107 protein-coding genes and 1 tRNA gene (1 of these 108 running past the window's edge) are annotated in these 112,053 nt (G+C 71.4%); 46 read left to right on the top strand and 62 right to left on the bottom strand.

Annotated features, from left to right (window positions below):
• Window positions 1-111: 111 nt before the first annotated feature.
• Both AB3M83_RS01055 and AB3M83_RS01050 read left to right on the top strand, forming a co-directional pair.
• The gene (locus tag AB3M83_RS01055; RefSeq protein ID WP_412944507.1) at window positions 112-390 is read left to right on the top strand and encodes an HU family DNA-binding protein; all 279 of its coding nucleotides are present in this window, start codon (window positions 112-114) and stop codon (window positions 388-390) included.
• Window positions 391-491: 101 nt separating this feature from the next.
• On the top strand, window positions 492-2,474 hold the full coding sequence (locus tag AB3M83_RS01050; RefSeq protein WP_412944506.1) for a bifunctional copper resistance protein CopD/cytochrome c oxidase assembly protein: 1,983 nt from the start codon (window positions 492-494) through the stop codon (window positions 2,472-2,474).
• Between the two features lie 27 nt (window positions 2,475-2,501).
• Here AB3M83_RS01050 and AB3M83_RS01045 read toward each other — a convergent pair whose 3' ends face one another.
• Entirely contained in the window at window positions 2,502-3,626 is a 1,125-nt protein-coding gene (locus tag AB3M83_RS01045; protein WP_412944505.1) for a hypothetical protein, read from the bottom strand.
• Window positions 3,627-3,661: 35 nt separating this feature from the next.
• Here AB3M83_RS01045 and AB3M83_RS01040 point away from each other — a divergent pair, with 35 nt between their 5' ends.
• The gene (locus AB3M83_RS01040; protein ID WP_412944504.1) at window positions 3,662-5,050 is read left to right on the top strand and encodes an ATP-dependent DNA helicase; all 1,389 of its coding nucleotides are present in this window, start codon (window positions 3,662-3,664) and stop codon (window positions 5,048-5,050) included.
• Between the two features lie 60 nt (window positions 5,051-5,110).
• On the opposite strand, the gene AB3M83_RS01035 is transcribed toward AB3M83_RS01040, so the two are convergent.
• Together AB3M83_RS01035 and AB3M83_RS01030 are read right to left on the bottom strand one after the other, a co-directional pair.
• The gene (locus AB3M83_RS01035) at window positions 5,111-5,764 is read right to left on the bottom strand and encodes a biliverdin-producing heme oxygenase (protein ID WP_412944503.1); all 654 of its coding nucleotides are present in this window, start codon (window positions 5,762-5,764) and stop codon (window positions 5,111-5,113) included.
• Between the two features lie 119 nt (window positions 5,765-5,883).
• Complete coding sequence (locus tag AB3M83_RS01030; RefSeq protein WP_412944502.1) at window positions 5,884-6,192, bottom strand: DUF2470 domain-containing protein; 309 nt, start codon at window positions 6,190-6,192, stop codon at window positions 5,884-5,886.
• A gap of 84 nt (window positions 6,193-6,276) precedes the next feature.
• On the opposite strand from AB3M83_RS01030, the gene AB3M83_RS01025 reads away from it, so the two are divergent.
• Window positions 6,277-7,530, top strand: a complete 1,254-nt coding sequence (locus AB3M83_RS01025) for a serine hydrolase domain-containing protein (RefSeq protein ID WP_412944500.1) — start codon at window positions 6,277-6,279, stop codon at window positions 7,528-7,530.
• On the top strand, window positions 7,527-8,402 hold the full coding sequence (locus AB3M83_RS01020; RefSeq protein WP_412944499.1) for an EamA family transporter: 876 nt from the start codon (window positions 7,527-7,529) through the stop codon (window positions 8,400-8,402). The genes AB3M83_RS01025 and AB3M83_RS01020 overlap by 4 nt, the downstream gene beginning before the upstream one ends.
• A 12-nt stretch (window positions 8,403-8,414) precedes the next feature.
• Here the strand turns inward: AB3M83_RS01020 and AB3M83_RS01015 are convergent, their stop codons facing one another.
• From AB3M83_RS01015 to AB3M83_RS00985, 7 genes are all read right to left on the bottom strand, one after another.
• Window positions 8,415-9,113: a sirohydrochlorin chelatase gene (locus AB3M83_RS01015; protein WP_412944498.1), complete on the bottom strand. Its 699-nt coding sequence runs from the start codon at window positions 9,111-9,113 to the stop codon at window positions 8,415-8,417.
• Window positions 9,110-10,267 (bottom strand): uroporphyrinogen-III synthase, encoded by a 1,158-nt coding sequence (locus tag AB3M83_RS01010; RefSeq protein WP_412944497.1) that lies wholly within the window; start codon window positions 10,265-10,267, stop codon window positions 9,110-9,112. The genes AB3M83_RS01015 and AB3M83_RS01010 overlap by 4 nt, the downstream gene beginning before the upstream one ends.
• Complete coding sequence (gene cobA / locus AB3M83_RS01005) at window positions 10,264-11,511, bottom strand: uroporphyrinogen-III C-methyltransferase (protein WP_412944496.1); 1,248 nt, start codon at window positions 11,509-11,511, stop codon at window positions 10,264-10,266. The genes AB3M83_RS01010 and cobA overlap by 4 nt, the downstream gene beginning before the upstream one ends.
• A complete protein-coding gene (gene nirD / locus AB3M83_RS01000; protein ID WP_412944495.1) occupies window positions 11,508-11,888 on the bottom strand; it encodes a nitrite reductase small subunit NirD in 381 nt (126 codons plus the stop codon). The genes cobA and nirD overlap by 4 nt, the downstream gene beginning before the upstream one ends.
• Entirely contained in the window at window positions 11,885-14,461 is a 2,577-nt protein-coding gene (nirB, locus tag AB3M83_RS00995; RefSeq protein ID WP_412944494.1) for a nitrite reductase large subunit NirB, read from the bottom strand. The genes nirD and nirB overlap by 4 nt, the downstream gene beginning before the upstream one ends.
• 74 nt (window positions 14,462-14,535) lie before the next feature.
• Window positions 14,536-15,453: a formate/nitrite transporter family protein gene (locus AB3M83_RS00990; RefSeq protein WP_412944493.1), complete on the bottom strand. Its 918-nt coding sequence runs from the start codon at window positions 15,451-15,453 to the stop codon at window positions 14,536-14,538.
• A gap of 151 nt (window positions 15,454-15,604) precedes the next feature.
• Window positions 15,605-15,946 carry a hypothetical protein gene (locus AB3M83_RS00985; protein WP_412944492.1) on the bottom strand — a complete coding sequence of 114 codons (342 nt, stop codon included), beginning with the start codon at window positions 15,944-15,946 and terminating at the stop codon, window positions 15,605-15,607.
• A gap of 132 nt (window positions 15,947-16,078) precedes the next feature.
• On the opposite strand from AB3M83_RS00985, the gene AB3M83_RS00980 reads away from it, so the two are divergent.
• From AB3M83_RS00980 to AB3M83_RS00965, 4 genes are all read left to right on the top strand, one after another.
• Window positions 16,079-16,609, top strand: a complete 531-nt coding sequence (locus tag AB3M83_RS00980) for a MarR family winged helix-turn-helix transcriptional regulator (protein ID WP_412944491.1) — start codon at window positions 16,079-16,081, stop codon at window positions 16,607-16,609.
• 72 nt (window positions 16,610-16,681) lie between these two features.
• Window positions 16,682-17,038, top strand: a complete 357-nt coding sequence (locus AB3M83_RS00975) for a hypothetical protein (protein ID WP_412944490.1) — start codon at window positions 16,682-16,684, stop codon at window positions 17,036-17,038.
• 76 nt (window positions 17,039-17,114) lie between these two features.
• Complete coding sequence (locus AB3M83_RS00970; protein WP_412944489.1) at window positions 17,115-17,843, top strand: histidine phosphatase family protein; 729 nt, start codon at window positions 17,115-17,117, stop codon at window positions 17,841-17,843.
• Complete coding sequence (locus tag AB3M83_RS00965) at window positions 17,827-18,672, top strand: NAD(P)H-hydrate dehydratase (RefSeq protein ID WP_412944487.1); 846 nt, start codon at window positions 17,827-17,829, stop codon at window positions 18,670-18,672. Before AB3M83_RS00970 ends, AB3M83_RS00965 begins: the two co-directional genes overlap by 17 nt.
• A 27-nt stretch (window positions 18,673-18,699) precedes the next feature.
• On the opposite strand, the gene AB3M83_RS00960 is transcribed toward AB3M83_RS00965, so the two are convergent.
• Together AB3M83_RS00960 and AB3M83_RS00955 are read right to left on the bottom strand one after the other, a co-directional pair.
• A complete protein-coding gene (locus AB3M83_RS00960) occupies window positions 18,700-19,086 on the bottom strand; it encodes an MmcQ/YjbR family DNA-binding protein (protein ID WP_412944486.1) in 387 nt (128 codons plus the stop codon).
• A complete protein-coding gene (locus AB3M83_RS00955; protein WP_412944485.1) occupies window positions 19,083-19,682 on the bottom strand; it encodes a cyclodeaminase/cyclohydrolase family protein in 600 nt (199 codons plus the stop codon). Before AB3M83_RS00955 ends, AB3M83_RS00960 begins: the two co-directional genes overlap by 4 nt.
• A gap of 87 nt (window positions 19,683-19,769) precedes the next feature.
• On the opposite strand from AB3M83_RS00955, the gene AB3M83_RS00950 reads away from it, so the two are divergent.
• Both AB3M83_RS00950 and AB3M83_RS00945 read left to right on the top strand, forming a co-directional pair.
• Window positions 19,770-19,997 (top strand): RNA-binding S4 domain-containing protein, encoded by a 228-nt coding sequence (locus AB3M83_RS00950; protein WP_412944484.1) that lies wholly within the window; start codon window positions 19,770-19,772, stop codon window positions 19,995-19,997.
• Between the two features lie 205 nt (window positions 19,998-20,202).
• The gene (locus AB3M83_RS00945) at window positions 20,203-21,270 is read left to right on the top strand and encodes a ScyD/ScyE family protein (RefSeq protein WP_412944482.1); all 1,068 of its coding nucleotides are present in this window, start codon (window positions 20,203-20,205) and stop codon (window positions 21,268-21,270) included.
• Between the two features lie 107 nt (window positions 21,271-21,377).
• On the opposite strand, the gene AB3M83_RS00940 is transcribed toward AB3M83_RS00945, so the two are convergent.
• Window positions 21,378-22,391, bottom strand: coding sequence for a LacI family DNA-binding transcriptional regulator (locus tag AB3M83_RS00940; RefSeq protein ID WP_412944481.1), 1,014 nt, complete (start codon window positions 22,389-22,391; stop codon window positions 21,378-21,380).
• A 157-nt stretch (window positions 22,392-22,548) separates the two neighbouring features.
• Between AB3M83_RS00940 and AB3M83_RS00935 the strand changes: the two genes are divergently transcribed.
• The 5 genes from AB3M83_RS00935 (at window position 22,549) to AB3M83_RS00915 (ending at window position 28,577) form a co-directional block, all read left to right on the top strand.
• A complete protein-coding gene (locus AB3M83_RS00935; RefSeq protein WP_412944480.1) occupies window positions 22,549-23,847 on the top strand; it encodes an ABC transporter substrate-binding protein in 1,299 nt (432 codons plus the stop codon).
• A gap of 56 nt (window positions 23,848-23,903) precedes the next feature.
• The gene (locus AB3M83_RS00930) at window positions 23,904-24,797 is read left to right on the top strand and encodes a carbohydrate ABC transporter permease (RefSeq protein ID WP_412944479.1); all 894 of its coding nucleotides are present in this window, start codon (window positions 23,904-23,906) and stop codon (window positions 24,795-24,797) included.
• Window positions 24,794-25,654 (top strand): carbohydrate ABC transporter permease, encoded by an 861-nt coding sequence (locus AB3M83_RS00925; protein ID WP_412944478.1) that lies wholly within the window; start codon window positions 24,794-24,796, stop codon window positions 25,652-25,654. Before AB3M83_RS00930 ends, AB3M83_RS00925 begins: the two co-directional genes overlap by 4 nt.
• A 26-nt stretch (window positions 25,655-25,680) precedes the next feature.
• The gene (locus AB3M83_RS00920) at window positions 25,681-28,257 is read left to right on the top strand and encodes a family 78 glycoside hydrolase catalytic domain (RefSeq protein WP_412944477.1); all 2,577 of its coding nucleotides are present in this window, start codon (window positions 25,681-25,683) and stop codon (window positions 28,255-28,257) included.
• Between the two features lie 131 nt (window positions 28,258-28,388).
• A complete protein-coding gene (locus tag AB3M83_RS00915) occupies window positions 28,389-28,577 on the top strand; it encodes an antitoxin (protein WP_412944476.1) in 189 nt (62 codons plus the stop codon).
• Between the two features lie 92 nt (window positions 28,578-28,669).
• On the opposite strand, the gene AB3M83_RS00910 is transcribed toward AB3M83_RS00915, so the two are convergent.
• Both AB3M83_RS00910 and AB3M83_RS00905 read right to left on the bottom strand, forming a co-directional pair.
• On the bottom strand, window positions 28,670-30,451 hold the full coding sequence (locus AB3M83_RS00910; protein WP_412944475.1) for an N-acetylglutaminylglutamine amidotransferase: 1,782 nt from the start codon (window positions 30,449-30,451) through the stop codon (window positions 28,670-28,672).
• Window positions 30,452-30,491: 40 nt separating this feature from the next.
• On the bottom strand, window positions 30,492-31,952 hold the full coding sequence (locus AB3M83_RS00905; RefSeq protein ID WP_412944474.1) for an aminotransferase class I/II-fold pyridoxal phosphate-dependent enzyme: 1,461 nt from the start codon (window positions 31,950-31,952) through the stop codon (window positions 30,492-30,494).
• A 433-nt stretch (window positions 31,953-32,385) separates the two neighbouring features.
• Here AB3M83_RS00905 and AB3M83_RS00900 point away from each other — a divergent pair, with 433 nt between their 5' ends.
• A complete protein-coding gene (locus AB3M83_RS00900; protein ID WP_412944473.1) occupies window positions 32,386-32,613 on the top strand; it encodes a hypothetical protein in 228 nt (75 codons plus the stop codon).
• Between the two features lie 280 nt (window positions 32,614-32,893).
• Here AB3M83_RS00900 and AB3M83_RS00895 read toward each other — a convergent pair whose 3' ends face one another.
• Window positions 32,894-33,958, bottom strand: a complete 1,065-nt coding sequence (locus tag AB3M83_RS00895; RefSeq protein ID WP_412944472.1) for a VanZ family protein — start codon at window positions 33,956-33,958, stop codon at window positions 32,894-32,896.
• Between the two features lie 202 nt (window positions 33,959-34,160).
• On the opposite strand from AB3M83_RS00895, the gene AB3M83_RS00890 reads away from it, so the two are divergent.
• Window positions 34,161-34,457 (top strand): YrhK family protein, encoded by a 297-nt coding sequence (locus AB3M83_RS00890; protein ID WP_412944471.1) that lies wholly within the window; start codon window positions 34,161-34,163, stop codon window positions 34,455-34,457.
• Window positions 34,458-34,646: 189 nt separating this feature from the next.
• On the opposite strand, the gene AB3M83_RS00885 is transcribed toward AB3M83_RS00890, so the two are convergent.
• Window positions 34,647-34,720 (bottom strand) — tRNA-Gly (locus AB3M83_RS00885).
• Window positions 34,721-34,907: 187 nt separating this feature from the next.
• Here AB3M83_RS00885 and AB3M83_RS00880 point away from each other — a divergent pair.
• Window positions 34,908-35,426, top strand: a complete 519-nt coding sequence (locus AB3M83_RS00880) for a GNAT family N-acetyltransferase (protein ID WP_412944470.1) — start codon at window positions 34,908-34,910, stop codon at window positions 35,424-35,426.
• Between the two features lie 34 nt (window positions 35,427-35,460).
• Here the strand turns inward: AB3M83_RS00880 and AB3M83_RS00875 are convergent, their stop codons facing one another.
• Entirely contained in the window at window positions 35,461-35,721 is a 261-nt protein-coding gene (locus AB3M83_RS00875) for a hypothetical protein (protein ID WP_412944469.1), read from the bottom strand.
• A 78-nt stretch (window positions 35,722-35,799) separates the two neighbouring features.
• Between AB3M83_RS00875 and dcd the strand changes: the two genes are divergently transcribed.
• On the top strand, window positions 35,800-36,405 hold the full coding sequence (gene dcd, locus AB3M83_RS00870; RefSeq protein WP_412944468.1) for a dCTP deaminase: 606 nt from the start codon (window positions 35,800-35,802) through the stop codon (window positions 36,403-36,405).
• 18 nt (window positions 36,406-36,423) lie between these two features.
• Here dcd and AB3M83_RS00865 read toward each other — a convergent pair whose 3' ends face one another.
• Window positions 36,424-37,173 carry a MarR family winged helix-turn-helix transcriptional regulator gene (locus tag AB3M83_RS00865; protein ID WP_412944467.1) on the bottom strand — a complete coding sequence of 250 codons (750 nt, stop codon included), beginning with the start codon at window positions 37,171-37,173 and terminating at the stop codon, window positions 36,424-36,426.
• A 108-nt stretch (window positions 37,174-37,281) separates the two neighbouring features.
• Between AB3M83_RS00865 and AB3M83_RS00860 the strand changes: the two genes are divergently transcribed.
• The 3 genes from AB3M83_RS00860 to AB3M83_RS00850 all read left to right on the top strand — a co-directional run bounded on the left by AB3M83_RS00860 (window position 37,282) and on the right by AB3M83_RS00850 (window position 40,295).
• Entirely contained in the window at window positions 37,282-37,812 is a 531-nt protein-coding gene (locus AB3M83_RS00860; protein ID WP_412944466.1) for a MarR family winged helix-turn-helix transcriptional regulator, read from the top strand.
• An 88-nt stretch (window positions 37,813-37,900) separates the two neighbouring features.
• Window positions 37,901-39,574 (top strand): BCCT family transporter, encoded by a 1,674-nt coding sequence (locus tag AB3M83_RS00855; protein ID WP_412944465.1) that lies wholly within the window; start codon window positions 37,901-37,903, stop codon window positions 39,572-39,574.
• 85 nt (window positions 39,575-39,659) lie between these two features.
• On the top strand, window positions 39,660-40,295 hold the full coding sequence (locus tag AB3M83_RS00850; protein WP_412944463.1) for an NADPH-dependent F420 reductase: 636 nt from the start codon (window positions 39,660-39,662) through the stop codon (window positions 40,293-40,295).
• A 65-nt stretch (window positions 40,296-40,360) separates the two neighbouring features.
• Here AB3M83_RS00850 and AB3M83_RS00845 read toward each other — a convergent pair whose 3' ends face one another.
• From AB3M83_RS00845 to AB3M83_RS00825, 5 genes are all read right to left on the bottom strand, one after another.
• Window positions 40,361-41,767: an MFS transporter gene (locus AB3M83_RS00845; RefSeq protein ID WP_412944461.1), complete on the bottom strand. Its 1,407-nt coding sequence runs from the start codon at window positions 41,765-41,767 to the stop codon at window positions 40,361-40,363.
• Between the two features lie 64 nt (window positions 41,768-41,831).
• On the bottom strand, window positions 41,832-42,467 hold the full coding sequence (locus tag AB3M83_RS00840) for a signal peptidase I (RefSeq protein ID WP_412944459.1): 636 nt from the start codon (window positions 42,465-42,467) through the stop codon (window positions 41,832-41,834).
• Window positions 42,464-43,393, bottom strand: a complete 930-nt coding sequence (locus AB3M83_RS00835) for a hypothetical protein (RefSeq protein WP_412944458.1) — start codon at window positions 43,391-43,393, stop codon at window positions 42,464-42,466. The genes AB3M83_RS00840 and AB3M83_RS00835 overlap by 4 nt, the downstream gene beginning before the upstream one ends.
• Window positions 43,390-43,971, bottom strand: coding sequence for a hypothetical protein (locus tag AB3M83_RS00830; RefSeq protein ID WP_412944457.1), 582 nt, complete (start codon window positions 43,969-43,971; stop codon window positions 43,390-43,392). Before AB3M83_RS00830 ends, AB3M83_RS00835 begins: the two co-directional genes overlap by 4 nt.
• Before the next feature lie 72 nt (window positions 43,972-44,043).
• The gene (locus AB3M83_RS00825; RefSeq protein WP_412944455.1) at window positions 44,044-44,613 is read right to left on the bottom strand and encodes an alternate-type signal peptide domain-containing protein; all 570 of its coding nucleotides are present in this window, start codon (window positions 44,611-44,613) and stop codon (window positions 44,044-44,046) included.
• A 364-nt stretch (window positions 44,614-44,977) separates the two neighbouring features.
• Here AB3M83_RS00825 and dnaK point away from each other — a divergent pair, with 364 nt between their 5' ends.
• The 4 genes from dnaK to AB3M83_RS00805 are packed head-to-tail and all read left to right on the top strand — an operon-like array spanning window position 44,978 to window position 48,915.
• Entirely contained in the window at window positions 44,978-46,843 is a 1,866-nt protein-coding gene (dnaK, locus tag AB3M83_RS00820; RefSeq protein ID WP_412944454.1) for a molecular chaperone DnaK, read from the top strand.
• A gap of 2 nt (window positions 46,844-46,845) precedes the next feature.
• On the top strand, window positions 46,846-47,460 hold the full coding sequence (locus tag AB3M83_RS00815) for a nucleotide exchange factor GrpE (protein WP_412944453.1): 615 nt from the start codon (window positions 46,846-46,848) through the stop codon (window positions 47,458-47,460).
• 14 nt (window positions 47,461-47,474) lie between these two features.
• Window positions 47,475-48,458, top strand: a complete 984-nt coding sequence (locus AB3M83_RS00810) for a DnaJ C-terminal domain-containing protein (protein ID WP_412944452.1) — start codon at window positions 47,475-47,477, stop codon at window positions 48,456-48,458.
• A 10-nt stretch (window positions 48,459-48,468) separates the two neighbouring features.
• On the top strand, window positions 48,469-48,915 hold the full coding sequence (locus AB3M83_RS00805) for a heat shock protein transcriptional repressor HspR (protein ID WP_412944451.1): 447 nt from the start codon (window positions 48,469-48,471) through the stop codon (window positions 48,913-48,915).
• 119 nt (window positions 48,916-49,034) lie between these two features.
• Here AB3M83_RS00805 and AB3M83_RS00800 read toward each other — a convergent pair whose 3' ends face one another.
• Window positions 49,035-49,625 carry a hypothetical protein gene (locus tag AB3M83_RS00800; protein ID WP_412944450.1) on the bottom strand — a complete coding sequence of 197 codons (591 nt, stop codon included), beginning with the start codon at window positions 49,623-49,625 and terminating at the stop codon, window positions 49,035-49,037.
• 32 nt (window positions 49,626-49,657) lie between these two features.
• On the opposite strand from AB3M83_RS00800, the gene AB3M83_RS00795 reads away from it, so the two are divergent.
• The 3 genes from AB3M83_RS00795 (at window position 49,658) to AB3M83_RS00785 (ending at window position 53,262) form a co-directional block, all read left to right on the top strand.
• On the top strand, window positions 49,658-50,869 hold the full coding sequence (locus AB3M83_RS00795) for an endonuclease/exonuclease/phosphatase family protein (protein ID WP_412944449.1): 1,212 nt from the start codon (window positions 49,658-49,660) through the stop codon (window positions 50,867-50,869).
• Between the two features lie 91 nt (window positions 50,870-50,960).
• Window positions 50,961-52,175 carry a glycosyltransferase gene (locus AB3M83_RS00790; protein WP_412944448.1) on the top strand — a complete coding sequence of 405 codons (1,215 nt, stop codon included), beginning with the start codon at window positions 50,961-50,963 and terminating at the stop codon, window positions 52,173-52,175.
• A gap of 1 nt (window position 52,176) precedes the next feature.
• The gene (locus AB3M83_RS00785; RefSeq protein WP_412944447.1) at window positions 52,177-53,262 is read left to right on the top strand and encodes a glycosyltransferase; all 1,086 of its coding nucleotides are present in this window, start codon (window positions 52,177-52,179) and stop codon (window positions 53,260-53,262) included.
• Here AB3M83_RS00785 and AB3M83_RS00780 read toward each other — a convergent pair whose 3' ends face one another.
• On the bottom strand, window positions 53,263-53,787 hold the full coding sequence (locus tag AB3M83_RS00780; RefSeq protein WP_412944446.1) for a hypothetical protein: 525 nt from the start codon (window positions 53,785-53,787) through the stop codon (window positions 53,263-53,265).
• Between the two features lie 86 nt (window positions 53,788-53,873).
• Window positions 53,874-54,062 carry a hypothetical protein gene (locus tag AB3M83_RS00775; RefSeq protein ID WP_412944445.1) on the bottom strand — a complete coding sequence of 63 codons (189 nt, stop codon included), beginning with the start codon at window positions 54,060-54,062 and terminating at the stop codon, window positions 53,874-53,876.
• 84 nt (window positions 54,063-54,146) lie between these two features.
• On the opposite strand from AB3M83_RS00775, the gene AB3M83_RS00770 reads away from it, so the two are divergent.
• Complete coding sequence (locus AB3M83_RS00770; RefSeq protein ID WP_412944443.1) at window positions 54,147-55,127, top strand: GlxA family transcriptional regulator; 981 nt, start codon at window positions 54,147-54,149, stop codon at window positions 55,125-55,127.
• Between the two features lie 3 nt (window positions 55,128-55,130).
• On the opposite strand, the gene AB3M83_RS00765 is transcribed toward AB3M83_RS00770, so the two are convergent.
• Window positions 55,131-56,261, bottom strand: a complete 1,131-nt coding sequence (locus AB3M83_RS00765) for a class I SAM-dependent methyltransferase (RefSeq protein WP_412944442.1) — start codon at window positions 56,259-56,261, stop codon at window positions 55,131-55,133.
• Window positions 56,262-56,367: 106 nt separating this feature from the next.
• Here AB3M83_RS00765 and AB3M83_RS00760 point away from each other — a divergent pair, with 106 nt between their 5' ends.
• Together AB3M83_RS00760 and AB3M83_RS00755 are read left to right on the top strand one after the other, a co-directional pair.
• A complete protein-coding gene (locus tag AB3M83_RS00760) occupies window positions 56,368-58,575 on the top strand; it encodes an ATP-dependent Clp protease ATP-binding subunit (RefSeq protein WP_412944441.1) in 2,208 nt (735 codons plus the stop codon).
• Between the two features lie 102 nt (window positions 58,576-58,677).
• Complete coding sequence (locus AB3M83_RS00755; protein ID WP_412944439.1) at window positions 58,678-59,502, top strand: UbiA family prenyltransferase; 825 nt, start codon at window positions 58,678-58,680, stop codon at window positions 59,500-59,502.
• A gap of 24 nt (window positions 59,503-59,526) precedes the next feature.
• On the opposite strand, the gene AB3M83_RS00750 is transcribed toward AB3M83_RS00755, so the two are convergent.
• From AB3M83_RS00750 to AB3M83_RS00725, 6 genes are all read right to left on the bottom strand, one after another.
• Window positions 59,527-60,660 carry an FAD-dependent oxidoreductase gene (locus tag AB3M83_RS00750; protein WP_412944437.1) on the bottom strand — a complete coding sequence of 378 codons (1,134 nt, stop codon included), beginning with the start codon at window positions 60,658-60,660 and terminating at the stop codon, window positions 59,527-59,529.
• 41 nt (window positions 60,661-60,701) lie between these two features.
• Window positions 60,702-61,394, bottom strand: coding sequence for a methyltransferase domain-containing protein (locus AB3M83_RS00745; protein WP_412944436.1), 693 nt, complete (start codon window positions 61,392-61,394; stop codon window positions 60,702-60,704).
• Window positions 61,391-62,575 (bottom strand): type III polyketide synthase, encoded by a 1,185-nt coding sequence (locus AB3M83_RS00740; RefSeq protein WP_412944435.1) that lies wholly within the window; start codon window positions 62,573-62,575, stop codon window positions 61,391-61,393. The genes AB3M83_RS00745 and AB3M83_RS00740 overlap by 4 nt, the downstream gene beginning before the upstream one ends.
• 115 nt (window positions 62,576-62,690) lie before the next feature.
• Complete coding sequence (locus AB3M83_RS00735) at window positions 62,691-63,263, bottom strand: nitroreductase family protein (protein ID WP_412944434.1); 573 nt, start codon at window positions 63,261-63,263, stop codon at window positions 62,691-62,693.
• Window positions 63,264-63,469: 206 nt separating this feature from the next.
• The gene (locus AB3M83_RS00730; RefSeq protein ID WP_412944433.1) at window positions 63,470-64,564 is read right to left on the bottom strand and encodes an ABC transporter permease; all 1,095 of its coding nucleotides are present in this window, start codon (window positions 64,562-64,564) and stop codon (window positions 63,470-63,472) included.
• Window positions 64,561-65,445: an ABC transporter ATP-binding protein gene (locus AB3M83_RS00725; protein ID WP_412944432.1), complete on the bottom strand. Its 885-nt coding sequence runs from the start codon at window positions 65,443-65,445 to the stop codon at window positions 64,561-64,563. Before AB3M83_RS00725 ends, AB3M83_RS00730 begins: the two co-directional genes overlap by 4 nt.
• 243 nt (window positions 65,446-65,688) lie before the next feature.
• Between AB3M83_RS00725 and AB3M83_RS00720 the strand changes: the two genes are divergently transcribed.
• Window positions 65,689-66,258: an NADPH-dependent FMN reductase gene (locus AB3M83_RS00720; protein WP_412944431.1), complete on the top strand. Its 570-nt coding sequence runs from the start codon at window positions 65,689-65,691 to the stop codon at window positions 66,256-66,258.
• Window positions 66,259-66,377: 119 nt separating this feature from the next.
• Here AB3M83_RS00720 and AB3M83_RS00715 read toward each other — a convergent pair whose 3' ends face one another.
• On the bottom strand, window positions 66,378-67,076 hold the full coding sequence (locus AB3M83_RS00715) for a response regulator (RefSeq protein WP_412944430.1): 699 nt from the start codon (window positions 67,074-67,076) through the stop codon (window positions 66,378-66,380).
• Window positions 67,073-68,317, bottom strand: a complete 1,245-nt coding sequence (locus tag AB3M83_RS00710) for a sensor histidine kinase (RefSeq protein ID WP_412944428.1) — start codon at window positions 68,315-68,317, stop codon at window positions 67,073-67,075. The genes AB3M83_RS00715 and AB3M83_RS00710 overlap by 4 nt, the downstream gene beginning before the upstream one ends.
• Before the next feature lie 131 nt (window positions 68,318-68,448).
• Here AB3M83_RS00710 and AB3M83_RS00705 point away from each other — a divergent pair, with 131 nt between their 5' ends.
• From AB3M83_RS00705 to AB3M83_RS00695, 3 genes are read left to right on the top strand one after another with little or no spacing between them, the layout of a single operon-like run.
• On the top strand, window positions 68,449-68,880 hold the full coding sequence (locus AB3M83_RS00705; protein ID WP_412944427.1) for a VOC family protein: 432 nt from the start codon (window positions 68,449-68,451) through the stop codon (window positions 68,878-68,880).
• On the top strand, window positions 68,880-69,566 hold the full coding sequence (locus AB3M83_RS00700) for a winged helix-turn-helix transcriptional regulator (RefSeq protein ID WP_412944426.1): 687 nt from the start codon (window positions 68,880-68,882) through the stop codon (window positions 69,564-69,566). Before AB3M83_RS00705 ends, AB3M83_RS00700 begins: the two co-directional genes overlap by 1 nt.
• A gap of 24 nt (window positions 69,567-69,590) precedes the next feature.
• Window positions 69,591-70,232: a dihydrofolate reductase family protein gene (locus tag AB3M83_RS00695; RefSeq protein ID WP_412944425.1), complete on the top strand. Its 642-nt coding sequence runs from the start codon at window positions 69,591-69,593 to the stop codon at window positions 70,230-70,232.
• A 22-nt stretch (window positions 70,233-70,254) separates the two neighbouring features.
• Here AB3M83_RS00695 and AB3M83_RS00690 read toward each other — a convergent pair whose 3' ends face one another.
• Window positions 70,255-71,097 (bottom strand): exodeoxyribonuclease III, encoded by an 843-nt coding sequence (locus tag AB3M83_RS00690; RefSeq protein WP_412944424.1) that lies wholly within the window; start codon window positions 71,095-71,097, stop codon window positions 70,255-70,257.
• Between the two features lie 93 nt (window positions 71,098-71,190).
• Between AB3M83_RS00690 and pyrE the strand changes: the two genes are divergently transcribed.
• Window positions 71,191-71,769, top strand: a complete 579-nt coding sequence (gene pyrE, locus AB3M83_RS00685; protein WP_412944423.1) for an orotate phosphoribosyltransferase — start codon at window positions 71,191-71,193, stop codon at window positions 71,767-71,769.
• A gap of 12 nt (window positions 71,770-71,781) precedes the next feature.
• Here pyrE and AB3M83_RS00680 read toward each other — a convergent pair whose 3' ends face one another.
• Window positions 71,782-71,931, bottom strand: a complete 150-nt coding sequence (locus AB3M83_RS00680) for a hypothetical protein (RefSeq protein WP_412944422.1) — start codon at window positions 71,929-71,931, stop codon at window positions 71,782-71,784.
• A gap of 120 nt (window positions 71,932-72,051) precedes the next feature.
• On the opposite strand from AB3M83_RS00680, the gene AB3M83_RS00675 reads away from it, so the two are divergent.
• Entirely contained in the window at window positions 72,052-73,005 is a 954-nt protein-coding gene (locus AB3M83_RS00675; protein WP_412944421.1) for an SDR family NAD(P)-dependent oxidoreductase, read from the top strand.
• Window positions 73,006-73,088: 83 nt separating this feature from the next.
• Window positions 73,089-73,433: a TfoX/Sxy family protein gene (locus tag AB3M83_RS00670; RefSeq protein WP_412944420.1), complete on the top strand. Its 345-nt coding sequence runs from the start codon at window positions 73,089-73,091 to the stop codon at window positions 73,431-73,433.
• Window positions 73,434-73,491: 58 nt separating this feature from the next.
• Here the strand turns inward: AB3M83_RS00670 and AB3M83_RS00665 are convergent, their stop codons facing one another.
• Complete coding sequence (locus tag AB3M83_RS00665) at window positions 73,492-74,136, bottom strand: metal-dependent transcriptional regulator (protein ID WP_412944419.1); 645 nt, start codon at window positions 74,134-74,136, stop codon at window positions 73,492-73,494.
• A 9-nt stretch (window positions 74,137-74,145) separates the two neighbouring features.
• Window positions 74,146-75,507 (bottom strand): Nramp family divalent metal transporter, encoded by a 1,362-nt coding sequence (locus AB3M83_RS00660; RefSeq protein ID WP_412944418.1) that lies wholly within the window; start codon window positions 75,505-75,507, stop codon window positions 74,146-74,148.
• A gap of 157 nt (window positions 75,508-75,664) precedes the next feature.
• Between AB3M83_RS00660 and AB3M83_RS00655 the strand changes: the two genes are divergently transcribed.
• Window positions 75,665-76,339: a TrmH family RNA methyltransferase gene (locus AB3M83_RS00655; RefSeq protein ID WP_412944417.1), complete on the top strand. Its 675-nt coding sequence runs from the start codon at window positions 75,665-75,667 to the stop codon at window positions 76,337-76,339.
• A gap of 24 nt (window positions 76,340-76,363) precedes the next feature.
• Here the strand turns inward: AB3M83_RS00655 and AB3M83_RS00650 are convergent, their stop codons facing one another.
• The 8 genes from AB3M83_RS00650 to AB3M83_RS00615 all read right to left on the bottom strand — a co-directional run bounded on the left by AB3M83_RS00650 (window position 76,364) and on the right by AB3M83_RS00615 (window position 86,014).
• Window positions 76,364-76,561, bottom strand: coding sequence for a hypothetical protein (locus AB3M83_RS00650; RefSeq protein WP_412944416.1), 198 nt, complete (start codon window positions 76,559-76,561; stop codon window positions 76,364-76,366).
• 130 nt (window positions 76,562-76,691) lie between these two features.
• Window positions 76,692-78,011 carry an MATE family efflux transporter gene (locus tag AB3M83_RS00645; RefSeq protein WP_412944414.1) on the bottom strand — a complete coding sequence of 440 codons (1,320 nt, stop codon included), beginning with the start codon at window positions 78,009-78,011 and terminating at the stop codon, window positions 76,692-76,694.
• 294 nt (window positions 78,012-78,305) lie between these two features.
• Window positions 78,306-79,550 (bottom strand): alpha-hydroxy acid oxidase, encoded by a 1,245-nt coding sequence (locus AB3M83_RS00640; protein WP_412944412.1) that lies wholly within the window; start codon window positions 79,548-79,550, stop codon window positions 78,306-78,308.
• A 12-nt stretch (window positions 79,551-79,562) separates the two neighbouring features.
• Window positions 79,563-80,987, bottom strand: coding sequence for a rhamnulokinase (locus AB3M83_RS00635; protein WP_412944411.1), 1,425 nt, complete (start codon window positions 80,985-80,987; stop codon window positions 79,563-79,565).
• Between the two features lie 121 nt (window positions 80,988-81,108).
• Entirely contained in the window at window positions 81,109-83,145 is a 2,037-nt protein-coding gene (locus AB3M83_RS00630; RefSeq protein ID WP_412944410.1) for a bifunctional aldolase/short-chain dehydrogenase, read from the bottom strand.
• Window positions 83,146-83,178: 33 nt separating this feature from the next.
• Window positions 83,179-84,489, bottom strand: coding sequence for an MFS transporter (locus AB3M83_RS00625; protein WP_412944409.1), 1,311 nt, complete (start codon window positions 84,487-84,489; stop codon window positions 83,179-83,181).
• A gap of 2 nt (window positions 84,490-84,491) precedes the next feature.
• Window positions 84,492-85,658 (bottom strand): L-rhamnose isomerase, encoded by a 1,167-nt coding sequence (gene rhaI / locus AB3M83_RS00620; RefSeq protein ID WP_412944408.1) that lies wholly within the window; start codon window positions 85,656-85,658, stop codon window positions 84,492-84,494.
• Window positions 85,655-86,014: an L-rhamnose mutarotase gene (locus tag AB3M83_RS00615; protein WP_412944407.1), complete on the bottom strand. Its 360-nt coding sequence runs from the start codon at window positions 86,012-86,014 to the stop codon at window positions 85,655-85,657. Before AB3M83_RS00615 ends, rhaI begins: the two co-directional genes overlap by 4 nt.
• A 110-nt stretch (window positions 86,015-86,124) precedes the next feature.
• Between AB3M83_RS00615 and AB3M83_RS00610 the strand changes: the two genes are divergently transcribed.
• Both AB3M83_RS00610 and AB3M83_RS00605 read left to right on the top strand, forming a co-directional pair.
• Window positions 86,125-87,129, top strand: coding sequence for a LacI family DNA-binding transcriptional regulator (locus AB3M83_RS00610; RefSeq protein WP_412944406.1), 1,005 nt, complete (start codon window positions 86,125-86,127; stop codon window positions 87,127-87,129).
• 179 nt (window positions 87,130-87,308) lie between these two features.
• Window positions 87,309-89,639 carry a rhamnogalacturonan lyase gene (locus AB3M83_RS00605; RefSeq protein ID WP_412944405.1) on the top strand — a complete coding sequence of 777 codons (2,331 nt, stop codon included), beginning with the start codon at window positions 87,309-87,311 and terminating at the stop codon, window positions 89,637-89,639.
• 168 nt (window positions 89,640-89,807) lie between these two features.
• Here AB3M83_RS00605 and AB3M83_RS00600 read toward each other — a convergent pair whose 3' ends face one another.
• Both AB3M83_RS00600 and AB3M83_RS00595 read right to left on the bottom strand, forming a co-directional pair.
• Window positions 89,808-91,115 (bottom strand): cellulase-like family protein, encoded by a 1,308-nt coding sequence (locus tag AB3M83_RS00600; protein ID WP_412944404.1) that lies wholly within the window; start codon window positions 91,113-91,115, stop codon window positions 89,808-89,810.
• On the bottom strand, window positions 91,112-94,372 hold the full coding sequence (locus tag AB3M83_RS00595) for a DUF5107 domain-containing protein (protein WP_412944403.1): 3,261 nt from the start codon (window positions 94,370-94,372) through the stop codon (window positions 91,112-91,114). Before AB3M83_RS00595 ends, AB3M83_RS00600 begins: the two co-directional genes overlap by 4 nt.
• 92 nt (window positions 94,373-94,464) lie before the next feature.
• Between AB3M83_RS00595 and AB3M83_RS00590 the strand changes: the two genes are divergently transcribed.
• A complete protein-coding gene (locus tag AB3M83_RS00590) occupies window positions 94,465-95,328 on the top strand; it encodes an AraC family transcriptional regulator (RefSeq protein ID WP_412944402.1) in 864 nt (287 codons plus the stop codon).
• A gap of 39 nt (window positions 95,329-95,367) precedes the next feature.
• On the opposite strand, the gene AB3M83_RS00585 is transcribed toward AB3M83_RS00590, so the two are convergent.
• From AB3M83_RS00585 to AB3M83_RS00575, 3 genes are all read right to left on the bottom strand, one after another.
• The gene (locus tag AB3M83_RS00585; protein WP_412944401.1) at window positions 95,368-96,234 is read right to left on the bottom strand and encodes a carbohydrate ABC transporter permease; all 867 of its coding nucleotides are present in this window, start codon (window positions 96,232-96,234) and stop codon (window positions 95,368-95,370) included.
• A complete protein-coding gene (locus tag AB3M83_RS00580; RefSeq protein ID WP_412944400.1) occupies window positions 96,228-97,151 on the bottom strand; it encodes a carbohydrate ABC transporter permease in 924 nt (307 codons plus the stop codon). Before AB3M83_RS00580 ends, AB3M83_RS00585 begins: the two co-directional genes overlap by 7 nt.
• A 79-nt stretch (window positions 97,152-97,230) precedes the next feature.
• Window positions 97,231-98,547, bottom strand: a complete 1,317-nt coding sequence (locus AB3M83_RS00575) for an ABC transporter substrate-binding protein (RefSeq protein WP_412944399.1) — start codon at window positions 98,545-98,547, stop codon at window positions 97,231-97,233.
• Window positions 98,548-98,735: 188 nt separating this feature from the next.
• Here AB3M83_RS00575 and AB3M83_RS00570 point away from each other — a divergent pair, with 188 nt between their 5' ends.
• A complete protein-coding gene (locus tag AB3M83_RS00570) occupies window positions 98,736-100,922 on the top strand; it encodes a beta-galactosidase (protein WP_412944398.1) in 2,187 nt (728 codons plus the stop codon).
• Between the two features lie 136 nt (window positions 100,923-101,058).
• Here the strand turns inward: AB3M83_RS00570 and AB3M83_RS00565 are convergent, their stop codons facing one another.
• The 8 genes from AB3M83_RS00565 to AB3M83_RS00530 all read right to left on the bottom strand — a co-directional run bounded on the left by AB3M83_RS00565 (window position 101,059) and on the right by AB3M83_RS00530 (window position 110,871).
• Window positions 101,059-102,027 (bottom strand): serine hydrolase domain-containing protein, encoded by a 969-nt coding sequence (locus AB3M83_RS00565; RefSeq protein WP_412944397.1) that lies wholly within the window; start codon window positions 102,025-102,027, stop codon window positions 101,059-101,061.
• Window positions 102,027-103,787, bottom strand: coding sequence for a glycoside hydrolase family 35 protein (locus AB3M83_RS00560; protein ID WP_412944396.1), 1,761 nt, complete (start codon window positions 103,785-103,787; stop codon window positions 102,027-102,029). Before AB3M83_RS00560 ends, AB3M83_RS00565 begins: the two co-directional genes overlap by 1 nt.
• Before the next feature lie 207 nt (window positions 103,788-103,994).
• Window positions 103,995-105,443, bottom strand: a complete 1,449-nt coding sequence (locus AB3M83_RS00555) for an aldehyde dehydrogenase (NADP(+)) (RefSeq protein ID WP_412944395.1) — start codon at window positions 105,441-105,443, stop codon at window positions 103,995-103,997.
• Complete coding sequence (locus AB3M83_RS00550) at window positions 105,440-106,531, bottom strand: mandelate racemase/muconate lactonizing enzyme family protein (protein WP_412944394.1); 1,092 nt, start codon at window positions 106,529-106,531, stop codon at window positions 105,440-105,442. Before AB3M83_RS00550 ends, AB3M83_RS00555 begins: the two co-directional genes overlap by 4 nt.
• Window positions 106,528-107,427, bottom strand: a complete 900-nt coding sequence (locus AB3M83_RS00545; protein ID WP_412944393.1) for a 5-dehydro-4-deoxyglucarate dehydratase — start codon at window positions 107,425-107,427, stop codon at window positions 106,528-106,530. Before AB3M83_RS00545 ends, AB3M83_RS00550 begins: the two co-directional genes overlap by 4 nt.
• Window positions 107,424-108,404, bottom strand: a complete 981-nt coding sequence (locus tag AB3M83_RS00540) for an NAD-dependent epimerase/dehydratase family protein (protein WP_412944392.1) — start codon at window positions 108,402-108,404, stop codon at window positions 107,424-107,426. The genes AB3M83_RS00545 and AB3M83_RS00540 overlap by 4 nt, the downstream gene beginning before the upstream one ends.
• A complete protein-coding gene (locus AB3M83_RS00535) occupies window positions 108,401-109,735 on the bottom strand; it encodes a Gfo/Idh/MocA family protein (RefSeq protein ID WP_412944391.1) in 1,335 nt (444 codons plus the stop codon). Before AB3M83_RS00535 ends, AB3M83_RS00540 begins: the two co-directional genes overlap by 4 nt.
• Before the next feature lie 137 nt (window positions 109,736-109,872).
• Window positions 109,873-110,871, bottom strand: coding sequence for a LacI family DNA-binding transcriptional regulator (locus AB3M83_RS00530; RefSeq protein ID WP_412944390.1), 999 nt, complete (start codon window positions 110,869-110,871; stop codon window positions 109,873-109,875).
• A gap of 149 nt (window positions 110,872-111,020) precedes the next feature.
• Between AB3M83_RS00530 and AB3M83_RS00525 the strand changes: the two genes are divergently transcribed.
• Window positions 111,021-111,986 carry a M24 family metallopeptidase gene (locus tag AB3M83_RS00525; RefSeq protein WP_412945951.1) on the top strand — a complete coding sequence of 322 codons (966 nt, stop codon included), beginning with the start codon at window positions 111,021-111,023 and terminating at the stop codon, window positions 111,984-111,986.
• A gap of 61 nt (window positions 111,987-112,047) precedes the next feature.
• Here the strand turns inward: AB3M83_RS00525 and AB3M83_RS00520 are convergent, their stop codons facing one another.
• Window positions 112,048-112,053, bottom strand: partial view of an acetylxylan esterase gene (locus tag AB3M83_RS00520; RefSeq protein WP_412944389.1) — the 3' end only. Its footprint extends 969 nt past the window's final position; the window shows 6 of its 975 coding nt (coding positions 970-975); the start codon falls outside the window, past its right edge; the stop codon is at window positions 112,048-112,050.

The following is a 112,053-nucleotide window of genomic DNA, read 5'->3' as shown; positions in this document are numbered from 1 at the left end:
GGAAACATGCGGTTCGTGGGTATATTCGGGACCGGTCGCAATGACCAGCCGACAGTTCACGCCGTCGGTCCGAGTAACTGAAGGCGGCGATTCGCCGTCTGGAGGAGCACCATGGCCATCACCAAGACCGAACTCGTCGCCAGCATCGCCAGCGCCACCGGCGAGAGCCAGGCCACCGTCTCGCGCGTCGTCGACGGGCTCTTCTCGTCCGTCTCCGAGGCCGTCGCCAAGGGTGAGAAGGTCTCGATCCCGGGCTGGATCGCGTTCGAGCAGGTCGACACCGCCGCTCGCACGGGCCGCAACCCGCAGACGGGCGCGGAGATCAACATCCCCGCGGGCAAGCGCGTCAAGGTCAGCGCCGGTTCGAAGCTGAAGGCTGCCGTCAAGTAAGACGGACGCACACGTACGAGGGGGGATGCCATGCGGCATCCCCCCTCGGCGTTCGCCCCTCCCACGGCTCGCGCCCATGTGCCCGCGCGTAGGCTGGGGGAGTGAACTCTCGCGCGCTCCGCTACGCCGGGCCGGCGATCCTCGCAGCGTCCGCCCTGGTCGCTCTGGTGGTCGCGTTGGCCTACGGCGGCGGCGCGGCACCCCTCGCGCTCGGCGACCCCGGGCCGCTCGTCCGGTGGGGCCTTCCGATCGCCGAGCTGGTCGTCAACCTGTCGGCGTCGTTGCTGGTCGGCTCTCTCGTCCTCGCACTGTTCGCGCTGTCGGCGGGGACACCCGAGTTCGACACCGCGCTGGATGCCGCCTCCGCCGGCGCCGCGATCCTCACGGTAGCCAGCGGCACGACGGCCTTCCTGACGTTCCTCAACATCTTCCCCGCCGAGCTGAGCGCGAGCGCGGAGTTCGGCCAGCAGCTCGGCCGCTTCCTCGTCGACACCGAATCCGGCACCGCGTGGCTCACCACGACGATCGCCGCCGCCGTCCTGACGGTGCTCACCTTCGCCGTGCGGGGGTGGCTGCCGACCCTGCTGGTCGCGCTGGTCGCGGTCGCCGCGATGGTGCCGATGGCCACCGTGGGTCACGCCGGCGACGAGGCGAACCACAACACCGCCGTCACGTCGCTGACGCTCCACATCATCGCCGCGGCGGTCTGGCTCGGCGGCCTGCTGCTCCTCGTCCTGCTGCGTCCCGTCCTTGAGCGCGGCCGGCTGGCCGACGTGCTCGGCCGCTACTCCAGCATCGCCCTCGCGGCCTTCGTCGTCGTGGCGCTGTCCGGCATCGCACGGGCCGTCGTCGGTCTCGTCACGTGGGAGAACCTGTTCTCGCCCTACGGCGCCGTCCTGGCGGTGAAAGTCGCCGCCCTGCTGGGGACGGGACTGCTCGGCGCGGTGTACCGGCGCCGGCTGATCGCCGGCATCCGCACCGCCGCCGTCGCCGCGCGCTTCTGGACGCTGATCGCCGTCGAGGTCGCCTTCATGGGCATCGCGTCGGGCGCCGCCGTGGCGCTCTCCGTCACCCCGCCGCCCGTCGACACCTCGCTGCCCACGGTGCAGACCCCGGCGCAGGTCCTCACCGGCTCGCGCCTGCCGCCCGAGCTCACCATCGACCGGTGGCTCACCCAGTGGGACATCGACCTCATCTGGGCGTTCGCCGTCGGATTCGGCCTCTTCTTCTACCTCGCCGGCGTGCGGCGCCTCGCCGCGCGCGGGGACCGCTGGCCGATCTGGCGCACCGCGCTGTGGACCTTCGGCCTGCTGCTGCTGCTGTGGGTGACGTGCGGACCGGTCAACGCGTATCAGGACTACCTGTTCAGCGTGCACATGGCCGGCCACATGCTGCTGTCGATGGCGATCCCGATGTGCCTCGTGTTCGGCGCTCCGGTCAGCCTCGCCTCACGGGCCATCCGCCGGCGTGCCGACGGCACGCGCGGCGGCCGGGAGTGGATCCTCTGGGCCGTGCACAGCCCCTATGCCAAGGTCATCACGCATCCCCTGGTCGCGGCCGCGCTGTTCATCGTGTCGCTGTGGGCCTTCTACTACACCGACCTGTTCCGCTGGACGCTGTACGAGCACCTCGGGCACGAGTGGATGGTCGTCCACTTCCTGACGGTCGGCTACCTGCTCGTCCTGTCGCTCGTCGGCATCGACCCGGTGCCGTACCGCCTGCCGCATTCGATGCGCCTGCTCACGCTCATCGCCGTGATGGCGATGCACGCCTTCTTCGGCATCGCGATCATGATGTCGTCCGGCCTGTTCGTGGCGGAGTGGTTCGGGTCGATGGGACGCACCTGGGGCCTCGATCCCCTGGCGGACCAGTACGTGGGCGGCGGCATCGCGTGGTCGATCGGCGAACTGCCGACGCTGATCCTCGCGATCACGGTCGCGGTGCAGTGGAGCCGCTCCGACGACCGGAAGCAGCGGAGCTCCGACCGGCACGCCGACCGGACCGGCGATGCGGAGCTCGAGGCGTACAACGCCCGCCTCGCCGCCATCGCGGAGCGCGACGCGAAGGCCACCGCGCGCGGCTGATCGCGTGCCGCGGCATCCGCCGCCCGCCTAGTCCGACGCGGAGACGGCGATCGACGCGGTGCCGTCGGGGAGGATCGTGATCGTGCCGGTGATGAAGAAGGGCACCTCTTCGCGCACGTCGAAGATCGAGCCGTCGAAGATCGACCGGATCTGCACGTCGATCTCGGCCACCGCCTGGGTGCGGGTGATCGCCCAGTCCGCCCCATCGGGTTCGAGCGCGACCTTCGGCTTCTCGGTGATCGACCAGCTGGGCGGCTCGACGATGCGGTTGCGGACGTAGTAGCCGAACGGGCACCCGGTCGGCTGCAGCACCTGCTGCGTCGCGCAGTCCGCGAGGAAGGCGTCGACCTTGCGCTGCACGACGTCGATGAACTCGTCGGTCGGCGACGCCTGGAACGACACCGGAACGGTGGTCAGCGGCGCATCCGTCAGCACGGCGACGCCCGGGCTCTCGGTGACGGCGGTGTCGACGGTGATCGAGTACAGGCCCGGGGAGAAGGCGAGGAGCGCCACCGGCTCGAGCGGGTCGGCGTCGAGTCCGTCGGGCGAGACCTGCCGCTTGTCGATCGCGAATCCGTTGACGAGGAACTCCATCGACCCGCGGACCGCGAGCTGGATGACCGCGAGCGGACTCGACGCGAATCGCCAGGTCGGGGCGAGCCCGACGCTCCCGTCGCGTTCGACGTCGAACGTGGTCTCGCCGGTGTGTCCGCCGACGCGATACGAGACGGTGACGGCGGTCGTGCCCTCGGGCGAGGTGACCTCCGAGACCGGCTCGATGTCCGACAGTCGCGCGAGCGCCTCACTCCGCAGCAGGGCGTCGCTCGCGTCGCCCTGCACGCCCGCCTCCGCCTCGGCCTCCTCGACGGCGACGCCCGGCAGCTGCAGCGCGTCGCTCGCGCGGCCGTCCTCGAGCAGGTGGAGGTAGTCGAGCACGAAGGCGGTGGGGCTGTACAGCTGGCGGTACAGAACGGCTCCCGATGCGGCGATCGCACCGATCAGCAGCACCCCGACGATGCCGAGCGCGGTGAGGTCGAACGCGAGCCTCCGCCGATGCCGGGGTGCGGCCACGGTCTCGGTGCGCGTGGCGGGCGGAGGCGCGGGAACGGATGCCGTGGCATCCGTGCTGCCGTCGCCCCCGATACGCTCCACGCGATCAGTCTAGAAAGTCCTGGCTGATAGCTAGCATGGATCCGGTGAGTACGCCGCCCCTGTCGCCTGAACAGGACGCGCTGTTCCGCCTCATCGAGGACACCCGCGAGCACGTGTTCGTGACCGGTCGCGCCGGCACCGGAAAGTCGACCCTGCTGCAGCACCTCGCCTGGAACACCTCCAAGCAGATCGCCGTCTGCGCGCCCACGGGCGTGGCCGCGCTCAACGTCGAGGGGCAGACGATCCACTCGCTGTTCCGGCTGCCGATCGGCCTCATCGCCGACAGTGAGCTCGAGCAGTCCGATGCCACCCGCAAGATCCTGAACGCGATCGACACCCTCATCATCGACGAGATCTCGATGGTCAACGCCGACGTCATGGATGCGATCGACCGCTCGCTGCGGCAGGCGCGCCGGCGGCGCTCCGAGGCGTTCGGCGGCGTGCAGGTCGTCATGTTCGGCGACCCGTACCAGCTGTCGCCGGTACCGCCCCGGGGCGACGAGCTCCGATACATCCAGGACCACTACCGGTCGTTCTGGTTCTTCGACGCGCAGGTATGGGCGGGTCCGCGGGGCGATGCCGGCGCGATCCGCTCGGACGGCCTGCTCGATCTCGGCCGGGTGGGCGCGCCGCTCCACATCGCCGAGCTGCGCGACATCCACCGGCAGTCGGACGACGCGTTCAAGGGGATGCTGAACGCCGTGCGCCACGGCATCGTCACCGCGGACATCGCCGACGCGCTGAACGCGGCCGGGTCGCGGAAGCCCCCGGAGCCCGTCGACGGCGAGGTGCCGATCATCACGCTCGCCACGCGCAACGACATCGTCGCGCGCATCAACCAGCGCCACCTCGATGCGCTGCCCGGTCCGGTGCAGACCGCGCGGGCCGAGATCAGCGGCGACTTCGGTCGCGGTGACGCCTACCCCGCCGATCAGGAGCTGCAGCTCAAGGTCGGCGCGCAGGTGATGTTCCTGCGCAACGACATCGGCGGGTTCGGCGGCGACGGACCGCGGTGGGTCAACGGCTCGATCGGGACCGTCACGCGCATCGCGGGCGCGAGCGTACGGGTCGAGCTCGACGGCGAAGAGCACGACGTCGAGCCCACCGTGTGGGAGAAGTTCCGCTACGCGTACGATCCGGCGACGCGCAAGCTCAGCCGTGACATCGTCGCGGAGTACACCCAGTTCCCGCTGCGACTGGCCTGGGCGGTCACGATCCACAAGTCGCAGGGCAAGACGTACGACAGGGCGATCATCGACCTCGGCGGCGGGGCGTTCGCACCGGGGCAGACGTACGTCGCCCTGTCCCGGCTGACGTCGCTCGACGGGCTCTTCCTGTCGCGGCCGCTGCGCCCCGCCGACATCCTCGTCGACCGCGACGTCCGCCGCTTCATGGCCGGCGTGCGGGCCGCACAGGCGGGGTGAGCCCCGGCGTCCGCCCGTGCCGGGACCGGCCGGTGGGCTCGCGCGGACCCGCCGGCGGTGTCAGGCGGCTGCGCCCGCCTTGGCGGCCGCCAGGTCGACGAAGAGATCGGTGTTGAAGCGGTACGCCAAGAGGACCTCGTCGATCACGCGCTCGCGCTCCGCGGCATCCCACGGCACCGCGTCGAGCTGCTCGCGGTAGACGTCCTTGAACGCCGCCGGGTCGGCGATCTCCTCGAAGACGTAGAAGCCGATGCCGTTCGTCTCGAAGCCGAACTGACGGGCCATCAGCCTGCCGATGAACTGGCCGCCGGACAGGTCGCCGAGATACCGCGTGTAGTGGTGGGCGACGAAACCGCCCGCCCAGGACCTGCCGACCTCGGCGATGCGGGCGGTGTAGGCCGCCGTCGTGGGCAGCGGCGAGATCCGGTCGCGCCAGTCGTCGCCGATGAGGAATTCCAGGTCGGCCTCGAGCGCCGGAAGCCGCGTGAGCTTCGTGCTGATGAAGGGGGCGGCCGCCGGGTCGTCCTTCATCCGCTCGGCGGCGGCTTCGAGCGCCTCGTAGATGAACCAGTGCTGCGCGACGAGCGCGACGTAGTCCTCGCGGCATCCCCTGCCGCGCATCAGGTCGGTCATGAAGTCGGCACCCTCGCTGGAGGAGTGCGCGACGGTGGTCCGCTCCCGGACCGCGGCGGAGAAGGGGACGAGTTCGGACATGAGGCCGATCGTACAGTAAGGGTCAGCTAACCTGAAGGTCTGATCCCCTGAAGGTCTGATCCGCAGGTCCGTCGGTCCGGATGCCGGCGCTCCGGGATGATCGGGGGCGGTCCCGGAGATCAGTGCGGGCGTGCCTCGACGCCGAGCCGCGCGCACGCGGCGTCGTACAGCGCGACGATCTCGCGGCGGACCTCGGGACGGGCCGTGATCGAGCCGCCCGGCCACGGCACGCGGATGACCTCCTCGGAGCCGTCCGCCGTGATCACGTGCCACTGGCCCGCGTCGCCGTCGAACGTGGTCATCGTCGCGCTGACGACATCCCCGAGCGGCGAGAACGCCCGCGAGATGAGGAGGTTGTCGTCGAGGTGGTCGGCGTTCATGTGCCGGAGCACGGCGGCGACGACGTCGTCATCGAAAACGTGGGTCATCGTGTCAGCCTAGGGCGGGGCCTCGCGGGCCGACGGCGGTGGATGTGCTGTAATCGAAGGAGGTTTGCGATGGGGGTGCGGCACGTGGGTCGACGGGGTACGAGACGGCTGATCGCTGCAACGGCGGCCATCGGCCTCGCACTCGGCCTCGCCGCATGCGCTCCGGAGCCGCCGGTCATCGACGTCGGCGTCGACCAGGTCGAGGGTTCGCTGCCCGATGACGTCCGCGCCGAGCTGCAGGCCGCGACCGAGAGGGCCATCGAGGCCACCGGATCGACCGGCGCCATCGTCGGCGTCTACGCTCCCTGGTCGGGACAGTGGGTCGAAGGGCTCGGCACGACCGGCCCCGACGGCGCCGCCGTCGAGCCCGACATGACGTTCAAGGCCACCGCCGTCACCCGCGCCATGACGTGCGACGTGCTGTACGCGCTCGCCGCCGCGGACGCCGTCGAGCTCGACGACACGGTCACGGAGCTGGTCGAGACCTATCCGAACGTGTCGGACATCACGCTCGCGCAGCTGTGCGACAGCACCAGCGGCATCCACGGCTACATGAACGCGCTCCGCAAGCGCCTGATCGCGAATCCCGAGCGGGTGTGGACGTCGCGGGAGATCGCGGCCTACGGCCTGGCGCAGGACCGCGCCTTCGCGCCCGGCAAGCGGTACGCCGATTCCGACACCGGCTACGTCCTGCTCGGCATCGTCCTCGAGCGCGTGACCGGCAAGACGCTGGGCGCCCTCTACGACGAGTACGTCTTCGAGCCGCTCGGACTCGAGAAGACCACCTACCGGGCGGCGGCCGGCGTCCCGGACGACCGGCTCGGCGGGTTCTACTCGACCACCGTGGACGACCGGGTCGACTGCGCCGACCCCGTCGATCTGACCGCGCTCTCGCCGTCGGCGGGCTCGGCGGCATCCGGCGTCACCTCCACCGTCGACGATCTCGCCACCTACGTGCAGGCGCTCGCCACGGGCGCGCGGACGTACGACGTCCCGGGCCGCTGGGAGGATGCCCGTCAGGTCAGCGACGGCGCGCCGTCATGGTTCACCGCCGACGGCGGTGCGTTCCAGGCGGGGTCGCTGATCGGTCAGCACGGGTCGCTGTTCGGGTACATGACGTCCGCCTACGCCGACCGCGAGACGGGCCTCGCCGTCGTGGTCGTCCTGAACAACTCGCGCGCCTCGTCGGCCATCGCCCGGGTGCTCTCGTGGCAGCTCGCGGCTATCGCCTCGAAGGCTCCCGCCGCCGACGGGCGCACCGCACCCGAGGCGGGCCTGCCGTGGACGGCGGAGAGCCTCGCCGACCAGATCGACAAGCTCGCCGTCTGCCCCGCGTGACCGCTCGCGCGACACCGGCATCCGCCGTCGGTCTCGTCGTCATCGGACTGATCTGTCAGGAGCTCGGCGCCTCACTCGCGGTGCTGCTGTTCCCCGAGGTGGGACCGCTCGGCATGGTCATGCTGCGGCTCGTGTTTTCGGCCGTCATCCTGCTGCTCATCGCCCGACCGAACCTGCGTGGCCACGGTCGGACCGGTTGGGTCGCCGTGCTCCAGCTGGGGCTCGCGCTCGCCGTCATGAACAGCACGTTCTACCTGGCGCTCGAGCGACTCCCCCTCGGCGTCACGGTCACGATCGAGGTGCTCGGCCCGCTCGTGCTGTCGATCATCGCGAGCAGGCGGGCCTCCGCCTGGCTGTGGGCGGGCCTCGCGTTCGCCGGCGTCGTCGCCCTGGGCGGGGGCGGCTGGGACCGCCTCGACCTGCTCGGAGTGGCGTTCGCCCTGGCCGCAGCGGTGTGCTGGGCGTTCTACATCCTCGCCTCGGCGAAGGTGGGGGCGGCGTTCCCCCGACTCGACGGGCTCGCGCTGGCGATGCTCGCGGGGGCACTGCTGTCGCTTCCGCTCGGGATCGCGGACGCCGGCGCCGCGCTGCTCCGGCTCGATCTGGTCGCCCTCGGCGCTGCGGTCGCGCTGCTGTCGTCGACGATCCCGTACGCGCTCGAACTGATCGCCCTGCGTCGCCTGCCGGCGGCAGCGTTCTCGATCCTCATGGCGCTCGCCCCCGCGACCGCGGCCCTGGCCGGATTCGTCCTGCTGGGTCAGCACCTCAGCGTGCTCGAGCTCGTCGGGATCGGGCTCGTCATCGCGGCCTCGATCGGCGCGGTGCGTGCCGGTGGCCGTCGTGCCCGCGAGGTGGCCGAGCCGGTCGGCTGAGCCGATCCCCGGTCACGCGGCGGGGTCAGGAACCCGCGCCGCGGCGAGGTAGCGCTCCACGACGACGGCCGCCACCGCATCGTGCGGGGCGAGCGGAGCGGTGACGACGTCGGCGCCGCCCCGGGCGATCACGTCGGCGAAGTGCCCCGGCGCGAGGACGTAGCTGGCCACCACGACGCGGGGCGCACCGTCCGCACGTGCCCGCTCGACGGCGTCGCCGATGCGCGTGCCGGCGCCGGCCGCGAAGCCGATCGTCACGGGCGCGGCCACGCGGGCCCGCAGCAGCTCGGCCATCGCCGCGACGTCGACGGCAGCCGCGGGATCGCTCGACCCGGCGGCGGCGAGCACGACCGCGTCCTCCCCGGTCACGCCCGCCTCGGCGAGCCGCGTCGCGAGCAGGTCCGCCAGCAGCGGCGACGGGCCGAGCGGTGGTGTCGCGACGACCCGTCCGCGTGCGCTGCCCGCCGCGCGTGCGATGTCGACGTTCGTGTGGAAGCCCGTGGACAGCAGCAACGGGACGATCACGCCGGTGGCATCCGGTGCCAGCTCCTCGACGACCCGGTCGACCTCCGGCTGCTGCACGTCGACGAACGCCTCCGCCACGCTCACCCCGGGCAGTAGGTGCCGGACCCGATCGACGACCGCCGCGATCGCAGCTCGGCCGGCGGGCGAGTTCGTGCCGTGCGAACAGGCGATCAGCGCAGCGGTCATGAGGACTCCTCCGAGGTCAGGGCGTCGAGACGGTAGCCGCGCTTCACGACCGTGCGGATGAGCGTCGGCACGCCGAGTGCCTCGCGTGTCCGGGCGATCGCGACGTCGACGGCGTGCGCGGCATCCCCGGGACCGCTTCCGGACCGGGGCAGCGCGGACTGCAGGTCGGCGCGCGAGACGACGTCTCCCCGCGCGGCGAAGAGCTCGCCGAGAATCGAGACCGAGCTCCGCGACAGCGGGATCACGCGCCCGCCGAGGACTGCCGCCGAGCTGCGGAGCTCGAGGCGCCCGGCGGCCGTCTCGACGGCCGGGGCATGTCCGCCGCCGAAATGGGTGACGACGGCGCGGACCAGCGACCCCAGTCGCCCGCGCTCGGCGATGAGCGGAGTGATGCCCTCCGCGAAGAGCGGCCCCGCCGTGATCGGCCCGACGGCTGCCAGCAGCAGGCGTCCTGTCCGCGCCTTCTCTGCCACGGCCGCCAGGGCCGTCTCTCGCCGCGCGGTGGCCAGCCACTCCGCGGCGCCGGGCGCCGAGGTGAACAGGACGGCGTCGACCTCGCCGCGCGCGGCGGCGAGGACCGAGCGGGCCACGACCGCGGGGTCGGGAGGCGGACCCCAGCGGTAGACCGTGAGGCTGACGACGTCGGCACCCGCGTCCGCGAAGAGGGCGTCGAGCCCGTCGGCACCCGAGCCGTGATGCTGCACGGCCACGCGGCGGCCGGCGACGCCCTCGGCCAGGAGGTAGTCGCCGAGTTCCGTCGAGGTCTCCGACTCGGCGACCCAGTCGGCGGTGAACCCGGCCTGCTGGATGGCCCCGCGCGCCTTCGGTCCCCGGGCCACGATCCGCGCGTCCGCCAGCACCGCCTGGAGGTCGTCGAGGAGCCCGGCTTCGTCCGCTGCCTCCATCCAGCCACGGAAGCCCACGCCGGTCGTCGCCACCACGATGTCGGGCGGCGTCCCGATGAGCTCACGCGTCGCCTCGATCAGGGACTCGTCGTCGATGTGCGGGACGATCGTGAGGGCGGGGGCATGCCGGACGGATGCGCCGTGCCGCTCCAGCGCCGTCGCGAGCTCGTTCGACCGACGATCGACGGCGATGACGATCGTGCAGCCGCCGAGCGCGGCGGACAGGGCGGGACGGGCGGCGCTGGTCAACGGCGGACGTCCTCCGATCCGGCCGCCGACGGCTCGAGGGCGACATCGGGGAGCAGCAGTCCCGGCTCGGCGACGTCGCCGACCACGATGACGGCCGGGTTGCTGACCGCTGCGGCCGCGGCATCCGCGAGCGCGTTCGAGAGGGTCGTCCAGGTCGTCCGCTGCGTCGGCGTGTGGCCGCGTTCGACGATCGCGACGGAGCGGTCTGCCGGAGCACCGGCGTCGAGAGCGGCCGCGACGATCTTCGGGAGAGCGCCGACGCCCATCAGGAAGACAGTCGTGGTCGACCCGTCGGCGAGGGCCGACCGCGTGGCGGCCGACACCGGCCCCTGCCCGTTGGCGACGTGCAGACCGGCGGCGACGCCACGGTGGGTGACCGGGATGCCGGCAGCCTGCGGCACCGACACGACGCCGGTGAGCCCCGGGACGACCTCGACGGGCACTCCCGCGGCGAGGCACGCGGCGACCTCCTCACCGCCCCGCCCGTACACGAACGGGTCGCCGCCCTTGAGGCGGACGACCCGCTTGCCTGCGCGCGCATGCGCGACCAGCAGCGCGTTGATCTCCTCTTGCGGGACGGGGTGGTGGCCGGGCCGCTTGCCGACGTCGATGACCTCGACCTCGGCGTCCAGCTCGGGGAGGACCTCGGTGGGACCGAGCCGATCCGCGACCACCACGTCGGCTTCGGCCAGCAGTCGCCGGCCGCGGACGGTCATCAGATCGGCGGGACCGGGACCGCCGCCCACGAGGTCGACACGGCCGGCCGCCGGGCGGCGCCGGCGGAGCGGGAGCATGCCGTCGCGCAGCGCCGCGCCGATCGCGTCGCGCAGCCGGGCCGCGCGGCGCGGATCGACTCCGGCGTCGGACGCGACCCCGACGATCACGTCGCCGGCGCGCGTCTCCGCCGTCAGCCGCGCCGATCCGTGCGCGCCGTCCGACGTGTTGACGCAGAACACCCGCGCCCGCTCGCACCAGGCGGCGACGGTGGCATCGACGGCGGGGACGGCGGTCGCGGTGTGCACGAGCCACGCGCCGTCGACGTCCTCCTCCCGGGCGTCTCGGGGGATCCAGTCGACGCTGCCGGCGCGGATGAGGGCTCGCACGGCGTCGCCGACCCGCGGGGCCACCACCGTGACCAGGGCCCCCTCATCGATGAAGCGGCCGACGCGCCGGGCGGCGACGGTCCCACCGCCGACGAAGACGACGCGCCGACCGGCGAGCGAGAGTCCGAGCATGGTGGTCATGGCTGCTCCTGTCGGATGTGGACGATGCCGTCGGCGACCGCCGCGGGCCAGACGCGAAGGGTGCGTGGCTCCTTGCCGTGCGACTCGAGGCAGACCCCCGTGCGCAGGTCGAACACCTGCTTGTACATCGGGGACGCGACGGTCGGCACGTCGCCGCGCGTGCCGACGATCCCGCGCGAGATGACGTGCGCCCCGCTGTACGGGTCGAGGTTCTGCACCGCGTGCACACGGCCGCTGGGAAGCAGGAAGAGGGCGAGCTGCGTGTCCCCGAGAAGAGCGGCACGGCCCCGTTCCACCTCGAGATCCGTCACACCGCAGACCGCGAGCCATCCGGGTGGGGAGGTCACGGCATCCGCTTCCGCCGAGATCAGGGTCATCGGCGCACCTCCAGGGTCGTCCCCGCGATGAGGACACCGGCATCCGCTCGCTCGGCGTCGGTCGCGGGACGGGGCTGCCCGCGCTCGACGGTGTAGGCGAGCGACGGATCGGGCGTGGTCGGCGCGTTGACGAAGGAGGCGAAGCGCCGCAGCTTCTCGGGGTCGTCCAGTGTCGCCTTCCACTCGTCCTCGTACCCCTCGACGTGACGTGCCATCGCGGCATCCAGGTCGGCGCAGATGCCCAGGGAGTCGTCGAAGATCACCCGCTGCAGCTCGGCGATGCCGCCCTCCAGCTCCTCGAACCAGGGCGCCGTCCGCTGCAGCCGGTCCGCCGTGAAGACGTAGTACATCAGGAAGCGGTCGATCGCCTGCAGCAGCCCCGCGTCGTCGAGGCCTTCCGCCAGGAGGACCGCGTGGCGGGGAGTGAAGCCGCCGTTGCCGCCGACGTACATGTTCCACCCCGCCTCGGTCGCGATGATGCCGACGTCCTTGCCGCGCGCCTCGGCGCACTCCCGGGCACAGCCCGAGACGCCGAGCTTGATCTTGTGCGGCGAGCGGAGTCCGCGGTAGCGGAGCTCGAGCTGCACCGCCATGCCGACCGCATCCTGCACGCCGTACCGGCACCAGGTCGATCCGACGCACGACTTCACCGTGCGCAGCGACTTGCCGTACGCGTGGCCGGACTCGAAGCCGGCATCCACCAGCCGCCGCCAGATGTCCGGCAGCTGCTCGAGGCGTGCGCCGAAAAGGTCGATGCGCTGACCGCCGGTGATCTTCGTGTACAGGCCGAAGTCCTGTGCGACCTGGCCGATGACGAGGAGCCCCTCGGGGGTGACCTCGCCGCCGGGGATGCGCGGCACGACCGAGTAGCTGCCGTCGCGCTGCAGGTTCGCCATGACGTGGTCGTTGGTGTCCTGCAGGGTCGCGTTCTCGCCGTCCAGCACGTGGCGCCCGGTGAGCGTGGAGAGGATGCTGGCGAGCGCGGGCTTGCAGATGTCGCACCCTCGCCCCGTCCCGAAGCGCTCGATGACGCTGCTGAAGGTCTGCAGGCCCGAGACGCGCACGGCGTCGAAGAGCTGGCGGCGCGACATCGCGAAGTGCTCGCAGAGCGAGCTGCTGAGAGCGCCGCCGGTCTTCGCGAGTTCCGTGCCGACGATCTTCGTGATCATCATCACGCAGGAGCCGCACGCCGCTCCCGCCTTCGTGCACGACTTCACCGCCGCGACGTCGGTGCACCCGTCGTCGTGCACCGCGGTGCGGATCGCGCCGGCGGTGACGCTGTTGCACGAGCAGACCAGCGCCGCGTCGGGCAGGTCACCGGTCGGGGCGGCGACGCCGTCGCCGGGCATCAGGTACGCGACCGGATCGCCGCCGAGCGCACCGCCGAGCAGAGGCCGCAGCGAGCCGTACGCCGAGGCGTCCCCGACGAGGATCCCGCCGAGGAGCGTCTTGGCGTCATCCGACACGACGAGCTTCTTGTAGACGCCGGCGACGGGATCGGAGTAGACCACGTCGAGCGCTCCGGGCGTCTGAGCGAAGGCATCGCCGAAGCTCGCCACATCCACGCCGGAGAGCTTGAGCTTCGTCGACACGTCGAACCCGTCGAAGCTCGCCGCGCCGCCCCGCAGCCGCGTCGCGGCGACCTCGGCCATCGCGTAGCCGGGGGCGACGAGCCCGACGCACTGGCCCCGGAAGCTCGCGACCTCGCCGATCGCCATGATGCGGGGATCGGACGTGAGGCATCCGTCGTCGATCACGATGCCGCCGCGCGGGTCGACCGCCAGGCCGGCGTCGCGGGCGAGCTCGTCACGGGGACGCACACCGACCGTGAAGACGACCACGTCGGTGCGCTCCCAGTCGCCGTCGCGGAACTCGAGTCCGATAACGCGACCGTCCCGGTCGGCGTCGAGCCGCGTCGTCACCGCGGACGTGCGGGCGCGGATGCCGCGGGACTCGATCAGGCGGCGGAGCGCGTCGCCGGCGGGCAGGTCCAGCTGCGCCGACATCAGCCGGTCCGCGGACTGGACGACGGTGCAGTCGACGTCGAGACCCTGCAGCGCGCCGGCGGCCTCGAGGCCGAGGAGACCGCCGCCGATCACCGTGCCGGTGAGCGGACGCCCGAGCTCGGCGGAGCGCTGCCGCACGTATCGCGCCAGCGCCTCGACGTCGTCGAGCGTGCGGTACACGAAGCAGCCCTCGTGGTCGTAGCCGTCCACCGCGAGCCGGGCGGCGTACGAGCCCGTCGCCAGGACGAGGCGGTCGTATCCGACGCGCTCGCCGTCGTCGGTCACGACCTCCGCCGCCTCGCGGTCGATGCGGCGGACCCGGGCGCCGCGGACGAACCGCACCCGCTCATCCGCCAGCGGCGACGGGTCCAGCTCGAGCTCCGCCGCAGTCAGGCCGGCGAAGAACGAGGTGAGCCCGACCCGGTCGTACGGATGCCGGGCCTCCTCGCCGATGACCGTGATCCGGGGAGCCTCGTCGGCACGGCTGAGGAGGCTCTCCACGAAGCGGTGAGCCACCATCCCGGCACCGACCACCACGACGTGCGGGGTGGGACCGGTGGAGCTCATGTCGCGACCGTACGCGGGCGAGGTTGCCCCCGGAGTCGTGTCGTGTTTCGGGTTGTTTACGGCGCGTGCCATGGTCACACCGACGTGCCGACGGTCTCGCGCGGCTCCGCGGCGGGCGTCGCGGCGGCCGTGGTGACCGGGCCCGCTCCGACGATCGCTGCGCGCCGGTCCCGCTTGGCGGGCCGCACGCGGCGCGGCGTGGCGGGGCGACCGTAGGTGACGTAGAGCGGGATCGCGACGAAGGCGAGACCGCCGACGAGGTTGCCGAGGACGGTGGGGATCTCGTTCCAGATCAGGTAGTCCATGATCGTGAAGTCCCCGCCGAGCAGCAGGCCGGACGGGAACAGGAACATGTTGACGATCGAGTGCTCGAACCCCATGAAGAAGAACAGCATGATCGGCATCCACATCGCGAAGATCTTGCCGATGACGCTCGTCGAGATCATGGCGAGGACGACGCCCGTGGCGACCATCCAGTTGCAGAGCACGCCGCGGACGAAGAGGGTCAGCATGCCGGCCGCGCGGTGCTCGGCGTAGCCGACCGTGCGGCCCTCGCCGATGTGACCGATCGCCTCGCCGACCTCGTTCGGCGGGGTCGAGAAGCCGTACGTGACGACGACGGCCATCAGGACGGCGACCGTGAACGCGCCGATGAAGTTGCCGACGAAGACCAGGCCCCAGTTGCGGAGGATGCCGCCGATCGTGACGCCGGGACGCTTGTCCATCCAGGCGAGCGGCGCGAGCACGAACACGCCGGTGAGCAGGTCGAATCCCAGCAGGTACAGCATGATGAACCCGATCGGGAACAGGACGGCGCCGAGGAGCGGGCTGCCGGTGGTGACGCTGATCGTGATCGCGAAGGCAGCGGCGATCGTCAGCACTGCTCCGCCCAGGATCGAGCGCACGAGCGTGTCGCGGGTCGAGAGCATGACCTTCGACGCGCCCGCGTCGATGACGGTCTGGACGAGGTCGGCGGGCTTGACGTAGGACATCGGTGATCCCTTTCAGTCGTGGAGCCTGGGTATGGGGCTCGACGCTAAAGGGCCGGTGTTTCACCCGACGTCATCGGGATCGCCCGTTCCGTTACCGCTTCCTCTCAACGGCAGGAGGGCGACTGTGAGAACGGATGCCGCGAGGCGCGTCCTACTCCTCGAGCGCCTCTTCGTGGCCGACCGAGCGGGCCTCGAGATAGGCGCACAGCTCCGCCGCCACCGACAGCTCGACGGCGAGGTTGTGAAGCTGGTGGCTCGTCAGCACGGTGGTGTCGGCCTGCGGCTCGAGGGTCACCCGCCAGTGGGCCTCGCCCACCTCGAGCGGCTCCATGAACACCGAGCCGGTGGCGTGGGTGAGCGGGACGACGACCAGTCCCGTGTCGCCGCCGTCGGAACCGTCCTGCACGACGACCTTGATGCGCTCGCCGGCGCCACGCGCATCGTGGAACTCCGCGACCCACTGTTCGAGTGTTTCCTTGCTGCGGAACGGCATGGGGGTCCCTTCGTGCGAGAGCTGCGCGGTGACGGTCGTGGGGCCGGACACGGGGTGCCAGCGGCGCCGCGGATGCGGTCATCGTCTATTCTCGACGAGATCGGCGCATTCGGCGCCATTCGAGGAGAGTCAGTGACTGACGTCGACACGCAGGCCACCGAGGAGCGAGCCCACCCGGGAGGCTACTGGTACGACGCCGCCCCCGGTCAGCGCGAACGCGCGCGCCGGGTGCTCGAGTCGCTGCGAACGTATCGGGCCGCGGAATCGGCCATGCGGCGCCGCACGCGCGATTCCATGTCGATGGGTGAGAACGAGCTGCTCGCGCTCCGCTACCTGCTGCGCCAGCCCGACCACTCGGCGCGGCCGCTCGAGCTCGTGAAGTACCTGGGCGTGACCTCCGCGTCGGTGACGACCATGCTCGACCGGCTCGAGCGGACCGGCCGGGTGCAGCGCGTCGCGAACCCGAACGACCGTCGGAGCATCTTCGTGCGGGCCACCCCGCATGCGGACGAAGAGGTCCGGGAGACGCTCGGCAAGATGCACGAGCTCATGTACGGCGTCGCGGTCTCGATGGAGTCGGAGGCGCAGGACCATGTCATCGCCTTCCTGCAGCGGATGGCCGATGCCGTCGACGGTGTGGAGCCGGACGCGCCCGAGGCGTGACCGTCCTTAACCGGCGGGCGGGGTTCGCGCAACACCTTCACTTCCGTCGCAGGGGGCCCGCATAGTGGCGGGATGAGACGCATCACCTACGCCGGCGAGACCGTGATCACGACCGATGATGTGGCTGAGGCGCTCGTGGAGCTGACCGCGGCGATCGCGAGCTCCGGGCGCGCCGACGCGGTCTCGATCCCGATCGTGAACGATCGGTCCGAAGCCGTCGGCGAGGCCGAACTGGTGATCGGCGTCGGCAACGACGTGCTGTCGGTGCCCGTCGACTGGACCGCCGCGGAGCCCGACTTCGCGGCCGCGGCCGCCGGCCTGCGGAAGCACCCCGCCTTCCCGCGCACCGATTCCGTCGCCGACACCGGCTTCGACGACGGTCCGGACATGCAGTGGGACCCCGACCTCGACGGATTCGCCCGCGCGTGAGCATCGCCGCCGCGGCATCCGCCTGCGGCTGTCAACCCGCTCGCGGGTCTCTCGGCGCGCGGCCTAGCGTGAGCCCATGACGCTCACCACTCTCTGGCTCGTCCGGCACGGCGAGAGCGTGGGCAACGTGGCTGCGACCGAGGCCGAGTACTCGGGCCTCGAGGAGCTGCGACTCGAGTACCGCGACGCGGACACGCCGCTGTCGTCGACCGGCGAGGAGCAGGCCCGCGCGCTCGGGGCGTGGATGGAGCGCCACCTCCCCGAGATCGGCGCCGTCTGGGTGTCGCCGTACGTGCGAGCCCGTCAGACGCTCGCGACCGCCCGCGAGGCGGCGGGGGTGGACGGCGCGGCCGCCGTGATCGACGAGCGGCTCCGTGACCGCGAGCTCGGCGTGCTGGACCGCCTGACGCACACCGGTGTGGCATCCCGCTACCCCGACGAGGCCGCCCGCCGGCGCCGGCTCGGCAAGTACTACCACCGGCCGCCGGGCGGCGAGTCCTGGGCCGACGTCGCCCTGCGACTGCGGTCGTTCCTGCGGGATGCCGCCGCGTTCCCGACCGATCAGGGCCTGATCGTCGCTCACGACGCCGTCGTGATGCTGATGCTCTCGCTGCTGCTGCCGCTCGCCGAGGAGGAGCTGCTCGCCTTCGCCGCCGACCACACGGTGCTGAACGCATCGGTGACGCGCCTCGATCACGACGGCACCGGGTGGCGGCTGACGACGTTCGCCGACATCGCGCACCTGCAGCGCGAGGGCGCGGACGTGACCGTGCACTCCGGAGACCCCGATGTTGAGCCGCGCTGAGCCGGTCACCCCGGCGCTGCTGCGGCGGCAGCGGCTGCCCGATCCGGGGGAGTCGAAGAAGTCCCGCGGGCGCGTCTGCGTCGTGGGCGGCTCGACGCGGTCGCCCGGTGCCGTCATGCTCGCGGGAGAGGCCGCGCTGCGGGTCGGTGCCGGGATGGCGACCCTCCTGGTCCCCGAGGTGCTCGCCATCCCGATCGGCACCTCGTTCCCCGAGGCGGGCGTGCACGGCATGCCGGAGGATTCGACCGCCGCTCTCGACGAGACGGTGGTGCGGCGGCTGGCCGGTGCGGGTGCCGTCCTCGTGGGTCCCGGTCTCGACGACCCGGAGCTGACCCGCGACCGGGTGCGCGCCGTCGCGGAGGCGACCGACGCTCCCGTCCTCCTCGACGCCTACGGCCTCGGCGTCCTCCCCGACATCGACCGCGCCGCCCTGCCGGATCGCCTCGTGCTGACGCCGAACCGAGAGGAGGCGGCCCTGCTGCTGGGGGTGGCGGAGACGGATGCCGGGGAGGGCGCGGTCGCCGAGATCGCGAGACGGTATCGCGCCACGGTCAGCTGCTACGGCCTCATCGCCGATCCTCGGGGTCGGCTGTGGCGGGTGCCGCGGGGCGGACCGGGCCTCGGCACCTCCGGCAGCGGGGATGTGCTCTCCGGCGCGATCGCCGGGTTCCTGGGGCGAGGGGTGCCGCCGGCGGAAGCGGCGGTCTGGGGCACGTGGGTGCACACACGGGCGGGGAACCGCCTGGCCGCGCGTCAGGGGCTCGGGTTCATCGCCCGCGACATCGTGCGCGAGCTCACCCCGGCGCTCGGCGAGATCGTCGGACCCTGAAGCCCCGTCCGACCCGGCGGAGGGGGGTCACGAGCGGTCGCGAGCGAAGGCGGCGGGGTCGACTGGTCGGGTCCGCTTCGGGAGGTTCTCGACCACCAGCAGGTAGGAGTCGGTCACCAGATCGTCGAGGAGACCGGCATCCAGCGCCCCGCCCGGGTGGACGGTGATCCAGTGCTTCTTGTTCATGTGGTACCCGGGAGTGATGTCCGGGTACGCCTCCCGCAGGGCCCGGGAGTCCTCCGGATCGGTCTTGAGCGTCACGACCTGCTGGCCGCGGAGCTCGGTCAGGAGCAGGAACACCCGGCCGCGCACCTTGTACACGTCCCATTCCGGTCCGAACGGGTGGGTGAGCTCGGCGCCCGGCAGCTCCCGGGTGCGAGCGTGGACGCGGCGCACCAGCGCGCTCCCGTTCATCCTTCCCTCACCCGGGTGGCGTGGGATGCCGCCCGCCGTCGAGCCGCGTCCATGCGGTCCGCGGCCGCGGCGATCTCGGCAGGGGCATCCCCGCCGCGCCGCTCGATGAGGTCGACGTCCCCGCGGAGGTTGATGAGCGCGCCGCCCAGCCCGGCCGCGATCGCCTCGGCCGCGACACCGAGGTCGGCGATGAGTCCGGCGGCCGTGTCCTCGGCCGTCTCCTCGAGGAGCTCGACGAGCGCGACCCCGGTCGCGCCCAGCTGCGCCGATGAGCGGGCACCGCCCGCCGCGGCATCCCGCACCTGCCCGTCCCGGCCGGGATCGTCCGCAGGCTGAGCCAGCGCGCCGCCCAGCGCGGCTGAGGCGGTGGCGTCGCCGATCGCGTCCGCCAGCGCGTCGGCACGAAGCCGCTCAGCGCGGTCGCGGAGGGCGGGGGAGCGGTCCCCGTAGCTGAGCACCATCGACAGCAGGGCGGCGCCGACGCCGAGGAGCACGCCTGAGGCCGACCCGCCCCCGGGCGCTCCGCCGCGCTGCGCCAATCGGTCGAGCCATTCCTCGAGCGGCACCGTCACCGACGCCCGTTCTTCCGGTTCCATGGTCAGCCTCCTCCTCCCATTCCCCGTGACCGGATGCCGACCTGTCAAGCCACGGCGGTCCGACCGTTTCCTGGTTAGCATTCGGGGGTGACTGCACCCACCCCCGTTGAGGACGTCTCGATCGGCGGCGAGGCCATCCGCCTCGGCCAGTTCGTCAAGTTCGCCGGCATCCTCGACTCCGGAGGCGACGTGAAGGAAGCGATCATCGACGGCTTCGTCACGGTGAACGGCGAGGTCGACCGCCGTCGGGGACGGCAGCTGCAGATCGGCGACGTCGTCGGCTTCGAGGGCCGACGGGTCCGCGTCCGCCCGTAGCCCGCCGGCATCCGTCCCGCTCGCGGATGAGAATCCCGCTGCCCTCCTTGACGACGTCACGGCGGCGGAGGAGCCTGAGAGCGACCGCGCTGACGATGGAGCATGCAGCGGTGTTCTGACCGTCATGGGCGGCGTATCCACGCCGGCCGTACGAATGACGCATGGCGAACGACCGGTACCCAGAGAGGTCGACCGGAGGAACCCCATGACCATCAAGAGAACGCTGATCACGGGCGCTGCTGTCGCGGCGCTGCTGCTGTCATCACTGCTCGCCCCTGCCGCCGCGACCGCGACCGCGCCGACGAGCGAGAGCGGGCGCGGAGCGCCGCCGCCCACTCCGACGCTCCTCGCGTCGGGCCTCCAGCAGGCCAGCGGCAGCACCATCGGGCCGGACGGCGCGCTGTACGTGGTCGAGGGGAAGATCGGCCAGGTCACGCGCATCGACACGCGCTCCGGAGCGAAGACCCCGTTCGTCACCGGGTTGCCGAAGGCGGTCATCCCGATCGGCGGACCCATCGATGTCGCCTTCATCGGTCGCACCGCGTACGTGCTCGTCGCGAACGTCGGCGACGACGTCCCCGGCAGCACACGGAACGACATCGACGGGATCTACCGGGTGGACGGCCCGCGCAGCTTCACGGTCATCGCCGACATCGGCGACTGGTCGCTGCAGAACCCGCCGCCCCCGGACGTCGAGTTCTTCCTCACGCGGGGTGTCCCGTTCGCGATGGAACCCGTCCGAGGAGGGTTCCTCGTCACCGACGGTCACCACAACCGCGTCGTCAAGGCGACGCTCTCGGGCGTGGTGAGCGAGGTCGAGCAGTTCGGGAACACCGTCCCCACCGGGCTCGCCGTCCGTGGACCGCGGGTCTACATGGCCGAGGCGGGACCTGTCCCGCACCTGCCGGAGACCGGCAGGGTGGTCACGTTCGGGCTGAAGAACCCGGCGCCGCGCGTCGTGGGATCCGGGGCGAGCCTGCTCGTGGACGTCGAGTTCGGGCCGTGCGGGCTGTACGCCCTGTCGCAGGGGGACTCGCCCGGTGAGATCGAGGCCGGTGCGCCGGCGCTGCCCGACAGCGGTGAGCTCCTCGCCGTCCGGCGCGATGGTACGTTCGCCGTCGTGGCGGCGGGCCTCGATCTGCCGACATCCGTCGCCTTCACGCGAGGCGCGGCCTACGTCACGACCCTGGACGGCGACGTGTGGCGGGTGGACCCGGTCAAGGGCGCGCAGAATCCTCACCGCGGGAAGGGGTGCGCCGAGGGTCGCGGCTGATCCGGGCACGAGGGCAGGGGGCGGCGGATGCCCGGTGGCATCCGCCCCCCGCTCTCCGTCTGTCCGCGGACGACGCGGCGCTAGCCGGCGCCCGGCGGCGGGTCAGCTCATGTCGCCGCGGCGGTCCGGCCCCGCGGCTGAGAGGTCGCCCGCTCGAACAGCGTCGGCGCCAGCTCGATCGTCTGGTGCTGATGTGTGAGCGGAGTGGTGATCTCCTCGAGCAGGACGCGCGCCGCGATGCGGCCCATCTCATGACCGGGCTGCCCGACGCTGCTGATCGGGATGGAGCTGTCCTGCGCGAAGTGGTTGTTGTCGTATCCGACGACCGCCATGTCCCTCGGCACGAGCAGTCCGGCGAGCTGCATCGTCTGGATCGCTCCGGCGGCGAGTGCGTCCGCGGCCGCGACCAGGCCCTCCGGCCGGCGCGCCGGCGACCGCTTGCTCAGCGCGGTGCCGAGGTCGTACCCCCCGCGGACGCTGATGCTCCGCGTCTCGATCTTCTCGAGGCTCGCGTCCCCGGCTTCGGCGACGGCCCGGCTCGCCCCGGCGAACCGCTGGGCGACCGCGGAGAGCGTGAACGGCCCGCCGGCGAAGGCGAGTCGGCGCAGACCCTGGTCGAGGAGGTGACGGGCCGCGAGGTAGCCGCCCAGCTCCTCGTCGACGACGACGCCGCAGGAGTCGTCGTCACCGGGCCAGTTGACGTGAACGACCGGCACACCGCGCCCGCGGGCCGCACGGGCGGCGTCGAGGGGTCCGTCGAGCGGCGCGAGCAGGATGCCGGCGACCTTCGTCTCCTCGAAGAGGCCGATGTACGACTCCTGCTTGGTCAGGTCGACATCGCTGTTGGCGAGCAGCAGGCGGATGCCGTGCTCGTCGAGCAGCTCCTCCACACCGCGAGCCAGGTCGATGAAGAACGAGTTGCCGAGGTCGACGACGACGAAGCCGACGGTGTCGGCGCGCCCGGTGACGAGCGAGCGCGCAGCGTGGTTGCGCACGAAACCCAGCTCGTCGATGGAGCGCAGCACCCGTTCCCGCGTCTCCTGCGTGACGAGATGCGGGTTGTTAAGCACGTTCGAGACCGTGCCGAGCGAGACCCCCGCGTGCAGGGCGACGTCGGTCATGACCGGACGCGGACGTGACGGGTCGGGCGCCGGAGCTCTCATCTGATCATCTTCCCGCTTCAGGAGGCAGGGTTGCGGCTTGAAGCGCTTCAAGCGTACGATCTGAAGCGCTTCAATTGTGGCATCGACGCGGCTCGCCCGTTCAAGGAGGAATCTGATGAAGCGCAACACAGTTCAGCTCTGGAGGCGCGGTGCCCTCACCGCCGTCGCCGGAGTGTCCGCACTCGCCCTCACCGCATGCGGTGGAGGCGGCGGGACCGCCGGCGCAGACGGCAACCTGTCGCTGTTCGTCAATGTCGAGAACACCGAGGTCCCTGCCGTCCTCGAGACCCTGTCGGGCGACGCCTGCGCGGCCAACGCCGAGGCGCTGCCCCTGGACGTCGAGACCGTTCCGCAGAGCAACCTCGACCAGCAGCTCCAGCTGAAGGCGGGCCAGGGCGACCTGCCGGTCCTCTTCTCGGCGGGCAACGCCCCGGCGCTGACCAAGACCCTGGCGGAGGCGGGCAACGTCGCGGACTTCGAGGAGGTGCTCACCGACCTGGACGTGATCGACAACATCCAGCCCGCGGCGATCTCCACCATCGAGAACCTGTACGGCGGCTTCCACGTGCTGCCGTTCGAGTACAACGTGGAGGGCATCTGGTACAACAAGGCCATCTTCGCCGAGCAGGGCATCGAGGAGCCGCAGACCTTCGATGACCTCGCCGAGGCGGCGGACACCCTCGCCGCCGCCGGCGTTCAGCCGTTCTCCGCGAGCGGCGAGCAGGGCTGGCCCATCACGCGACTCATCTCCAGCTACATCTTCCGCGACCTCGGACCCGACGCGCTCCAGAAGGTCGCCGACGGCGAGGCGGAGCTCACCGACCCCGAGTACGTGGCGGCGGCGCAGGCGATCGCCGACCTGGGCACGAAGGGCTACTTCGGCCAGGGCGTCGGCTCGATCGACATGGCCACGAGCGAGAACCAGTTCCTCAACGGCTCGGCGGCGATGTTCTACATGGGCTCGTGGTTCCTCAGCGGTCTGAACGACCCCGAGATGAACCAGATCGGCATCGAGAACGTCGGCTTCATGCCGTTCCCGGGCGTCGAGGGCGGGGCGGGCGACCGCTCGCAGCTCGCAGCGAACGTCGGTCTCCCCATCACGATGAACGCGAACGCCCTCGACGAGGACACCGAGGGGTGGCTCAGCTGCATCGTGGAGAACTACGGCAGCACCGCTCTCGACCAGGAGAACCGGGTGTCCGGCTTCGCCCTCAACGAGGACGTCGCGGATGTCCCGGAGCTCACCCAGCTCATCCAGCAGCAGGTCGCCGAGACCGAGACGACGGTGCTGTGGTTCGAGGCGCTGTTCTCCGCGGAGGCGACCACGACCAGCCAGCGGAACGCCGCCCCGCTGGTCACCGGCAGCATCACGCCCGAGGACTTCATGTCCATGGTTCAGGCAGACCTCGGCTGACGACGAGATGAGGGGGTGAGGCGGACACCTCACCCCCTCGACACACAGGAGAACGAATGCAGAACGTGCTGGGCAATCGCAGAGCGATAGCCGTCCTTCTCGGGCCAGCGCTGGTGATCTACTCGGTCGTCATGCTGGTGCCGGTCATCTGGTCCTTGGGCTACACCGTCTTCGAGGGCAACGCGATCTCCGGCTTCGAGTTCGTCGGCGCCGACAACTTCATCCGGCTCCTCGGCGACTCCGAGGTCCACGCGGCGCTGCTGTTCACCTTCAAGTACGCGCTGGTCGTGACGATCGGGCAGGTGCTGCTCGGCTACCTCCTGTCGCTGCTGTACGTCTTCGCGCTCAAGCGAGCCTCCGGCATCGTCCGCACTCTCGTCTTCTTCCCGGTGGTCATGCCGACCGTCGCCGTGGCGCTGCTGTTCCAGCAGCTGTTCGCGATCGCCCCCACCGAGGGCGTCGTCAATTCGCTCCTCTCGGGGTTCGGCGGAGTGCCGGTCGACTGGTTCGGCGACGGCGGCAGCGCGTTCGTGGTCATCGCGATCATGGACATCTGGCGCTCGATGGGCTTCTACGCCGTCCTGCTGTACGCGGGCCTCATCGACATCCCCGAGGACGTTCTCGAGTCCGCGCGGCTCGACGGCGCGAGCGGGTGGAAGCTCGTGCGGCACATCGTGATCCCGCTGTCGGCGCCCGTCCTCGTGTCGGCCCTCATCTTCTCCATCAACGGCACGCTCAAGGTGTTCGACAGCGTCCTCGCGCTCACCAACGGCGGGCCGGGAACCTCGACGAGCCCGCTGACCATCTCGATGTTCGACAACGCCTTCACCTACGGCAATTACGGGTACGGCTCCACCATCGCGATGCTGCTGACACTCGTCTGCCTCGTCGTGACCGTGTTCATCTTCCGGGCGAATACCCGCACGGACAAGAAGGGAGCCGGCGCATGAGCGCAACAGTGTCCTCCTCTCGTCGCGCGACCCGCGCGCTGCGACGGACCCCCGTCTGGCTCCTCGTCGTCCTGCTACTGGTCGTGGTGGGCTACCCGCTCGTCTGGCTCTTCCTGGGGTCGTTCAAGACCCAGCGGGAGTTCCTCGAGGCGCCGACGTGGGCGCTTCCCGAACAGTGGAACTTCGACAACTACATCGTCGCGTGGGACACCGCGGGTCTCGGGCAGTCGCTGTTCAACAGCGCGATCACCGTCCTCCCGTCGCTCTTCCTGATGCTGCTGCTGGGCACGGCGGCCGCTTTCGCGCTCGAGGTGCTCGTCTGGAAGGGTCGCGGCGGCGTTCTCCTGATCTTCCTCGCAGGCATCATGGTGCCCACGCAGATGATCCTGCTGCCCCTGTTCAGCTCGTACTTCCAGCTCGGACTGACCGGCAGCCTGTGGCCCCTGATCATCACCTACACGGCGACGGGCCTTCCCCTCACGGTGTTCCTGATGGCGACCTACTTCCGAGCCATCCCGCGGGAGGTCTTCGAGGCCGCGACGCTCGACGGCGCGAGCATCTACCGTCAGTTCTTCTCGGTCGCCCTTCCGATGATGAGGAACGGTCTGTTCACGGTCGGCCTCGTGCAGTTCTTCTTCTTCTGGAACGACCTCCTCATCGCGCTCACGTTCGCGAACTCGGGCGAGCTGCGCACCCTGCAGGTCGGCCTGCTCAACTTCAACGGTCAGTTCGGCACGACGCAGTACGGACCGCTCTTCGCCGCCGTGAGCATCAACGTGTTCGCTCTGCTCGCCATCTACCTCGTCCTGAACCAGCACATCCAGAAGGGTCTGACCGCCGGAGCTGTCAAGGGATGACCGATCACCGACTCGAAAGGAACCGCGTGAAGGTCGCAGCGCCCCGGTTCGAACATCTCGACAACCCCCTCGGAATCGGAACGCCGGTCCCGCGCATCTCCTGGAAGACGAGCGCACCGACGGGGTGGACGCAGCAGGGCTGGCAGATCACGTGCTCGCGCGCGGACGGCGATGTGACCGTCACGGGCACCGGCGACGACCAGGTGCTCGTCGCCTGGCCGTTCGAGCCGCTCGCCTCGAGGGAGAGCGCCGCGGTCCGGATCCGCGTGCGCGGCGCCGAGGGGATCTGGTCCGAGTGGAGCGAGCCGACCACCGTCGAGGCCGGGCTCCTCGACGACGGCGACTGGTCCGCCCGGCCGGTGGGCGCCGGCTGGGACGAGGTCCCCGACACCGAACGGCGCCCGGCTCTCGTCCGTCGTGCCTTCCGCGTCCAGCGGCCCGTCGTCAAAGCGCGCCTCTACGTGACGGCCCACGGCCTGTACGAGGCAGAGATCAACGGTCGTCGCATCGGCGACCACGAGCTCTCCCCCGGGTGGACGTCGTACGACGCACGCCTGGTCTACTGGACGTTCGATGTGACCGATGCCCTCTCGGTGGGCGAGAACGTCATCGGCGCCTGGCTCGGTGACGGCTGGTACCGCGGTCGACTCGGCTTCAACGGCGGCTATCGCGACCTCTATGGAACCGATCAGGCGCTCCTCGCGCAGCTCGAGCTGACGCACGACGACGGCACCCGGACCACCGTCGCGACGGATGCCTCGTGGGAGGCGGCGCCGAGCCCCATCCACCGTTCCGGGCTGTACGACGGCGAGAAGCACGACGCGCGGGATGAGTTCCCGGGCTGGTCTGCTCCGGGAGCATCGAGCGCGGACTGGTCGCCGGTGCGCACCGGGCACCGCGACCCGGCCACGCTCGTCGCGCCGGTGCTGCCGCCGGTCCGCTGCACCGAGGAGCTGCCGCCGCAGACCGTGACGCGCATCGACGCCACCACTCACCTGCTCGACTTCGGGCAGAACCTCGTCGGTCGCCTTCGCGTGAAGGTGAGCGGCGAAGCCGGTCGCACCGTCGAGCTGCGGCATGCCGAGGTGCTGGAGGACGGCGCGCTCGGGGTGCGGCCGCTGCGCCTCGCCGACGCGCACGACGTCATCACGCTGGATGGCGGAGGTGCGCGGTTCTGGGAACCGAAGTTCACCTTCCACGGCTTCCGCTACGCCACCGTCACAGGTCTCGCCGAGATCGCCGAGGGCGATGTGGTCGCACGCGTCCTCCACAACGACATGCGGCGCACCGGCTGGTTCGAGACCTCCGATGCCGACCTCAACCGGCTGCACGAGAACGTGCGCTGGGGGATGCGCGGCAACTTCCTCAGCATCCCGACGGACTGCCCCCAGCGCGACGAGCGCCTGGGGTGGACCGGCGACATCCAGGTCTTCGCGCCGACGGCATCCTTCCTCTACGACTCCGCCGGCTTCCTCGCGAACTGGCTCACGGACGTCGCGGTCGAGCAGCTGCCCGACGGAACCATCCCCTGGTTCGTCCCGGTCATCCCCGGCGGGCCCAGCTGGACTCCCATCCGGACCGGAGCCGTCTGGGGCGATGTCGCGGTGCTCACCCCGTGGACGCTCCACGAGCGCTTCGGCGACGTCGACGTGCTGCGGCGTCAGTACGACAGCGGCCGGAAGTGGGTGGAACGGATGATCCGGCAGTCCGGCGAGCGCCGGCTGTGGCACGACGGCCACCAGCTCGGCGACTGGCTCGACCCGGCTGCGCCGCCCCATGACCCTGCCGATGCGCGCACCGACCGCTACCTGGTGGCGTCGGCGTACTTCGCGTTCACCACGCGACGGCTCTCGGACACGGCACGGCTCCTCGGGCTCTCCGGGGATGCCGACCGGTACGCCCGCATCGCCGATGAGGCGCGGGATGCGTTCCGCGCCGAGTACGTCACCGCGGATGGCACGCTCACCTCCGACGCCCAGACCGCCTACGCGCTCGCCATCCGCTTCGGACTGCTGAGCCCGGCCGAAGAGGATGCCGCGGGCCGTCGGCTCGCCGACCTCGTCGCCGAGGCCGGCAACCGGATCGCGACGGGCTTCGCCGGAACCCCGGTGATCAGCGACGCGCTCTCGGCCTCGGGCCATCTCGACACCGCCTACGACCTGCTGCTCGAGACGGAGTGCCCCTCCTGGCTCTACACGGTCCGGATGGGGGGGACGACGATCTGGGAGCGCTGGGACTCGATGCTCCCCGACGGCACCATCAACCCCGGCGAGATGACGAGCTTCAATCACTATGCGCTCGGGTCGGTGGCGGATTGGATGCACCGGACGATCGGCGGACTCGCCCCCACCGCACCCGGCTACCGGCGCATCGTGTGGGCGCCGCAGCCCGGCGGTGGGCTGGAGTTCGCACGCGTGGCCTTCGACTCGCCGTACGGCCTCATCGAGGGGAGCTGGCGGCGCGTGGACGGTGCGATCGAGTACCGGCTGTCGGTTCCGACGGGCGTCGAGGGCGTGGTCCGGCTTCCTGGTGAACAGGATCACCCCATCGCGTCGGGCGCCGAGTTCGCGATGACCGTGCCGCTGGCGACCGTTCCGGTGTGATCTCCCGGCGGAGGGGGGCCCTCGGGGCCGGCGGCATCCGACCGGAACCTGTCAACCCCCGGTCCAGTGACCTGGGCGGGCAGGAGACTGCCGCCGTTCCCGTATCGGACGGGACAGGAAGGAAGGGTGCGATGCCAGACCTCGGAAACCTCGGCGACAAGGCGAAGGACGCCGCGAACAGCGAGAAGGGCGAGCAGGCGACCGACGCCGGGATCGGCAAGGCCGGTGACGCGGCGAGCTCCGCCTCCGGCGGCAAGTTCGACGACAAGATCGACGCCGGCGAAGGCGCGGCCGATTCGAAGATCGGCGATCAGGGCTGACCGCGGCCACGTCTTCTCGCGACGAGACGAAAGGCGCCCCGAGATCCTCGAGGCGCCTTTCGCCGTCGTCGCGTCGTCGTGTCGCCACGCTGTCAGTCGGACACTCCATGGCGTTGTAGCCAGAGCTCCAAGACCGCGAGCTCCCAGAGCATGTTGCCGTTCACCGACGTGAAATGGCCGTTGGGCTCCCGCAGTAGCGCGTCGACGTAGTCGCTTCGATAAAGTCCCCGGCGGCGGCTCTCAGGCGAGGTCAGCGTCTCGGTTACCAGGTCCATCACCGGTCCACTCAGGTGTCGCAGCGCGGGGACGGGGAAGTAACCCTTTGGACGGTCCACGATCTCTCGCGGCAGCAATCGCCTCCCGAGCTTCTTGAGGACTCCCTTTCCGCCGTCCCGGAACTTCAACTCCGGCGGGCATCGCGCGGCGAGCGCCACGAGGTCCTGGTCGAGGAAGGGAACCCGCGCCTCGAGGCCGAAAGCCATCGTCATGCTGTCCACACGCTTCACGGGGTCGTCGGGCATCAGAAGATGCGTGTCGAGCCGAAGAACCGCATCCATGGGGGTGTCGGCGCCGCCTGCGGTCAGATTCGTGTGAAGCAGCTCGCGGCTGGGATCAGAGCTGCAGAGCCAGCGGGGTTGAAGTACCTCTCCGATCTGAGACGAGTCGCGGTCATTGAAAGCCGAGATGAAGCCGTCGACGACGTCACGCCGATCGCCGGTGGCTGACTGGTGATACTTGTACCCGCCGAACACCTCGTCCGCGCCTTGGCCGCTCTGCACGACCTTGACGTGGTCCGATACCGCCCGGGAGAGAAGGTAGAAAGCCGGCACGTCCTGCGTCCCCATGGGTTCGGTCATGGCATCGACAGCGTCTCGAAGCACGGTCGCCAGATCTGCGTTCTTCACATGAAGCCGGTGGTGTTGCGTGCCGAACCGGCCGGCAACCGCATCGGAGTAGTCGAACTCATCTCCCGCGCTTCCCGCCCCATCGTCGAACCCGATGCTGAAGGTCGGAATGCGATCTCGGCCAGCCTCCGCGAGCAGAGCCACAATGAGACTCGAGTCCAGACCGCCGGATAGAAGCACGCCCACCGGGACGTCCGAGACGAGCCGTCGCCTCACCGCCGTCGTCAGGGACGTCCGCAGCGCCCGCAGCCAATCTTCCTCGGACCACCCGGCAGCTTCATCGTGGCGGGTGTACCGAGGTTGCCAGTACGTCTGGTCCCTGATGGCACCCGCGCGGGTGATAACCCGGACAGTTGCCGGCGGCAGTTTGCTCACCCCTGCGAGCACGGTGCGCGGTGCAGGAACGATCGAGTGCCAACTGAAATAATGATGGAGAGCTACCGGGTCGAGGGATGTGTCGACGCCTCCCCCCGCGAGAAGCGCGGGGAGCGTGGATGCAAATCGCAGTCGTGTGAGGCTGTGGGAGACGTAGAGCGGTTTGATGCCGAGCCGATCCCGCGCCAGGACGACACGACCACGGCGGTCGTCAACGATGGCGATCGCGAACATGCCCACCAGGTGCTGGACGAAGTCCAGTCCCCATTTCTGGTAGGCGGCAAGCACGACCTCCGTGTCGCTTGACGAAGTGAAGCGACGGACAGCGCCAAGCTCTGTGCGAAGGTCTTCGTGGTTGTAGACGCAGCCGTTGAAAACCAGGGCGAGGCCCTGTTGATGGTCCACCATCGGCTGGGCGCCGGCCTCGCTCAGGTCGATGATGCTGAGTCGTCGATGACCGAGCGCCGACCAGGCGTTGCGCCAAAGACCCTCGCCGTCGGGGCCGCGGGCCGCCATCGTCACCGTCATCCGCCGAACGGCGGACTCGTCGACCGCAGATCCAGCGAACCTGATCTCGCCCGCTATGCCGCACACGACCGTCCTCCTCATTCGCGAGTCGTCGCCGAATCGCGGCTTACTCGCGCACCACACGGATCGTTTCGACCGAAGGGTCCGCCGGGTCGGGGAGCACCATGCCCGCGGCGACGCCAGAACGCAGATAGTCGATGACGGCCGCGTTGATTCGTTCCCCCGGGAGAACGGCTGGGATGCCGGGAGGGTACGGTGTGAGCTGTTCCGCGCAGACGCGGTCGACCGCCTCAGCGGACGGCACGACTTCGACGGGACCGAAGAATGCGTCCCGGGGAAGCATCACCGTCTGCAACTCGAGGTCTCCGGGGCTAGGGAGCACGACGTCGGGAGGGCGCGGCAGTTCTGCCGCTGCATCATGGAGGTCTCCGAGCGCTGCCAGGAGCCGGGAGGTTGTCACCTCGTCGTCCGCGATGGACAGGGTCGCCTCAATGCGGCGGTGATCGTTCAGGCCGACGTCGATGCGTCGCTCCGTCCGAAGCCAGTCCGCGGCCTGGTAGCCGCTGATGCCCAGTTGTCGGACGTCCATGACGATATGAAGGGGGTCCAGGTCGTGGGATGCTTCCTCGTGCAGGAACTCGTCCTCGAGTACGTGGATGCCGATCACTTCTTCGACAGCCGTACGCACATGGCGTGCCAGACCCAACGTTCGTTGTAGGGACGCCTTCCCGTTTCGCACCATCTGCCGCCGCCAGGCATCCATGCCGGCATAGATCGGCACCGACGAACTCGTCGTGGCGAGCACGTCGGCACATTGTTTGAGCCGGATGGGGTCCACGAGGGACCCCTGCAGGTGGTATACGGATCCTTGCTCGAAACCGAGTCCCATCTTGTGGACGCTCACGACACAGACATCGGCGCCGGCGTCCATCGCCCACGTCGGCAGGTCATCATGGAACGGCAGGTGCGCACCCCACGCCTCATCCACGATGAGCGGCTTGTCGTGTCGGTGACACACCTCGGCGATTCCTGTGAGGTCGGCGCAGCTCCCGTAAGGCGTGGGACTGACGATGAGCGCGGCGCTCGCGTCGGGATACCGTTCCCACATCCGCTCCACCTCCTCGGGCGACGGCGGATGAGCCAAGTGCAGGTCGGGATCCCACCGTGGGGTGATCCAGCGGGGCTGAAGTCCGGAAAGGACCAGGCCCGCCGTCACCGACTTGTGCGAGTCCCGGCCGATAAGGATCTCGCCCCGCCCGCGGGTGACCGCGAGCATCGCAGCTTTGACGGACAGCGAACTCCCGCAGGTCGAGAAGAAAGCCTTTCCGGCTCCGACCGCGTCAGCCATGAGATCCTCAGCTTCTTGAAGGATGCCGCCAGACGAGGAGCGGTCGTCGAGCCCCGAAGCGGCGACCAGGTCATTGCGGAACGCGTCCGCCCCCAGAACGTCGAGGGTCTCTCGATCCACCCCGCGTCCCTGTCGGTGGCCAGGGGGAGTGAATCCGTAGCGGCCCAGTCGGCGATGTTCCGCGAGGGCTTCCAAGATGGGGGCGCGACTCTGATCCATTCCCGCACCGTGCCCACGAGGTATGGGCATCACAGCCCCCTTGACAGCCGGCGTCTAGCAGTTGCGGACGAAACGAGCGGGTCGAAGGCGCTGGCGAACCAGGTTCACTGCCCGCAGCTCGGCCGAGCTGTGGGTCCTTTCCCACGCATCACGTGGAGAACGCACGTCTGCCGGATGTCAAGCCCCGCGTCTAATTTTCCAGGGATCCCCACTCTGAGTGCCCCAACCCTCAGAGAAAGAGTCGCCCGATGGATGCAGTGAAGACACCGACCGTCGTGATGGCGATGATCCACCAGTGGATGGCCGGACTCCGAGGGAGTCTCCGGCGCCGCAGGCCTCGCAGATCCACCTGGACGGCGACGCTCGCCGATGCGCGCCGTGCGGACGACTTCCGTCGATCAGGCGGTGACGGGTTCTCAGGATGGGCGAGCCGATGAGCACCCTCGACCCGGCGATGGTCCACCCTGTGCCGGGTTCCGTGATGGACGGCGTTCGGGTCATCCTGCGGGAGATCGGCGCTTCGATGGCGTACTACATCGTTCACGACTTCGACCTTGACATCTTCACGGGCCTGCCCGGCGATGGCCCCTACGAGGACCGGGTCGAGGCTCAGCGTGCAGCTGAGCGGCTGATGGAAGCCCTCTCGTGCGTCAGTGATTGACGCGAATCGGACGGGCGCCTGAATCGCGCTTCGATCTTCGGGCGTCTCCACGCTTCCTCTACCGGTTCGTTCGATTACGTGAGATCCTCCGGCTAGGCGGCCCGGACCCTGCTGCACACGGAGCCCCGCCACGGACGAACCGGTCAACGCCGATCGCGGATGCCATGGGACGGGTGGATCCTCTTGCGGCGACTCTGGGGGAGCGGCCGCAAGAGGATCCTGCCGCTCCGGCTCAGAGCGTCAGGGCGCAAGCAGCGATCCGATTACTGTCCCATTCACGTCAGATAGCGGTGTGCGCATCCGCACGGGCGTCGGTGACCTCTTGGTCGGAAAGGATTCCGGGAAGCCCGCGGCCCTGCGCCGTGATGAAGACGAGCACGATGCTGGTCAGGCAGAAGAGGAACATGGCGAGACCGCTCACGACGGGAAGCAGACCGACGAGGAGGTAGCCACCGATGCCGCCCCCGTACCGAAGCAGGCGGGCGATGACCACGGGCATGTTCCCACCTCGGTAGCGCAGGTCGACGGCGATGTCGCCGACGGTGCGTCCCGTCGCCAGCACCAGGACCAGCCAGACCATGATCGGCGCCCACGTTCCGGCGAATGAGGCGATCCGCCCGTCGAGCACAGCGTCGTGATCCGCCACGACGTATTCGAGCCAGAACTGCACCGAGATTCCGACCGATGCCGTGACGATCGTCGCGCCCAGCCAGTCGCACAGCATCGCGATCACGCGGCGCCCGCGTGTCACCTGCGCCGGCGCACTTGTGGAGGCTCCGAGAGATAGGCCTCGGTGGTGGGCGGGAACTGCGAGACCCGCGAGCGATCCGATCACCGCGCCGAGAGTGTTGGTGAGCATGTCGTCCACGTCGAACACCCGGTACGCGCAGGGGTAGAGGCCCCACACGCCGGTGAGCTGAGTCGTCTCGACGAGCGCCGAAAGTCCCAGGCCGATGAGAAGGGCTGTCAGGATGCCGCGGCCGCCGAGGACGCGGAGGAAGAAGCCGAGCGGCAGGAACAGCAGGACGTTGAGGGCGAGCTGCAGAATCGCGAAGTCGGTGAAGGTGTTGCCGGGTCGGGCGATGGCGCCGCGGATGTCATCGATGAACTCGAACGGGTTCAGGTTCGTCCCGACGCACTGCAACGTGCCCGGCTCGGGCAACGGCAACAGCGTGTAGGTCCAGATCGCCCAGAAGTAGACGAGGAACGCTGCCCACATGGCGATGCGGCCGAATGAGAGCCGTCCTCTTCGCCGGTAGCTGATCGCGACGAAGGGGATGAACAACACGAACCCGACTGCGACCCCGAGGACGACGGCGATGACGCCGAGCGTGACCTGTTCCACACCGCGAGTGTAGGGCGCGATATCAGCGTCACGCGTGCCAAGCTCGATGTCGGTGTCCGCTGGTACCGCAGGCGCCGCCCCCTCGACGTTTGGGTACCCGGGAGGTTCACGGCCCGGCGGCGCTTTCTCTGCGACGCAGAGGTGCAGTCGATTCCACCCCGTTTCCGCGGTTCACGTGTCACGGCTGTGATTGCATGGTTCGATGGCCGCGCGCAGCTCCTCGGACGATCGGACGATCCGCATCCCGATCGGTCCCGACGAGCTCGTCATCCGTCGCAAGTACGAAGTCGCGAGCATCCTCAACGACGTCATGGTCGCCGGCTGGTTCATCGCCGGAAGCATCCTGTTCTTCTCTGAGTCCACGACGACGGCTGGGACCTGGCTGTTCCTGCTGGGGAGCGTACAGCTGCTGATCCGACCCTTGATCCGTCTCGCCCGACACGTTCACCTGCGTCGCTTCGCGGGCGACGCCCCCCGCGACGCCGGCGGAGGATTCTGATCGGGGCGTTTGGCCATGGGCCGGCCCGCTACACCCGCCGCCCTTCGTTCGTCCGTCGGAGGATCCGAAGAGTTTGGATGCGGGCGGTCGTCGTCACGGTGATCGCCGCCATCTTGGCGCTGGCAGCCGGATACGTCGAGTTGTGGCTGCCGTTCACGCTGTGAGTGGAGCGTGACTCCGTGGAATTCGTGGAGGGGCTGACGGGAATCGAACCCGCGCTGTCTGCTTGGGAAGCAGAAGTTCTGCCATTGAACTACAGCCCCGAGGCCCGGATTCTTGCGGCGCCGGGCCTGGCTGATGCGCCTGTCGGTGCACCTGCGGTCGATCGTGCAACCCGACCGCACCGACCACTGTACCGGTCGCGAGCGGCAGTGGAGATCCGACCCCCGCGATCGTGCCCTCCGCTCGACCGCGATAGCGGCAGCATCACGTCACGTGCAAGCATCTCGCATGGCTGATCACCCGGAGCCGTTCCCGCGCCCGAACGCCCCTCCTGACCCGTCAAGCGGCTCGCTGGACCAGCTCGTCCTCCGACAGGCGCGGGAAGCCGACGCCGCCGCCATCGCCCGGCTGATCCGTCAGGCCAAAGCCGAAGCGATGCCATGGCTCAAGGTCGTGCACACCCTCGACGAAGACGTCGTCTGGGTCGCCGAGGTGCTCATGCCGCGCAGCGAAGTCCGCGTCGCGCAGCTCGACGACAGGATCGTCGGCTTCATCGCGACGAGGCCTGGCTGGGTGGAGCAGCTCTACGTCGCACCCACCGCACAGGGCAGGGGAGTGGGCTCTGCGCTGCTCCTGGAGCACCTGCGAACTGCTCCCGGATCCCTTCAGCTGTGGACGTTCCAACGCAACAGCCGAGCGCGTGCGTTCTACGAACGCCACGGGTTCAGCCCCGTACGGGAGACGGACGGCGACAACGAAGAGGCCGAGCCCGACGTGCTCTACCGGCGCGACGGACGCCGCCGATGACCGCCGCGTCAGCGCGCAGCGGCCGCACCCTCGGTCAGAAGCTGGAACCGGGAGGCGGGGTCGTTCCGCCGGGCGGGAAGCCGGGTCCGGAATAGCCCGAAGGCGGCGGCCGGTACCCCGGCGGGAGGTTCTGCCCCGTCTCGCGCAGTGCCTGGATGACGCCGTTCTTCACGGCGGTCCGCATGAGCAGGTAGCTGATCCAGATCATCAGGCCGAGAACAGCCAGGTAGATGACCGTCACGAGGATGAAGAAGCCGATGCCGAACCCCGCGGCAGCCCCAGAATAAGTGTCCATTCGGGCACCCTAGCGGTGGACGCCATCGGCGCGTCGACACGACGGGCGGCGTCGTCACCCGGGCACTACGCTGGTCCCGTGCTGCTCAGCGACCGCGATATCCGACTCGAGATCGACGCCGGCCGGATCGGCCTCGACCCGTGGGATGCCGCGATGGTCCAGCCCTCGAGCGTCGACGTGCGGCTCGACCGCTACTTCCGGCTGTTCGACAACCACAAGTACCCGTTCATCGACCCGTCCGAGGACCAGCCCGAGCTGACGCGCCTCATCGAGGTCGCCCCGGACGAGCCGTTCATCCTGCACCCGGGCGAGTTCGCGCTCGGTGCGACATTCGAGCAGGTGACGCTGCCCGACGACGTCGCCGCCCGCCTCGAGGGGAAGAGCTCGCTCGGCCGCCTCGGCCTCATCACCCACTCGACCGCCGGCTTCATCGACCCCGGCTTCTCCGGGCACGTCACCCTCGAGCTCGCCAACGTCGCGACGCTGCCGATCAAACTGTGGCCGGGCATGAAGATCGGCCAGTTCTGCTTCTTCCGGCTGACCTCTCCGGCCGAGAGCCCCTACGGCAGCGGCGCGTACGCCAACCGCTACCAGGGGCAGCGAGGGCCGACGGCATCCCGCTCGTTCCAGAACTTCCACCGCACCGACGTCGGAACCTCCGACGCCGGCGCGCGCGGGAATTGAGCCGCTGACCCGGCGAGGTCAGTCGCGCTGCGCCTGCTCGTAGCCGCGGACGAACCCGCGCTCGAAAGCCTCCGCCACCGCCGGATGTGCCTCGACGCCGCCACGCCGACCCGGCCGCCCGTGCGTCCCGTGGTGCTCGCCGAACCGCGGACCGAACCCGCGGCCGTCGTGCCCCTGTCCGCCGAAGCCGTGCCCGTGTCCGTGCCCGTGTCCGTGCCCGCCGAAGCCGTGCCCGTGTCCGTGCCCGCCGAAGCCGTGCCCGTGTCCGTGCCCGCCGAAGCCGTGCCCGTGCCTGTGTCCGTCGTGGTGGCCGCGCCCACCGCGACGACCGCCGCCGCGACCCGGGCGGGCCGGCATCGGCTGGGACTCGTCCCAGCCGAGCTCCCGCGCGATCGCGTCAAGTGAGCGCAGGAGGGTGTCGAAGTCGTCCGCGGGGATCGCGCCCGTCGCGCGGTCGTGCACTCCCTCCGCCAGCGCGTCCAGCCGCTCTTTCGCGGCGGCGCCGTCGTCGGTGAGGGTCACGCCACCGTCGTCACCGCGCTCGATCCAGCCGCGCTCGGCGAGCGCGCGGAAGCCACGCCCGCCGCGTCCTCGCGGACCGGCGGGCACGGGTGAGGCGCCCGCCACGATGCTGAGCGCGCGCCATTCGCGGCGCCCGACGCCCTCGGCGGCGAACGCCGCGTCGAGCTCCCGGGCGATCAGCCGGTCGACGAGGCGAAGCCGGAACGCGAGGGGGAGAGGGGTGGAGATGTTCGATGAGGTGTTCATGGGATGTCCTTCCGGGCGGATGCCGCCGCCTGATGATTGTCGTTGTACATATAAATGCATGATGACATGCAATCGGATTACATGTCAACTCGCATGTATCGTGAGGGTGTGACCGAACCGGATGCCGACCTCGATGCACTGCTCGTCGCGCTCTCCCGTGTGCGGGGCCGCGGTCCGCGGCCGGGCGGGGAGGGCTCGCACTCCCACGGGCACCGGGGCGGTCCGCGCGGAGACCACGGCGGGCCGCCGTGGATGCGCGGAGATCACGGCAATCCGTTCGGGCCCCATGCGCGCCTCGGCGGCGCCCCCGCGCGCATGCGGCTGCTCGACGTGCTGGCCGCGTCCGAGACGGCGCTGAGCGTCGGCGAACTTGCAGAGGCGATCGGGGTCGATCAGCCTCGCGCCTCGCGCCTCGTCCAGCAGGCGGTGGCGATGGGCTTGGCGGCGCGGGAGGCCGACCCGGCCGACGCTCGCCGGACGCGCATCGCACTCACCTCGGAAGGCCGGAAGCACGTCGGCGACTTCCGCGGCGAACGGCGGGAGCGGCTCCGGTCGGCCCTCGCCGACTTCAGCCCCGAGGAGCGCTCCGAGCTCGTGCGGCTGCTGGGCAAGCTCGCCGCGGCCTGGCCGCAGGCCTGACGGCGAGGCGATCACGTGGGCCTACGGCATCCGTCCGTCCGCGTGCAAGCACCCTTCGGATTCCCCCGGCCAGGGCTACCCTGGCCGCATGACGGACAGCTCCCCTGCACCTGAGACCGGGTCGTCACCCGCCGCCACGACCGCGAAAGCCAGCCGGTGGGTCATCGGCCCGGCAGCCCTCGTGGCGGTCGTCTTCAGCGCCTTCGCGATCACCTTCCCCACGCAGGCCGAGACGTTCTTCGGCACGATCCAGGGCGCCGTCGTCGACAGCTTCAGCTGGTACTACGTCCTCATCACCGCCTTCTTCGTCGGGTTCTGCCTCTTCCTCGGGTTCAGCCGCTTCGGCGACATCCGCCTGGGTCATGACGACGACACCCCGGAGTTCTCGACCGGCGCCTGGTTCTCGCTGCTGTTCGCGGCCGGTATGGGGATCGGACTCGTCTTCTACGGCGTCAGTGAGCCGCTCAGCCACTTCGTCAGCCCGAAACCGGGCGTGGAGGGGACGCCCGCGCAGCTCGCACAGTCGGCGCTCACCCAGACGTACCTCCACTGGGGAGTGCAGGCCTGGGCGGTCTACGTGGTCGTGGGCATCGCCCTCGCCTACGCCATCCACCGCCGCGGCCGTCCGCTCTCGATCCGCTGGGCGCTCGAGCCCGTGCTGGGTCGTCGTGTGCGCGGCGGGTGGGGGAACGCGATCGACGCGGTCGCGCTCGTCGGCACCCTCTTCGGCGTCGCGACGAGCCTCGGGCTGGGCGTCCTCCAGATCAGCTCCGGCCTCGACGCCGCCGGGATCATCAGCGACCCCGGGCTGCTCGCGCAGGTCGTCATCATCGCCGTGATCACGACGGGCGTCCTGTTCTCGGTCCTGTCGGGGGTCACCCGCGGAATGAAGTGGCTCTCCTCGACGAACCTCGTCATCGCCGGCCTGCTGCTGCTGTTCGTCCTCTTCACCGGGGACGCCTTCTACCTGCTCCGCGAGTTCGTGCAGTCGCTCGGGGCCTACCTGCAGAACTTCATCGGCCTGAGCTTCAGCGTCAGCGCCTTCCAGGGCGCCGAAGGTCAGGCCTGGCAGGGCACGTGGACCTCGTTCTACTGGGGCTGGTGGATCTCGTGGGCGCCGTTCGTCGGCATCTTCATCGCCCGCGTCAGTCGCGGCCGCACGGTCCGCGAGTTCGTGATGGGCGTGCTGCTCGTCCCGACCCTCGTCGGCGTCCTCTGGTTCGCCGTCCTCGGCGGATCCGCGATCGCCCACGAGATCGAGCGACCGGGCTCGATGACCGAGGCCGACGGCTCCGTCAACGTGGAGGGCGCTCTCTTCGGGCTGTTCGCCCAGCTGCCGGGCTCCCTGCTCCTCACCTTCGGCGCGCTCATCCTCATCGCCCTCTTCTTCGTCACCTCGGCGGATTCGGGTGCGCTCGTGATGGGCATGATCGCGTCGGGCGGCAACCCCGAGCCGAGCAAGCCGGTGCGGACCCTGTTCACGCTCATCACCGCGCTGCTCGCCATCGCCCTCCTCATCGCCGGCGGACTCGAAGCACTGCAGACGGCCGCGATCCTCATCGCGCTGCCGTTCAGCATCGTGATGCTGCTCATGTGCTGGTCCATCGTGGTCGCGTTCCAGCGAGAACGCCGCGCCTACGCGAAGGTCGAGCGCGCCCAGCTGCTGGCGCACATCGGCGAGCACTACGGCCTCGAGGTCGAATCCGAGAACGAGCGCGGTGTGCGCTTCCCGTGGGTGCGGCGGCGAGATCCGGTGGAGTGATCCGGTCCCGCGGGTCCCGGCATCCGTTCGATGAGGGGCAATGGATGCCGGGAATTCCCGCGGGCGCGACACGTTTGCTCTCGGCATGACACGAATTGGAATCATCGGAGCGGGACACATCGGTTCGACCCTCGCGCGCGGGCTCGTCTCGCAGGGGAACGAAGTCGCGATCGCCAACTCACGCGGACCTGAGACGCTCGCAGACCTCATCGGAGAGCTCGGCCCGTCGGCCCGGGCCGTCACGGCCGCCGACGCCGCCGCCTTCGGGGAATGGGTGATCGTGACCGTTCCGCTGACGGCCATCGACGCGCTGCCGGCCCAGGAGCTCGCCGGCAAGATCGTCGTCGACACGAACAACTACTACTGGGAGCGCGACGGGCGCATCGAGGCCCTGGACGAGAAGCGCACGACCACATCGGAGATGCTGCAGGAGCGACTGCCGTCGTCGACCGTCGTCAAGGGCTTCAACCACATCCTGTGGTCGCAGATCCTGACCGACGGTGCCCCCGCCGGCGCTGAGGACCGCCGTGCGCTCGCCACGGCGAGCGACTCGGACGAGGGCGTCGCGCTCATCACCGCCGTGTACGACGCCTTCGGCTTCGACACCGTCAACATCGGCCCCCTCGCCGACAGCTGGCGCGTCGAGCGCGATCAGCCCGCGTACGTCGTCCGGCAGAACGCCGACGAGCTGCGCGAGAACCTCGCCCGCGCCGAGCGCTGACCCCGGCAGCCGCCTGTGCCGCGGCATCCGCTCTCGGGATGATCGAGCAGCGGATGCCGCGTGCCTCAGGCGGTGCGCGGCTGCGCGGGGAGCTTCACGAACAGCAGCAGGACGAGCCCGAGGACCAGGACGATCGCGATGCCGAGGATGCCCCAGTAGGTGGCTCCGAACGTCACGATGAAGAACGTCCACAGTGCCGGCGTGAGGAAGCCGACGACACGACCGGTGGTGGCGTAGAGGCCGAACACCTCTCCCTGCATCTCGCGCGGGGTGACGCGGGCGAGAAGCGAACGCGTCGACGCCTGCGCCGGGCCGACGAAGGCGCACAGCACGAGGCCGAAGATCCAGAACGGCAGCTTGCCGGCATCGTGGAGGAGGAAGACCGCGAGCGCGACGACGACGAGTCCCGAGAGCGCCGTCACGATCACGGTGCGGGCGCCGAACCGGTCGTCCATCCGCCCGCCCACGATCGTCGAGACCCCCGCGACGAGATTCGCGACGATGCCGAAGATCATCACCTCGTTGGGGGAGAAGCCGAACGACACGGCGGCGAGGACGCCGCCGAAGGCGAACACGCCGCTCAGGCCGTCGCGGTAGACGGCGCTCGCGAGCAGGAACCACGCGGTGGACCGGTGCGAGCGGAAGAGGGTGCGGATCGAGCCGAAGAACTCGCGGAACCAGGCGAGGAATCCCAGCGGCTGCACGCCGGCGGGCGCGGGCGGCTCGGGGACGTTCCGGAACAGCGGGATCGCGAACAGCAGGGTCCATGCCGCGCAGCCGACGGCGATCAGCCGGTAGGCGAGCCCGTCGGACGTGTCCATGCCGAACCAGTCGGCGAAGGTCAGCACCACGACGATGACCAGCGCGAGGATGCCGCCGATGTATCCCAGCCCCCACCCGAGGCCCGAGACCTTGCCGACGGTCCGCGGCGTCGACACGCTGACCAGCAGCGCGTTGTAGTTGACGCCGGCGATCTCGGACACCACCGCACCGGCGGCGACGAGGACCGCGCCGAGCCAGAAGTAAGCCGGCTCGGCGTGCACGAAGAAGAGCGCGAACTGCACGAGGGCGAGCAGGATCGTGGCGATGAGGAGCCACTGCTTCTTGCGCCCCTTGCGATCGGCGACCTGGCCGAGGATCGGCGCCAGCAGCAGGATGACGATGCCGGCGACGGTGGTGACCGCGCCGTATCCACTGGTGAGCTCGGCGAGCGCCGCCTGCTTGACCGGGTCGTCGTCGGCGAGGGCGGCGACGTCGGCGGGGAGGAAGGTGTCGGAGACGAGGTAGAGCGAGACGAAGACGAACGTCAGGATGACGGAGTTGAACGGCTGCGTCGCCCAGTCCCACATCGCCCAGGACCGGATCTGCTTCCGCGGGACCGGTCGCTCCTCGGAATCCTGGAACATCACGGGCAGGGCGGCGCTGTCGGCCGTGGCGGGAACGTCGGGTGTCCCGCCCACAGAGGTGCTCATGCGACGCACACTATCGCGACCGCGGCGCCGCGCTCGGACGCCACCGGGCCGGGCAGCGGATGCCTCATCCGGCGAGGCCGGCAGCGGCATCCGTCTCGGACGCGCGTGCCCGGGCGCGGTCGCGCAGCGAGCTGACGACCGAGTAGGCGGCGTAGAAGAACAGGCCGCCGGCCACGACCGCGAGCACGATCCCCCGGTGCTGTCCCGTGAGGAGCAGGTTCACCCAGCCGAGCAGAGGGAGGGAGTACCAGATGGTGCCCTGGACCTGGATCGGGCGCACCGCCTCGGCGTCGGGCATGTCGTTGTTGTCGCCCTGCGTGATGAACGTGACCTCGCCGTCGACGTACGTCTTCTCGATGACGCGGTGGCTGACGACGGCAGCCTCGCCGGAGCGGATCTGGTAGGTGATGACGTCGCCGAGCTTGATCTCGTCCACCGGAGTCGGCTTGACGACGACGAGGGTGCCGGGAGGCAGACCCGGTTCCATGGACTGGGTGAGGACCGTCATCGCGCTGCCCCCGAGGACGGCGGGCAGGCCGACGACCAGCACCGCGACGGCGAGCATCAGCGTCAGGAACGCGGCGGAGATCGCGACGCCGAGGTAGTGGAGCAGGCTCTTGTCCGCGGCGCGCGCCCGCGTCTCGCGTGCGGCGCGGCGGCTGTCGAGCACGAGGGTGACGGGGAGGGTGGCGGTGCTCACGGGCATTCCAGACGCTGGAGGAAGAAGTCCCAGCCGAAGGGGCTGGTGCGGGTGATGGTGAAGGACGCGGTCTCGGGGGCGCTGGTGCCGAAATCGGCCTCGGACGCGACGATCGTCAGCGCGTAGGCGCCGTTCGAGGAGAAGTCCCCGGGCTGGAGCGCCTGCGATACCGTCGCCGACGACGAGGTGACCGTCTTGAGCGTCGCCTTGGTCGCCGTGTTCACGAGGCGGTAGGTGATGGCCTTCCCCGCCGGGCGGTTGGCCGGTGCGTTCCAGGTCAACGTCACAGCGCGGTTGGACTCGGTGCAGCCGAGTGTGCCGGCAGGCGCGGCGAGCCGGTACACGGACTGGCTGAAGGAAGCCGCGGGCGCGGCGGCCGCCCACGCGCCGACGGTGCCGGTCGCGGTGAAGGTCGCTTCCAGGTGACGACCCTGCAGCGCGGCGTTCGTGGTGGTGCCGTCGGTGCCCGAGATCTGGGTGGCGATGCAGACGACCTTGGTGCTGCCGGCGGCGAGCTGCCGGGCGGCGGCGGGCAGTGCGGGGGCGGTGTCGGCGAGGGTCGTCCTCACCGCGTCCGCGCCGATGGCCGAGCCGCACGACGCCGCGGTCCAGAGCGTCAGGCTCGTCTTCGCCGCGAGGGTCGCGTCGCCGGTGACGGAGAGGGCGAGCGCGTACGACAGCGGGGCGGTGCCCTCGTTCTTGAGTGTCAGCGACCCGAGCACCTGCGGCGCCGTGCCGGTCGCGTACTGCTGCGCGGCAGCGGGGGTGAGTCCGGCCTGCGTGAGCGAGGCCTTGACGGTGGCGGACGAGGCGGACCCGGTCGCCGACGCCGAAGCGGTCCAGGTCGCGACGGCCGCACCCGACCCGCCGAGCACCGCGAGGGTGACGAGGGCGGCGACGAAGCCGAGGTGGCGGCGGCGGATCATGAGACGACCTGGGTTCCGGAGAGAGTGAAGGCGAGGGCGGTGGTGGCGGCGCCGGCGGTCGACGCCGGCGCGTCGGCCGGGAGGCCCACGCCGAGGCAGAGCTGCCGGGTGGCGCCCGGTGCGAGGGACAGTCCGAGGTCCGCCGCCGTCCCCACGGCGGCGGACCTCGAGTCGGTGACCCGGCCGGCGGTGCAGTCCGCGGCCGAGGTGGTCGGTGCGGCCGTGATCAGGAGCGCGCGGGTGAACTCGGTGGCTGCTCCGGTCGCGGTGAGGCTGAGGGCGAGCGGGACGGAGCCGGTGTTGCTCACGGTCGTCACGGCGTACACCGTGCGACCGGGGTAGAGGCCGGTCGCGGCGGGCGCCTGGCCGGTGAGGGCGAGCTGGGCGGTGCCGGCGGTGATCGTCGCCTGCGCGCCCGCGGCGGCGGAGCTGTTCCAGAGAGCGAAGGTGCCCCCGCCCCCGAGGATTCCGAGAACCGTCACCAGGGCTGCCCCCAGGGCGCCCTGGACCATCCGCGTCGCACGCGAGGTGCGGCGTGCGCGCCGGGCGGCGCGGCGGGTGGTGGGCGGCGGGTTCATTCGGGTTCCTCGAGGCTGGGCGGAGCGGGGGCGATCCGGGGCCGCGGTTCGGGTCGGCGGCCCCGGAGGTGATCAGGCCGTGACCTGCGAGAGGGCGACGTTCATGTCGCTCAGGCTGACCTTGCCGAGCTTCGCGTCGTTGTTCGAGCCGTCCGTGCCCTTCGGGAAGGTGATCGACACGGTGACCGTGACGGTCTGGTCGATCGCGCCGGCGCCGGGGACGACGGTGAAGGTGTTGGGGGCGGTGGAGACGATGCCCTCACCCGTGGCGGTGAGCACGGCGCTCGAGGTCAGGTAGCCGGCGAGCTTCTCGTCCGCGGTCGCCGTGGTGGCGGCGGCGATGGCGCCGCCGGCCAGCGAGAGCTTCGCGGTGAGCTGGTCGCCCTCGGCGACGACGCGCATCTGCTTCGTGTAGGTGAGGGTCTCGCCGGGCACGATGGCGTAGCCGTTGATGTCGATGGTCTTGGTCCCGGACTTCCAGACGCCGGCGGCGGCGGCCTTCTCGACGACGAGGTTTCCGGCGACGACCGAGGCGCCCGCCTCGGCGGCGCTCGCGTTCCAGGTGGCGAACGTGCCCGCGCCGCCGAGGAGCAGGGTGATGCCGGCTGCGGTGGCGATGGAGGCCTTGACGAACTTCTTCATGGGGTGTTCCTTCCGTGGCCCGGGGGTGTGGTCCGGGTGAGTGCGTGGGGTGAGAGTCGGAGGTCTGCCGCGGCCTTCAAGTCCATGCGGCGACATGAATCAGTCTTGGCGGTCGGCCGCAAGGAACCAGCGGGCGGGACCCCAACGAAGTCGCAAGATCGCGCGGGAACCTCAACGCAAGCGCAAGGAATCCGCAACCCCGCCACCCTGCAAACTTGATATGTACGGGCTCAACTTGTTTGACAGCGCGAAACCGCGCGCGTAGCCTTGAGTCATCGCGGCTCAGGTTCGGTGCTCCGGGCACCTGATCGGGTCGCTCGCAGACTTCTGAACCACAGAATCGTCCACACGAAGGAGACATCACATGGCACGTGCAGTGGGAATCGACCTCGGAACGACCAACTCGGTCGTCAGCGTCCTCGAGGGCGGCGAGCCGAAGGTCATCGCCAACGCCGAGGGCTTCCGCACCACCCCGTCGGTCGTCGCGTTCACGAAGGACGGCGAGGTGCTCGTCGGCGAGACCGCCAAGCGCCAGGCCGTCACCAACGTCGACCGCACGCTGAGCTCCGTCAAGCGCCACATGGGCACGGACTGGAAGACCCAGTCGATCGACGGCAAGAACTACACGCCGCAGGAGATCTCGGCGCGCATCCTCCAGAAGCTCAAGCGCGACGCCGAGCAGTACCTCGGCGACACCGTGACGGATGCCGTCATCACGGTCCCCGCCTACTTCAACGACGCCGAGCGTCAGGCCACCAAGGAAGCCGGTGAGATCGCGGGCCTCAACGTCCTGCGCATCATCAACGAGCCCACTGCCGCCGCTCTGGCCTACGGGCTCGACAAGGGCAAGGAGGACGAGCTCATCCTGGTCTTCGACCTCGGTGGCGGCACGTTCGACGTCTCGCTGCTCGAGGTGGGCAAGGACGACGACTTCTCGACCATCCAGGTCCGCGCGACCGCGGGTGACAACCGCCTGGGCGGCGACGACTGGGACCAGCGCGTCGTCGACTACCTGATCAAGCAGTTCAAGGACACCAGCGGCGTCGACGTCTCGGGCGACAAGATCGCCCTGCAGCGCCTCAAGGAGGCTGCCGAGCAGGCGAAGAAGGAGCTGTCCAGCTCGACCTCGACCTCGATCAACCTTCCCTACCTGTCGCTGACCGAGTCGGGCCCCGTCTCGCTGTCCGAGACGCTGTCGCGTGCGAAGTTCGAGGACCTCACCAAGGACCTGCTCGACCGCACCAAGAAGCCGTTCGAGGACGTCATCCGCGAGGCCGGCATCAAGCTCTCCGACATCCACCACGTGGTCCTCGTCGGCGGCTCGACCCGCATGCCGCAGGTCACCGAGCTCGTCAAGCAGCTCACCGGCGGCCAGGAGCCCAACAAGGGCGTCAACCCGGATGAGGTCGTCGCCGTGGGCGCAGCCCTCCAGGCCGGCGTCCTCAAGGGTGAGCGCAAGGACGTGCTGCTCATCGACGTCACCCCCCTGAGCCTCGGCATCGAGACCAAGGGCGGCATCATGACCAAGCTCATCGAGCGCAACACGGCCATCCCGACCAAGCGCAGCGAGACCTTCACCACCGCCGACGACAACCAGCCGTCGGTCGCCATCCAGGTGTTCCAGGGTGAGCGCGACTTCACGCGCGACAACAAGCCGCTCGGCACCTTCGAGCTCACCGGCATCGCCCCGGCGCCCCGCGGCATCCCGCAGATCGAGGTCACCTTCGACATCGACGCGAACGGCATCGTGCACGTGTCCGCCAAGGACAAGGGCACCGGCAAGGAGCAGTCGATGACGATCACCGGCGGTTCGTCGCTGCCGAAGGAGGACATCGAGCGCATGGTGCGCGAGGCCGAGGAGAACGCGGCCGAGGACAAGAAGCGCCGTGAGGCCGCCGAGGTCCGCAACCAGGCCGAGACCCTGTCGTACTCGATCGAGAAGCTCATCTCGGAGAACGCCGACAAGCTGCCCGAGGACGTCAAGACCGACGTCCAGGCCGACGTCGACGCGCTCAAGACGGCGCTCGCCGGGGACAACGACGATGCGGTCAAGGACGCGTTCGACAAGCTCAACGCATCGCAGTCGAAGATCGGCGAGGCGATCTACGCGGCAGGCCAGGCCGAGGCGGCGCAGGCTCCGGCCGACGCTCCGGCCGGCGACGAGACGGCATCCTCCGAGGAGGATGTCGTGGACGCCGAGGTCGTCGACGACGAGGAAGACAAGAAGTAATCATGGCGGACAAGGACTTCGAGCAGCCCGACGAGGGTGACGAGGTCCTCGGCGCGGAGGGGTCGGAAGCGCAGGCTTCCGGCCCCGCCCCGCACGAGGACACATCCGCTGATGCCGCCGGCGACGCCGACGAGCTCACCATCGACGACATCCTCGGCGCGGCGCAGTCCGACGAGGCCGCCGTCGCCGACGCGCCCGAACAGGAGCACGACCTGCTCCTGGACCTCAAGCGCGTGCAGGCCGAGTACGCCAACTATCGGCGTCGCACCGAGGAGTCGCGCGAACTCGAGCAGGCGCGCGTGAAGGGCTCCGTCGCGAAGGGCCTGCTGCCGGTGCTGGACGACCTCGACCGTGCCGAGAAGCACGGCGACCTCGCCGAGGGCAGCGCGCTCACGGCGATCGCGGAGAAGCTCCGCGGCGTCGTCGCGAAGCTCGGCGTCGAGCGCTACGGCGAAGCCGGCGACGCGTTCGACCCGCAGCAGCACGAGGCGATCTTCCAGGCGCCGACCCCCGGAACGACGCAGCCGACGGTCCTCGAGGTCGTCGAGATCGGCTACCGGCTCGGTGATCTCGAGCTCCGCCCGGCGAAGGTCGTCGTCGCTGTTCCGGCCGAGTAAGGGGAGGAGGGGCAATGGCCAGTCAGGACTGGTTCGACAAGGACTTCTACAAGGTCCTCGGTGTGTCGAAGGACGTCTCGGACGCTGATCTGAAGAGAACGTACCGCAAGCTGGCGCGCACCTACCACCCCGACTCGAACGCGGGAGATCCCGCGGCAGAGGCGAAGTTCAAAGAGGTCAGCGAGGCGTACTCGGTGCTCAGCGACAAGGAGCAGCGCGCCGAGTACGACCAGCTGCGCGCGATGGGCTCGGGAGCGCGCTTCCAGCCCGGCGCGAGCGGCGGCGGCTTCGAGGACGTCTTCAGCCGGTTCTCGCCGGGTGGCAGCACGTCGACAGCGGACTTCGACGATCTGTTCGCGATGTTCGGGCAGCAGCAGCAGGGCGGTCGGTTCGGCTCGGGCAGGTTCGGCCAGCCGACCGGCGGCTTCCGCGGCTTCGGCGGCCCGCAGAAGGGGGCCGATGTGACGGCGCGGACGACGCTCGACTTCACGACCGCCGTCCGCGGCGAGACCATCACCCTGCAGGGCGAGGACGGCAAGCCGATCAAGGTGAAGGTGCCGGCCGGTGTCGCCGACGGGCAGAAGATCCGCCTGCGCGGTCGCGGCCGGCCCTCGCCCGACGGCGGCGAGACCGGCGACATCGTCCTCACCGTGGCGGTGCGACCGCACCCCGTGTTCACGCGGGACGGTCTCAACCTCCGGGTGACGGTGCCCGTGACGTTCACCGAGGCCGCGCTGGGCGCGACCATCGAGGTCCCAACCCTCGGCGGCGAGTCGGTGAAGCTGCGCGTCGCTCCGGGGACCCCCTCCGGTCGCGTCCTGCGCGTCAAGGGCAGGGGCGTGCACACGGCGAAGGGCACCGGTGACCTGCTCGCCGAGGTCCAGGTCGCCGTTCCGACCCACCTCGACGACAAGGCCCGGAAAGCGCTCGAGGACTTCGCCGCGTTGGAGCCGAAGGAGAACCCCCGCGCGGACCTGATGGCCAAGGCGCACGAGTGAGGTGACCCCCATGACGGACGAGCAGCGGATCGACGAGGACGACCCCATCCTCGCCATCGCGATGGCGGCCGAGCTCGCGGGCATGCACCCGCAGACACTCCGCCAGTACGACCGGCTCGGACTCGTCGTACCGGCGCGCACCCGAGGCGGGTCGCGCCGGTACTCCCTCCGCCACGTCGCGCAGCTGCGCGAGGTGGCGCAGATGTCGGCGGACGGCGTCAGCCTGCCGGCGATCTCGCGGATCATCGCCCTCGAGAACGAGGTGCGGATGCTGCGCCGCGAGGTCTCCGAGCTGCAGTACCGGCTGCGCGACGAGATCACCCAGCGCCGCGGCGCGCGCGTCTTCGCGGCGGGCGCGACCGGCTCGGTCGTCACCCTTCGTCAGGGCACCCGCGTCCGCCGGGCGACCGACATCGTGCTGTGGCGGCCGATGCCGCCGCGGGGGGCCGAGGACTAGACCCCGCGTCGGCCGCGCCGCGATGCACGGGATGCTGCGCGGCGCGCCGTCGCCGGCATCCGTTCTCCGGCGTGTCGGCGGGGATGCCGTGTATCGCGGCACGCGCGAAGCGGCGGGGATCAGGCGGGGTCGATGCGGAGCGTGCCGGGGGTCTCGCCGACGGTGAAGCCGTCCACGAGTCGCAGCGACCGGGCGAGGTCGTCGACGGCGCCGATCACGGTGCCGAAGCGCTCGCGGTCGGACACCACGGCGGTGAGGGTCACCAGGTGCGTGCCGGTCTCCCACGTGTAGGAGGCGAACGGCGGCTGCCGCGGTTCTGCGGGGAGCGGCATCGCGAGCTTCTCGCCGACGCCGAGCGGCGAGCCGGGGAACGCCTCGGTGTCGTCGTACTCGATCGGCATCGTCGCGCGGGCGATCCGCAGCTGTGGCGTGAGCTCCTGCACCTGCGCCATCGTGACGAGGAACTCGGGGTCGTCCTTCCACACCCACACGAGAACGCGTCCGGCGGCTCGGCGCATGAGCGCCGGCGCCGCCTGGCTCATCGCCCACGCCGCGAACCGCGAGCCCGAGGAGGCGCGACCGATGGCCGTGTTCGCCTGCGCCAGCAGCATCCGGATCGCCTTCTTGCGGGCACGCCGCCCGGCGAAGCCGAAGGACTCCGTGACCGGCACCCAGCGGGCGGGGTCGGCATTCGCAGATAGCTGAGTCACGCTTCCAGACTAGGTTGTTACCCTCCCTTCCCATGCGCCCCCTCCCTGTCAAGGCGGCTCTCGCCGCGCTCCTGTCGGCCACGCTCCTCGTCACCACCCCCGCCCTGTCCGCGTCGGCCGCCTCCCGGCCGGGTCAGGTCGGACTCGTCAGCTTCGTCGGTGCCTCCGTGTCGTCGTCGAGTGCGACGCTGACCGTCGACTGGTCGGATGTCGCAGGCGCGAAGAAGTACGAGGTGTTCGCCTCGACGTCGTATGACGCTCTCCCCAAGAAGACGTCGCCCTCGGCCACCGTCACGGCGTCCAAGGCGACGATCACGGGCCTGAGCAAGGGCAAGGACTACTTCGTGCAGGTACGCGCGGTGAACAGCGCCGGCAACGGCCCGCGCTCCTGGCGCGTCGGCCACCGCTCGATGGTGTCCGAGGCGACCGCGGCAGCGACCCGCCTCCGCGCCGTCACGTGGAACGTCTGCTCCTACCAGTGCTCCGGCATCGTGTCGCGCGCGAAGGTCATCAAATCGCGCATCGCGGAGCTGAAGGCGGATGTCGTCGGATTCCAGGAGGCGTCGAAGGTCAACGTCGCGCCGAGCGGGTACGCGTTCGCCTACAACGGCCAGAACGACATCCTCTACCGCAAGGCCGCTTTCACGAAGGTGGCGGCGAAGAGCGGCGGGCCCACCAGCGGCTACGCCCGCGCGGGGAAGAAGCACGCCTCGCCCGGACAGGGTTTCGCCTGGGCGGCCCTCAAGTCCTCGGCGGGTCAGTACATGGTCGTCGTCTCCGCCCACCTGCTCGTCGGGACGAAGGGCGCCGCGCTGAAGCAGCGGGAGTACGAGGCGAGCCGGCTCCAGCCGTTCATCTCGCGCCAGCTCGCCAGCCTGCAGAAGTCCCACGGCTCGCTGACCGACTGGACCAACGCTCCCGTCATCGTCCTCGGCGACACCAACACCCAGAAGGGGCGCACCGGGGACGACACCCTCGCGATCCTCGAGAAGGCCGGCTGGCACGACGCCTTCGAGCAGGCGCACTCGCTCACCCGCCAGCACCACAGCACGGCGAACTCGGAGATGTCGACGAAACCGCAGGTCGGGATCACCTGGGGCGCCCACATCGACAAGGTGCTCGTGCGTCCTTCGCGAACGATCGTCTACAAGTGGGCGAACGCCGGCGAGATGTCCGGGAGCCGGTATGTCACGCCGCTCGGCTCGGATCACCACCCGCTGCTGGTGGAGCTCGCCGTCAGGTGAGCCTCAGGGGCTCGGGGGACCCCCTCGGATAGACTCCGAGGGTCGTGCCCGCGACCGCCTTCCGCCGCCGGACAGATTGGCCCCGTAACCCGTGACCGAATCCGAGACACCCGCCGACGATCCGCTCCGACACCACCACCCGCTGACGATCGTGATCGCCGCGGACACCTTCGCCCCCGATGTGAACGGCGCCGCGCGATTCGCCGAGCGCCTGTCCGCCGGGCTCGCCGAGCGCGGGCACCGCGTGCACGTGATGACCCCGAGCGTCACGCACCGCGCGCACGGCGTCTTCACGGAGGTGATCGAGGGTCAGCCGATCACGGTCCACCGACTCCCCGGCTGGCGCTGGTACCCGCACGACTGGCTCCGGTTCGTCCTCCCCTGGATGGCCAAGCACTACTCGCGGAAGCTCCTCGACGAGGTGGACGCCGACGTCGTCCACAGTCAGTCGCACATCGTGCTGGGCCGCGCCATGACGCGCATCGCCCGCCAGCGCGGCATCCCGGTCGTGGCGACCAACCACGTGATGGCCGAGAACATCCTCGACTTCACGCTCCTGCCCGAGCGTCTCTACCGCGTCTTCCTCAAGCTCGCGTGGGACGACGCCGAGCGCACGTTCAAGATGTCGCGCGCCGTCACGACGCCCACCCGCCGTGCCGCCCAGTTCCTCGAGCGGACGATCGATGTCAGCGGCGTGGTCCCCATCAGCTGCGGCATCCGGAAGTCCAACTACACCCCCGACCTCTCGGTGCGACCCGAGCGCAGACGGGTGCTGTTCGTCGGCCGCCTGACGACCGAGAAGCACGTCGAGGTCACGCTCGAGGCGATCGCGAAGCTGGTCCCCGACCTCGACGTGGTCTTCGACGTCGTCGGCGGCGGCGATCAGCGGCGGAACCTCGAGCAGACGGTGCAGCGTCTCGGTCTCACCGGTCGCGTCACCTTCCACGGCCGTGTCTCGGAGGAGGAGCTCCGTGCCGCCTACACGCGCGCGGACGTCTTCGCGATCGCGTCGGTCGCGGAGCTGCAGTCCATCGCGACGATGGAGGCGATGGCATCCGGTCTCCCCATCGTCGCCGCGAACGCGGTCGCGCTGCCGCACCTCGTCCACGAAGGCGAGAACGGCTACCTGTTCGAGCCCGGCAACACCGAGGAGCTCGCCGACAAGCTGCGCGCCGTGCTGACGGCCACGCCCGAGGAGTACTCCCGCATGCAGCAGGCGTCGCTCGAGGGGATCGAGATGCACGACATCGAGCGCACGCTCGACACCTTCGAGGCCCTCTACCGCGGCGAGCCGCTCGACCGCTGACATGCGGCTGTTCTTCGACGCGCGGTACATCCGCACCGACTTCCACGACGGCATCAGCCGGTACTCGGCCGAGCTGGCCGCGGCCGTCGCGGCGTCCGCGCCCGCCGCGGGGGTCGACGTCACCTTCCTCATCTTCGACGAGGCGCAGCGCGCGTTCCTGCCGACGGATGCCGTGACCCTCACGATCCACGCTCCGACGTCACCGCGCGAGCCGTTCACCGCGCTGATCCTCAATCGGCACCGGCCGGACGTCGTCTTCTCGCCGATGCAGACGATCGGCTCGGCGGGTCGACGGTACCGGCTGATCCTCACCCTGCACGACACGATCTACTACCGGCACCGCACGCCGCCGCGCGGCCTGCCGTGGCCCGTGCGCATCGGCTGGCGCATCTTCCACCTCTCGTACTGGCCGCAGCGGTTCACGCTGAACGCCGCGGACCTCGTCGCGACGGTCAGCGAGACGAGCGCCTATCAGTTCGGGGAGGTGCGGCTGACGAAGCGGCCCGTCGTCGTGGTGCCGAATGCGCCGCAGCGCCTCGCCGAGCTGCTGCCCGGAGGCGTGGCCGTCGAGGGCGATCCAGTGCGGAACCTCGTCTACATGGGCTCGTTCATGCCGTACAAGAACGTCGAGACGCTCATCGCAGCGATGCGGCGGCTGCCCGACCACACGCTGCACCTGCTGTCGCGCGTCACTCCGGAGCGACGCGCGCAGCTGGACGCGGGAGCACGCAATGTCGTCTTCCACGACGGCGTGACGGATGCCGAGTACGCCCGGCTGCTCGCCGACCACGCGGCGCTGGTCACGACGAGCCTCGACGAGGGCTATGGGCTCCCGGTCGCCGAGGCGCTCGCCCTCGGCGTGCCGGCCGTCATCACCGAGATGCCGATCTTCCGCGAGGTGGCGGGGGACGGCGCGCTGTACGTCGACCCGATGTCGCCGGATGCCGTCGCCGAGGCGGTGCGCTCCCTCGACGAGCCGGGAGCGCGCGAGCGACTGGTCGCGGCGGGGACGGCGCACATCGCCGCGTTCAGCTGGGACCGGTCCGCCGGCATCCTGCTCCGCGCGGTGCGCGGCCTCGCCGGCTGATCAGAAGGACGACGACGCCGAGGCGAGAGCGGAGGCGATGAGCGCGATCACCACGCCGATCGCGGTCGCGGCGCCCAGGCCGATGCCGATGGCACCGGTGATCGTCCCGGGCCCGCGGCCTCGGACGGCGATGGCGCCCAGCACGATCGCGACGACGCCGAGGACGAGCGTGCCGACGGAGAGCGCACCGCTCAGGAGCTGGACCGCGGCGTAGGTGTCGATCGTCGCGTAGACGCCGCTGAGGGCGTAGGGCCAGATGGCGCCGAGCACCGCCGGGACCAGGCCGACGATGAGCGCCGCGATGCCGAGACCTCGCGATCCTGCCCCCGGTCCCGGCACGCCACGCGGCGGGAGACCCGGCGGGGTCGCACCCGACCAGCCGGCGGGGTGCGCACCGGGTGGGCGGCCGTGGACGTAGCCCGGCTCGCCGGGAGGCTGCGCGGGATTCACGCCGAAGCCCGGGTGCGCGGACGGCGGCGGCCCGGATGCCCCGGGGGTGTGCGGCGGCAGTGCGGGATCGGTCATCGGGTCTCCTTCCGCGGAGCCCCGAGTCTAGGGCGACCGGGGTCCCACAGGAGGAGCGATGCGGCCCGGGCGAGCACCGGGCGGGGTCAGATGTACCGAGGCGCGGACCGAGCGGATGAGGAGACGAGGTCCCGCGACGCCGGGTCGGGGAACTCGGGGCGAGGTCGCCCTGCGGGACGACGCCGATAGCCGTCCCGGAGGACGGTGCGGATGCTGCCGGCCACGGCCACGACCATGACGCCGGCGAGGGACATGAGGAGGAGTGCAGCGATCATGGCAGAAACGCTATGCTTAAGCTCATCCTGCCACGAGTGGCAGAGTTGACACCGTTCGCAGGATTACTGCCAAGGAGTTCCGCCATGATCAAGACCGTCGCGTGCGTGGTGATGCCGGGGTTCGCGCCCTTCGAGTTCGGGCTCGCCTGCGAGGCCTTCGGGCTGGATCGCACGGACGACGGCATCCCGAACTTCGACTTCCGCATCGTGACGCCGGATCCCGGCGCGGTGCCGAGCAACCTCGGGTTCTCGATCAACATCGACGACGACCTCTCCTTCGCGGACGAAGCGGACCTCGTCGTCGTGACGCCGATCCCCCGTGAGGCATGGGAGAGCGTCGACGAGCGCGTGCTCGACGTCGTGCGTCGCACCGTGGCCCGCGACGCCTGGGTGCTGACCGTGTGCAGCGGTGCGTTCGCGGTCGCGGCGTCCGGGGTCCTCTCGGGCCGTCGTGCGACCACCCACTGGCGGTACGCCGAGACGATGTCGCGCATGTACCCCGACATCGACGTCGACCCGAACGTGCTCTATGTGCAGGACGGCCGCATCATCACGAGCGCCGGGACGGCGGCGGGGCTTGACGCGTGCCTGCACCTCCTGCGCCTCGAGCTCGGCGCCGAGGCGGCGAACATCATCGCCCGCCGCATGGTCGTCCCCCCGCAGCGTGACGGCGGCCAGGCGCAGTTCATCGCCGCGCCGCTGCCCGCGTCGACGTCACTGTCGCTGTCGCCGGTCACGGACTGGATGCTGGAGAACCTGCGGCTCGACCTCTCCGTCGACCAGCTCGCCGCCCGCGCCCACATGTCGCCGCGCACCTTCGCGCGCCGCTTCAAGGCCGATCACGGCACGACGCCGGCGGCCTGGCTCGGCCGACAGCGCATCCTGCACGCGCAGCGCCTGCTCGAGCAGACCGACCTCGCACTCGACGCGATCGCGTACGAATGCGGCTTCGGGTCGGCCGCGGTCCTGCGGCAGAACTTCGCGCGGGTGCTCGGCACGACGCCGACCGCGTACCGCGCGCGCTTCGCGTGCGCGGACGATGCGATGCGGAGCCCCGCGGCCTGACGGTCAGCCCCGCAGGAGCAGGTCGTAGAAGCGGAAGAAGCTGAAGCCCTCGATCGGCAGTGTCGTCACGTCGGCGAATCCGGCGTCCCTGGCGTAGCCGCGAAGGATGCCGGGGCGCATGACAGTGCCCGTCGCCGCACTCGGCTGGTCGCTCATGCCGTCCGGCAGGCACACGAAGAGGCTGAAGGCATACATGAGAGGGTCGAACTCTCCGCCCGGGCCGCCGAAGTGCTCACCGACGGCCTCGTCCATCACGATGACGATGCCGTCGTCGGTGACCGCGCGCCGCATGGCCCGCAGGACATCGACCGGCTGTGACATGTCGTGGACGCACTCGAAAGCGAACACCGCATCGAACGTCCCGGCGCGTTCGAGAGACCCTGCGTCGGCCAGATGGAAGCGAACGCGGTCGGCGACTCCCGCGGCCTCCGCGTTCTCGCGCGCCGTGGCAACGGATGGCGCGTCGACGTCGAAGCCATCGACGCGGAGGTCGGGATATCCCTGCGCCAGTGCGATGGACGACCAGCCGCCGCCCATCCCGACGTCGGCGGCTCGGGCGCCTGGCCGCCGCAGCACCGCGTCCACGCGTTCGACGCCCGCGAACGCCTCGGGTAGTCGATCGAACCAGGGCCGGTTCAGGGCCGCCTGCGATTCCCGTGCATCCTCGCCCAGCTGCTGCCAGCTGACGCCGCCGCCCGTGCGATACGCCTCGAGCAGTGCAGGCAGCTGCGTGCCCGCCGCGGCAGCCAGCCGCGCAAGCGGTCCGGCGAAGGCGAGACTGTGCTCGTCGGTCAATGTCTCGGCCGCTCCGGCGGGCAGCGTGTAACGCCGCCGTGCGGCATTCGTCTCGTCGTCGGCGGAGAGAATGCCGGTGATGGCTTGCTGCTCCAGCCATTCGCGGGCATACCGGGGCGAGGTCTGGGTGCGCGCCGCGAGTTCGTCGGCCGTCGCCGGCCCGTCAGCGCGCAGGCTGCGGTACCAGCCGAGGCGATCGCCGAGATAGACGGCGTTGATCTCAGCCCAGCCGAGCATCGCCTGCACGAGCCGCTCGGCGATGTCATCAGCGCTCGCCGCGGGAAGGATCGCGGACATCAGTGGACTCCTCTGTCTGGATGACCCCCCGGTGAGGCTCACGCTACTCGTGATGATCATGGGGATCGACCCCGCTCGCCTTGACCGAGCGAGTGGTAAACTTGAGTCAATAAGGCTCAAGTCTGAGCACAGACCTCAGGAGTGAACGATGAACGCACAACCCGCACCCGGGCAGGAGGACCAGAAGAGCGCCCTCGAGCAGTTCGGGATCAACCTCACCGACCGCGCGCGGCAGGGCAAGCTCGACCCCGTCATCGGCCGCGACGGCGAGATCCGCCGCGTCAGTCAGGTCCTCACCCGACGCACGAAGAACAACCCCGTCCTCATCGGCGAGCCCGGCGTCGGCAAGACGGCGGTCGTCGAGGGCCTCGCCCAGCGGATCGTCGCCGGAGACGTCGCCGAGTCCCTGAAGAACAAGGAGCTCATCTCCCTCGACATCTCCGCCCTCGTCGCCGGTGCGATGTACCGCGGCCAGTTCGAGGAGCGTCTCAAGAGCGTGCTCAAGGAGATCACCGAGTCCGAGGGCCGCGTCATCACGTTCATCGACGAGCTGCACACCCTCATGGGCGCGGGCGGGGGCGAAGGGTCGGTCGCCGCATCCAACATGCTCAAGCCGATGCTCGCGCGCGGCGAGCTGCGCCTCATCGGCGCGACCACCCTCGACGAGTACCGCGAGTTCATCGAGAAGGACGCCGCGCTCGAGCGCCGCTTCCAGCAGGTGTACGTCGGAGAGCCGAGCGTCGAGGACACCGTCGCGATCCTGCGCGGCCTCAAGGGGCGCTACGAGGCGCACCACGGCGTCACGATCAGCGACGGCGCCCTCGTGGCCGCCGCCGCCATGAGCAACCGCTACATCTCGGGACGGCAGCTGCCCGACAAGGCCATCGATCTCATCGACGAGGCGATGAGTCGGCTCAAGATGGAGATCGACTCGAGCCCGGTCGAGATCGACGAGCTGCGTCGGCAGGTCGACCGGATGCGCCTCGAGGACCTCGCGCTCAAGAAGGAGAAGGACGACGCGTCCAAGGAGCGACGGGCGAAGCTGCGCGAGCAGATGGATGCCGCTCAGGCGGAGCTCGCGGTGCTCGAAGCGCGATGGGAGCGCGAGCGTGCGGGGCTGCACCGCGTCGGCGACCTCAAGAAGCAGTACGACCAGGCTGTCACCGAGAGGGACCGTGCGCTGCGTGAGGCCGACTACGCACGCGCCTCGAAGCTGGAGTACGAGACGATCAAGCGGCTGCAGCAGGAGATCGCCAACGCCGAGCGCGCCGAGGCCAACCCCGTCGAAGAGCGGATGGTCAACGAGCAGGTCACCGACGAGGACATCGCCGCGGTCATCGCCACGTGGACCGGCATCCCGGTCGGCAAGCTGCTGCAGGGCGAGACGCAGCGTCTCGTGCGGCTGGAGGCCGAGTTCGGCAAGCGCCTGATCGGCCAGAAGCCCGCCGTGAAGACGGTGTCGGATGCGGTCCGTCGCTCCCGTGCGGGCATCAGCGACCCGAACCGGCCGACCGGCTCCTTCCTGTTCCTCGGGCCTACCGGGGTCGGCAAGACCGAGCTGGCGAAGGCGCTCGCGGAGTTCCTCTTCGACGACGAGCGAGCGATGGTCCGCATCGACATGAGCGAGTACGGCGAGAAGCACTCCGTCGCCCGGCTCGTCGGCGCCCCTCCGGGATACATCGGCTACGAGCAGGGCGGACAGCTCACCGAGGCCGTCCGTCGCCGGCCGTACTCCGTCGTCCTCCTCGACGAGGTCGAGAAGGCTCATCCGGAGGTGTTCGACGTCCTGCTGCAGGTGCTCGACGACGGGCGGCTCACGGACGGTCAGGGCCGCACCGTGGACTTCACGAACACGATCCTGATCCTGACGAGCAACCTCGGCTCGCCGGTGCTCATCGACCCGACGCTGTCGGACGAGGTCCGGCGCGAGCAGGTCATGGCGCTCGTGCGGCAGGCGTTCCGGCCCGAGTTCCTCAACCGCCTCGACGACATCGTGATGTTCTCGGCGCTCAGCGAGGCCGACCTCGCGCAGATCGTGGAGCTCGCCGTCGATGCCCTGCAGCAGCGGCTCAAGGACCGCCGTCTCACCCTGGCCGTGACGCCCGACGCGCGGGCGTGGCTCGCCGAGCGCGGATACGACCCGCTGTTCGGTGCGCGGCCGCTGCGCCGGCTCATCCAGTCGGAGATCCAGGACCGCCTGGCGATGGCGCTGCTGTCGGGCGGCGTCCGGGACGGCGACATGGTGCGGGTCGACGTCGGGGTCGACGGGTCGCAGCTCGTCCTCACGAGCACCGGCCCGACACCCGGCGATGCGCCGGATGACGAGGTGATCGAGGCCGAGCTGCTGGAGGACTGACCCACGGCATCCGGTCGTCGAGACGACCCGCCGCGCGGATGCGCGGCGGCGGTGCCTCGGCGCATTGCGCGAACGGCATGCGCCGCGGCATAGCATCGAGTGATGCGGACATTGCGGGCTCTGTGGGGTGCCACCCATCCCGGGCCCGCGCTCGTCGTCACGATCCTGTCGCTCGCGCTCGGTCTCGCGGCCGGCCTCGAGCCGTGGCGTGTCGCCACGCTCGTCGCCGCCGTGTTCTGCGGTCAGCTGTCGGTCGGGCTGTCGAACGATGCCATCGACCTCTACCGGGACGGGCTCGTGGGCCGCTCCGACAAGCCGCTCGTGCGCGGCGACATCCGTCGTCGCACGGCCTGGATCGTCGCGGTGGTCGCCCTCGTGCTCGCGCTCGCCCTGTCGGCCGTCCTCGGCGGATGGATGCTGCTCGCGCACACGATCGCGCTGGCATCCGCCTGGGCGTACAACGCGGGGCTGAAGGCGACCCCGCTCTCCATCGCGCCGTTCCTCGTCAGCTTCGGGATCTTCCCCTCGCTCGCGACGCTGTCCGCCCCCGCGCCGCTCATCGCCGCGCCCTGGGCGACTCTCGCCGGCGCCGCGCTCGGGGCGGCCGTGCACCTGACGAACGTCCTGCCCGACCTCGACGACGATCGCCGGACCGGGGTGCGGGGTCTGCCGCACCGCATGGGCGCGCCGGCGTCCGTCGTGGTGGCGGTCCTCGGGATCGCCGCCGCGGCCGTCGCGGTCCTGATCGGCGGCGGTGGCGGCCTGCTCGCCTGGTGCTTCTTCGCCGTCGTGGTCGCTCTCGCCGCCGCGGTGCTCGTCCGGATGCGGCTCCGCGGTCCCGACCGGACCGGCTTCCGGCTCGTCATGGCGGCCGCGCTCGTCCTCGCCGCGCAGCTCGTCGCGACGTCGGCGGGGCTCACCGCCTGAACCCGGTGACCTGACCTCGCGGGCCTACCGTCGCCGGGCGGCCGCGTCGAAGCCCATGGCGTACGCCCGCGGCACGAGCGACCCGGTCGCGGCGAGAACGGTTCCGAGGCTCCGCGTCATCACACCGTGGGCGGCGGCTCCGAGCGGGCGGCCGAGACGCATGTTGACGGCGCCCAGGCGGCCCGCCGTCCGCGCGGACGACAGCCGCTCCCGTTCCCAGCGTCCGAGCGAGCCCGACGGCTCGGTGCCGGTGCGCAGCCACCTGATCAGCAGCGGGGCGAGGGTGGCGGCGTCCAGGAGCCCGAGGTTCAGTCCCTGACCGCCGATCGGGCTGATCTCGTGGGCGGTGTCGCCGATCACGCACAGGCGCCCCCGTCGCATGGCGGGTGCCAGCACGCGCCGGACCGCGAACGAGGACGCCTCCGCGATCGAGTCGGCGGCCGCCGCCTCGCCGCGCTCCCGCAGCGCGGTCCGGAGCCGATCGAGCCGTGCTCGGGGCTCGTCCGAGCCGCCGGCATCCCACGCCACGAATCGCCGGTGCCCGTCGGGCAGCGGGAAGGACTCGAGGACGCCGCCCGGCGCGAGGTGCACGAGCGCGGTCTCGGCATCGGGCCGCGGGGGGAGCGCCGCATCCGTCATCAGATAGCGGTCGGGGTACGCGGTGCGAGCCGGCGCGCCGGGCCGGTACACGAGGTCGCGTGCACCGACACCCGCGGCGACCACCACGATCGGGGCGCGGCCCTCTCTGTCGGCCGCCGTCACGGTGACGCCGTCGCCGTCGGGACGGATGCCGGTGACCCGGACACCGCGTTCAGCCGCCGGCGCGCCGACCGACAGCGCCGCCTCGGTCGCCGCCTGCGGCAGCGTCGCGACGTACGGGTGCCGGGTGTCGAGCCGGTCGAACCGGACCGTGCCGAGAAGGCGCCCGCCGCTGCGGGCCTCGCCGCGGCGGACCCGGACCGCTCCCGCGAGGAGGCGGTCGGTGGCGCCGCCCGCCTCGAGGGCGGTGAGCGTCGTCGCGTGCAGGCCGATCGCCCGCGACCCGCCGCCGCGCTCCGGGCGCCGTTCCCAGACCTCGACGTCGACGCCGGCCCGGGCGAGCTCTGCGGACAGCAGGGTTCCGACGGGACCCGCCCCCACGACGATGACCTCAGGCACCGGCGTTTCCTCGAGTGAGCATCGACCGCCGGCCGCGGCGGTCAGGCACCGCCGTCGCCGATCGCCAGCAGCCGGAACGGCACCGGGCTCACGACGCGCCAGCGCGGCCCGAGCGTCCGCTGCAGCTCGTCGGGACGATAGCTTCGGCGGATGGAGCGCAGCCCATCGGTCCGGAGGAACGTCCCGCGCTCCAGCGCGGTGATCCCGACGCCGTAGAGGGCATAGGGGAGCCGGCCGCGGGCGATGTCGGCGTGCAGGACGGGCCCGCTCGACAGGGCGGTGGTCTCGGCGATGAACCCCGGCAGCTCGGCATCGGACAGGTGGTGCAGGACGTGGTTCGACAGCACGGCGTCGAAGCGCGCTCCGGTTGCCGCGAGGCCCGCGGCGTCCGTGCAGGCGAAGGACACGCCCGGGCGGGCACGCTCCTGGGCGACCGCCAGCGCGCGCGGGTCCGGATCGATGCCCAGCCATTCGACCTCCAGACCGTCCCGCTCGGCGAGTTCGGCGAGGCGCGCGACGACGTCCCCGCCGCCGCTGCCGACATCGAGGACCCGCGCCGGACGGCCGAGGGACCCCAGCGCGGACGCGAGGTGCCGGCGCCAGACGCGGCCCCACCCGCCGATCGCCCGGTTGACGAGGTCGAATCGGCGCAGCGTCGCAGCGAGACGGTCCGGATCGCAGTCGGGGTCGTCCATCAGCTCGCGCAGGTCGGTGGCGCGGACGGCCAGGCTCATGCGCCGCCGTTCCGGCCGTAGGTCAGCAGGACGGCCTCGAGGGTCAGCCCGGGGCCGAACGCGAGCGTGGCGAGCCGATCGTCCGCCGTCAGGGCACGGCCCTCGAGGAACGACTTCAGGATGAAGAGGATCGTGGCGCTCGACATGTTGCCGTAGTCGCGGAGCACGGCGCGAGACGCGTCGAGGGCGCCGTCGGGGAGATCGAGACCGGATTCGACGCGGTCCAGCACGCTCCGGCCACCCGGATGCACCGCCCACGCGTCGACCGCGTCGCCTTCGAGGAACTGCGCCACGGCGCCCTGGATCTCGCGCCCGATGATGCGGGGCACCTCGGCGGAGAGGACCATCTCGAACCCCTCGTCGCCGATCGTCCAGGCCATGTCCCGCTCTCCGTCGCTGGTGAGCGCCGTGCCGAAGCGGTCGATGTCGAACCACGCCTCACCGCGCCGGGCCGGGTCGGCGCTGACGACGGCGGCGGCGGCGCCGTCCGCGAAGACGGAGGCCGCGACGATCTGATCGTGGTCGGCCGGGGTCCGGAAGTGGAGCGAGCAGAGCTCGGCGCAGACGACGAGGACGACGGCGTCGGGATCCGAGCCGCAGATGCGTGCGGCCGTGCGGAGGCCCGGGAGCGCGGCCGCGCAGCCGACGAAGCCCAGGTGGTAGCGCTCGACCCGTGTGCTGAGCCCGAGGTCGCGGACGAGCCGGTAGTCGGGACCGGGCGCGAACATCCCGGTGCACGACACCGTCACGACGTGCGTCACGTCGGCGGCGTCGACGGCTGCCGCAGCCAGCGCCCTCCGTGCCGCTTCGGCGAACAGCGGCGGCGCAAGGCGGATGTAGGCGTCGTTGCGCGTGCCGGTCGACGGCGCGAGGAGGGCGCCGGCATCCGTGACGACCGGCATCCGCTCGACGGCGTCCCCGACGGTGCCGTCCGCGGGCGCGCTCGTCGCGCCGTCGTCGCCCGGGGACGGCACGCCCGCGGCGCCGCGTTCGGCTGCCGCCGCGAGATCGTCGAGCACGGTGTGCCGGGTCGAGATGGCGGAGGCATCGAAAGCGGCACCGATCAGGCGCTTCGTCAACCGGTCGGTGCCGGGCTGAGAGGCGAACAGGTCGCGCACAGCGGCCTGCTGCAGGCGGGCCGGAGGCACGGCGGTGCCGATCGACAGCAGACGGGTGGTCATTTCCTCACCGTAACCGTTCCCGGGGAGGTGCCGGCCGCCCCTGTTCCGGCGCGTTCGCGTCGTCTATGGTGCGGCGGTGCCGCCGGCGGGCGCCGGCGATCCGGTGCCGCGGGACTCAGTCGTCGATGAGGACGGAGTCGCCGACCGGCCGCCGGGTGCGGGGCGCGCTCTCGCGCTCCCTCATCTGCTCCGGAGCGGAGGCGAAGTCACCGAGCGTGCCGACGGCGGTCACGGTCAGGGGTCGCAGGTCCGGAGCCAGCGAGAAGGACGCCGCGAGGTCGTCGGCGTCGAAGCCGCCCATCTGGTGCGTCGCGAGACCGGCGGCGTGCGCCTGCACGGTGAAGTGCGCCGCCGCCTGACCGACGTCGTAGGCGGCCCAGCGCATCGGCGTGCCCTCGAACTCGCTCGTCGCCACGAACACCACGAGGGCTGCGGCGTCGGCCGCCCATGCCTGGTTGAACCCGATGAGCGCGTCCACGATCTTCGCGTGCGACGCCGAGCCGCGGCGCGCGACGATGAACCGCCACGGCTGCGTGTTCGAGGCGGACGGCGCCCACCGGGCCGCCTCCAGCGCGGCCGCGAGGGCGTCCTCGTCGATCGGGGTGGCCGCATCGAAGATGCGCGTGCTCCATCGCTCCGTGAGCACATCCAGGATCGGCGTGTCGGTGGTGGCGGCGCGGTCGAGCATGAGAATCCTTCGATGGGGGAGGGGAGCGCGCGAGAGGCGCTCCTCCATTCAACCCCAGCGCGGATGCGTGGTCTCTGACAGCCCCCTCCTTCCGGCGGCGCGGACCGGGGCCGTGGGGTCGATCCGTCGCCGGTCGACGGGGCACGCGGACGCCCCGCCTCCCGGTTCGGCCGGGGGACGGGGCGGTTCCGTGCGGGGGATGCGGCTCAGCCGGCGAGGGCCTCGCGCAGCTTGACCCGGGCGCCCATGCGCAGGAGCGAGTTCTCGTAGATCTTCGCGCCGATGAGGATCGCCGCGACGCAGGCGGCGAGCATGACCGCGAGCGACAGGAGCGGCTCCCACCACTGCGCCTCGCCGACGAAGATGCGCACCGGCATCCCCACCGGAGCCGAGAACGGGACGTACGACATGATCGTCAGCACCAGGGGGTTGTCGTTGAAGAAGATGACGAGGAAGTACGGCGCCATCACGAGGTAGGTGAGCGGCGTGATCGTCGCGCCGATGTCCTCCTGGCGTGACACCATCGCCCCCGCCGCGGCGAACAGCGCCGCGAGCAGGACGAAGCCGAAGAGGAAGAACACCGCGAACCAGGCGATCGGCCCGCCGAGCCCGGCGAGCAGCATGTCCTGCCCGGTGACGGTCAGCCCCACCGTGGCGATCGCGGCGATGCCGATGATCTGGCCCATCGCCAGCAGCGTGTTGCCGATGACCTTGCCCGCCAGCAGTGCGCGGGTCGGGATCGCCGAGATGAGCAGCTCGACCACACGGGTCTGCTTCTCCTCGACGACGCTCGACGCGATGGTCGACCCGAACGTGAGCGCCGCGGCGAAGAAGATCGCCCCGAAGCCGATCGCGACGATGTAGCGGAGGAATCCGTCGGTGGCGTCGGTGGCGAGGAGCTCCACCGCCGGCGAGACGCTGAACTGCTGCACCAGCCCGCTCGGCACGTCCTCGTCGCCGACGAGGGTGAAGCCGAACGGCTCTGCGCCGCCGGGGACCAGTGCGGCATCGACGTCACCGGCGGTGACGAGCTCGCGCGCCTCGTCGGCGTCGGCGGCATCCGTCACCTCGAGACCGTCCATGCCCTCGACGGCGGATGCCGTCTCGGGGGTGACCGCGATGGGGATCCGGTTCTCGTTCTGCGCGGCGAAGCCGCCCCAGAGGACGCCGGCCAGGACGATCACGAACAGGATCGCCGAGGAGATGAGGAACGACTTGCTGCGCAGCTTCGAGCCGAGCTCGCGCTCGGTGACGAGCCAGACGCTCTGTGCGAAGGACGGGGTGGTGACGGACGCGTTCACTGGATGACCTCCGTGAAGATCTGGGTGAGGGTGGGGCGGCGCGGCGCGAAGCTCGTGACCGCGCCGCTGGCGACCGCGCGCTGCAGGACGCGCTGCGCGGTCTCGTCGGAATCGACGTCAAAGAGGGCGTAGCCGCCGTCGAAGTCGATGACCTCGACGCCCGGCTCGGCGCGCAGCCAGCCGGCGTCCCCGGCGGAGACCAGCTCGTAGCGGCGCGTGGAATGCTCCTCGCGCAGACCGTCGCGCGTGCCCGCGGCGCGGATGGTGCCGCCGGCGATGATGACGAGGTCGTCGCAGAGGCGCTCGACGACGTCGAGCTGGTGCGACGAGAACAGCACCGACGTGCCCTGTGCGGCGCGGGTCTGCAGCACCCGGGCGACCACCTCGACGGCGATCGGGTCGAGGCCCGAGAACGGCTCGTCCAGGATCAGCACCTGCGGGTCGTGCACGAGCGCCGCCGCGATCTGGGCGCGCTGCTGGTTGCCGAGCGAGAGCGTCTCGACGTTGTCGTCCAGCCGCTCGCCGAGGCCGAGCTCCTCGAGCAGCGCGGTGGCCCGGGTCGTGGCATCCGGCTTGCTGAAGCCGTGGAGGCGGGCGAGGTAGACGATGTGCTCGAGCACCTTCATCTTCGGGTAGAGGCCGCGCTCCTCGGGCATGTACCCGAACCGGCGGCGGTCGGCCGCGGTCACCGGAGCGCCGTCGAGGACGACCTCGCCGGCGTCGCGCGCCAGGACGCCGAGGATGATCCGCATCGTGGTGGTCTTGCCCGCGCCGTTGCCGCCGACGAAGCCGGTGAGCCGGCCCGGCGCGATGTCGAACGACACGTCGTCGAGCACACGGCGGGCGCCGTAGCTCTTCGTGATCCCGCGAAGGTGCAGCATCCGTTCCTCCTGGTGGTCGCGAGGCTGCGTGGTGCGGCCTCATCGTGTCTCCACGCTATTGAGGCGAGCGGAGGCGGACCTCCCCCTGACGGATGATTCCCGCCGCCCGCCGTGCGGGGGAGGGGCGTCCCGTCCGCGGCCGTCCCCGCGAAATTTCGTATGCGCAGGAATGTTCTTTTACGATCGGCTGTTGAACGGAGGGATGGCGCCCCCGGCGCATCCACCCACGACTCTGGAGGACCCATGACCGACCGCACCATCGGCTACATCGTCGGCAGCATCTCGTCGACCTCGATCAACCGCAAGCTCGCGAAGGCCCTCGAGCGGCTCGCACCCGAGGGCACGACCCTCGTCGAGATCCCGATCAAGGACCTGCCGTTCTACTCGCCCGACCTCGACGCCGACTTCCCGCAGGTCGCCCTCGACTACAAGCAGGCGATCGCCGACGCGGACGGCGTCATCATCATCACGCCCGAGTACAGTCGCTCGATCCCCGGCGTGCTCAAGAACGCGCTCGACTGGTCGGCGCGCCCCTGGGGCCAGGCCTCCTTCGACGGCAAGCCCACGGCCGTCATCGGGACCTCGCAGGGCGGCATCGCGACCGCGGCCGCGCAGCAGCACCTGAAGGCCATCCTGAGCCACTTCAACGCCCCGACCCTCGGACAGCCCGAGGGCTACGTCCAGAGCCTGCCGGGCGTCTTCACCGACACCGGCGAGGTCACCGATCCCGGGACCGCCGGCTTCCTGTCGGGGTACCTCGACGCGTTCGTCGCGCTCGTGGACCGCTACGCGAAGGTCCCCGCGGGCGCCTGAGCCCGGTCCTCGTCCGGACGGCCCCGCTCCCGACTCGGAGCGGGGCCGTTCGGCGCTGACGGGCGGGTCCGGCGGCGCGCACCGGCCGGCCCGCGCCGGCGGGCGAGGCGGTCCGGTCGTCAGGCCAGGCCGTGACGGTGGGCGTAGACCACGGCGGCGACGCGATCGCGCGCCCCGAGCTTCTGCAGCACGTTCGAGACGTGCGTCTTCACCGTGGCCTCCCCGATGAACAGCTGGCGTGCGATCTCGGCGTTGCTCATCGCCTGCGCGAGCAGACGGAGGACCTCGGATTCGCGATCGGTGAGATCCACCGCGACGGTCGCCGCGGCGGCGTCATCCGTCCGGTGCGCCGCGGGTGCCGGCGCGATCGCCGGGTCGGCGTCGGCGAACGACCCGCCGGGGGCGAACCGCTCGATCACCCGTTTCGTCACCGTGGGGGAGAGCAGGGCCTCGCCGCCGTGGGCGATGCGGACGGCGGAGGTCAGCTCCTCGGGGCCCGCGTTCTTCAGCAGGAACCCGCTCGCGCCGGCGGCGAGCGCCTGGAACAGGTAGTCGTCGCGGTCGAAGGTCGTGACGATGACGACGGACGCCTCGATCGCGGGATCCGCGACGATGCGTCGGGTGGCCTCGAGTCCGTCCATGTCGGGCATCTGGACGTCCATGCAGATGACGTCCGGACGCAGGTCGGCTGCCGCGCCGATCGCGGCCGCGCCGTCGCCGGCCTCGCCGACGATCTCGATGTCGCCGGCGGCCTCGAGGATCATGCGGAAGCCCGCGCGCATGACGGCGTGATCGTCGACGAGCAGCACGCGGATCATGCGGACACCGCCTGGCGGACCGGGACGACCGCCCGCACGAGGAACCCGCCGCGATCGCGGGGCCGCGCCTCGAGGGTGCCGCCCGACGCGACGGCGCGCTCGCGCATCCCCACGAGGCCCAGGCCCGCGCGGCCCGAGATCGGCGCGCGGCCGGTGTTGGTGACCTCGAGCTCGATCTCGCCGTCGCCGTAGCGCACGCGCAGATCCGCCGTGGCGCCGCGACCGCCGTGCCGGCGCGCGTTCGTGAGCGCCTCCTGCGCGATCCGGTAGAGGTTCACCTGGACGAGCTCCGACGCCTCGACCGGGTCGCCGACCACGGACAGCGTCGTCGGGAGCCCGTTCGCCCGCGCATGCTCGACGAGCTCGGGCAGCGCCGAGAGGCGCAGCGTCGAGGCACCCGGAGCATCGGCATCCGGCGTCCGGAGCGTTTCCAGCAGCTGGCGGAGCTCGGTCAGGGCGGAGCGGGCGGCGGTCTCGATGCCGGTCAGGGCGGTGCGGGCCGCGTCGGGATTCCGGTCCAGGACCGTGCGGGCAGCGCCCGCCTGCACACCCATCGCCGACACGTGGTGGGCGACGACGTCGTGCAGCTCGCGGGCGATGCGGACGCGGTCCAGGGCGACGGCCTGCGCGGCGGTCAGTTCGCGCTCCCGCTCCAGCTCGGCGGTGCGCTCCATGAGCGCGTCGTACTGCATGGCACTCGCGTACGCGCGCTCGCCGAAGAGGTAGGCGCCGCCGAAGAACGCGATGTTGATGAGGAACTGCAGCATCGCGAACGCCGCGAAGGGCGAGAACGGCCCCTCCTGCGAGAGTCCTTCGTCCGACGCCGCGGACTGGAACATCGACACGAGCAGCCAGACGAGCATGCCCACGATGACGAGCATCCGCGCGATCGCCGCACGGCGCCGGTCCGCCACCCAGGCGCCGACCGTGTACATCGCGATGAAGATCGCGACGTTGCCGACGTAGACCTCGGGGATCAGGAGTGAGACGCCGACGAAGTAGGCGCCGGAGACGATCACGAGGACGGTGCTCGGGTAGCGGCGTCGGACGGCGAGCGGAAGCGTCAGCACGGCCGCGTACACGAAGCCCCACCACAGGTCGGGATGCTCGCCCCCGTAGATCCCCGAGGCGGAGCCGAGCGCGGTGCTGAGGATTCCCGCGACCAGCATCCCGGCGGCCAGCCAGGCGTCGTGGCGGGATTCCGTCGGGGTGACCTGGCGGCGCAGGGGCGAAGCGGACATGGTCCCACGGTAGGGGGCCGCGACCTCCGCGGCATCCGTCATACGGGGGAGACGGCAGGGGTCTTGACGCGTTACTTGTTTTTTGCAAGCATCGGATCACGCCATCCGGCGCCGTGATCCGAAGGAGCATCATGACCGACATCTTCGTCAACATCCCGACATCCGACCTGGAGCGCTCGAAGGCGTTCTACACCGCACTCGGATGCCGCATCGATCCGAACTTCACCGACGAGAACGCCGCCTGCATCGTGTGGGACGAAAACATCTACTTCATGGTGCTGACGCGGGAGTTCTTCGGCACGTTCACCGACAAGACCGTCGCCGACCCGGCGACGACCGCGCAGGTGCTGACCGCGTTCAGCCGGCCGTCACGCGAGGAGGTCGACGCGACGCTCGAGAAGGGGCTCGCCGCGGGCGGGACCGAGCCGCGCGACCCGCAGGACTACGGATTCATGTACTCCCGGAGCATGGAGGACCCCGACGGCAACGTCGTCGAGTTCGTCCACATGGATCCGGTGGCGGCCGAGCAGGGCCCGGGAGCCCTCCAGGAGCAGCAGCAGTAGTGGCGTCCCGGACCTACGGGCAGTACTGCGGTCTGACGCGGGCCGTCGAGCTCGTCGGCGAGCGGTGGGCGCTGCTCATCATCCGCGACCTGCTCGTCGGCCCGCGACGCTACACCGACCTGAACCAAGGGCTCGCCCGGATCCCGACCAACATCCTGTCGGCCCGGCTGAAGGAGCTGCAGGAGGCGGGCATCGTCCGGCGGGTGCCGCTGCTGAACTGCGGGCTCGTGTACGAGCTGACGCCGTACGGCCGCGAGCTCGAGCCGATCGTCCTCGCGCTCGGCCGGTGGGGCTTCCAGGCGATGGGCGCCCCGAAAGAGGGTGACGTCGTCACCCCGGACTCGCTCACGATGGCGCTCCGCACCGCGTTCCGGACGGATGCCGCGGAGCCCGGCGACTACGAGCTGCACGTGGGCGACGTGGCGCTGCGGGCGACCGTCCGGGACGGCGAGCTGCGCGTGGCGCAGCTCGCCCCGCCGGCGCCGCCCGCGAGCGGCGAGCGGCCTGCGGGCGAACCGGACGTCGTGATCGCGGCGGGCCCCGGCATCCGCGAGGTCATCTCCGGCGAGATCGGACCCCGCTGCGCGATCGAGGACGGCATCGTCCACGTCATCGCCGGGGATGCCGCGATGCTCGAGCGGTTCGCCGCGACCTTCCACATCGAACCCGCGCTCGCATCGCGCTGAGCGCTCATCACGGAAAGAGGCATCATGACCACGCGAGGACGCATCGTCATCGATCTGTTCACGACGCTCGACGGCGTCGCCCAGGCGCCGGGCGGTCCCGACGAGGACGCCCGCAACGGCTTCCGGTTCGGCGGCTGGCAGGCGCCGTTCCCCGACGACATGGTCGGCGAGCAGGTGAGCGCGTACATCGACTCGATGGACGCACTGCTGCTCGGCCGCCGCACCTACGACATCTTCGCCGCCTACTGGCCCCACCACACCGACGGGCCGGCGGGCTCGGTGGGCCGCACGTTCGACCGGGTGCCGAAGTACGTGGCATCCCGCTCCGCCCTCACCCCGGCGTGGGCCGGCACGGTGCAGCTCGGGCCGGATGTGCCCGCCGAGGTCGACGCCCTGCGCGACCGGCACCGCGACATCCATGTCGTCGGGAGCGTGGGCCTGGTGCAGACGCTGCTGGCGGCCGAGGTCTACGACGAGCTGCGGCTGTGGGTCCACCCGGTGGTCCTCGGCGAGGGCCGGCGGGTGTTCCCGGACGGAGCCGCACCGGCGACGCTCCGGCTGATCGAGCCCCCGCTGGTCGGCGATCAGGGCGTCGTGCAGCTGCGGTACGCGCCCGCCGGACCGGTGCGCACCGGCGACATGGACGAGGTCGACTTCCCCCGCTGAGCGGACCCCCGGCCGAGCCGGATCAGAAGATCATCGGACGGTCGTCATCGTCCTCGTCGGCCGCGAGGTCGATGTCGACGACGACGGGCACGTGATCGCTCGGGATCTCGCCCTTCCGCTCGTTGCGGTGGATCTCCGCGGCGACCACGCCGTCGGCGAGCGCGGGCGAGCCGAGGATGAAGTCGATGCGGAGGCCCTCATTGCGCGGGAACCGCAGCTGCTTGTAGTCCCAGTAGGTGTAGCCGGTCGGAACGAGCGGGCGCACGGTGTCGCTCAGGCCTGCATCGAGGAGGGACTGGAACGCCGCGCGCTCCTCGGGTGACACGTGCGTCGTGGCGCCCTCGACGACGGTGGGGTCGCCGTTGTCGGCATCCGTCGGCGCGATGTTGAAGTCGCCGACGAGGGCGAGGGGGAGGCCCGGGCTCGCTTCAAGCGTGCGCTGCGTGTAGCCGCGGAGCGCCTCGAGCCAGTGCAGCTTGTAGAGGTAGTGCGGGTCGCCCAGCGAGCGACCGTTGGGGACGTACAGGCTCCAGACCTTCACGCCGCCGATCGTCGCGCCGATGGCGCGCGCCTCCTGCGGCGCATCCGGACCCTCATGCCCCTTGAGGAAGCCGGGCATGTCGGGGAAGGCGTACTCGACCTCCTCGATCGGCTCGCGGCTCGCGATCGCGACGCCGTTCCACTGATTGAGGCCGTGCGCCTCGACGTGGTAGCCGGCCTCCTCGAACGCCTCGTAGGGGAACTGCTCGGGCTTGCACTTGATCTCCTGCATCGCGAGCACGTCGATCCCCTCGCGCACGGCGAAGTCGACGGTGCGCACGACGCGAGCGCGGATCGAGTTGACGTTCCAGGTGGCAAGCCGCATGCTCACAGCCTATTTGCCGTCGCCGACGTGCCCGACTCCCCGGGCCGTCCCGCCCGCGGGAGGACGGACGCGCTCGGCCGTAGAATCGGGAGCGTGACCGTCGCCTCCACGCCTGACCTCGAAGCCGACCGCCAGACCCTCATCTCGCTGATCGGGGAAGAGGCCGTCTTCTTCGGCGACTTCACCCTGTCGAGCGGCAAGAAGGCGTCCTACTACGTCGACATGCGCAAGCTCACCCTCGACCACCGCGCCGCACCCGCCATCGGCCGAATCATGCTCGACCTGATCCGGGACGTCGACGGGATCGTCGCCGTCGGTGGGCTCACCCTCGGCGCCGACCCCATCGCCAACGCGGTCATGCACGAATCGGCGCGCACCGACAGCCCGCTCGACGCGTTCGTCGTCCGAAAGGAGCCGAAGGACCACGGCCGCGGTCGTCAGGTCGAAGGCGCGGACGTCGTCGGCAAGCGGGTCATCGTCGTCGAGGACACCTCGACCACCGGACAGTCCGCCCTGAAGGCCGTCGAAGCGCTGCGCCGCGAAGGCGCCGAGCCCGTCGCGGTCGCCGTCATCGTCGACCGCAAGACCGGGGCGCAGGCCGCGGTCGAGGCGGAGGGGCTCACGTGGCTCGCGGCGATCGACCTCGACGATCTGGGCCTGCAGCCGCAGTAGTCCGCGTCGCGATCAGGGCTCGAGGTCCTCCCCGGGAGTGCTCCGGTCGTCGTCCCCGCCGCCCCGTCTGCGGCGCACCGCCTGGACGATCACGACGACCAGCGAGGCCACCAGCGTCAGGGTGACGACGGCGAACAGCAGGTTCTGCTCGAGCTCGTTCATGCGGTCCTCCCCGGGGGTCGCCTCCCACTCTCCCACCTTCCGCGGGGAACGGCCCGGTGCATGCCCTCGAATCGTCCGCTGCGCGTGACGGCGTCGCCGGCCGAGCGTAGGGTCGAGACTGTGGCGCGAGACACCTGGGACCCCGGACACCTTCCCGATCTGAGCGGTCGCCGCTACCTCGTGACCGGGTCGAACGCGGGCCTCGGATTCTTCTCGTGCCTGCAATTGGCGGGCGCGGGCGCGCACGTCATCATGAGCGGCCGCAACCCGTCCCGGCTGTCGCGCGCGCGTGCCGCGCTGCTCGCGCAGGTGCCCGATGCCGACCTCGAGACCCTCGCCCTCGACACCAGCAATCTGGGTTCGATCCGTTCCGCCGCGGCCACCGTCCGCGGCCGCGTCGGCCTGCACGGTGTGCTGCTGAACGCCGGGATCGTGCACCCGCCGCGGACCCGCGAGCTCACCCTCGACGGGCATGAGCTCGTCATCGCCACGAACGCGCTCGGTCACTATGCGCTCGCCGGCGCGCTGCTTCCCGCGCTCGCCGCGGCACGGGGCCGGATGGTCTGGCTGGGCTCCGTCTCGACGACACTCTTCCCCTGGGACCCGGTGGACCCTGAGCTCGTCCACGGCTACACGCCGTGGCGCGCGTACGTGCAGTCGAAGGTCGCGACCTCGGCGCTCGGGTTCGAAGCGGATCGCCGGCTGCGGGCGGCATCCGTCCCGGTGGCGAGCCTCGTCGCACATCCCGGCTACTCGCTCGGCGGGCGCACGCGGCGCATCGCCGGGGTGAACGCGCCGACGCGGCGCAAGCGCTTCGTCGGCGGGCTGCAGGCGCCGATCGCGCAGTCGAAGGAGCGCGGCGCGTGGGCGCCCGTGCGTGCGCTGGTGGATGCCGACGCGGAGGGCGGCGAGTACTGGGGGCCGGCCTACGGCATCACCGGGGCGCCTGAGCGGGGGACGCCCTCGCGGGTCACGATCGACCCCGACGTCGGCGCGCGGATGTGGCACTACGCCGAGCACGCGACGCGCACGGAGTGGCCGTACCTGCGGGGCCGGAAGATCCGCATCCGCTGACGATGCGGCCGTCGGCGACCCCCGACGGTTGCGCGCGCCCGTCCCGCCGCGGTAGTCATGACGCATCCGGTGAAGGGGACGACATGGCAGAGGCGACGGGGCGCGGCGCGGCGGCGCCCGAGGTCCGCGAGGTGCTGGACGAGATCCGCACCCTGATCCCGGGGCGCGAGATCCGCGAGGTCGCGATGTTCGGCGCCGTCGCCGTGATGGTGGACGACGCGATGGCCGTCGCCGTGCACAAGGACCGGACGCTTCTCGTGCGCGTCGCGGCCGACGAGGACGACCGGATGCTGGACGAGCCCGACGCCCGCCGCGCCGTCATGGGCCGGGATCGGGACATGGGCGCCGGGTGGCTGCACATCGACCTGGATCCCGAGCGTTCGCGGCTGGGGCACTGGGTGGAGGCCGCGCTGCGCCGACCGCGGTGATCGCTGCCGGAGTCAGGCGGTGATCGCCGCCGGCGTCAGGCGGTGACCGCCGCCGACGTCAGGCGGTGAGCCAGACGGCGCGACCGCCGGCGGGGGGCAGCTGCACCGTCGCGCCGCCGTCGACGTTGACCGCGTCGGGGCCCGTCGCGGTCACGGTGTGGCCGACGTCGATGCCGACGTCACCGAGCGAGCGGAGGAGCGCCGGGTCGCGGTCCGAGATCCGCAGCACGCGGCCGGTGTGGCCCACGGGCGCCTCGGCGAGCAGGACGAACGGGACGCGCTCCACGGTGCCGTCGGCGGCCGGGATGGCGTCGCCGTGCGGGTCGAACCTCGGATGTCCGAGGCGCTCGTCGATCCCGGCGAGCAGGCGGTCGCTGATCGTGTGCTCGAGGACCTCCGCCTCGTCGTGCACCTCGTCCCAGCCGTACCCGAACTCCCGGACGAGCCAGGTCTCGATGAGACGGTGGCGCCGGATGACCGCGGTGGCGCGTGCCCGTCCGGCATCCGTCAGCGAGATCGGTCCGTACGGACGGTGCGTGACGAGATCCTGCGCGGCGAGCTTCTTGATCATCTCGGTGACCGTCGACGGGGCCAGGCCGAGTTCGGCGGCGAGGATCGACGGCGTCACCGGCTGCGTCTGCCACTCGGTGTGGTGGTAGATCGTCTTCAGGTAGTCGTCGACGGCGGACGCGGAGGCGGGCACGGATCCAGGCTATCCGCCGGCGAACGTCAACCAGAGGAGCAGCCCGTTGAGGCCGATGAGGAAGACGGATGCCGCGACCCCGGCGGCCGTGGTGAGCGCACGGTTACGGTACGGGCCGAGCAGGCCGCGCTGAGCGGTGAGGGCGACGAGCGGGACGAGCGCGAACGGGATGCCGAAGCTCAGGACCACCTGGCTCAGGATCAGGGCGAGCGTCGGGTCGACGCCGAGCGCGAGGATCGCGAGCGCGGGGATGAGGGTGACCAGGCGGCGCGCGAGGAGCGGGATGCGCACCCGCAGGAGCCCGTGCATGATCTCGGCGCCGGCGTAGGCGCCGACGGCGGTGCTGGCCAGGCCGCTGGCCAGAAGGCCGACCGCGAACAGTGTCGCGACGACCGGACCGATGCCCCCCGAGAGCGCGGCGTAGGCGCCTTCGAGGCTGTCGGTGCCGGGCACGCCGGCGAGGTTCGCGGCGGCGAGCAGCAGGATGGCGAGGTTCACGGTGCCGGCGATGGCGAGAGCGATCGTCACGTCCCAGCGCGTCGCGCGCAGCAGGCGGGCCGTGTCGGGGAGGGCGGCGGTCGCCGGACCGGGCGAGGGCGCGGCGCCGTTCACCGGTCCGGGCGCGGCGGCATCCGTGGCGGGCGGGGTGGCGACGGCATCCGTTCGGAGAGGCCGGTCGGCGATCGGGCGGAACCGGTCGCGGGTCAGGGCGCTGTGGGCGTAGATGGCGTGCGGCATGATCGTCGCGCCCAGGATGGAGGCGGCGAGGAGCACCGAGTCGGTCCCCTCGAAGCGCGGGAGGAGTCCCTCGAGGACGCCGGATGCCTCGGGAGGACCGATGAAGACGCCGTAGGTGAACCCCAGGGCGATGATCGCCATGAGGCCTATGATGACGAACTCGAAGCTGCGTGCGCCTCGTCGCGACTGGATCAGCAGCAGGACGATCGACACGGTGCCGGTGATGACCCCGCCCCACAGCAGCGGGACGCCGAACAGCAGCCAGAGCGCGACGGCGCCGCCGATGATCTCGGCGACATCGGTGGCCATCGCGACGAGTTCGGCCTGCAGCCAGTACGCGCGACGGGCGGTGGTGCTCCGGATGCGTTCGCCGAGCACCTCGGGCAGGCTCATCCCGGTGACGATGCCGAGCTTCGCCGACAGGTACTGGATCAGCCACGCCATGACGTTGCCGAGGACGACGACCCAGACCAGGAGGTAGCCGTACCGCGCCCCCGCGGTCATGTTGCTGGCGACGTTGCCGGGATCCAGGTAGGCGACCCCGGCGACCAGGGCCGGCCCGAGCAGCCACGCGGTGCGGCGGGCAGCGTTCCGCCCGGGGGCGGGCGCAGGGGCGAGGGCGGCTTTCGGCATACCGAAAAATGTAGCAGGGTCTTTCGGTCAGCCGAAAGATAGATCGTCTGGTCCCCCGCGGTGGGCGGCGGTGGCGCGCGGCGGCGGGAGTCGAAGGGGGCGACTCCGCCTCGGGTGCCCGTCGGATCGCGGAGCCTCGCGAGGCTAGCCTGGATCCGTGACCGACCTCCCCGAGCCGCAGCTGCCGGCAGAGCCGCAGCGCGAGGTCGAGCCGGCGGTCGAGCCGCAGCTGCCGGTCGGCGTCGGTCCGTGGCCAGGCGGACCCGATGCGTGGCCGGACCACGCGCGGTACGACCGGGAGCTCCTGGAGCACGGCGACCGCCGCAACGTCGTCGACCGGTACCGGTACTGGACGATGGCCGCCATCGTCGCGGACTTGGATGAGAGGCGGCATCCGTTCCACGTCGCCATCGAGAACTGGCAGCACGACATGAACATCGGCTCCATCGTGCGCAGCGCGAATGCGTTCGGCGCGGCGGAGGTCCACATCATCGGCAAGCGCCGCTGGAACCGCCGCGGCGCGATGGTCACCGACCGGTACCAGCATGTGCGCCACCACGAGGACGTCGCGGCGTTCGCCGCGTGGGCGACGGATGCCGGACTTCCGATCCTCGCCGTCGACAACGTCGAGGGCTCCGTCCCCGTCGACCGCGCCGACCTGCCCGAGCGATGCGTGCTGCTGTTCGGTCAGGAGGGGCCGGGACTGTCGCCGGAGGCGCTCGCCGCGGCATCCGGCGTCATCGAGATCACGCAGTACGGATCCACGCGCTCGATCAACGCGTCGGCCGCCGCCGCCGTGGTCATGTACGAATGGTGCCGCCGCTACGCGTGACACCGCAGCCGGGTGCTCGGAGCGTCAGCCGATCCCGGTCCAGCCCGACGGGGCGCCCTCGCCGTCCGATCCCCCTTCGCCGGTGTCGGACGCGTTCGCTCCGCCGAACAGCACGTCGGTGAGTCGTGCCGCCGCTGCGCGAGAGGTGCGCTCACCGCTCCGCGAGCGCTCCCGTCGCTGCGAAGCGGCGCGCGCCTTCGCTTCGCCGGGAGGCGCTCGCACTTCGTGCGCCAGAGGCGGGCTCACCGCTCCGCAAGGCGTCAGCCCTTCGCTTCGCGCGAAATGCGTGCCCACCGCCGCGGCCGGCCGCGAGTCGTCAGCCGCCGACGGCGGATCGGCCGGGGCTCGGTCGTCAGCCGCCGACGGCGAGCCACTCCGAGCGGCGCACCCGCCAGCCCAGCGTGGCGAGCCGCGCGAGCATGTACACGCCGAAGAAGCAGACTGCGAGCCACGCGAGGCCGGCCGCCCCGGTCGGCAGAAGCATCCACACGACGATCAGAGCCGGGACGTACGGGACGAGGTTCAGGGCGCCCGCGATCGCGAGGTACTTCGCGTCCCCGGCGCCCATGAGCACCCCGTCGAGCACGAAGACGACGCCGCAGACGGGCTGCGCGACCGCGAGCACCAGCAGGGCCGGCTGGATCAGGGCCGCCAGCGCGGCATCCCCGGTGAAGACGAGCCCGATGACGCCCGACAGAGCACCGATGATCCCGCCGACGATGACGCCGAACCAGATCCCCCACGCGACGGTCCGACCGAGCACCCTCCGGACGAACGGCTCGTCGCCGGCTCCGAGTCCCCGGCCGATGAGCGCCTGCGCGGCGATGGCCAGGGCGTCGAGCGCGAACGCGGCGGTCGAGAACATCGTGAAGGCGACCTGCCAGCCCGCGAGCTCCTCCGTGCCGATCGCGGTCGCGACGGCGACGGTCACCAGCAGTGCCAGCCGCAGCGAGACGGTCCGCAGGAACAGCCAGCCGCCCGAGCGGGCGGAGCCCCGGACGCCGTCGCGCTGCGGCAGCACGGATGCCGCGTGCCGCTTCGCAAGTCGTCCGATCACGACGGCGTAGGCGGCGACCATGCCCCACTGCGCCACGACCGTGCCGGCGGCCGACCCCGTGATGCCCCAGCCGAAGCCGTAGATGAAGAGTGCGTTGAGAAGGGCGTTCGCGGCGAAGCCGGCGCCGGCGATCCACAGCGGGGTGACGGTGTCCTGCATGCCGCGGAGCAGGCCGGTCGCCGCGAACACGATGAGCATCGCCGGGAGGCCCCACATCGACAGGCCGAGGTAAGCCTCCGCCTGCTCGGCGACCTCGCGCGCGGGATCGAAGAGGCCCACGAGGAGGGGAGTCGCCAGCGATCCGACGAGGGCCAGCAGTGCGCCGAGGCCCAGCGCGAGCCACAGGCCGTCGATGCCGACGCTCACGGCGCTGCTCTTGTCGCCGGCGCCGAAGCGGCGCGCGACGGCGGGCGTCGTCGAGTACGCGAGGAACACCATCAGACCGACGATGGTCTGCAGCACGGCGCTCGCGATGCCGAGCCCGGCGAGCGGCACGACACCGAGGTGGCCGATGAGGGCGGCATCCACGATGAGGAACATCGGCTCGGCGACGAGCGCGCCGAGCGCGGGGACGGCGAGGCGCAGGATCTCGCGGTTGAGGGTCTGCGCGGCCATGGATTTCAGCCTAGGGGCGACCGGGGACCGCCCGTGCCGGCTGGCGGTGCGGGGTGTCGTGCCGACGCGGCACGGATGACGGAGATCCTGTGCCGGTCGTGTGCCCGACCCGCGGATTTCCGCGGAAGTGGGACCGGCCGAGGTCGAAATCTCCGTCGGGCGTGCACGACGTCGGTCCGCCCGCCCGTGCGGCGGCGCCGCGGTGCACCACGCCGACGACGGCGAAAGACCCGCGCCGCCGGATCGGCGTTCGGCGGCGCGGGTCGGTTTCGGGGCGGGAGGCGGTCCCGGGGGTCAGGCCTCGCTGACGGGGCGCGGCGCGAGGCGCGCGAGCTGCGTGACGTGACGCGGCTCGAGCTCGTCGATGCTCGCGACCCCGAGCAGCTTCATCGTGCGCTCGATCTCGCTCCGCAGGATCTCGATCGTCTTGTCGACGCCCGCGCGACCGCCGGCCATCAGGCCGTACAGGTAGGCGCGGCCGATGAGCGTGAACTTCGCGCCCAGCGCCATCGCCGCCACGATGTCGGCGCCGTTCATGATGCCCGTGTCGACCATCACCGTCGCGTCCTTGCCGACCTCGCGGACGACGGACGGCAGCAGGTGGAACGGGATCGGCGCGCGGTCCAGCTGGCGGCCGCCGTGGTTGGACAGGATGATGCCGTCGACGCCGTGGTCGATGAGCCGCTTCGAGTCCTCGACGTTCTGCACGCCCTTGATCACGATCTTGCCGGGCCAGATCTCCCGGATGACCTTCAGGTCCTCGTAGCTGATCGTCGGGTCCATCGCGGCGTTGAGCAGGTCGCCGACCGTGCCGCCGGTCGCCGACAGCGACGCGAACTCGAGCTTCGGGGTGGTGAGGAAGTCGATCCACCACCACGGCCGCGGGATCGCGTTGATGATCGTGCCGAGGGTCAGCTGCGGCGGGATCGAGAAGCCGTTGCGCTTGTCGCGCAGGCGCGCACCGGCGACGGGGGTATCGACGGTGAACTGCAGCGTGTCGAAGCCGGCGGCACCGGCGCGGCGCGCGAGTTCGTACGAGATCTCCCGGTCGCGCATCACGTACAGCTGGAACCAGTTGCGGCCGTGCGGGTTCGCCGCCTTCACGTCCTCGATGGACGTCGTGCCCAGCGTCGACAGCGTGAACGGGATGCCGGCGGCTCCCGCCGCGCCCGCCCCGGCGATCTCGCCCTCGGTCTGCATGAGGCGCGTGAACCCGGTCGGCGCGATGCCGAACGGCAGCGCCGAGGGTCCGCCGAGGATCTCGACCGACGTGTCGACGTCGGCCGCGGGACGCAGCACGTCCGGGTGGAACTCGACATCCTCGAACGCCTGACGTGCGCGGGCCAGCGAGGTCTCGCCCTCCGCCGCGCCGTCGGTGTAGTCGAACGCCGCCTTGGGGGTCCGCCGCTTCGCGATGGTGCGCAGATCGTTGATCGTGTACGCGGCATCCAGACGACGCTTCGTCCCGTTGAGCTCGGGCTTCTTGAACTTCATGAGGTCGAGGATCTCGACCGGGTTGGGGAGTTGACGCTTCACCATGATGATCCGTTCTCAGGCCCGCGGTTCGTGGCGGCGGGGCCGGTGTGTGCGCGCGACGAGGTCGCGCAGGGATTCGAGGGAGCCGCTCAGGATGCCGGCGGCGCGTGCCTGCACGAGGATATTCCCCAGTGCGGTGGCTTCGACAGGTCCCGCGAGGACGGGAACGCCCGCGCGGTCGGCGGTGCGCTGGCAGAGCAGCTCGTTGAGCGCGCCGCCGCCGACGATGTGGATGACCTTCACGTCCACGCCGCCGACCCGGCCCGCCTCGTGCGCCGCGTCGGCGAAGGCCTGCGCGAGCGACTCGATGATGCTGCGGGCGAACTCGGCGCGCGTGCGCGGGGCGGCGACCCCGTGCTCCTCGCACCAGGCCGTGATGCGGGCGGGCATGTCGCCCGGCGGCAGGAAGCGCGGATCGTCGACGTCGAAGACGGCGACGGGGCTCGACACCTCCTCGGCCGAGTCCAGCAGCGTTGGCAGGTCGATCGGGTGGCCTTCGCGCTGCCAGCCGCGCACCGCCTCGCTGAGGATCCACAGTCCCATGACGTTGCGGAGCAGCCGGATGCGGCCGTCGACGCCGCCCTCGTTCGTGAACTTCGCCGCGCGGGCCGCATCGGTGAGGATCGGCCGGTCCGCCTCGACGCCGACGAGGCCCCATGTGCCGCACGAGATGTAGGCGGCATCCGGCGACGACATCGGGACGGCGACGACAGCGGATGCCGTGTCGTGCGACCCCACCGCGGTGACGGCGGGACGGAACCCGGCGGACAGGCCGAGGGTCGCCGCGACGTCGTCGCTGAGGTGGCCGAGCGTCTCGCCCGGGGCGATGAGCGGCGCGAGGACGCTCCGCGGGAAGCCGAGCGCGTCGATCAGCTCGTCGTCCCATTCGCCGGTGTCGGCGCGGAGGAGTCCGGTCGTCGACGCGTTCGTCCGCTCGGTGCGGGCGCTTCCGGTGAGCCAGTACCCGACCAGGTCGGGGATCAGCAGGGCGTGCTCGGCCAGCTGCAGCAGCTCGGGATCCTCGGCGGCGAACTGGTACAGCGTGTTGAACGGCAGGAACTGCAGGCCGTTGCGGCCGAACAGCTCGGCGTGCGGCATCCGTTCGTGCACCGACTCGACGCCGCGCGCGGTGCGCTCGTCCCGGTAGTGGAACGGCTCGCCGAGCAGGCGCGACCGGGTCAGCAGACCGTAGTCGACGGCCCACGAGTCGACGCCGATGCTGGCGATCCCCGGCGTCTGGCGCAGCGCGTCGCGGAGCCCGCCCAGGACCGCGCCGTACATCCCGACGAGGTTCCAGTGCAGGCCGTCGGCCAGACGGACGGGGTCGTTCGGGAACCGCGCGACCGTCGTCGTGTCGAGCCGGTCCGGCCCGACGGTGCCGACGATCACGCGTCCGCTGGTGGCGCCCAGGTCGACGGCGGCGACCGTCCCGGCGGTCATGCGCACGCCCCCGTCGCCGAGAGCGCCGTCTGCGGTCGAGTGCGCCGGTCGGTGCCGCGCCCCAGCCGGCGCGCTCGGCCGGAACCGGCGCGCTCGGCGAGGGGAGCGGATGCCGTGCGCGTCATCGCAGGAACGCGGCGGCGACGCCGGAGTCGACCGGGATGTGGAGGCCGGTCGTGCGGGTCAGCTCGGGGCCGGTGAGGACGTACACCGCGTCGGCGACGTTCTCCGGCACGACCTCGCGCTTGAGGATCGTGCGGTTCGCGTAGAACTGCCCGAGGTCCTCTTCCTTCACGCCGTAGGTCGCGGCGCGGTTGGCGCCCCATCCCGACGCGAAGATGCCCGAGCCGCGGACGACGCCATCGGGGTTGATGCCGTTGACGCGGATGCCGTGCTCGCCGAGCTCGACGGCCAGCAGGCGCACCTGGTGGGCCTGGTCGGCCTTGGTCGCCGAGTAGGCGATGTTGTTCGGGCCGGCGAAGACGGAGTTCTTCGACGAGATGTAGATGACGTCGCCGCCCATGCGCTGCTCGATGAGCGCCTTGGCCGCCGTCTTCGCGACGAGGAAGGAGCCCTTGGCCATCACGTCGTGCTGCAGGTCCCAGTCCTTCTCGGTGGTCTCCAGCAGCGGCTTCGACAGTGACAGGCCCGCGTTGTTGACGACGAGGTCGATGCCGCCGAAGGCGAGGACGGTCGCGTCGATGGCGGCCTGCACGCCCGCGGCATCCGCCACGTTCGCCGCGACGCCGATGGCGACGTCGGTGCCGCCGAGCTCGGCGGCGGCTGCCTGCGCCTTCTCGAGGTCGAGGTCGGCGATGACGACGCACGCGCCCTCGGCGGCCAGGCGGGTCGCGATCGCCTTGCCGATGCCCGATGCCGCGCCGGTGACGAAGGCGATGCGGCCCTGGTGGGTCTTCGGCTTCGGCATCCGCTGCAGCTTCGCCTCTTCGAGGGCCCAGTACTCGATGCGGAACTTCTCGGCGTCCGAGATCGGGGCGTAGGTCGACAGCGCCTCGGCGCCGCGCATCACGTTGATCGCGTTGACGTAGAACTCGCCGGCGACGCGCGCGGTCTGCTTGTTGGCACCGAAGCTGAACATGCCGACGCCGGGGACGAGGACGATGAGCGGGTCGGCGCCGCGGATCGCGGGGCTCTCCGCGGTCGCATGGGCGTCGTAGTAGGCCTGGTAGTCGGCGCGGTACGCCTCGTGCAGCTCCGTGAGCCGTGCGATCGACTCCTCGACGCTCGCCGAGGCGGGCAGGTCGAGGATCATCGGCTTGACCTTGGTGCGCAGGAAGTGGTCGGGGCAGCTCGTGCCGAGCTCCGCGAGGGCGGGCGCGTTCTCGGATGCCAGGAAGTCGAGGACCACGTCGCTGTCGGTGTAGTGGCCGACCATCGGCTTGTCGGCGGAGGCGAGACCGCGGATCGTCGGGGCCAGGGCGGCCGCCTTCGCGCGACGCTCGGCCTCGGGCAGGGCCTCGAAGCCGGGGCGGACGGCGCCGAACGGGTCGGCCTTGCCGTGCTCGGCGATGTAGGCGGCGGCGGTCTCGATGATCCAGAGGCTGTTGGCCTCGGACTCCTCGGACGTGTCGCCCCAGGCGGTGATGCCGTGACCGCCGAGGATCGTTCCGATCGCCTGCGGGTTCTTCGCCTTGATCTCGGCGATGTCGAGCCCGAGCTGGAAGCCGGGGCGGCGCCAGGGGACCCAGACGACCTTGTCGCCGAAGATCTCGGACGTCAGCTTCTCGCCGTCGGCGGCGGTCGCGATCGCGATGCCGGCGTCGGGGTGCAGGTGGTCGACGTGCGCCGCGTCGACGAGGCCGTGCATGGCCGTGTCGATGGAGGGGGCGGCGCCGCCCTTGCCGTGGAGGCAGTAGTCGAACGCGGCGACCATCTCGTCCTCGCGCTCGACGCCCGGGTAGACGTCGACGAGGGCGCGCATGCGGTCGAGCCGCAGCACCGCGAGACCCTCGGGCTTGAGGGTGCCCAGGTCACCGCCGGACCCCTTGACCCACAGGAGCTCGACGGGCTCGCCGGTGACCGGATCGGTCTCGGTGCCCTTGGCGGACGTGTTGCCGCCGGCGTAGTTGGTGTTCTTCGGGTCTGCGCCGAGACGGTTGCTGCGAGCGATGAGCTCGGCGGCGGTCGGATTGGTCATGTCTTTCCTTCGTGATGAAGCGGGGATGGGGGGTCAGGCGCGGGCGGATGCGGAGGTCTCGTTCGCGAGCGGAACATGCTCGCCGTAGCGCTCGCGTTCGATGTCCTCGAGCGACTTGCCCTCGGTGTCCGGCGCCCAGATGGTGCCGATGAGGAGCGCCGCGACGAGCAGCGCCACGATGATCGAGCCGAGGCCCGCAAGGCCCAGGTGGGTGAGCAGGACGGGGAACACGAGGCTGAGCACGCCGACCATGACGCGGGCGAGCATGAAGAGCATGCCCTGCGCGCTCGCGCGGTAGCGCGTCGCGAACAGCTCCGCCGTCCAGAGGCCGTAGAACGCCTGTGCGCCGACACCGGCCGAGATGCCCCACGCCACGGCGAAGAACAGCAGCGAGAACAGGCCCGGAGGGGCGTAGATGAGCACGGCCCACGCGACGACGCCGAGCACGGCGCCGGCGGCGTACAGCCACCGGCGGCGGACGCGGTCGCCGTAGCGCATGAAGATCGCCCACGTGGCGAGGGCGGTCAGGCTCCAGACCAGCACCTGCAGCAGGTTCTGCTGGATCGGGTCCTCGACGCCGGCAGCCGCGTACACGCGGGGCTGGAAGATGCCCGCCTGGCCGGCGACGGTGTTCCACAGGCCGTAGACGCCGAGCAGGAAGAGCAGGGCGGTGTAGTTGCGACGGTCCTTCAGCAGCCCCGAGATGCCGGAGAAGAAGGAGATCTTCTCGCCGCCGTCGCGCTCGCGCTGCCGCTGCTCCGTCCAGCGGCGCGATTCGGGCAGGCCGCGGCGGACCCACCACGTGATCGCGGCGATGACGAACAGGTGGAGGAAGATGATGCGCGAGCCCCACAGGCCGAGCGGCGCGACGACGACGGCGAGCAGGAAGCCGACGGCGGGACCGATCGACCAGGCGAGCTGAGCCGTGCCGACGTGCGCCGCACGGCGCTCGTTCGGCGCCTCCTCGGCGATGTAGGTCCAGGAGGCGGGGACGCCGGCACCGACCGCGATGCCCATGAGGATGACGCCGATGATCAGGAGCGCCACGTTGGGCGCGAACGCGACCATCAGCGCGCCCAGCATGAACACGATGAGGTCGTACGTGTAGATGAACTTCCGTCCCAGGCGGTCGCAGAGCGGCCCGCCGATCGCCGCGCCGAGCGCGGCGCCGAACGCGTTCGCCGACAGCGCGGCGATGACGCCGACGACGCCGTCATCGAAGCCGAAGCTCTCCTGCCAGAGCGTCAGGCTCGTGGCGAGCGCGATGATCGCGCCCGCCTCGATGTAGTTCGACATCGCGACGGCGATGGTCGCCTTCCAGGCGGTCAGTGTCCGCTGCGCCATCCTCAGGCGCCCCACCCTGCCTGGGTGCCCCCGATGCGGTCGGCAGCGATGCTCTGCTGGTACCCCGAGGCGAGGTAGGCGGCGAACGGGTCGGCGGGCAGGCCGCGCGATTCGCGCCACTCGGCGAGGGCGGGACGGACGTCGGTGTAGAACGCGTCCATCAGGATGCCGTTGGCTCCGAGGACGTCGTTCGACTGCTGTGCGGCGGCGAGGGCGTCGCGGTCGACGAGCAGCGCCCGAGCGGTCATCTCCTGGACGTTGAGCACCGAGCGGATCTGGCCCGGGATCTTGTCCTCGATGTTGTGGCACTGGTCGAGCATGAACGCCACGTCGGGGTTGTTGAGGCCGCCGCCGCGCACGACCTCGACGAGGATGCGGAACAGCTGGAACGGGTCGGCCGAGCCGACGATGAGGTCGTCGTCGGCGTAGAAGCGCGAGTTGAAGTCGAACGAGCCGAGCTTGCCGAGGCGCAGCAGCTGCATGACGATGAACTCGATGTTGGTTCCGGGGGCGTGGTGCCCGGTGTCGAGGCACACCATGGCCTTGTCGCCGAGGGCGGCGACCTGGGCGTAGGACGTTCCCCAGTCCGGGACGTCGGTGTGGTAGAACGACGGCTCGAAGAACTTGTACTCGAGAACGAGGCGCTGCTCGTCGCCGAGGCGGGCGTAGATCTGCTGCAGCGAGTCCTGCAGGCGGTCCTGGCGGCCGCGCATGTCGTTCTGGCCGGGGTAGTTGGAGCCCTCGGCGAGCCAGATCTTCAGGTCGCGGGAGCCGGTGGCGTGCATCACGTCGATGCACTCGAAGTGGTGGTCGATCGCCTTGCGGCGGATGCGCTCGTCGTGGTGCGTCAGCGCGCCGAACTTGTAGTCCTCGTCCTGGAACGTGTTGGAGTTGACGGTGCCGAGCTGGACGCCCAGGTCCTCGGCGTGTGCGCGGAGCGCGTCGTAGTCGTCGACCTTGTCCCAGGGGATGTGCAGCGCGACGCTCGGGGCGAGGGCGGTGTGCGCGTGGACCTGCGCGGCGTCGGCGATCTTCTCGAACGGGTCGCGCGGGGTGCCCTCCGTCGCGAAGACGCGGAATCGGGTGCCGGAGTTGCCGAAGGCCCAGCTGGGCAGCTCGATGGCCTGCCCTTCGAGCTCGGTGAGGATGTCGGAGGACAACGTCGTCATGATGCGTCGCTTTCGTGGTCGGCGGCGGATGCCAGCTGGTCGTGGAGGTGGAAGATCTCGGTGAGGGGGGTGGCGGCCTGGTCGGGGCGGCCCTCGAGGCCGACGAAGAACCGGGCCATGTCGGCTTCCCACCGTGCGGCGACGGGAGACGCGGCGAGGTAGGCCTGTGCGGCCGCGTCGTCGTCGGTCTCGTAGTAGCCGAACAGGCGGCCGCCCTCGCCGAGGAAGATCGTGTAGTTGCGGCGGCCGGATGCCTCGATCTCGGCGAGCATCTCGGGCCAGACGGGGCTGTGCCGGGCGACGTACTCGTCGACGAGTGCGGGGTCGACCTGCAGCTGGAAGCCGACGCGGGTCATGTCACTCCTTTGTGGGATGCCGGTGCGCGGCACCTCGATGAAACGTTTTCATGCGGTGAAACGATTCAAACTGTAACCTTGTCGCAATCGTTCGTCAAGACAGGACAGCCGTGGCCATCAGTGTGAAGGACGTCGCGCGCACCGCCGGCGTCTCCGTGGGGACCGTGTCCAACGTCCTGAACCGGCCTGAGAAGGTCGCGACGCCGACGGTCGAGCGCGTGCTCGCCGTCATCGCCGAGCTCGGCTTCGTGCGCAACGACGCCGCCCGGCAGCTGCGCGCCGGACGCAGTCGCAGCCTCGGGCTCATCGTGCTCGACAGCGCCAACCCGTTCTTCGCCGAGGTGGCGCGCGGAGCCGAGGAGCGCGCCGTCGCGCACGGCGTCTCGGTGCTGCTCGGCAACAGCGACCAGAACGCGGAGCGGGAGGACGCCTACCTGGACCTCTTCCGCGAGCAGCGCGTGAACGGCGTGCTGCTGACGCCGCGGTCGCTCGACGACGGGCGCGCGGCGGCGCTGGCGGATGCCGGCGTCCCGATCGTCCTCGTCGACGCGGAGTCATCGTCGGGGGCGCTGCCGTCGGTGGCCGTCGACGACGTCGAGGGCGGCCATCTGGCGGTCCGGCACCTGCTCGAGCGGGGCCGGCGGCGCATCGCGTTCGCGGGCGGCCCGGCATCCGTCCGGCAGGTCGCCGACCGGCTCGAGGGCGCCCGCCGTGCGCTGGCGGAGGTGCCGGATGCCGAGCTCGAGGTCATCGAGACCGACGCGCTCACCGTGCTGAGCGGTCGCCAGGTGGGCGCGCAGCTCGTGGCGCGCGACGCCGCGTCGCGGCCGGACGCGATCTTCTGCGCGAACGACCTGCTCGCCGTCGGCGTGCTGCAGGGCGTGAGCATCCTCGGCGGTCTGCGGGTGCCCGAGGACATCGCCCTCATCGGCTACGACGACATCGCGTTCGCCCAGGCGACGGTGGTGCCGCTCAGCTCCATCCGCCAGCCGGCGCGGGAGATCGGCGCCGCGGCGGTCGACGCCCTGTTCGCCGCCCTCGCCGAGCCGGGCGCCGAGCCCACGCGGGTGCGGTTCCAGCCCGAGCTCGTGGTGCGCGCCTCGACCGGCGGCTGAGGCCGCCGGCATCCGTCCGGTCCTCTCCAGGGTGGCTCCTCGGGCGGTCGCGGTCCGGGCGCCATCGGGCGGATGCGCGGCAGGCGTGGTCCCGCTCGACCCCGTTGACACGATTCACGCCCGCCCATAGGCTCGTGGCGGCGACTGGGGAAAGCGCATTCCATCCACGCAGTTCGAAGGTGAACAAGATGAGAAATTCCGTCCGCACGTCCGTCGTCGCTGCGCTCGCCGCTGCGGCCCTCGCCATCCCGGCCCAGGCCGCGATGGCCTCACCCGGAAGGGGTCACGGGCCGTCGAAGCCCGCGGCATCCGTCCAGCTGGAGAAGCTCGACCGGGGTCTCGTCGCCCTGCCGACCGATGGAGGCATCCACCTGACGTGGCGCCTGCTCAAGAGCGAGGCGACCGGCGCCGGCGAGACCGGGCTCACCGGCACCGACTTCGTCGTCCGCCGCGACGGCAAGCGGATCGCCACCGTCACCGACTCGACGAACTTCGTCGACGCCGACGGCACCGACCGCTCGCGGTACACCGTCTCGCCCCTGCAGGGCAAGCGCGAGGGTAGGCCGTCCGCCAAGACCACCGCGCAGGCGTCGCCCTTCCTCGACATCCCGCTCACCAAGCCCGCCGACGGCGTCACGCCCGCCGGCGAGGCGTACACCTACGCCGCGAACGACGTGTCGGTCGGCGACGTCGACGGGGACGGCGCCTACGAGTACGTCGTCAAGTGGGACCCCTCGAACTCGAAGGACGTCTCGCAGGTCGGCTACACCGGTCCCGTCTACATCGACACCTACGAGCTCGACGGCACGCTGCTCAACCGCATCGACCTCGGCGTCAACATCCGCGCCGGCGCGCACTACACCCAGTTCCTCGTCTACGACTTCGACGACGACGGGCGCAGCGAGATCATGCTGAAGACCGCTCCCGGCACGTCCTCCACCGCCTACACCAAGAACGGCAAGGCCAAGAAGGCGTCGTTCGTCACCATGCCGAAGGCCGACCGCAGGGCCGGCTACGCGCACAGCGACGACTACCGCCTGAGCGCCGCGGACTACCGCGAGCACCTCGTGGAGCTGTTCGAGGGATGGTCCGAGCGCGACGAGGTCGTCTCGGGACAGTGGCCGGCGACCCTCGAGGAGGCGTTCGGGACCGAGCCGACGCACGACTACCCGCTGTCCCAGGCCGATGCGGAGGAGCTCGTCGACTACTTCATCGACGTGTACGCGCCGTCCCGCTCGGCGCGGAACGCGCTGCGCACCTTCGAGGGCTTCATCCTCGACGGCCCCGAATACCTCACCGTCTTCGAGGGCAAGAGCGGCAAGGAGCTCGACACGGTCCGCTACGAGCCCGGCCGCGGTGACGACGGCCTCCTGTGGGGCGACTACGCCATGTCGCGCATCGAGCCCGGCAACCGCGTCGACCGCTTCCTGTCGGGTGTCGCCTACCTCGACGGCGAGAGCCCGTCGGCCGTGTTCGCCCGCGGCTACTACACGCGTGCCACGGTCGCGACCTACGACTGGGACGGCCGGCACCTGCGTCAGCGCTGGTTCGCGGACAGCGGCCACGTGCCGATGACGAACCCGTTCAACGACGGCCCGCACGGCCGCGACGGCACCGACCCCGAGTACGGCACCCTCACGACGCAGGGCTTCCACAGCCTGAGCGCCGCCGATGTCGACGGCGACGGCCGGCAGGAGATCGTCTACGGCTCGGCGACCCTCGACGACGACGGCGACCTGCTGTACTCCTCGTTCGACACGATGCCCGAGGGCAGCGCGACGCCCGGCGAGAATGTCCGGCTCGGCCACGGCGACGCCATGCACGTGGGCGACTTCGACCCGAACCGCCCGGGCAAGGAGATCTTCACCGTGCACGAGGGCGGCGCGTACGCGCCGTACGGCACCGCGATGCGCGACGCCGCGACGGGTGAGATCCTGTTCGGCGCCTATTCGGGCCGCGACACCGGCCGCGGCATGGTCGGCGACGTCCGGCCGGATGTCGAGGGCGTCGAGGTCTGGTCGAGCATGCCCGCCGGAACGGATTCCTCCGGTCTCCTCTCCGCCGCGGGTGAGACGCTGCAGCCGACGAACCCCGGGACGAACATGTCGATCCGCTGGTCCGGCGACCTCACGACGCAGATCGTGAACGGCGCGGGAACGGTGACGCCGACGATCGACGACTGGACGCGGGGCACCGTGCTGACGGCGTCCGGCACGGTCACCAACAACGGCACGAAGGGCAACCCGTCGCTGGTGGCGGACGTCCTGGGCGACTGGCGTGAGGAGCTCCTGGTGCGGACCGCCGACTCGTCGGCGCTGCGCATCTACGTCTCGACCGAGGTGACCGAGCACAAGCTGTACACGCTCATGCACGACGCCCAGTACCGTGCCGAGATCGCGCGTCAGCAGACCGCCTACAACCAGCCGGCCTACACGGACTTCTACCTGGCGTCGGACATGTCCTTCGAGGATGTTCCGCTCGCGAAGGCGGGAAAGCCGGGCAGGCGCTGAGCTGACCCGAAGAGGGGCGGATGCCGGTGGCATCCGCCCCTCTTCTCGTGCACCGGGTTCTCGTGCGCGGACGGGTGCCGAGCGCGCCGGTCGGTGCCGAGCGCGCCGGTTTGACCCCCGCCGCAGCCGGCGCGCTCGGCAGGAGCAGGCGCGCTCGGCGCCCGCCGGTCAGCGTGCGTCGCGGACCAGCGCGTTCACCGTCCGCTGCCAGTCGTCCAGCTGCCACATCGGATGGTGCGGCGCCGCGTTCGAGCAGGGCACGACGCCCCAGACGCCGGCGGCGAGGGCGGTCCGGATGCCGTGCTCGGCGAGCGACCGGCCGATCTCGCCCTCCTCGAAGGTCCCGTGCAGCGGCGTGTAGCCGACCCAGCCCTCCCCGACGAGTGCGGGAACGCCCTGCCACCGGGCCCACGCCGCGATCGCGATGACGCGGGATTCGATCTCGCGCCGCATGACCTCGGCGTAGGGCGGGTACGCCTCGTTCAGCCAGGCGTCCCACGCCGCGACGTCGACCCAGTCGTAGCCGTAGATCATCTGGTCCGTCACGACGGTGGCCCGAAGCTTCCAGTCGGCGGGACGGCCGTACTCGGCCGGCTCCGGGGCGTCCGGCAGCAGCAGGGCGCGGAGAGCCGGGTTCGGGAAGTCGGCGCTGCCCTCGGAGCGGATGTCGATCCGCTGCTGCAGGGCGTCGAGCACGCCGTAGCTGTACACGTGGAACTGCGCGGCGCCGAGCCCGCCGGGCACCTGGTGCATCGCGAGGTGCGGCGGCTTGCCGTAGCTGGCGGTGATCAGCAGGTCGGGATGCCGCTGCCGCAGTCGCCGGACCTCGCGCGCACCGCCGTCGGCGAGGGCGGGGAGGAGGGAGAAGTCGACCTCGTTGTGGAGTTCGACGAGGGCGACGAGATCGCGGAACCCGTGCGCGTCGATCCAGTCGAGCATCCGGTCCCAGGCGTCGGCGAGCACGCGGTAGCGCTCCTCGAGCGGCACGGCGTCGAGCGCCTCGAACCACCGCGGCGACGCGGCGAACGAGGGAGACTGCTGGTACTCCCAGCTGGCGAGGATCAGGACGAGCCCGTGCCGCCGGGCGGCGGTGAACAGGTCGGCGAGCCGCGACCGCAGGTCGACCCGGTACCCGCCCGGAGTGTCGTACCAGCGCGTGCGCCGGCCGTAGTACCCGCCGGTGGCCGCCGGACCGAGGCCTTCGATCTCGAGGTCCTCGGCGAGATCGTCCAGCCCGAGCCCGCCGAACAGCAGCAGCGGTGCGGCGCAGATGCGGATCGCGTTGTACCCCCGGTCGGCGGCTGCCGCGCAGGCGGCATCCAGGTCGGCGTACACGTCGCCGTCCCCCGCCCGGGTGTACCAGGAGAAGTCCCACAGCGTGATGGCCAGCCGTCCGGGCAGGTGCGCCGGCACCGGGCCCGTCAGGCCTGCGGTGTCTTCGGCGACGGTTCCGGATCCCAGGTAGCGCTCGGTCATGCGTCCATCCTTCCTGTCGTCGTCAGCGGCGCGAGCCGGCGACCGGATGCCGCCAGCTCGCGCAGCCGTGCGGCATCCGCCGCGCGGCGCTCCGCCGTGTCGAGGTCGAACACCAGCAGCTCGGGGAGCGAGGTGGCGAAGTAGTCGACGGTGTCGGGTGCCGCGAGCACGGCATCCGCGCGGGCGTCGAGGGAGTCCCAGACCGCCGCGGCGGCGTCGTGCTCGTCGAGGCGCGTGTGCGCGACGCCGATCCAGTACGTGGACGCGTCGGCGGGGCGCGGCGCCACGGCGAGGGCGGTGGTGGCGCGGGCCGCCTGCCACGCCGACCGTGCCGCGTCCGCGTCGCCCGTCAGCCGGTGCGCATCGCCGAGCAGCACGAGCCGTTCCGCCTGCGGTGTCGCGGGATGCCGCCCCTCGCCGAGGTTCGCCGGCGGCACGAGTCCGGCGGTCAGCAGCTCGATCGCCGCCGCCGCGTCGCCCGCGTCGAGCAGCGTCCGCGCACGGGCGCAGGCGGCCCGGTCGTACGCGGCGAGCACGACGCCTTCGCCGCCCTCGAACGCCCGGAAGGTCCGGCCCGTGAGGATGGCCCAGGCGCGGTCGAGCGCACCGGTGTCGAGCAGCAGCTCGATGTGGACGACGGCGAGGTCGTCGCGGCGGCCGACGAGGCCGGGATGCCGGTCGACGAGGGCGAGCCGGGTCGCGGCATCCGTCCCCTGGAGGCGGGCGACGAGGTCGCGCTCGAGGACGAGGCGGGCATCGGCGCGTGCGGCCAGGGCGGCCTCGTAGAGATCGGCCGCGGCGGAGACGTCGCCGCCGCTGCGCACCGTCGCCAGCGCCAGGTTGCGGGTGGTCACGGTGTCGTCGGCGCCGAGCTCGCGCGCGCGGGCGAGCACGGTACGGGCATCGTCGACGCGCCCGGCGTCGAGCAGCCACGCCCCGAGCAGGCTCGCGCCGGCGGCGGACCCGCGTGAGGCGGCCGCGGTGAGGGCGTCGTACTGGTCGAGCCCGGCCGGGAAGGCGCCGCCGAGGTCGAGCGTGTCCGCGGTGAGGCCCGCGTCCCGTGCGGACGAGGTGTCGCCGTCCGAGCCGGCCCAGTGGGCGCGCAGCAGCCGGCGGATCGGCTCCAGGTTCCCGAAGCCGGGAGCGCCGGCCGCCGCGGCCGCCGTCACGGCCAGCGCGTCGGCGGCAGCGCCGGCGCGGTGCAGCTCGGCGCCGGCGTCCAGCGCCGCTCTGGGGTCGACGGGCGTCCCGGTCCCGGCCAGGAGCGCGGTCACCGGATCGAGCGGGTCGGCGGCGACGAGCGCGTCGAGCTCCGCGCGCGCCTCGTCGGGGCGGCCGAGCGAGCGCAGGGCGAGCACGCGCAGGCGCTGCGCCTCGGGGATCGCGCCCGCGTCGGCGGCGAGTCGCAGCGCCTCGCGGGCCTCGCCGCGGCGCAGGGCGAGGCGGGCGCGGGCGAGGGCGGCGGGGGCGGCCCACACGGCGTTCCACCCGGCTCGACCGAGTCGCGCGTCGGCGGCGCCGAGCTCGCCGAGGCGTTCCAGCGCGAGCCCCAGCAGGTAGTGCGCCTCGCCGTCCCGCGGATTCAGGTTGCGGCGCGTCTCGCGCGCCACGGCCGTCTCGAGCTGCAGGCGTGCCGCGTCGTACTCGCCGCGGGCGAGGTGCCACGAGCCGAGGAGGGTGGCGGTGCGGGCATCCGACGGATCGCGGCGCAGCAGTTCGTGCAGGTACGGCAGGGGGGAGCGCGTGGGATGCCGGTACTGCACCAGGTGGACGGCGGTCAGATACAGCTCGTCGCTGCCGTCGATCTCCTCCGGTTGCGGCGGCGCGGTCGCCACCCACGGCTCGCCCGCGTTCTCGTCACGGCGGGTCCAGGCGACCAGCTCGGTGTCGGTGATGGCATCCGAGACGGTGACCGCGATGACCTCGCCGGTCAGCTCGACACGCCACGGCGAGGCCGGGTCGGCCGGGGTCTCGAACGCCCGCGCGGTGCCGTCCGCGAGCGTCGCCGTGACGCGGACCGAGCGGTGGTGCCCGGTGGTCTGAACGCCGACGGCGGTCGTGCCGGCGGCATCCGTCGACACCGACACGGCGGCGGCCGTCGTCGCCTGCCGGGCCGGACCGATGGCGTGCACGGGGTACCAGTACTGCCGGAAGGACTTGGTCTCGCCCGGGACCAGCCAGGCGAAATCGGGCTGGTTGTCGGTGTAGACACCGGCCATGAGCTCGACGTACGGGCCGTCGTCGTCGGTGAGCTGGTCGTCCCAGGCGTGGCCGACCGGACCGTCGCCCCAGGTCCACAGCTTCTTCCCGGGCGAGATGGCCGGGTCCGCCCAGTGCACGAACCCGGCGTCGGTGGCATGGTCGTAGCCGCCGAAGAACGCGTCGGCGGTGTCGGTGATCATGTACGACGTGGGCACCGGGATGTTGCTGTACACGTCGATGCGGTCGGCGCCGGGGCGCTCTGCGGCCAGGGCGGGGTAGTCCACGCCGTAGTACGGCCGGTCGGCGGCCGGGAAGGCCGTGATCGCGCGGCGTGCGTGGTCGGCGACGTACGCGACGTCGTCGGGGAAGAAGGCCTGATACCGCTCGTGCGAGCGTGCCGCGACGTTCGCCCACCAGAGGAAGGTCTGCGGGACGTCCGTGCGGTTGTGCAGTCGGACGTCGACCTCGACGAGAGAGGAGCCCGGACGCAGTCGCACGCCGTGCAGTCCGCGCATCCGCTGCAGCGGGTCGAGGTCGCTGTGCCAGACGACCGCGGCGCCGTCGTCCTCCCGCTCGATGCGGGCATCGACGGGGAGGAACGTCGCCGGCCGATGGTGCTGCGGCCAGTTGAACTCGACGCCACCCGACATCCACGGGCCCGCGAGGCCGACGAGCGCCGGCTTGATCACGTTGTTCCGGTAGAAGAAGTCGTACCCGGCGACCTTGTCGTAGCCGATGTGGATGCGACCGCCGATCTCGGGCAGCAGCATGAGCCGCACGTACGCGTTCTCCAGGTGGATCGCCTGCCAGCGACGCGGTCGCTTGTCGTGCGCGATGGTGTCGGTCATCGGCAGCGGGTACACGCGGCCGCTCGACCCCTGGTACACGCGGCGCTCGAGGAACGCGGGGTACGGGTCCGGGGCGCCGGGCTCGTAGGTGTCGATCTCCACGTCCGCCGCCCAGCACGCGACGCCGCCGGCGTCGAGGAGGGCCTTCTGATCGGCGGGGGCGTCGGGCAGCACGATGCGGCTGGGCGCGGAGTCGTCGCGGGTCACCTGCCGAATCTACGGTCGACCGCGCCTCGCGCACATGGCCGAAAGGGCGCGCGGCATGGATGATCCGCTGGTCCGTCCGACAGAATGGGGGAATGGAGCGAGCGGACGGATTCGAGCGCCAGCGGCTCAGTGTCGTGCCGCGGCCACTCGTGGAGGCGGCACTGGCCCGCCCGGTCACCCGACGGATCGTGGTGACGGATGCCGGATACTTCCCGCGCGCCGCCGATCACGGGCGGCACCGCCCGCGCGGGGCCGCCGAGACCATCGTCATCGTGTGCGTGGACGGCGCCGGATGGGTCGAGGTCGCCGGTCAGCGCACGCGCGTCGGGTCGTCGACGGCGATCGTGATCCCCGGCGGCGTGCCGCACGCCTACGGCGCATCAGCGGAGGACCCCTGGACGATCTGGTGGTGCCATGTGCGCGGCAGCGACGTCCCCGAGCTGCTCGAGGCCGCGGACATCTCGGCGACCCGCGTCACCCTCTCGCTGCGCGCCGCCGACCGGGCGACGGCGCTGCTCGACGAGATCGCGACGTCGCTCGAGCGGGACAGCACGCCCGCCCGGCTGCTCGCCACGTCGGGCATCGCCTGGCGTCTGCTCACCCAGCTCGCCGTGGACCGGCTGCTGCCCGAGCGCGGCACGCCGCTCTCGCGGGCTCTGCGCTACCTGGAGGAGCGCATCGACGGCAGCGTGCACGTCCCCGAGCTTGCCGCGATGGTCGGGGTGTCGCCGTCGCACCTCGCCGCCCTGTTCCGCGAAGCCACCGGCGGCGGCATCGTCGCGCACCACCTCGCGCTGAAGATGGCGCTCGCCCGGTCGCTCCTCGACACGACCGACCTTCCGGTGGCGGAGGTGGGCCGTCGCGTCGGCATGGATGACCCGTTCTACTTCTCGCGCCGGTTCCGCCTCACCCACGGCATGGCGCCCACCGCGTATCGCGAGCACCGGAAGGGCTGACGGATGCCGCCGCGTCCGCCGCGGCATCCGTCGACCCCGTCAGCCCTTCGTGGCGCCGGCGGTCAGGTCGGCCCGCCAGAAGCGCTGCAGCGCGATCATCAGCCCCACGAGGATGACAGCCGACACCGCCGAGCCCATGACGACGAGGGAGTAGAATGCCGGGTCGCGCTGGGTCTGCGAGTTCCAGAGCGTCAGACCCAGCGTCACGGGAAAGGTCTTCGTGTCGTTGAGCATCACGAGCGGCAGCAGGTAGTTGTTCCAGATCGTCACGAACTGGAACAGGAAGATCGTGACCAGCGCCGGCATCATCATGCGGGTCGCGATGGTCCCGAAGATCCGCAGATCCCCGGCGCCGTCGAGCCGCGCCGCCTCGACGATCTCGTCGGGCACGCTCGCGTTCGCGTGGATGCGGGCGAGGTAAACGCCGAAAGGGCTCACCATGCTCGGCAGCAGCACGGCCCAGTACGACCCGGTGAGGCCGACCGTGTTGAGCAGGAAGTACAGCGGCAGGGCGATCACGGTCGCCGGCACCAGCACGCCGCCCAGGATGACGGAGAACAGCGCCTCCTTGCCGCGGAACCGGTACTTGGCGATCGCGTAGCCCGCGGCGGCGGAGAGGACCATCGCCACCAGCGCGCCGAGCCCCGAGTACAGGAGGCTGTTGCCGACCCAGCGGGTGAAGACGCCGCCGCTCTGGGTGAACAGGGCGGTGAGGTTCTGCCACGCCTGCGGGGTGTCGCTGAACCACAGTCCGAAGGTGCCGAAGAGATCGCCGGGCGACTTGGTGGCCGCGACGATCACCCACACGAGCGGCAGCAGGAAGTAGATGCCGGCGACGGCGAGCACGAGGTTGACGGCCAGCGTGCTGGGCGCGCCGCTGCGAACGGACGGAGCGCGGTTCACCATGCGCGGGATCCCTTCCGGTTGACGAGTCGGAGGAAGCCGAAGGAGAAGATGAAGCCGAGGAGGGCGACCAGCACCGCCATCGCGGCGGCGAGGTTCGGGTTGCCCTGCGCGAAGGCCTGGTTGTAGGCGGCGAGGTTCGGCGTGTAGGTGGAGCTGATCGCGGTCGTGAGCGGCTGCAGGACGAGGGGCTCCACGAACAGCTGCAGGGTTCCGATGATCGTGAAGACGGTGACCAGGATGACGGAGGGCCGCACGAGGGGCAGCTTGATGTGCCACGTCGTCGACCACGTCGACGCGCCGTCGACCCGGGCGGCCTCATAGAGCTCCGACGGGATCGCGTCCAGCGCGGCCATCAGGATGACCATGTTGTAGCCGGCGAATCCCCAGAGGGCGATGTTCGCGATGGCGAACAGGACATTCCCGCTCGCGAGCGGATCCACGGCGATCCCGAGCTCGCCGAGCCCCTGCAGGACCGGGCTCGTCGCGGGGATGTAGAGGAAGCCCCAGAGGAGGGTGGCGATCACGCCGGGCACGCCGTAGGGCGCGAAGTAGAGCACGCGGAAGAAGCGCGGGAACCGCGCCTTGCCCGAGTCGAGCAGGAGGGCGAGACCGAGCGCGGTGAGGACCATGAGCGGCACCTCGATGGCGGCGAAGACCACCAGTCGTCCGACGCTGTCGAGGAAGGCGGCGTCGCCCAGCGCGCGGGCGTAGTTGTCGAGGAAGACGAAGGCCGTCTCGGGGCGGCCCAGTCCGAGGCCGGAGCTGCGAGTCGTGAACATGCTCTGCACGACGGCGTAGACGATCGGCGCGACGAAGAAGAGGGCGAACATGACCACGAACGGCAGGAGCAGGACCCATTTCGCCGCGGAACGGTCGCGGGTGCGGGGTCGCCGTCGGGGTGGGGCCAGTGCGGTCATGCGGGAGGGTCTCCGGTTCGGGTGCGGATGGGGGGAGGGAGGGGAGGGCGACGCGCCCTTTCCTCCCTCCCCCCGGGAGTCACTTGACGCTGATGCCGCGCTCGGTCAGCGCGTCGACCATGTCCTGCTGGGTCTGCCGGTAGGCGTCCACCAGCGGGGTGCCGCCGTCGATCGCGGCGGAAACGTTGTCACTCAACGACGCGAACAGGGTGGAGCTCAGCGGCGGCCACTGCCACGAGGTGTCGACGGCGGCATCCGACGCGGCGAACGTGTCCCAGATGTCCTGGCCGCCGTAGAAGTCGAAGACCTCCGGGTCGTCCTGCAGGGACGCGATCGCGCTGGTGTCGGCGATGGCCGGCCACCCGGCTCCGATGCTGGTGAGGATGCTCACCGATTCGGGGTCGGAGTTGAGCCACAGGGCGAACTCGGTCGCCTCGGCGGGGTGATCGGTGCCCCGGAGGACGACGCTGGCCGAGCCGCCGGCCCAGGTCGCCGAGACGTTCTCGCCGGCTTCCCACTGCGGCACCGGGCTGACCGCCCAGGCGCCGGCGGTGTCGGGGGCGGTGCCCCGGAGGATGGCGTCAGCCCACGAGCCCGAGATCCACGAGAGGATCTCGCCGTTCTGGATGTCGGCGTTCCACTCGTTGGACATGTCCGCGACGACCTTCACGAGATCCTCGTCGACGAGCTTCTGCCAGAACTCGGCGACCTTCAGGGTCTCCTCGCCGTCGATGTCGACGGTCCAGGCGTCGCCCTCGGTGCCGAACCAGCTCGCGCCGCCCTGCTGGGCGAGGCCGATCATCCAGGGCGCCTGGTTGAAGGCGAACGCGGCGATGTACCGGTCCGACGCGCGGATCGTCTGGGCCGCCTCGTAGTACTCGTCCCACGTCGTCGGGGCCTCGATGCCGAGCTCCTCGAAGATGTCGGCGCGGTAGAACTGGCCGAGCGGGCCGGATGCCTGCGGGATGGAGTAGACGCTGCCGTCGAAGACACCGGTCTCCCACTGCCACGGCACGAACGTCTCGGCGGAGTCCGCCGCGTACTCGGTGATGTCCTCGAGGCCGTCGTTGATGAGGAAGTCCGGGATGGCGTCGTAGCCGACCTGGGCGACGTCGGCGGCGTTGCCGGCCTGAACGGCGGACAGCATCGTCGCGTAGCCGCCGTCGGGGCCGGCGGTGACGGTCTCGAGGGTGACCTCGATGTCGTCGTGCGCCTCGTTGAACGCGTCGACGGCTTGATCGATGTTCGGCACCCAGGACTGGAAGGTGATCTCGACGGGCTCGCCGTTCGAGGATCCGGTGTCGTCGGAACCGGCGCAGCCGGCGAGGACGAGGGCGGCGGTGGTCGCGACGGCGAATGCCGCGGCCGGACGCCGGAAGCGGTCGGGGAGGGACATGATGCTCCTTTGCATGTGAGTGAGGCAGCTCTGCCGGGAAAGCGGTGCGAGGCGACGGTAAAACGATTCAGCCCTCCGGCGGTATGGCGGAAGCCCTGGGAAACATGGACGATCCGCTGATCGTGGGGCGGGCGGCATCCGTCTCGTAGGCTCGGATGACGCTTTCCCCTCGCCCCTCGGAGGTCTCCATGCCCGTGCACCGCCTCGTCGTCGCCGCCCCGACGGATGCCCCGGTCGCCGCCGTCACCGCCTCGCCGGGGCGGGCCGAGGTCGACGTCACCGCGCGGAGCCTGCGACGGGACGGCCGGGCGATCTTCCCGCTGTCCGGCGAGATCCACTACTCCCGCGTGCCTCGCCGGCGGTGGGACCGCGTGCTGCGGGCTGCGCGCGCCGGTGGTCTGACGCACGTGTCGACGTACGTGCTGTGGAACCATCACGAGGCCGAGCGGGGCGCCTACGACTTCGCCGGGGGGAAGGATGTCCGGGCGTTCGCGGCGGCGGCGCTCGACGCCGGGCTCGAGGTGATCCTGCGGATCGGACCGTATGCGCACGCCGAGTCGCGGCACGGCGGGCTGCCGGACTGGCTCGCCGACTCCGGGCTCCCGCTCCGCACGAACGATCCCGGGTACCTCGCCGAGGTCGACCGGTGGTACGCCCGGCTGGCCGCCGAGGTCCGCGGCATCCCCCTCTTCTCCGTCCAGGTCGACAACGAGCTGTACGACGGCGCGGCACACCTGGGGCGGCTGCGAGAGATGGCCGAGACCCACGGGTTCGCCGCGCCGCTGTGGACGGCGACCGCCTGGGGCGCCGCGCAGGTGCCGGACGGCTTCCTGCCGGTCTACGGCGGCTACCCCGAGTCGTTCTGGGTCGAGGCGGATTCCGGCCCCGACCTGCGGAGCTTCTCGAACTTCTACCCGACGCCCCGGCGCGACGACGACTCGATCGGCGCCGACCACCGGGGCGACGCGGTGGGCGCGAGCAGGGCGTCCTCCGGCGAGCCGTTCCCGTTCGCGACGTGCGAGCTCGGCTCGGGCATGACCTCCGCCTATCACCGCCGGCTGAACGTGCCCGCGGCGGACGTGGCCGCCCTCGCGCTCGCCAAGCTCGCGTCCGGCAGCGTCTGGCAGGGCTACTATATGTACGGCGACGGGCGGAATCCGGCGCCTCGGCTGCAGGAGTCGCACGAGACCGGCGCGCCGAACGACTTCGTCGACCTCTCCTACGACTTCGGCGCGCCGGTGCAGGTGGACGGCGCGGTGCGTCCCAGCTGGTTCGCGCTGCGGCGGCAGCACGCCCTGATCGACCGCTGGGGCGCGGCGCTCGCCGAGATGCCGGCATCCTTCCCCGACGACGCGGTCGATACCCCCGACGTCACCGGGCTCCGCTGGTCGGTGCGCTCTGACGGGACGACCGGGTTCGTGTTCGTTGTGAACCGGCAGCCGAGCACCGAGCTGCCGGCGCACGCCGATACGCGGTTCGTCGTCACCGGACCGTCGGGCACGGTGGAGTTCCCGCCGGTGGACGTGCCGTCGGGGGCGGCATTCGCCTGGCCGTTCGGGCTCGCGGTCGGCGACGTGACGCTCGCCTGGCTGACCGCGCAGCCCATCGCCGAGCTGGAATGGCGGGGCGCCCCGCTGCTCGTGGCGGCCGCCACCGCCGGCATCCGTCCGCAGCTCGCCGCCGATGCCGATGTCGAGTTCCGAGCGCCGGGCGGGCGCGGTGCGTCGGCTGGGCGCGGTGTTTCGGGCGGGCGCGGCGCCGAGTTCGAGCTGCGGCGGGACGGCGAGGTCCGTGCGCGCGTGCTCGTGCTCGACGAGGCGGATGCCGACGCGGTCGTGGTCGCCGGAGGGCGGCTCGTGTGGGCGCCCGGTGCCGTGGTGGGCGCGGACGGCTCGCTGGAGTTCGCGGGCGCCGCCGCGGCGGACGCGGCAGCCGAGGTCCTCGGCGAGGACGGCTGGCAGCCGGTCGACGTCGCCGCAGTCCCGGTGGCCCCGGCGACCTGGACGATCGAGCGGGAAGCGGGCGCCGCGCCGGCCGCGGCCACGGGGGCCTCGGGCCGGGCCTCGGTGCCGTCGGACTGGTCGGGCGCCGCCCTCGTGACGGTGCCGCTGGATCCGGCGGACGAGCGGACGCTCGCACTCTCCTGGAGCGGTGACGTCGCCCGCGCGTGGGACGGCGACCGCCTGGTGTCCGACGCCGTCTGGACCGGGCGGCCGTGGCGCATCCCGGCCGAGGAGCGCGGCGGCGCGACGGAGCTGCGGGTGGAGATCCTGCCGGCGCCCCCGACCGGCCGCGTGTACTTCCCGGCGGAGCCGCCCACCGGGGCGGCCGTCACGGCGGCCGAGTTCGAGTCCGTGGTGACCGCACAGCTCTGAGGGGTGCGCCGCGGCATCCGTTCTCGGCGAGGCCCGAGTCTGTCCGCCTCGGGTGGGCTGTCCGTCGCGGCGACGCCGCATCTACTCGACGCGCGGAAGCGGCGAGGCGTTCCGGCTGCGGAGCGGCGAGCTCGCGTCAGCGGGCGGAGACCACCGCGTTGTCCAACTCGTCGAGGTCGACGCCGGGGCGCACGGCGCGGTTGGTGAGGAGCACCCAGGCGAGGCCGGCCGACGGGTGGACCCAGAACTCCGTGCCGGCCCAGCCGCCGTGGCCGTAGACGTCCTGGTCGATGAGACCCGGCGCGCGGGAGCGGAGGTTCCAGGTGAAGCCCCAGTCCTGACCACGCTCGGCCGGATACGGCTCGAGCCGGGGGATGTCGCCGGTGAGCGGTCGGCGCATCATCGCGAGGGTCTCCGGCTGCAGGATGCCTCCCGTCTCACCCGCGCCGATGCGCAGCAGGGCCGTGCCGAGGCGCAGCAGGTCCTCCGCCCGGCCGGCCAGTCCTGCGCCGGGATTGCGGAGGGCGACGAAGCGGTCCATGTCGACGCCGGCGGCGGCCGCGTCGTCCACCGCGACGGTGCCGGCGTGGTCCAGGCTCAGGCCGTCCGCGCCGATCTCGGCGGCCCAGCTCGCGACCTCGGCATCCCACTCCCTGCCTGTCACGGCCGAGACCAGCGCCGCGACGCCCTCGAACGCGAGGGTGGAGTACCGCGATGCGGTGCCGGCGGCGAAGTCCCGTCCGGCCGTCAGCAGCTCGGTGCGGAGCGGCGTCGCCGTGTCGAGCGGCGGCTCCGAGATCCCCGACGTGTGCGACACGAGATGGCGCAGCCGGACGACGTCGTCGCGGGCCGTCCCGAACTCCGGCAGCGCCGCCGTCAGCGGTGTCTCCGTCGTCAGGAGGCCGCGTTCGATGGCGCGAGCGGCGGCGATCCCGACGAGCGGCTTCGTGATGGAGAAGAGCGGATACCGGTCGTCGACGCTCGCGCCGAAGGCGTCCAGGGCGACGGTGCCGGCCGCCGTCGCGACGCCGAGCACCGCCGACGGCAGCTGCCCGGCGGTGACGTGGCTCCGGACCCGGTCGAACGCGGCGGTGTGCGCCGCCATCACTCGACCTCGTGTCCGAGGTCGGGGCGGGCGAGGAACCGCGCCGTGGCATCCGTCACCTGTTCGAGCTCGACGATGACGACCTCGTTGGCGCCGGAGCGCGTCACCGGTCCCGGCACGTACAGGGTGCGCTGCGGGCCGCGACGCCAGTACCGGCCCAGGAAGAACCCGTTCACCCAGGCGTAGCCCTTGCCCCAGCCGCGGGTGTCGAGGAAGAGGTCGGCGGATGCCGCCAGGTCGAACGACCCGCGCAGCCCGATCGGACCGACCGCTCGGCCTGCCGCGACCAGGTCCTCCGCGGCGGGAGCTCCGGCCACCGCGCGTCCCAGCGCCGGGACGTCCACCGTGCGCACCGACCAGGCTCCCTCGAGCCGGGCGCCGTCCAGCCGTACCGCGCCGATGAGGCCCTTCGCCTCGCCGATCTTGGTGTCGTAGTTGACCCGGCCGGTCTCCTCGACGAGGAGGCTCAGTCGCTCGCCCGCCGGCAGCGTGAGGGTGTCGTCGCCGATCGTGCGCTGCAGGCGCCCCACGGGGCGGCCGTCGCGGGCGACCCAGGCGTAGTCGCGCACTTCCGCCTCGAGCACGGCGTCCCGGTCGCTGGGAGCCGTGACGGAGTACTCGACGAGCACGACGTCCGCGCCGAGCTCGTCCATCGTGGGGGCTGCGGCGAATTCGCCCCGCTCCACGGCGGTGAGCCGCAGCGGGTCGGCGACCGCCGTGAGGGATGCCGTCGGCGTCGGCGCATCGACCGGCTCGGGGAGCGGCTCGTCCGGGACGGGCGCGTGCTTCGCGATGACCTCGCGGAACGCGCGGAACTTCTCGGTGAGATCGCCCGACTCGGTGATGGGGGAGTCGTAGTCGTAGCTCGTGACCATCGGGAGGTACCGGCCGGAGTCGTTCGCCCCGGCGGTGAGCCCGAAGTTCGTCCCGCCGTGGACCATGTAGATGTTCACGGATGCCCCTGCACCGAGCAGCCGGTCGAGGTCGGCCGCCGAGTCGGCGAACGTCGTCGTGTGGTGCTTCTCGCCCCAGTGATCGAACCAGCCGCACCAGAACTCCATGCACATGAGCGGTCCGGTCGGCTGGTGCTCCCGCAGGACGGCGAGGCGCTCCTCGATGCGACCGCCGAACGAGCCGGTCTTGTGCAGGCCGTCGTGCGCGCCGCCCTCGAGCATGTGCGGGATGGGCTGGTCGACCTGCGTCAGCGGGACCGTGATGCCGCTCTCGCGGGTCACCCGGATGAGCTCGGCGAGGTACGCCTTGTCGGAGCCGTACGCGCCGTACTCGTTCTCGATCTGGACCAGGATGACCGACCCGCCGTGATCGATCTGGCGCGGGGCGACGATCGCGTTCACCCGCTGCAGGTACGCGGTCACCTCGGCGAGGTAGCGCGGGTCGGAGCTGCGCAGCCGCATCTCGGTGTCGGCGGTCAGCCAGGTCGGCAGGCCGCCGCCGTGCCACTCGGCGCAGACGAACGGCCCGGGACGGACGATGGCGTGCATCCCCTCTTCCGCGACGATGTCCAGGAAGCGGCCGAGGTCGAGTGCGCCGCCGGCATCCCACTGTCCCTTGACCGGCTCGTGCGCGTTCCACATGACATAGGTCTCGATGGCGTTGAGGCCCATGAGTCGCGCCTTGCGGATGCGGTCGCGCCAGAGGTCGGGATGCACGCGGGGGTAGTGCATCGCGCCCGAGATGATCCGGTGCGGCTGTCCGTCGAGCAGGAAGTCGGTCTCTCCGATGGTGAAGCGAGAAGTCACCTGCCCACCCTAGTCAGCCGGGCGGCCGGTGGGGAAGCGCTTTCCGATTCGCCGACGGGCCGTCTGCCCGATACGGATGCACGATCGGTGGTGCCGATGCGGCCGCGTGGGGCGTCGGCTGCGCCCCACGCCCCACGCGTCGTGCATCCGTACCGAGGGCCGACCAGGCGGCGGGGCGATCAGACGGCCGGGCGGGCGACCCGGCGATCAGGCGGAGGGTACCTGCAGCACGCCGTTGCGCCGGTGCGGCAGCGACGCGAGCGACGCGTCCCGCAGCGGCGCGGGCAGGAGCGCCTCCGGCGCGTCCTGGTAGACGACCGGCCGCAGGAACCGGCGCACCGCGGTCGCGCCGACCGAGGTGTGCAGCGACGTCGTCGCGGGCCACGGGCCGCCGTGCTGCTGCGACCAGGTGACCGCGACACCGGTCGGCCAGCCCGCGAACAGGACGCGGCCGGCGCGCAGCTGCAGCAGCTCCACCACGTCGGCGACGTCCTCGCCGGGTTCGCTGTGCAGCGTCGCGGTGAGGCTACCCGGCACCGCCGCGAGAGCGGCGCGCAGCTCGGCGGCGTCGCCGTAGCGCACGAGCAGGGTGACGGGCCCGAACACCTCGGCCAGCAGAGTCTCGGCGCGGGCGGTGACGGCCGCGGCATCCGTCGTCAGGACGACCGGACGGGCGCCGTCCGCCGTCTCCGCGCCGTGCGCGAGGATCTCGACCGACGAGTCGGTGAGGAGATCCCGGATGCCGTCGGGGAAGGCCGACGTGATGCGATCTGTCAGCAGGGGGCCGCCGGCGGCGGCGGCGACCGACGCGGCGACGACGTCCTCGAACCCGGTGTCCGCGGGGATGAAGACGACGCCCGGCTTGGTGCAGAACTGGCCCACGCCGAGGGTGAACGACCCGACGAGACCGGTCGCGAGCTCCGCGACGCGGGCCGCAGCGGCACCGGGCGTCACGACGACCGGATTGACGCTGCCCAGTTCGCCGTAGAACGGGATCGGGTCGGGGCGGCCGGTCGCGAGGTCGAACAGGGCGCGTCCACCCGAGACCGATCCGGTGAAGCCCGCGGCCTGGATCACGGGGTGCTGCACGAGAGCGTTGCCCGCCTCGCGGCCCTCGATGAGCGCGATGGATCCGTCGGGGGCGCCGGCTGCCGCCAGCGCGTCGGCGGCGATCGCGGCGGTGCGGCGCGAGAGCTCGGGATGTCCGGAGTGCGCCTTGACGATGACCGGGTTCCCGGCCGCGAACGCCGAGGCGGTGTCACCTCCGAGCACCGAGAACGCGAACGGGAAGTTCGACGCCGAGAACACGGCGACGGGACCGACGCCGATCAGCATGCGGCGGAGCTCCGGGCGGGGAGGGGTGGCGTCGGATGCCGCGTCGTCGACGATCAGCTCCAGGTACGACCCCTCGGTGACCACCGAGGCGAACAGGCGCAGCTGCCCCGTCGTCCGGCCGACCTCGCCGCGCAGGCGCGTCGCGCCCAGGCGGGTCTCGCGGTCGGCGATCTCGACCAGCTCGTCGACGTGCGCGTCGAGCGCGTCGGCGATCGCCGTCAGCCAGGCGGCACGGTCGTCGGCGGAGGAGGCGCGCCAGATCGGCGCGGCGGCGGCCGCGGCATCCGTCAGGCGGGTGAGTTCTTCGAGTGACGTGGTCATCGGGTTCCTTCCGGGTCGGTGAAGCGCATCCCCAGTCCCGTGTGCGGGACCTCGGTGAGCGCGCCGCGCGCGATGGCGACGGGAGACGGGTCGTCGAGGGCTCCGAGGCTGCCGAAGGCGGCGTCCTCGATGTCCTCGACGAGGACATCCTGCTCGAGCACCATCGCCAGCTGACCCGACAGCTCGGGCAGCAGGTGGGGATGGAGGGCGGCGCCGGCGCGGTGCGCATCGGCCGCGATCCGCAGGAACGGGGTGATCCCGCCCACGCGGACGATGTTGGGCTGCACGATCTGCGCCGCTCCGGCATCCGTGAAGTCGGCGAACCGGTACCGGTTGTGCAGATTCTCTCCGAGCGCGATCGGCACCTGCGACGAGGCGCGCAGACGGCGGCCGAGCTCGGTGTGGCCGGCGAGGTCGTCGGCGCGGAGCGGCTCTTCGATCCAGGCGATGTCGGATGCCGCGAGCGCGTCGACCGCCTCGGTGGCCTGATCCAGCGTCCAGCGCTGGTTGGCGTCGATCATGAGCGCGCGGCGCGGGCCGATGACGTCCCGGACGGCGGCGACGCGGGCGATGTCGTCGCGCAGGTCGGGGCTGCCGACCTTCATCTTGACGGCGTCGAAGCCGGCGTCGACCCACCGCTGGGCCTGCGCGAGGAGCTCGTCGAGCGGGTAGTGCAGGTTGATGCCGCTGCCGTAGCAGCGGACGGAGGTGCGGCGGGTGCCGAGCAGCGACGCGATGGACCGGTCGGCGGCGCGCGCCGCCGCATCCCAGAGGGCCAGGTCGACGCCCGCGAGGGCGATGGTCGTGATTCCGCCGCCGCCGGCCTCGTGCAGGTGCTGCCATGCCGGCTGCCACAGCTCCGCGGCATCCGCCGTGCGGCCGACCGCGAAGGCGGCGATGTCGTGCTCGATCAGCGCGAGGACGGCGGCCGCGCCGATCTGCGGCGTCCATGAGAAGCCCCAGCCCTCGACGCCGTCCGAGCGCACCACGTGGGTCGCGATGACCCCCACCGAAGTGACGTCGGCTGCCCACGGCCGGGTCAGCGGGACCCGGATGAGGCGCGCGTCGAGCGAGGCGATCGTGCTCACAGCAGTGCTCGTCCCGCCTCGAGGATCGCCGCGAGGCGCGCCTCCTGCTCGGCGGTCGGGTCGACGAGGGGGGCGCGGACCGAGCCGACGGGGATCCCCTGCAGGCGGAGGCCCGCTTTGATGAGCGAGACGCCGAACCCCGGAGTCTCGTCGCGGAGCTCGACGAGGGGGGCGTAGAAGCCGTCGAGCAGCGCGAGGCGGCGCGTCTCGTCACCGTCGATGTAGGCGCGGTAGTACGCGTTGGCGACCTCCGGGATCATCGCGAAGGCCGCGGACGAGTACAGCGGCACGCCGATGCCGCGGTACGCGCCCTGCGTCAGCTCGGCGGTGAGGAGACCGTTGAAGAAGGCGAAGTCGTCGCGTCCCGCCTGGGCGACGGCCCGGACGATCAGCTGGGTCGCGCCGATGTCGCCCGCACCGTCCTTGAAGCCCACGACGCGGGGGTTCTCGGCGAGGCGGCGCATCGACGCCGAGGTGAACAGCGCGTTGCCGCGGTGGTAGACGATGACGGGCAGGTCGGATGCCGCGGCGACGGCCTCGACGTAGGCGATGAGCCCCGCCTGCGGAGCTCCGACGAGGTATGGCGGCAGCACGAGGAGCGCGTCGGCGCCGGCAGCGGCAGCCGCGCGGGCGGTGTCGAGGGCGTGTCCGAGGGGTCCGCCCGCGCCGGCGACGACGGGGACCCGTCCGCCGACGACCGCGACGGCCGTCCGGACTACGAGGTCGGCCTCGGAGACCGAGAGGGCGTGGATCTCGCCCGTGCCGCACGCGGGGAAGACGCCGCCGGCGCCGGCGTCGACGCCCGTCGCGATGTGCTGGCGCAGGGTGTCGGCGTCGACGGTCCCGGTCCGGTCGAACGGGGTGACGGGGAAGAAGAGGATGCCGTCGAAGTTCATACCGGCACGTCCTTTCGATCGTGCGCCGCAGCGGCGGCCGGGGAGGGAGCGGGGGATCCGGTCGCCGCGTCGACGGCGGCGAGCTCGCCGCGCCAGGTGCGCTGCGGACGCCAGCCGAGCAGGCGCGCGGCCTTGGCGTTCGAGAACGCGGGCGCGGTCCCGGTGAGACCCGCGGCGAGGGCATCGCTGCCCGGCACGAACTGCGGCAGCAGGTCGGCGAGCGGGCGGGTCGCCAGCGCGTCGTCGGCGCCGACGAAGAACGTCTCGCCGTTGGGGATCTCGGGCAGCGCGGCCAGCAGCGTGTCGGCGAACCCGGCGACGTCACGGGCGTCGACGTAGTTGAAGAGGGCGGGGGCGGACAGCGCGGCGTCGGCGAGGCGCTCGCGGACGGTGTGTCCCTGCTGGGTCGGGGCGCCCGCCCATTCCTCCGGGGCGATGACGTAGCAGGGCCGGAAGGCCGCGTACCGGACGGCGTCGCCGGTGCGGCGGCGCAGCATCGCGAGGGTCTGCTCGATCATGAGCTTCGACAGCGCATACGCGTTCCACGGCCGCGGCTCGGTCTGCTCGTCGAGCGGGAACCGGTCCGGCAGCCATCCGGCGGGGTTGCCGTAGCCGAGCACGGTCGGGCTGGAGGCCGCGACGATCCGGCCGATGCCGGCATCCACGGCGCCGCCGAGGACCGACACCGCGAGGCCGGTGTTGGTGCGCATGATGACGTCCTCGGGCGCGCTGAACGGCACGGCGATCGCCGCGAGGTGGATGAGCGCGTCGGCGCGGACGGCCGAGAGGGCGGCGGCCGTGGCATCCGCGTCGAGGAGGTCGATCGCGATCTGCTCGACGCCGTCCACGGCGAGCTCCTCGGAAGGGGCGCGGTCGAGTGAGACGACCTCATGGCCGCGGGCGGCGAGGCCGGCGACGAGGTTCCGGCCCAGTCGGCCGGAACCGCCCGTCACGACGACGCGGTTCGTGCTCGTCACGGCGCGTCCGACAGGAGCGCGACGCCGAGCTCGCCGACCGCGACGGGCAGACCGGTCTCGAGCGACCGGTTGCCGGCGATGCCGACGGCGATCGATCGGACGCCGTCGGTCCAGTCGGCAGGGCGCCCCAGCGGGTCGTCGACGGGGCCCGCGAAGACATCGGCGAGGAGCAGCTCGTCGCCGCCGCCGTGGCCGGAGTCGCCGGACTCGATGGGGATCTCGACGGCCTCGGTCCAGTGGCGCTGGACGAGCAGGCGCTCGCTGACCGGTCGAAGGCTGGTCGAGCCCCCCGCACCGGTCGCGCTCGGGTCGACGACGGGGTGCAGGCCGTCGCCGACGAGGACGGCGCCGCGCTCGACGACCTCGAGCTCCGCGCGGCCCTCGGTGCCGTTCACGGCGACGCGGTAGCCCTCCCACGGCGCGTGGGCGTTGAGGGAGTAGGAGAGGGTCGCCCCGCCGGAGTAGTCGACGACGAGGGCCAGGTTGTCCTCGATCGTGATGCCGGGTCCGAACACGTCGCGGTCGCGCAGGTAGCCGTCGTGCTGCTCGGCGTCGAGGTACAGCGCGCGCAGGCGGTCGTCGCCACGCAGGTCGAGTTCGAACGGGCCGTGGTCGCCGTCGTGCGTGCCGCGGGCGGCGCGCTCGCCGAGGCCGCGTGCTGCGGCGTTCTCGGCGCCGTAGAAGCGGAGGGCGCCCGAAGCGAAGACGCGCCGGGGGCGCTGCCCGATCCACCAGTTGACGAGGTCGAAGTGGTGGCTGGACTTGTGGACGAGCAGCCCGCCGGAGTGCTCCTTCTCGCGGTGCCAGCGGCGGAAGTAGTCGGCGCCGTGGTGGGTGTCGAGCAGCCACGAGAAGTCGATCGAGGTCACCTGGCCGATGAGGCCGTCGCGGATGACCTGGCGCAGCGCGCTGTTGCGCGGCGCGTAGCGGTAGTTGAACGTCAGCACGACCTCGCGCCCGGTCTCGGCGACCGCGGCCTCGATGGCGGCGGCCTTCTCGGCGTCGATCGTGAGGGGCTTCTCGACGACGACGTCGGCGTCGGCACGCAGCGAGCGGACGATCATGTCGGCGTGGGTGTCGTCGCGGGAGCAGATGATGACGCGGTCGACCCGCTCGTCGCGGATGAGCTCCTCGAGCCGATCCGGGGACCACACCGAGGGGGCCGGCAGGCCGCGCGAGGCGAGCAGGTCGGTGTACACCGCTGCGCGCACGGGGTTGGGCTCGCAGATGGCGACGAGCTCGGCCCGGTCCGCGTAGGTCGTGCTGATCGCGTCGACGTACATCTGGGCGCGGTGGCCCGCTCCGACGAGCGCGTAACGCGTGCGCGTCATGGATCCCAGCCTTTCGAGAGAGGGGAGAAACGTGGGGAAACGTTTTCTGACGTGGAGCGACTGTAGCACGCGAGGTCGGAGCCGTCGTCGGAACGGATGCCACGGCGCCCCCGGGCAGCGGGTTCGGGCCGCGGGGCTCAGACCGGCCGAGGGCCCGTGCTGCCACGGACGATGAGAGCGGGCCCCCGGACGACCGACGGGACGGCATCCGTCCCCGCGAGCAGCGCGCTCATCGCCTCCCACGCTTCGCGGCCGAGCTCGACCGCGGGGACGGCCGCGGTCGTGAGGGGCGGCGACGTGTACCGGGCGAACGGGATGTCGTCGAAGCCGGCGATCGACAGCTGCTCCGGCACGCGGATGCCGCGGTCCGCTACCGCCGACAGCAGACCCATCGCGACGAGGTCGTTGAACGCCAGCACCGCCGTGACGTCGGCGGCGAGCACCTCGTCGACCGCGTCCGCGCCGCTGTCGAAGTCGACGCCCGAGGCGATCTCGACGATCTCGAGGTCGCCGTGCGCGGCGCGGGCCTCATCGAGGGCGCGTCGCCGTGCGGCCCCCGACGCGCTGCCGGCGACGCCGGAGAGGAATGCGACGCGGCGATGGCCGTGGCCGTACAGGTGCGCGACCAGCTGGGCCATGCCGGTGCGGTAGTCGGCGGCGACGGTGGGCGCGTCCGCCTGCGGCGGCCGGTTGATCACGACGACCGGGGACAGGCCCGGCAGCAGCGCGGCCAGGTCGTCCGCGGACATGCGCGGCGCACAGAGGATCACGCCGTCGGTGCGACGTCGCGTCGCGGTCGCCAGGGTGGCCTCCTCGGCCACCTGCTCGGCGGAGTCGGCGATCAGGACGTGGAAGCCCTCGTCGGCGGCGGCACGGCTGAGCCCGCGCAGGATGGACTGGAAGGTCGGGTTGCCGAGGTCCGGGATCACGACCGCGACGGTCTGGGTCCGGCCGAGGACCAGGGAGCGGGCGAGCGGATTCGCGCTGTAGCCGAGCTCGGCGGCGACCGTTCGGACCCGCTCGGCGAGGGCGGCGTCCACGGTCGGGTTGCCGTTCATGACCCGCGACACGGTGGACAGCGAGACTCCGGCGGCGCGGGCGACCTGGGTGATGGTCGCGCGGGCGGTGTGTGCCACGGCGTCTCCGCTCTGTTCTCGACATCGGCCATACTACCGAGAAAACGTTTCACGACCGGGAGTCGATCATGCCCCCCTCCATCGCGGATCGCCGCGTCAAACAGGACCGCCTGCGCGCCCTCCGCGCTCGGCTCGGCACGTCGGCGATCCTGCTGACCTCGCACGAGGCGATCGCCTGGTACCTCGACGGCATCCGCACCCACGTCTCCCTCGCCGGCCCGCCCGTCCTCGCCGTGCGGGCCGCCGACGACGGCGACACCCTGTACGTCTCCGCCAACGAAGCCGACCGCCTCGTCGCGGAGGAGCTCCTCGACGCGGATGCCGCCGCCATCGTCCCCGTGCCGTGGCAGACCCCGCCCGCCGCAGCGGCGGCCGCGGCCGGTCCCGCGACTCCCGAAGCCGACGTCCCGGCCGAGCTCCGCGCGGCGCGCGCCGAACTGCTGCCGGCCGAGACCGCCCGGTACCGCGTGCTCGGACGCGAGGTGGCGGAGGTGCTCACCGAGGTGGCATCCGGCCTCTCGCCCGCCACGGCGGAGCGCGACGCCGCGTCGGCTCTGGCCGGCCGGCTCGTCGCGCGGGGGATCGATCCCCTCGTGGTCCTCGTCGCCGGCGCCGGCCGCCGGGCGCACCGGCATCCGCTGCCGACGGACGGGCCGCTCGGGGAGCGGGCCATGCTCGTCGTGTGCGGCCGCCGGTCCGGGCTCATCGCCAACGCGACGCGATGGGTCGGGGAGCGGGGTGCGGACGACGACCGCATACTCGCCGTCGAGGCGGCCTTCTTCGCCGCGACGCGGCCCGGCGCGCAGCTGCACGACGCCTTCGCCGCGGGATGCCGGGGCTATGCCGACGCCGGCTTCGACGCCGACGAGTGGCAGCGCCACCACCAGGGCGGCGCCGCCGGGTATGCCGGCCGCGACCCGCGGGCGACGGCGGAGACGCGTGACGTCGTGAGGGCGGGCCACGCGTTCGCGTGGAACCCGAGCGCGCCGGGGGCGAAGGTGGAGGACACCGTCCTCGTGACGGATGCCGGCGTGGAGGTGCTCACCGCCGACGAGCGCTGGCCGACGACCCGGGTCGGTGGTCTGCTCCGCCCCGTCGCCCGCCCGTTCGGCTGACCGCGGCCGGCGAGCGCCCGCCCCGGCCCGCGAGCGCGGGCCGGCGCTCGGCTCAGTCCGCTCAGCC

The organism is Microbacterium pasadenense (genome assembly GCF_047246565.1).
Classification (GTDB): Bacteria; Actinomycetota; Actinomycetes; order Actinomycetales; family Microbacteriaceae; genus Microbacterium.
The sequence above is the reverse complement of the archived record's forward strand: the minus strand, read 5'-3'. Positions and strand labels throughout refer to the sequence as shown.

Coding starts and splice junctions, on each gene's coding strand:
- AB3M83_RS00660 (WP_412944418.1), bottom strand. CDS start 75,507: ATGCCGAAAGCCGCCCTCGCCCCTGCGCCCGCCCCCGGGCGGAACGCT.
- AB3M83_RS00635 (WP_412944411.1), bottom strand. CDS start 80,987: ATGACCGCCGGGACGGTCGCCGCCGTCGACCTGGGCGCCACCAGCGGA.
- AB3M83_RS00705 (WP_412944427.1), top strand. CDS start 68,449: ATGACCGACATCTTCGTCAACATCCCGACATCCGACCTGGAGCGCTCG.
- AB3M83_RS00780 (WP_412944446.1), bottom strand. CDS start 53,787: ATGACCGATCCCGCACTGCCGCCGCACACCCCCGGGGCATCCGGGCCG.
- AB3M83_RS00745 (WP_412944436.1), bottom strand. CDS start 61,394: ATGAGCCTGGCCGTCCGCGCCACCGACCTGCGCGAGCTGATGGACGAC.
- AB3M83_RS00645 (WP_412944414.1), bottom strand. CDS start 78,011: ATGGCCGCGCAGACCCTCAACCGCGAGATCCTGCGCCTCGCCGTCCCC.
- AB3M83_RS00795 (WP_412944449.1), top strand. CDS start 49,658: ATGCGCCCCCTCCCTGTCAAGGCGGCTCTCGCCGCGCTCCTGTCGGCC.
- AB3M83_RS00600 (WP_412944404.1), bottom strand. CDS start 91,115: ATGACCGAGCGCTACCTGGGATCCGGAACCGTCGCCGAAGACACCGCA.
- nirD (WP_412944495.1), bottom strand. CDS start 11,888: ATGACCCTGATCTCGGCGGAAGCGGATGCCGTGACCTCCCCACCCGGA.
- AB3M83_RS00545 (WP_412944393.1), bottom strand. CDS start 107,427: ATGAACTTCGACGGCATCCTCTTCTTCCCCGTCACCCCGTTCGACCGG.
- AB3M83_RS00615 (WP_412944407.1), bottom strand. CDS start 86,014: ATGACCCGCGTCGGCTTCCAGCTGCAGGTCGACCCCGCACTCGTCGAC.
- AB3M83_RS00590 (WP_412944402.1), top strand. CDS start 94,465: ATGGAGCGAGCGGACGGATTCGAGCGCCAGCGGCTCAGTGTCGTGCCG.
- AB3M83_RS00575 (WP_412944399.1), bottom strand. CDS start 98,547: ATGTCCCTCCCCGACCGCTTCCGGCGTCCGGCCGCGGCATTCGCCGTC.
- AB3M83_RS00625 (WP_412944409.1), bottom strand. CDS start 84,489: ATGGCGCAGCGGACACTGACCGCCTGGAAGGCGACCATCGCCGTCGCG.
- AB3M83_RS00930 (WP_412944479.1), top strand. CDS start 23,904: ATGCAGAACGTGCTGGGCAATCGCAGAGCGATAGCCGTCCTTCTCGGG.
- AB3M83_RS00830 (WP_412944457.1), bottom strand. CDS start 43,971: ATGAACCCGCCGCCCACCACCCGCCGCGCCGCCCGGCGCGCACGCCGC.
- AB3M83_RS00580 (WP_412944400.1), bottom strand. CDS start 97,151: ATGACCGCACTGGCCCCACCCCGACGGCGACCCCGCACCCGCGACCGT.
- AB3M83_RS00825 (WP_412944455.1), bottom strand. CDS start 44,613: ATGAAGAAGTTCGTCAAGGCCTCCATCGCCACCGCAGCCGGCATCACC.
- AB3M83_RS00955 (WP_412944485.1), bottom strand. CDS start 19,682: ATGGAACCGGAAGAACGGGCGTCGGTGACGGTGCCGCTCGAGGAATGG.
- AB3M83_RS00565 (WP_412944397.1), bottom strand. CDS start 102,027: ATGGCGGCGCACACCGCCGCGTTCGACCGGGTCCGGAGCCACGTCACC.
- AB3M83_RS00925 (WP_412944478.1), top strand. CDS start 24,794: ATGAGCGCAACAGTGTCCTCCTCTCGTCGCGCGACCCGCGCGCTGCGA.
- AB3M83_RS00880 (WP_412944470.1), top strand. CDS start 34,908: ATGGCTGATCACCCGGAGCCGTTCCCGCGCCCGAACGCCCCTCCTGAC.
- nirB (WP_412944494.1), bottom strand. CDS start 14,461: ATGAGCTCCACCGGTCCCACCCCGCACGTCGTGGTGGTCGGTGCCGGG.
- AB3M83_RS00670 (WP_412944420.1), top strand. CDS start 73,089: ATGGCAGAGGCGACGGGGCGCGGCGCGGCGGCGCCCGAGGTCCGCGAG.
- AB3M83_RS00875 (WP_412944469.1), bottom strand. CDS start 35,721: ATGGACACTTATTCTGGGGCTGCCGCGGGGTTCGGCATCGGCTTCTTC.
- AB3M83_RS01035 (WP_412944503.1), bottom strand. CDS start 5,764: ATGTCCGAACTCGTCCCCTTCTCCGCCGCGGTCCGGGAGCGGACCACC.
- cobA (WP_412944496.1), bottom strand. CDS start 11,511: ATGACCACCATGCTCGGACTCTCGCTCGCCGGTCGGCGCGTCGTCTTC.
- AB3M83_RS01015 (WP_412944498.1), bottom strand. CDS start 9,113: ATGACCGCTGCGCTGATCGCCTGTTCGCACGGCACGAACTCGCCCGCC.
- AB3M83_RS00760 (WP_412944441.1), top strand. CDS start 56,368: ATGAACGCACAACCCGCACCCGGGCAGGAGGACCAGAAGAGCGCCCTC.
- AB3M83_RS00680 (WP_412944422.1), bottom strand. CDS start 71,931: ATGAACGAGCTCGAGCAGAACCTGCTGTTCGCCGTCGTCACCCTGACG.
- AB3M83_RS00905 (WP_412944474.1), bottom strand. CDS start 31,952: ATGGATCAGAGTCGCGCCCCCATCTTGGAAGCCCTCGCGGAACATCGC.
- AB3M83_RS00585 (WP_412944401.1), bottom strand. CDS start 96,234: ATGGTGAACCGCGCTCCGTCCGTTCGCAGCGGCGCGCCCAGCACGCTG.
- AB3M83_RS00935 (WP_412944480.1), top strand. CDS start 22,549: ATGAAGCGCAACACAGTTCAGCTCTGGAGGCGCGGTGCCCTCACCGCC.
- dnaK (WP_412944454.1), top strand. CDS start 44,978: ATGGCACGTGCAGTGGGAATCGACCTCGGAACGACCAACTCGGTCGTC.
- AB3M83_RS00945 (WP_412944482.1), top strand. CDS start 20,203: ATGACCATCAAGAGAACGCTGATCACGGGCGCTGCTGTCGCGGCGCTG.
- AB3M83_RS01030 (WP_412944502.1), bottom strand. CDS start 6,192: ATGACCCACGTTTTCGATGACGACGTCGTCGCCGCCGTGCTCCGGCAC.
- AB3M83_RS00755 (WP_412944439.1), top strand. CDS start 58,678: ATGCGGACATTGCGGGCTCTGTGGGGTGCCACCCATCCCGGGCCCGCG.
- AB3M83_RS00835 (WP_412944458.1), bottom strand. CDS start 43,393: ATGATCCGCCGCCGCCACCTCGGCTTCGTCGCCGCCCTCGTCACCCTC.
- AB3M83_RS01040 (WP_412944504.1), top strand. CDS start 3,662: ATGGATCCGGTGAGTACGCCGCCCCTGTCGCCTGAACAGGACGCGCTG.
- AB3M83_RS00570 (WP_412944398.1), top strand. CDS start 98,736: ATGCCCGTGCACCGCCTCGTCGTCGCCGCCCCGACGGATGCCCCGGTC.
- AB3M83_RS00725 (WP_412944432.1), bottom strand. CDS start 65,445: ATGCTGCACCTTCGCGGGATCACGAAGAGCTACGGCGCCCGCCGTGTG.
- AB3M83_RS00815 (WP_412944453.1), top strand. CDS start 46,846: ATGGCGGACAAGGACTTCGAGCAGCCCGACGAGGGTGACGAGGTCCTC.
- AB3M83_RS00690 (WP_412944424.1), bottom strand. CDS start 71,097: ATGCGGCTTGCCACCTGGAACGTCAACTCGATCCGCGCTCGCGTCGTG.
- AB3M83_RS00695 (WP_412944425.1), top strand. CDS start 69,591: ATGACCACGCGAGGACGCATCGTCATCGATCTGTTCACGACGCTCGAC.
- AB3M83_RS00710 (WP_412944428.1), bottom strand. CDS start 68,317: ATGTCCGCTTCGCCCCTGCGCCGCCAGGTCACCCCGACGGAATCCCGC.
- AB3M83_RS00900 (WP_412944473.1), top strand. CDS start 32,386: ATGAGCACCCTCGACCCGGCGATGGTCCACCCTGTGCCGGGTTCCGTG.
- AB3M83_RS00555 (WP_412944395.1), bottom strand. CDS start 105,443: ATGACCACGTCACTCGAAGAACTCACCCGCCTGACGGATGCCGCGGCC.
- AB3M83_RS00805 (WP_412944451.1), top strand. CDS start 48,469: ATGACGGACGAGCAGCGGATCGACGAGGACGACCCCATCCTCGCCATC.
- rhaI (WP_412944408.1), bottom strand. CDS start 85,658: ATGACGACGTTGTCCTCCGACATCCTCACCGAGCTCGAAGGGCAGGCC.
- AB3M83_RS00785 (WP_412944447.1), top strand. CDS start 52,177: ATGCGGCTGTTCTTCGACGCGCGGTACATCCGCACCGACTTCCACGAC.
- AB3M83_RS00715 (WP_412944430.1), bottom strand. CDS start 67,076: ATGATCCGCGTGCTGCTCGTCGACGATCACGCCGTCATGCGCGCGGGC.
- AB3M83_RS00970 (WP_412944489.1), top strand. CDS start 17,115: ATGACGCTCACCACTCTCTGGCTCGTCCGGCACGGCGAGAGCGTGGGC.
- AB3M83_RS00770 (WP_412944443.1), top strand. CDS start 54,147: ATGATCAAGACCGTCGCGTGCGTGGTGATGCCGGGGTTCGCGCCCTTC.
- AB3M83_RS00985 (WP_412944492.1), bottom strand. CDS start 15,946: ATGCCGTTCCGCAGCAAGGAAACACTCGAACAGTGGGTCGCGGAGTTC.
- AB3M83_RS00535 (WP_412944391.1), bottom strand. CDS start 109,735: ATGACGCGCACGCGTTACGCGCTCGTCGGAGCGGGCCACCGCGCCCAG.
- AB3M83_RS00720 (WP_412944431.1), top strand. CDS start 65,689: ATGACCGACCGCACCATCGGCTACATCGTCGGCAGCATCTCGTCGACC.
- AB3M83_RS00845 (WP_412944461.1), bottom strand. CDS start 41,767: ATGAGCACCTCTGTGGGCGGGACACCCGACGTTCCCGCCACGGCCGAC.
- AB3M83_RS00960 (WP_412944486.1), bottom strand. CDS start 19,086: ATGAACGGGAGCGCGCTGGTGCGCCGCGTCCACGCTCGCACCCGGGAG.
- AB3M83_RS00890 (WP_412944471.1), top strand. CDS start 34,161: ATGGCCGCGCGCAGCTCCTCGGACGATCGGACGATCCGCATCCCGATC.
- AB3M83_RS00990 (WP_412944493.1), bottom strand. CDS start 15,453: ATGTCCTACGTCAAGCCCGCCGACCTCGTCCAGACCGTCATCGACGCG.
- AB3M83_RS00810 (WP_412944452.1), top strand. CDS start 47,475: ATGGCCAGTCAGGACTGGTTCGACAAGGACTTCTACAAGGTCCTCGGT.
- AB3M83_RS00865 (WP_412944467.1), bottom strand. CDS start 37,173: ATGAACACCTCATCGAACATCTCCACCCCTCTCCCCCTCGCGTTCCGG.
- AB3M83_RS00735 (WP_412944434.1), bottom strand. CDS start 63,263: ATGCTCGACCGCGCCGCCACCACCGACACGCCGATCCTGGATGTGCTC.
- AB3M83_RS00740 (WP_412944435.1), bottom strand. CDS start 62,575: ATGACCACCCGTCTGCTGTCGATCGGCACCGCCGTGCCTCCGGCCCGC.
- AB3M83_RS00850 (WP_412944463.1), top strand. CDS start 39,660: ATGACACGAATTGGAATCATCGGAGCGGGACACATCGGTTCGACCCTC.
- AB3M83_RS00940 (WP_412944481.1), bottom strand. CDS start 22,391: ATGACCGACGTCGCCCTGCACGCGGGGGTCTCGCTCGGCACGGTCTCG.
- AB3M83_RS00630 (WP_412944410.1), bottom strand. CDS start 83,145: ATGACCAATCCGACCGCCGCCGAGCTCATCGCTCGCAGCAACCGTCTC.
- AB3M83_RS00965 (WP_412944487.1), top strand. CDS start 17,827: ATGTTGAGCCGCGCTGAGCCGGTCACCCCGGCGCTGCTGCGGCGGCAG.
- AB3M83_RS00775 (WP_412944445.1), bottom strand. CDS start 54,062: ATGATCGCTGCACTCCTCCTCATGTCCCTCGCCGGCGTCATGGTCGTG.
- AB3M83_RS00975 (WP_412944490.1), top strand. CDS start 16,682: ATGAGACGCATCACCTACGCCGGCGAGACCGTGATCACGACCGATGAT.
- AB3M83_RS00915 (WP_412944476.1), top strand. CDS start 28,389: ATGCCAGACCTCGGAAACCTCGGCGACAAGGCGAAGGACGCCGCGAAC.
- AB3M83_RS01055 (WP_412944507.1), top strand. CDS start 112: ATGGCCATCACCAAGACCGAACTCGTCGCCAGCATCGCCAGCGCCACC.
- AB3M83_RS00640 (WP_412944412.1), bottom strand. CDS start 79,550: ATGGTGAAGCGTCAACTCCCCAACCCGGTCGAGATCCTCGACCTCATG.
- AB3M83_RS00855 (WP_412944465.1), top strand. CDS start 37,901: ATGACGGACAGCTCCCCTGCACCTGAGACCGGGTCGTCACCCGCCGCC.